Raw genomic sequence first — 113,198 nt, forward strand, 5'->3', positions numbered from 1 at the left:
GATGCCTGGCTCCATCACTACAATTATCACCGACCCCATACCGGGATCGAGGGACGCTCACCCATAGAACGCGTTCACAACGACCGTAAGAGTTACAGCTAGGCCGGGGTGTCAGCGGGCCGGGTCGGATTCCAGTAGGGCGACCGGGTGACCGTGGAGGCGTCCGGCTTGTAGAACGGACGTGCCCTGGACAGGTGCGGGCGTTCCCAGGCGATGTCGCGCCGGACGACGCGGGCCGGGGAGCCTACGGCCACGCAGTTGTTGGGTACCGGCCCGGTAACCAGCGAGGCAAAGCCAATGACGCTGCCGTCACCGACCTCGGCACCTCCGAGCAGCACCGCCCGCTTCGCCAGCCATACGTGGTTGCCCACCGAGATGTCCTTTGACCAGTTCACGCGTTTTCCCGATGCGATGTCGAAGATGGCATGCCCGTCATCAGCGCGCAGCTCGTTTTCGCTGGCCAGCATGACGTCGTCGCCGATGGTTACGGCGGTGCCCTCCACGGCGGAGATCACGCAGCTGTTGGTGGTCGTGACGTTTTCGCCAATGGACACCAGCGAGTCCTGACCGACCCGGATAAAGGCGGAAAAAGTTCCGAAACGGCTCCCACCGAGGCGCAGCGTCCCGTTGTCGCAGTCAAAGGTCACATTCAGTTTTCCGGGGCGGATGTTTCCGGCGGCCTCGATCGTGTTGCCGGATCCGCGGAAGTCTATATGCACTCCGGAAAGGTTCGGGCCGGAGTAGAGGATGCGGTTTCCGTTGTCATCCTTATACGTCGAGAGCGTATTCAGCTGCACCATGCGGGGATGATAGTCCCCGGTCGGGCGGTGGCCAACCGAAAAAGCTACGTGGAATATGCGGCGAATCCGCCCCTAAAGTTCAGCCAGGTCCATCCCCGAAACAACGTCCACCCCAGGAGCGCGGCATGGAGAACAGACACGTGTACGTGGCCATGATCGGAGTCCTTCCGGGCCGGCCCACAGGCCTGGCGATGTCCGTGCTGCGGCGGGCAGAGGCCTTTGCCGAAGCAGGGATCAGCACCGAGATCCTCGTCGACCACTTCTCCGCCGACTACGACGACCAGACGCGGGAGCTGTTGGATCACAGGAGGATCGGCGGCGCGATTACGGTGCGCTACATGTTCCATGACCTTGCCGGGCAGCGGCTTTACCCTGCGGACGAGCCGTACGAGACTCCCCTGGGCGGAGAAGGCTGGACCTACCAGGCGATGGGCGGGCGTACCGATGCCCTGGCCGGGCGGTTCGAGGGACAGTATCGGCACCGCGTCCTGCTGCGGGGGGACCGCGTGGTGTTCATCGACCATCTTGACGACGGAGCCCATACGCGACGCATTTGGCACGATTCGCGGGGCCGCCCCTGCCGAATCGACATCATGGGCAGTACCGGCAAGCCGCAGGTGGTCCGCTACGTTGACCGGCGGGGCAGATGTTTCCTCGAGGAATCCCGTGATGAAGCAAGCCAGCGCATCCTGGGGCTGGAGCTGTATCCACGCACGTCGGACAGCTTTGAGTGCCGGAGCATGGTCGACGTTTTCCACTACTGGATGCGGTACTTTGTGCTGCCGGGCACGTCCGCTCCGACCATCATCTCCGAATACGGCAGCCGACGCGCTGCGCTGACGGCGCTCGAGCGCGAGTTCGATGCCCGGGTGGTCTACACGGTCCACAACAACCACCTGTCGAAGCCGTACCGGTACGGCGCACCCGTACGCCCGGAGATGGCGGACCTGTTCAACCACCTGGCCGACTGCCGGCACGTAGTGGTGCTGACGGAGGAGCAGCGACGGGACCTGTGGAAATCGCATGGCAGGCTTCCATCGCTGCACACCATCCCGCACTACGTTCCGGCCGTCTCGCGCGATGCTCCCCGGGACGGCCGGAAAGTGGTCATGGTCGGAAGGTTCGAGGACATCAAGGGGCAGCTGGCCGCGGTCCGGGCGTTCCGACGGGTGGTCGACGCCGTGCCCGAGGCCAAGCTGGTCTTTTACGGGAGGGGCAGCTCCGAGGAGGCGATGGCCAAGGCAATCAGCGACCTGGGGCTCGCGGAATCCGTGGGCATCGCCGGTTTCGCCGCGGATGCGGAAACCGTTTTCCTTGGCGCGGCCATGTCCATAGTGGCCTCGGATTACGAGGGATTCTGCCTTTCCCTGGCGGAAAGCATGGCGGCAGGATGTGTTCCGGTCGCCTACGACATTAAATACGGCCCGAGGGAAATGGTGCAGAACGGCGTCAACGGTTTTCTCGTGGAACATGGAAACGAAACCGAACTGGCGGATGCGCTGATCCTGGGATTGTCGGACCCAGGGCTGACCCAGGAAATGTCGCTGGCCGCGCGGTCCATTCAGGACCAGTACTCAAAGGAGCGGTTCATCGCTGACTGGAAAGCAGTCCTTTCCGGCTAGGCCCGCTGCGTCCTTCGGTCCTCAAGGCCGAGGAGCCGTTCGATGGCGGCAACGCTGGCCCGGGCCGCCGCCCCGACGCCGTAGGGATTGACCGCCGCCGCCATACGGCGGTAGCTGCCGCTGTCGCGGAGCAGCGCCTGGACTTCGGCGACGATCCGGGCTTCATCCGTTCCCACCAGCCTGGCGGTTCCGGCCTCCACGGCTTCGGGACGTTCGGTGTTGTCCCTCATGACCAGGACGGGAACCCCCAGGCTGGGCGCTTCCTCCTGGATGCCGCCGGAATCCGTGAGGGCCAGGTAGGAGATGGACAGCAGACGGCAGAACTCTCCGTACGGCAGGGGATCCGTGACCAGGACATTGGGGCTCTCCTGCACCGCCGGCAGCAGTGCCCCGCGGACGGCGGGATTGGCGTGGGCAGGGAGCACCACGGCGAGGTCAGGCTCCTCGGCCGCGAGCCGGGCAAGTGCCCGGCCCACTCCGCGCATGGCCTCTCCCTGGTTTTCCCTGCGGTGGGTGGTGACCAGCAGGATCTGCCGCCCCGAGGCCGCGAGGCGCTCCAGTGCGGGGTCGCGGAAGGGAACATCCCGGGCAACGGTGCGGAACAGGGCGTCGATGACGGTGTTGCCCGTGACCACGATGTCTTCGGGACGGACGTTCTCGCGGAGCAGGTTCCGTCGGCTGCCCTCGGTGGGCGCCAGGTGCAGGGACGCGATCGTGCTGATCAGTTTGCGGTTTCCCTCTTCAGGAAAGGGCGACCAGGGGTTGCCGCTGCGCAGGCCCGCCTCCACGTGGACGATCGGGATGCCCTGATGGAAAGCCGCCAACGCGGCGCCCAGGGACGTGGTCGTATCGCCCTGCACCAGCACCACGTCCGGCCGGTTCACGCTGAACAGCTTGTCCAGCCCGTCCAGGGTGCGGGTGAGGATCCCGTTGAGGCTCTGCCCGGGCTGGAAGATATTGAGGTCGTGATCCGGGACTATGCCGAACAGGTCGTTGACCTGGTCGAGCATGGCCCGGTGCTGGCCGGTGACGGTGACGAACGCTTCGACGGTCGTCCTGGACCGCAGTTCCTTGATGATCGGGGCCATTTTGATGGCCTCCGGCCTCGTCCCGTACACGGGCATCACAAGCGGTGGTGATTCCCCCATTGCGACTCCTCGGACTTGGCGCGCGCAGCTCACGGCGGCGCGGAATGCGGCTGAGTGTATGTCTGGTTGGCGGACATGACCACGAGTGATATTTGCGTGGTGGAGGCGTGGTTGCGAGTAAACCGGCTTCCCGCCCGTCGTTCCGCCCGCCCGTCGTTCCGCCGGCCTGTCGGCCCGCGGGGACCTCGAACGGTGTCGGTGCCCTGCGGTAGGCTCAACACTGACAAAAGGGGCTGCGGGCAACGGCGCCCGCCAGCCGGAAGGCAGGCCAGCATGGAACGGAACCGTTTTGCAGAATAAGATCACCGCCAATGCGCAAGCGCTGAAGCGATGGTTGAGCAACGCCGAAGTGTCCTTGGGCAACCACAGCGACCGCCTTAACGCCATCAACATCTTTCCGGTAGCAGACGGCGACACCGGCACCAACCTGTACCGCACCCTCTGCGCGGCCACTGAAGCGGTCGAATCGCTGGAGACTACGGACATCGGTGAACTGCTCGGCACCGCCGGCCGGGCCGCCATGGAGCAGGCGCGGGGCAACTCCGGCACCCTGCTGTCGGTCTTCCTCACCTCCATGTCGGAACCCCTGCACGGGCACACCCGGCTGTCCGCCCCGTTGCTGGCGGCGGCCCTGCAGCGCGCGCAGCTGCGCTCCTGGTCCGTGCTCAGCGATCCGGTGCCCGGCACCATGCTCTCCGTGCTCGAGGAAGCCGCCCGCATAGTGTCCGAACAGGAGGGCGCGAAGACCGGCGATGACAGCAACGTCGCGCTCGCCGTCAGTCTGCGGGCGATGGTGACCGGGGCGCTGGCCGCCGTCGTGCACACCGAGCAGCAGCTCGATGAACTTGCCGCTGCCCGGGTGGTGGACGCCGGCGGGGTGGGCTTCCTGCTGATCCTCGACGCGCTGCGTGCCGCGGCCCTCGGTGAGGAGCTGCAGGAGGAGCTGCTCGACGGCCTGCACGGCTACGACGTGCAGGCACCGCACATCCACTCCGAGCAGCCGCAGATGGAGGGCGTGGAGGTCATGTGCACGATCACCCTCAGCCCGCTCGACGCAGCCACCCTGCGCCTGCAGCTGGACGAACTCGGCGAGTCGGTGATCATGAGCGCCGTGGAGCCGGTGGGGGAGGGCTACCGCTGGCGGGTGCACGTGCACACCCCCGATGCCGGCTCCGCGCTGGACGCCCTGCGCAGCGTGGGGGAACCCACCAACGTCACCATCACCGAGCTCTCCGCCGACGGACACGAAACGCGGGAGATCCCCGAGACCCATGACGTCTGACCTGCCCGCTGAACTCGATTTTCCGCTGGACCGCCGGCTGGGCAAGGCCTCGGCCGCGAAGCTGGAGAAGCAGCTGGGCCTGAAAACGGTGGGCGACCTGCTGCACCACTTCCCACGCCGCTATCTTGAACGCGGCGAGCTGACGCCGATCGCCGAGCTGCCCTACGACGAGGACGTCTCCCTGATCGCCCGCGTACAGAGCGCCAACTCCCGCCGGATGCGCACCCGCAAGGGCATGCTCCTGGAGGTGGTGGTCACCGACGACACCGACGGCACGCTCGGCCGGCTGCACCTGAGCTTCTTCAACGGGTACAAGGCGGAGAAGGAACTCCGGGTCGGCGTCCGGGCGCTCTTCTCCGGCAAGGTGGGCGCCTACCGTGACCACCTCACCCTGACCAACCCCACGTACGTGGTGCTTGACGAAGACGCCGACCTCGACGAGGACATCGCGCGCCGGCCCATCCCGGTCTATCCCGCCACCGCCGCGCTGGCCAGCCCGAAGATCGCCGACGCCGTCGCCGTCCTGCTCGACGGCCTGCAGGGCGCATCCCTGACGGACCCGGTGCCGGAGCGGATCCGCCGCCGCGACGGGCTGCCCCGCATGGTCGAGGCCTTCGAGATGATCCACCGGCCCGCCGAGCTCTCCGACGCCTACCGCGCCCGTCACCGCTTCCGCTACCAGGAGGCCCTGGTGCTGCAGGCCGAGCTGGCCCGACGTCGTGCGCTCACCGAGCTGGAGGACGCCACCGCCCGCCCGTCCCGGGAGGGCGGGCTGCTGGACCGGTTCGACGCCGACCTGCCGTTCACGCTCACCGCCGGACAGACCGACGTCGGGCAGCAGATCAGCGCGGACCTCGCCCGTCCGCATCCAATGAACCGGCTGCTGCAGGGCGAGGTCGGCTCCGGAAAGACCCTGGTGGCGCTGCGGGCCATGCTCCAGGTGATCGACGCCGGCGGGCAGGCGGCCCTGCTCGCCCCCACCGAAGTCCTCGCCGCACAGCACTATGCCTCCATCACCCGCACGCTCGGCCCGCTGGCGGAGGGCGGCCTGCTCGGCGGCGACGACGAAGGCACCCGCGTGCGGTTGCTCACCGGCTCCATGCCCACCGCCCAGCGGCGTGCGGCGATGCTGGACATCGCCAGCGGCGAGGCTGGGATCGTGGTGGGCACCCACGCCCTGTTGTCCGAGAACGTCCAGTTCGCCGACCTGGGCCTGGTGGTCGTGGATGAACAGCACCGGTTCGGCGTCGAGCAGCGTGACGTCCTGCGCAGCCGAGGCCGCAGCACCCCGCACCTGCTGGTCATGACCGCCACGCCCATTCCGCGCACCGTCGCCATGACCGTGTTCGGCGACCTGGAGGTCAGCACCCTTGCCGAGCTGCCCGCCGGCCGCGCGCCGATCAGTACGCACCTGGCCCCGCTGGCGGACCATCCGGGCTGGGAGGCACGCATCTGGCAGCGGGCGCGCGAGGAGATCGACGCCGGGCGGCAGGTCTACGTGGTGTGCCCCAAGATCGGCGACCGGGAGGAGGAACCCGGCTCCGATCCGGGACTGCTGCCGGGAACGGCGGATCCGGCCGGAACGGCAGCCCAGCGTGAGCTGGCCTCCGTTGCAGCCGTCTACGAGCGGCTCGCGTCGCTGCCGGCGCTGGCCGGAACCCGGATCGGCATGCTGCACGGCAGGATGGAACCGCAGGAAAAGGCCGCCGTCATGGGGGGCTTCAACCGCGGGACGGTGGACCTGCTGGTGGCCACCACGGTGATCGAAGTGGGAGTGGACGTTCCCAACGCCACGCTCATGGTGATCCTCGACGCCGACCGGTTCGGTATATCCCAGCTGCACCAGCTGCGCGGCCGGGTCGGCCGGGGCGGGCTGCCCGGCACCTGCCTGCTGGTCACCGGGCTCGAGAACGGGCACCCCAGCCGGGAACGGCTCGACGCCGTCGCCTCCACCACCGACGGCTTCGAACTCTCGCGCCGGGACCTTGAGCTGCGCCGCGAGGGCGACATCCTCGGTGCCGCGCAGTCCGGCGGCCGCTCCACCCTGCGCCTGCTCCGCGCCGTGCAGGACGAGGCCCTGATCGCGCAGGCGCGTGACGACGCCCAGCTGCTGATCCGCCAGGACCCGGAACTGGCGGAGTTTCCCGCGCTCGCGGGCGCCATTTCGCGCTACCTGGACCCCGAGGCGCAGGCCTTCCTCGACCGCGGTTGACCGCACACCGCCGCTGCCGACGGAAACATGCTTCCACCGCCGGCGGATAAGGTTGAATCATGAGCCGCATCATCGCCGGAACCGCCGGCGGCACCACCCTGGCAGCCGTTCCCGGGGACAACACCCGCCCGACCACCGACCGGGTCAAGGAAGCGCTGTTCTCCCGGCTTGAGTCCTACGGCGTGCTCGACGGCGCGCGGGTGCTTGACCTGTATTCCGGCTCGGGTGCCCTCGGCCTGGAAAGCGCCAGCCGCGGCGCCGCCGCAGTGGATCTGGTGGAGGCGGCCGAGAAGGCCGCCGCCGTCTGCCGGCGCAACGCGGGCCTCATCAACGACAGGCTCGGCGCCCCGCGGGTCTCCGTCCACCGGGCCAAGGTCGAGACCTACCTGGCCCGCGTCCCGGCGGGGCTCACCTGGGACCTGGTGTTCCTTGACCCGCCCTACGGTGACGCCGAGCCCGACCTCGGCACCGTCCTGGCGCAGTTGGCCGGGCACCTGGCCGACGGCGCCGTCGTCGTGGTCGAGCGTTCCGCCCGCTCACCCGAACCCCAGTGGCCCGCGGGCCTGGAACGTTTCGCGGACCGGAAGTACGGCGAGACCGTGCTCTGGTTTGCTGAACCCGCTGAGCCCGGAGAAGCCGCCGACGAACAGGCCTGATCCCGGCGGCCGTTCAGCCCGCGAAGCGGTCCAGTTCCTCGCCGGTAAGCACCGCTGCCGGATGCGGCCCGGCGGCCAGCAGCGCACCGGTCCACTCTTCGGGCCAGCCCGCCGCCGCGACGGCCAGCACGATGTTGCCCGGATAACGGCCGGAGAACATGCTGCGTTCGGCCAGCGCCGCGACGCCGGCGTCGGGCCGCGCCGATTCCACGGCTTCCTGCAGGGCCCGCACCTGGGCACGCGCGAACGCCAGCGGCGGATCGTCGCCGACGTTCACCAGCAGCACGCCGGACTCCGTCAGCAGCGAGAGCAGCTGCGCGTAGTACGCGGGCTCGGTCAGGTGGCCCGGCGCATCCGCGCCCGCGAAGACATCGAGCACGACGGCGTCGAACGAGCCGGGAGCGTACCGCTCCAGTTCCTCCCGCGCGTCGCCGATCACCGGCTCCAGCCGGGTGCCCTCCGGCAGCGGCAGATGCGCCAGGACGAAGTCCAGCAGCTCGCGCTCCAGCTCAACCGCGTGCTGCTCAGAGCCCGGGCGGGTAGCCTGCAGGTAGCGGGCCAAGGTCAGGGCGCCGGCGCCCAGGTGCAGCGCCCGCAGCGGCCGGCCCGGGGGAGCGGCCAGGTCCAGTACGTTGCCGATCCGCCGCAGGTACTCGTAGAAGATCTCCTGTGGCCGGGCCAGATCCACGTGCGACTGCTCCGCGCCGCCGATGCTCAGGACCCACGCGCCGTCGCTGTACCCGTCCGGATGGATCACCGCGTGGGCGCCGATGCCGCGCAGCAGCCTCGAGGGATGCCGTGCGCTGCCGCCGCTCCCGGTCACAGGGCGGCGCCCAGCTTGGCCAGCCGGTCGGCGGCCTCGGTGAGCACATCGGTCTTCTTGCAGAAGGCGAACCGGAGCAGCGTCCGGGTCCGTTCGGCGCCCTCGTCATGGCAGAACGGTGCGACCGGGATCGCCGCGACGCCGATCAGTTCCGGCAGCCGGCGGGCCAGCTCGGTGGCGTCCTCGAAGCCCAGCGGAGCGACGTCGGCCATCACGAAGTAGGTCCCCTGCGGCCGATACACGCCCAGCCCGGCCGCCCGCAGGCCCTCGCTGAGCAGGTCCCGCTTTGCGCCCAGGACGGCGGCGGTGCCGGTGAAGAACGACGTCGGCAGCGCCAGGGCCTGCGCGACGGCGATCTGGAAGGGGGTGCCGGAGGTGTAGCTGAGGTAGGACTTGACCGTGCGCACCGCCGCCACCAGCTCCGCGGGACCGCTCAGCCAGCCGACCTTCCACCCGGTCACCGAGAACGTCTTGCCGGCCGAGGAAATGGTCAGGGTCCGCTCCGCGGCTCCGTCCAGGGTCGCCACCGGAACGTGGGGTGCCCCGAAGGTGAGGTGTTCGTACACCTCGTCGGTGACGATCACAGCTGAGTGGCGGGCCGCCAGGTCGACGACGCGCTGCAGCAGGTCCGCGGGAAAGACGGTGCCGGTGGGGTTGTGCGGGTTGTTGATGAGCACCACCCGGGTCCGGTCGCTGAAGGCGGCGGCCAGCTGACCGTCGTCGGGCAGGAAATCCGGGGCGTGCAGCGGCACCGTGACGTGGTCCGCGCCGGTGAGGCCGATGACGGCGCCGTAGGAGTCGTAGAAGGGCTCGAAGGTGAGCACCTCGTCGCCGGGCCCGCACAGGGCCAGCAGGGCGGAAGCGATGGCCTCGGTGGCCCCGGTGGAAACCGTGATCTCCGTGGCCGGGTCCAGGCGCAGCCCGTAGAACCGCTCCTGGTGCGCGGCGATGGCCTCGCGGAGCACCGGCAGGCCCTGCCCCGGCGCGTACTGGTTGTGTCCGGAGGCGATGGCGTCGCGGGCCGCCTCCAGTACCGGCGCCGGCCCGTCCTCATCAGGGAAGCCCTGGCCCAGGTTGATGGCACCGTGGCGGGAAGCGAGTCCGGTGATCTCCTCGAAAATGACGGTCCCCAGGGTCCCGCCCGGCCCCAGCAGGTTGGCGCCGGCGGCGGTGCGCTGCCAGGGTGCCGGAGCGGAACCGGAAAGGGCCAGGGGAGTGTCTGCGTTCGAGTCGGTCATGTCCTCCAGTATTGCGTGCCGACGCGCGGACGGCGCGGTTTGTCATTACGGGCGGCTGGCGGTGACGGGCCGGCTTGGTAGATTCGTGGGATGCAACGTGCAGTGTGCCCCGGCTCATATGACCCCATCCACAACGGACACCTGGAGATCATCGCGCGTGCCGCGAACCTCTTCGACGAGGTGATCGTGGCCGTGTCGACGAACTACGCCAAGAAGTACCGGTTCACCGACGAGCAGCGCCTGGAGATGGTGAGCGAATCGGTGCGCGCGCTCGCCGGCGTGCGCGTGGTGCCCATGGGCGAGGGCCTGCTGGCGGAGTTCTGCCGCGAACACGGCGCCAACGCCATCGTCAAGGGAATCCGTTCCACGCAGGACTACCAGTACGAGCTGCCGATGGCCATGATGAACCGCCACCTCACCGGCGTCGAAACCGTCTTCCTGCCGGCGGAGAGCGGCTACACGCACCTGTCCTCCACCCTGATCAAGGAAGTGGCCGGCCTGGGCGGCGATATTACGGAATATGTGCCTCACGGCGTGCACAAGCGGCTGACGGGCGACTGACCGGGGAGAGGCGCCGGGGCGGCGGTCCGCTCAGATCGCGTTCGCGCACGCAGGGCGCAGCAGCGCCGCCGCCGTGCCCGCCGACTCCTCGACGAAGCGGGACAGCCACTGGCCGGGGCCCAGATCGGGCTCCGAGGCCGCCATGGTGATGTCCGCCCCGCTGCACTGCTCGAGGTTTGCCTGCGCCCGCACCAGGTGGTAGCGCGAGGTCACCACGATCAGCTCGTCCCATCCGTTCTCCGCGGCCAGCCGGGCGACGGCGCGCGCCTCGCCGCGGGTGGTCATCGGGTCGGGGCTGAAGCAGACGACCCGGGGGTTGGTGCCGTGATCGCACAGCACATCGGTCCGCTGGTTTCCGGGGGTATCGGTGGTCGAGAGCACCAGGACCGGTGCCCGGCCCTCCCACCACAGCTGCCGGCCGACGTCCAGCCGCTCCTCCGCCGCGCCCGCCAGCACGACGACGGCGTCCGCCGACTCCGGAGGCTGGTCCGGGTGCGGAAAACGGAACAGGTTGATCGAGGTGAACAGCCACAGAAACGCCACGCACATCAGGGCCGCGGCCGCGGAGAGCAGGCGGCGGCGCAGGCGGGGACCGACAAAGGTGGAGCTGGGCACACCGCAACCTTAGGGCAGGAAGCCGCCGCTGCCTGAACCGGGGGAGCGCACCGGCGGCCGTCCGCCGGTGTCCGCGCGCCGTCGTCGTCCGCCTGGGAGGCGCCCGGCTGCCTTCGCGGCAGGGCCCGCGCTAGGATGGAGATGGTATCCGGCCCGCAGGGCAGGGCCCGGACAGTCGGCGCAGGCGCCGGTTTGGGTCTGGGGGCCGACTCAGGCTAAGATGATATGTCGGTCTATGTTCTACAGGAGTTCTCATTAGCGTTCATTCGCGGACAAATCCGGGTTCGCCCCTGACGGTCAACGTCAAGGACCTCGGGCGCAGCCCGGGGACCATGCGAACCATGCAGGAACATGTGCCGGCACCGAAGGATTTCGGTGTGGCGCTGATCGGCGTCGACGAGGGTTCGGAACTTGATCTGGACCTGAGGCTCGAGGCCGTGCACGAAGGGATTTTGGTATCGGGAACCGTGGTCGCTCCCATCCGGGGCGAATGCGGACGGTGCCTGAAGCCCCTCGCGTATGACCAGGAAGTCGACGTGCAGGAACTCTTCTACTACGAGGACGCTGAGTCCTTCGAAGAGGAAGAGGAGCAGCGCCGGATCGAGCAGGATAGCATCGACCTTGAACCGGCACTGAGGGACGCAGTGGTAACCACCCTGCCGTTCCAGCCGGTGTGCCGGGAGGACTGCAGAGGCCTCTGCTCCGAATGCGGAGCCAGCCTTGAAGAGGATCCGGAGCACCACCATGAGGTCGTGGATCCTCGCTGGGCAGCCCTCGCCGGGCTGGCTGGCATGACCGCGGAAGCGGCAACAAGTACAGAGTCAGACGAGAGAGAAGAGAGTTAGTCGTGGCTGTTCCCAAGCGGAAGATGTCCCGCGCGAATACACGTGCCCGTCGGTCCCAGTGGAAGGCCACTGCGCCCAACCTGGTCAAGACCGTCGAGAACGGCCGCGTGACCTACAGCCTGCCGCACCAGGCCAAGGTTGTCACCGACTCGGCCGGTACCGCGCTGTTCCTTGAATACAAGGGACGCAAGGTCGCAGACGTCTAAGACCGGTGTCCGCCGGGCCTTCCCGGAGAAGGGCCGGCACTGCACCGCTTTTCAGGTCGAATCTCAAAAGTGAAGAACACTGAAGAGCTTACGAAGCGTCTCGGCGTCGACATCGACGCCGAGACGCTTCGTCTTGCGCTCACACATCGCTCCTACGCCTACGAACACGGCGGCATTCCCACGAACGAACGCCTCGAATTCCTGGGCGATTCCATTCTCGGCTTCTCCGTGACGGACGCGCTTTTCCGGGACCACCCGGACCTTTCCGAGGGCGAGCTCGCCAAGCGCCGCTCCGCCGTCGTCAGCACGCGTGCCCTCGCCGGGATCGCCCGCGACCTCGGGCTGGGCCAGTACATCCTCCTCGGCCAGGGGGAGAAGCTGACCAACGGCCGCGACAAGGCCTCGATCCTTGCCGACACCACGGAAGCCATCATCGGCGCCGTCTACCTGACCAACGGCATTGAAGCCGCCCGGGCCATGGTGATGCGCCTGATTGGCCCGCTGCTGGCCGACACCGAGGCCCTCGGCGCCGGCACCGACTGGAAGACCAGCATCCAGGAGATCGCCGCCGCCCGAAAGCTCGGCGACATCGAATACCAGGTGAACGGTTCGGGCCCGGACCATGCCCGCAGCTTCGAAGCCGTCCTGGTGATCGGAGGCCGGCCCTACGGCAGCGGCACCGGCCACTCGAAGAAGGAAGCCGAGCAGGAAGCCGCGGCCGCGTCCTGGAAGCTGCTGCGCAGCGCTGAGGAACAGGCAGCTGCCCGGACCGATTCCGGCCTGGCCGACACCGTGCGCACTTCCGCAGCCGCACCGGCCTCGCACGCCGCCGAACGCTGAGCCCGCATGCCCGAACTGCCTGAAGTCGAGGTGGTGCGCCGCGGACTCGCCCGCTGGGTCCGCGGCCGCACCGTCGAAACGGCGGAGGTGCTGGACGCCCGGTCCGTCCGCCGGCACGCCGCCGGCGCCGAGGACCTGCGCGCAAACCTGGAGGGCGCCGTCGTCCTCGATGCCGTGCGCCGCGGCAAGTTCCTGTGGATGCCGCTGCGCGGCGAGGGCGAGCAGCCGACGACGCCGCCCACCCAGGCGCTCATGGCGCACCTGGGCATGAGCGGCCAGCTGCTGGTGGAGGACCCGCATCAGCCCGATGAGAAGCACCTGAAGGTTCGACTGGTGCTCGGCGAGGCACACGACGCCGACGGGACGCCGCTGCCTACGGAGCTGCGGTTCGTGGACCAGCGCATCTTCGGCGGCGTGTTCCTCTCCCGGCTGGTGCCGACCCCCGATGGACAGCCGGGTGGCCTCGCCGAAACCCCGCTGGCGCTGGTGCCGGAGGAAGCGGCGCACATTGCCCGGGATCCGCTGGACCCGGCCTTTTCCCGGGACGCCTTCCACGCCGCGCTGCGGCGCCGAAAGACGGGGCTGAAAAGGGCGCTGCTCGACCAGGGGCTGGTCAGCGGGATCGGAAACATCTATGCGGACGAAGCGCTCTGGGCCGCCCGCCTGCACTATGCCCGCGCCACCGATACCATCCGCCGGCCGGAAACCGAACGCCTGCTGGACGCGGTGCAGGACGTCATGACGCGTGCTCTCGATGCCGGCGGAACCAGCTTCGATTCGCTCTATGTCAACGTCAACGGCGCGTCCGGCTACTTTGCCCGATCCCTGAACGCCTACGGGCGGGCGGCGCTGCCGTGCCCGCGCTGCGAGGAACGGGGGCTGTCGACGCTGATCCGGCGCGAGTCCTTCATGAACCGCTCCTCGTATAGCTGCCCGGTGTGCCAGCCCAGGCCGCGGAACGGGCGCTGGTAGGGCGGCTGCGGAACGCCGTGCCGGTAGAGCGGGAGAGGCGCTCGTAAAGCGGCGTGGAACGGGCGCTTTTCAGCGCGTTGTGGAGGGGCACGGTTTTCGGGGCGTTGTGGAGGACGGGTACGCCGCAGCGGGGCGGGTAGGCGTACGCCGTGGAGTGAGGTAATGCCCCCGCATCTCTGAACCTGTTCCGGGAGCAGGTGCCGCAATAGACTCGAACACATGTTCGAATGGGATGGATCTCGCGGGCACGGCGGGCAGCCGCCGTCAGACGTCGTTTCCGTGCCACCGCCCGCCGCTGGACCGGTGGCCGAGCCTGCGGAGTTGGCCCAAAAGGTAGTAGGCCGAAGCCCCAGGGCAGTTACCGGTCGGGCAGGTAGCGCTCCTGCCGACCCAAGGCCTCTGCGAGCGGAACGTATTCGGGAATGGAAACAGATCCTGGAACGAGGCGGCGACGCTTCGGTGTCGGCAGCGGCCGCACCGTCAGCAGCGGTAATCGCAGCGGGAGGACCGGGACCAGCGGCAGAGCCTGGCCCCGACACCGATGCAGAGCTGATTGAACGGATTCGGGCTTTGGAGGAGCTCAAAGCAGCGGCGTCTGCCGAGCAGGCCCGAGCTGCGGCCGCATTCGATAAATCTCAGCGTCGACAACAGGCCTTGGCCGGCCTGTCCCGCGAACAGCAGGGGAGAGGCGTGGCCGCACAGATTGCTTTGGCCCGCAGGGAGTCGCCCACTCGGGGCGGCCGCCTGCTTGGCTTCGCCAAGGCACTCACCGCCGAGATGCCCTGCACGCTCAGGGCGCTGTCTGCAGGGCGGATCAGTGAATGGAGGGCGACGCTGCTGGTGCGGGAGACGGCGTGCCTTAGCGTGGAGGACCGGCAGCAGGTGGACCAGGAGGTTGCCGGGGACCCGGAGGTGCTGGAGCGGCTCGGTGATCGGCAGATCATCGGTCGGGCGAAGGCGGCCGCGTACCGGCTCGATCCCCAATCTGCCGTAAACCGTGCTGCGAAAGCGGCTGCCGACCGGTTCGTCTCCTGCCGTCCGGCACCGGACACGATGACCTACCTGACCGGGCTGCTGCCCGTCGCCCAGGGGGTCGGTGTGTACGCGGCCCTGAGCAGGGAAGCGGACCGGCTCCGCGCTGCTGGTGACATTCGGGGGCGTGGGCAGATCATGGCGGACACCCTCGTGGAACGCATTACCGGACAGACCGACGCCGGGCAGACACGGGTGGAGGTGCAGCTGGTCATGACCGACAGGACCCTGTTCGCCGGCGATGCCGAACCCGCCCTGGTCCCCGGGTACGGCCCCGTCCCTGCCCAATGGGCCCGAAACCTGGTGCGCGCACGGCGGGACAGCACCGCTGGTCCCGGCACCGGGACAGGCGGCTCCGTCGGCACCAGCGGGAACGAACCGGATCGGAAGGCGGGCAGCCGTGGCCGCCAGGACGCTGTTGGGACAGTCAGGGTGCCGTGGAGTGGCGGCGGCACTCCGGACGGCGCCCGGACCGGAGCAGGTAGGAAGCGCGGCGACCACGACGAAGGGGCCCCGAACGGAGGTCCCAGCCGAGATGATGTTCGGGGTATCGGCCGACGGGAGGAGCGATGGATACGCAGGTTGTTCGCATCCCCGCGCACCGGCGAGCTGGTGGCCATGGACTCTCGGGCACGGCTCTTTCCGTCCTCGCTGGCCCGTTTCATCGCTGTACGCGACCAGGTCTGCCGGATGCCGTGGTGCGGGGCACCGATTCGGCACATCGATCACGTTCGGCCGCACAGCCGCGGTGGACCGACGACCGCCGCCAACGGGCAGGGGCTGTGCGAAGCCTGCAACCAGGCGAAGGAAGCTCCCGGTTGGAGCAGCGAGGTGACAGGGCCCGGTTCGTCCGATGTGGAGACCGTGACTCCCACCGGACATCGGTACCGATCCATGGCGCCGCTGCTGCCCGAAACACGGCAACGCCCCGAGATACCGGGACCAGGCCCGCAGATGGCATGACAACGTTCAGGGACGTTCAGGGACGTTCGGAGGCGCCCGAGACGCCGAAGCGCCGACAGAAGGGCGCAGCCAACGGGCGCCGGCGAAGCCCGCGCAGCCGGTACTGTCAGCCGATGCCCAGCTCGGCGAGCACGCCGTCGGTGTACGCAGGCCACGCTTCTGCAGCCCAGGGGCCGAAGTCCCGGTCGGTCAGTCCAATGAGTGCGGCCTGCGCCTGCGGATCCACCCACAGGAAAGTGCCGGACTGGCCGAAGTGGCCGAACGTGGCCGGAGAACTCTTCGTGCCCGTCCAGTGCGGTTCCTTATGGGCACGGATCTCGAAGCCCAGCCCCCAGTCGTTCTCCTTCTGCCGGCCGAAGCCGGGAAGGACACCCGACAGCCCGGGAAAGACCACCCGGGTGGCCTCTGCCAGTCGGCCCGGATCGGTCAACGCAGGCGACTGCAGCTCGGCTGCGAACCGGCTCAGGTCACCGGCGGTGGACACCGCACCGGCAGCCGGAGAACCCTCGAGGGAGGTCCCCGCCATGCCAAGCGGCTGCAGGACGCCCTGGGACAGGTACTCGGCGAACGGTATGCCGGTGGCCTCCTCAAGGGTCTCACCGAGCACCTCGAACCCCGCATTCGAGTACAGCCGGCGGGATCCGGGCTCGTACCGCACGGTGCGCTCGCCGAAGTCATATCCACCCGAGTGCGCCAGCAGGTGGCGCACGGTGGAGCCCTCCGGCCCGGCAGGCTGGTCGAGTTCCAGCGCCCCCTCATCGAGGGCAATCAGCACCGCGTAGGCACTGAGCAGCTTGGTCACCGAGGCCAGCGGAAAGCGGCGGTCCTGGTCGCCGGCAGTGCCGAGGACCTTGCCGTCGGCGGACACCAGGGCGGCCGCCGCGTTCTCCACCGGCCAGGACTCAATCTTCTTCAGGCTGTTCACGGGTTCGCTTCCTTACAGCTTGGCTGATCTGTCGGTACGGGGTCTCAGGCTCGGTCGGCGGGCGGGTCATTCCAGGCAGCCACCCCGCCGCTCCCGGAACCGCCGGCGGCCGTCCCGCCGTAGTGCCGGGCCAGCCGGCGCATGCCTTCCTCGATGGACACCTCCGGCACCCACTCCAGCACCTCCCGGGTCTCCCGCTGGTCGAACCAGTGGGAGGTGGACAGCTGTTCGGCGAGGAACCGGGTCATCGGCGGCTCGTCGTGGACCAGCCCGCGTTTACCGGCAGCCAGCCACGCCTTCTCGATGAGGCTTCCCGCCGCGCGCGCCAGGCTGCCCGGAACGCTGAGACCCGGAGGCTGTATGCCGGCCGCAGTGCAGATGCCCGCGATCAGCTCACCCACAGGCCGGGGCTGGCCGTTGGTGACCACCAGGGCGCGGCCGTGCGCGGCGTCCATCCGTTCCAGGCCGCGCACGATGGCTGCCGCGGCATTGTCGATGTAGGTCGTGTCGATCAGCGCCGCGCCGGCGTCGAGCAGCGGCAGCCGGCCCGAGCGGGCGCGGTCGATGACCCGTTCCACCAGCTGGGTGTCCCCGGGACCCCACACGATATGGGGCCGGATGGCCGTCACCCGGAATGCCTCGGAGTCCTGGTCGAGGGCGATCAGCTCGGCCTCGGCCTTGGACGCGGCGTAGAAGCCCCGCGCCCGGGCCGGGTCGGCCGTCCCCGCGCCCGCTCCGGCGATCGGCTCGCCGAAGTGCGCCACGGACGGCGAGGAGACGAACACGACGTCGCGCACCCCCTCGGCGCGGGCAGCGTCCAGCAGCACGCGCGTGCCGCGGATGTTGGTGTCCTCGAACTCGCGCCATTCCCCGGTGAAGGAGACCTTCGCGGCCAGATGGATGACGGCATCCATGCCGGCCACGGCCCGGGCCGCTGCCTCGGCGTCGGACACCGATCCGGCCACCGCGTCACGTCCCGGCCGGCCGGGACTGCGCTGGAAGGTGCGAACCTTGTGGCCCTTGGCCTCCAGCAGGTCGGCGACGGCACCGCCGAGCAACCCGCTGGCTCCGGTCACCAGGACGTTGCGCGGCATCTGGACGTCGGCGGCGGTCATCGGCGGGCCCCCTGCCCGGCCGGCTCGGCCGCAGGCACCGCGGGTCCGGCCTTATCCGGCCGCGGCACCGGGCCGCCGGCCAGCACCTTCGAGGCCCAGCCGGCCAGCGCGGTCCGGTCGATCTTGGAATTGTGGCGGATGTCCGTCGGCATCTGCGGCAGCACCAGCACGGCGGCCAGATCCAGGAGGCACTGCTCCCGCACCCGTGCCCGGACGGCGGCGGAGAGCTCGGCGGAGGCCGGTCCGGCCCGGCGGGCCGGCGGCTGGGTTTCGATGACGGCCACCGGAACCTGCGCTCCGGCGGGACCGACGCCGACGACGGCGGCCCGCCCGACGCCGTCGACCGTCTCGGCTGCCTGCTCACCGGCCACCGGGGTGCGGACCCCCTCGGCGGTGGTCAGGATGTGTCCCAGCCTTCCCTGCACCCAGAGCCGGCCCTGGTCGTCGAGGTGCCCGACGTCGCCGGTTCGGTGCCAGCCCGGAATGGAGGAGCTGCGGGACTCGGTGATCCACAGCCGGTCGTAGCGGTCCTTCACGTGCGGGGCGCTCACGAGGATTTCACCCGTGACGTTCGCCGTGGTCAGCACCTCGCTGCCCACGGAACCGTCAGGGAAGACCTCGGCGATCGCCACCCGGGCCCCCGAGACGGGGGTGCCGACACAGACGCCGTTCCCGGTCCCGGCGGCGCGGATGCCGGGCAGGTCGATGTCCGTCACCGGCAGCGCCTCGGTCATCCCGTAGGGGGTGTGCAGCGCGGCCTGCGGCACCAGCTCCTGCACCCGGGCCAGCAGCGGCTCCGGAATCGGAGCCCCGGCGGAGAGCAGCAGCTCGACCTTCGCCAGTGCCTCACGCTGCCGGCCGCTGAGCTGACCGGCGGTGGCCAGCACGTTGGCCAGCGCGGCGGGGGAGGCGAACACCGTCGTGGCGTCCACGGCCACGGCGGCCTCCGCGAGGGCGGCGGCGCTGAGGGTGCGCGGTGAGGTGACGTCCATGTCCGGGGTCACCGACGTCGCTCCCAGTGCCGGGCCGAGCAGTGCGAACGGCGCGAAGCCGGCCACCAGCGACGTGCCGGCGCGCAGGTTGTAGGTGTTCCGGATGGCGTCGCGCATGGCGGTCAGCTGCCGGTGCGTGTACACGACGCCCTTCGCGGGGCCGGTGGAGCCGGAGGTGAACAGCACGGCGGCGTCGGCGTCAGGCTCGACGGCGGGCCAGGACCGGTCCGCTCCGGCATGGGTACCTGCGGCGATGAGGTCAGCCACGGAGTGCCGGATGCCGAGCAGCCGGCGGCGGGCGGGGGAGAGCTCGGCGACGCTGATCCGGGTGCCCGGCCAGCCGAACGCCCGGGCGCCGATCAGCGCCCGCTCGATGCCGATGAGGAACGCGGGGCCGGCGCCCTTGATGGCCCGGCTGAGCCCCTTGGTGCCCAGCCCGGCGTCGGCGACCACAATCACCGCGTTCAGCCGCAGGCACGCGTAGATCAGCGAGGTCAGCTCGATGCCCGGCGGCACCAGCAGGTTCACCCGGGTGCCGGGCCGGACGCCGGCGGCGGCCAGCCCGGCGGCGAGGGCATCGACCCGCTCGGCCAGCTCGGCCCAGCACAGGGTCAGCGGTCCGGCGCCGTCCTGCCCGCCCAGCGGCGCCATGTCGACCACGGCGGGGGAGGAATCGGTGCGCCGCTCGTCCAGTTCGGCCAGCATCGGCCGGAAGCCGGCGGCGGTCTCGGGGGAGGACGGCGCGGCGGCGGGCGCCGCGTCCCGGCCGGCGCCTTCGCTGCCGCCGGCATCAGGCGCGCCTAGGTTCGCGTGCAGCCACTGGAAAAGCGGCGCGGCGATGTCCCGGTCCTCGGCAACCAGGTGTCCGGCGCCCTCGAAGCGGTGCACGTCCGCCTGCGGCAGCCGGCCCAGCAGGTCCCGCAGGTAGCGGTCGCTGAACACCGGATCTCGCGGGCCCCACATCATCAGGGCGGGCACGTCCAGGGAGCTGATGCCCTCGGCCACGGTTTCCAGGGCCGGCCAGCTGGGGTGGGACCGGTCGGCGGGAATGTCCGCCACGAAGTTGGCGACGCCGTCGCGCCGTTCGGCTCCCCGGTACGGGGCGTTGTAGGCGCGGCGCACGTCGGCGGGCAGCGCCGGGTGGGCCAGGGACAGCGTCGTGCGGATGAACGCGTCGGTGCTGCGCGTCCCGGCCCGATGCACGGCCGGATGCAGCGCCAGGCGCAGCGGGGCGGGCAGCTCGAAGCCGGCCGGATGCACCGCGGTGTTCAGCAGCGCGACGGCGGCCACCTGGCTGCGGTGCCGCAGCGCCCACCCGAGCGAGATGATGCCGCCCCAGTCATGGCCCAGCGTCACCACGGGAGTGTCCAGGCCGAGCGCGTCGGTGAGGTCGGACAGGTCGGTGATCCGGTCGGCCAGGCGGCGGAAGGCGCCGGTGCGCTCTGAGAAGCCCATGTCCAGCTGATCGACCGCCACCACACGCCAGGGCCCGCCCGGAGCGTCCGCGGCGGCAGCCGCCACGCTGCGCCACAGGTAGGACCAGGTGGGGTTGCCGTGTACGCACAGGATGGTGCCCCGCGGGGTCAGCCCGCGTTCGGCCAGGTCGGCCGCGGTGTCGAGCACGTGCCAGGTGCGGACGGTGCCGGGGCGGTCGACGGCGGCGCTGGAGGGCACCTGGACACGGGTGGACCAGGAAGCGGCCACGCCGGGCCAGTCTGCAGCTACCACGCAATCTCCATCATCGTGGTGTTCAGGCCGGAGCCGACGCCCATGCACAGCACCCGGTCGCCGGGGTTCAGCGATTCGGCCTCCTGGGCGAGGGTCATCGGCAGCGACGCCGGGCCCACATTGCCCCACTTGGGGAACGTGATCGGCACCCGCTCACGGTCCAGTTCCACGGCCTTGATGATCGCGTTCGTGTAGGAGGTGGAGACCTGGTGGGTGACGTAGCGGTCCATGGCGGTCCAGTTCCAGCCCTGCTCCTGCGCTTCCCGCCACGCGGTCACCACCAGCTCCAGGCCGCCGTCGAGCAGGCCCTTGGTGTCGGTGTACATGCCGTCATGCCCGCCCACGCACAGCTCATGGTGCTCGGTGCCGGCACGGGACACGCCGCCGAGGATGCGGTGCGAGCCGGGATGGGCGTCGGCCCGGCCGATGACGGCGGCGGCCGCGCCGGAGCCCAGCGTCAGGCTGGCGAACTCGCGCAGGTAGTCCTCGCGGGTGGAGTCCTCCCGGTTCAGGCGGGAGAACGTCGCCTCGGCGACCTTCTGCGAATCCTCGCCGGCGACGATCAGTGCGTAGTCGATCTGTCCGGACTCGATCATGTTCGCTGCAAGCGTGATTCCGTTGACGAATCCGAGGCATGCGTTGGCCAGATCGAAGTTCAAAGCGGAGGACGGCAGCCCCAGTCCGTGATGGATTTTCACGGCCACGGAGGGCTCGAGGTTCCGTCGCGTGACCGAGGTGTTGATCAGCAGGCCCACCTGGTGGGGTTCGATGCCGGCCTCGGCCATGGCCTTCGCGCCGGCCTCGATCGCGCCGTCGTCAAAGTCCGCGCCGGGCGCCCACCAGCGGCGCTCCTCGACGCCGGCGACCCGCTCCAAAAGCCTGCGGGACAGCCGGAGCCGCTTGAGGGACGGGGCAAGCCGCTTGTCGAATTCGTCCGACGAGACCACCACCGGCGCTTCAACGCTGGTCACGCTCAAGAGGGCCGTGTTGCTGTGCTGGAAGGTGAAGTTCCCGGTCAAAATGCCTGCCTTGTCTGCTGCCTGTTACTCATGCGCTGGCGGCCGCCGCACAGCCCAACCTCGCGTCGGGATCGTCTGATCCCTCCAAAAGCCTACTTTCCTCCGGCGGGTTGTCGTGCGCGCTCCCCGGGACCATGCCGTGCGGGTACCCGGTTTATTGTGGTGTACCGCGTAGATTTATGGAATGACTCCAGCAGCAGGAAGCGTGCATCAGCTGTGCATTTGAAGACCCTCACGATGCGCGGCTTCAAGTCCTTCGCATCGGCGACCACGTTTGAGTTCGAGCCCGGCGTCACGGCCGTGGTGGGCCCCAACGGCTCGGGCAAATCGAACGTGGTCGATGCCCTCGCCTGGGTGATGGGCGAACAGGGCGCCAAGACCCTGCGCGGCGGCAAGATGGAGGATGTGATCTTCGCCGGGACCTCCTCCCGGCCGGCGCTCGGCCGCGCCCAGGTGGCGCTGACCATCGACAACGCCGACGGCGCCCTGCCGATCGAATACTCCGAGGTCACCATTTCCCGCACCCTGTTCCGGGCCGGCGGTTCCGAATACGCCATCAACGGTGCCCCGTGCCGGCTGCTGGACATCCAGGAACTGCTCTCCGACTCGGGCCTGGGCCGGGAGATGCACGTGATCGTGGGGCAGGGGCAGCTGGACCGGGTGCTGCACGCCGGCCCCGAGGAGCGCCGCGGCTTCATCGAAGAGGCCGCCGGCATCCTCAAGCACCGGCGCCGCAAGGAGAAAACCGTACGCAAGCTCGAGGCCATGCAGGCGAACCTCGCCCGGCTCACGGACCTCACGGCGGAGCTCCGCCGCCAGCTGGGGCCGCTCGGCAAGCAGGCCGCCGTCGCCCGCCGCGCCCGGCAGGTGCAGCAGGATGTCCGCGACGCCAGGGCCCGGCTGCTGGCCGATGACATTGCCGGCCTCGAGGCGGCGCTGGCCAAGGACGCCGCCGACGAACAGGCACTGAAGGAACGCCGCGCCGCCGTCGAGCAGGAGCTCGCCGCCGGGCAGGAACGCCAGCAGCAGCTCGAGCGGGCCGCCGCCGACGCCGCCCCGCGCCTGGCAGCGGCCCGCGAGGCCTGGTACCAGCTGTCCGCGGTCCGCGAGCGGCTGCGCTCCCTGGGGGAGCTGGCCCGGGAGCGGGGCCGGCTGCTGGGGGCGGCCGACGGCGGACCGGCTCCGGGGCGGGACCCCGAGCAGCTGCGTGCCCAGGCCGAGCGGATGCGCGCAGAAGCCGGCGCCCTGCAGGAGGAGGTCGAGCTCCGCCGGGAGGCCCTGGAGGATGCGGTGGAAGTCCGCATCGAGGCGGAGGAGGACGCCGCCGCCGAGGAACAGCGGCTGGCCGCCGTGCTGCGCGCCGCCGCGGACCGCCGTGAGGGCCTGGCCCGTCTCGCCGGCACGGTCGGGGCAGCCCGCTCCCGGGTGGAGTCCGCGCAGGCCGAGCTGGGGCGGCTGCGCAGCCTGGTCGACGAAGGCCAGGAACGCCGTGCCCGGGCCGCCGAGGAGTTCGCGGCGCTGGAAGCCGAGGCCGCCGGAGCCGAACAGGGCGAGGAAGGCCTCGACGAGGAATACGAGCAGGCACTGGCCCGCCGGGAGGAGGCCGACGCCGAGGTCCGGCGGCTGCGGGACGAGGAACGGCAGGCCGAGCGGGACCGCGAAACCCTGGCCGCCCGCCGGGACGCCCTCGCCGTGGGGCTCCAGCGGCGCGACGGCAGCGCCGCGCTGCTGGACGCCGGGCTCGACGGCGTGCTCGGGCCGCTGGCCGAGCTGGTCAGCGTGGCCGCCGGACGCGAACGTGTTGTCGCCGCCGCCCTGGGCGGCGCCGCGGAGGCGCTCGCGGTCACCGGCGTCGAGGCGGCCGTGGCCGCCCTGGAACAGCTGAAGGCCGCCGATGCCGGACAGGCCGAGTTCCTGCTCGCTCCCCGGGCCCCGGAGCCGGCCGCCGGAGCCCCTTCGCCCGTTCCCGACGGCGCCGAGCCGGTCGCCGGCCTGCTGGAAGGCCCGGACCACGTGCTGGAGCCGCTGCGGCGGCTGCTGGCGGGCACCGTGGCGGTGGCCACGCTGGCCGACGCCGTCCGCGTGCTGGCTGAGGCGCCCGGGCTGCGGGTCGTCACGGCGGACGGAGACCTGGTGTCCTCTTTCCACGCCCGCGGCGGATCAGAGTCGGCACCGGGCCTGATCGAGGTGCAGGCCGCCGTCGACGAGACGCAGGCCCGGCTGCGGGACGCCGAAGCCCGCCGGGACACGGCCCACGAGGCCCTGCAGGCCGCCGTCGCCGCCCGGGACGAGGCCGCCGCCCGCGCCGACGCGGCGCTCGCCGCCCTGCACGACTCCGACGCCCGGCTGGCCGGCGTGGCCGAGCGCCTCGGCTCCCTGGGATCGGTGCTGCGCTCAGCCGAAGGCGAAGCCGCGCGGCTGCAGCGCTCCATCGAGGCGGCCGAGCAGAACCTGGCCGCCGAACGCAAAGCCCTGGAAGAGGCCGAGACTCGCCTGGCGACGGCCGAGCAGCAGCCCGCCGACGAGCAGGAACCGTCCCGGGACCGGCTCGAGGCGCTCAACGCCGCGGCGGTCCAGGCACGGCAGGCGGAGATGGAAGCCCGGCTGTCCCTGCGCTCCTGTGAGGAGCAGCTCTCCGCGGCGGCCGGCCGCGCCGCCGCCCTGGAGCGGACCGCGGAAGCCGAACGCCGCGCCCGCGCCGCCGCGGCCGAGCGGGCGGAGCGCCGCCGTCGGCAGGCCGCCCGGGCACACGCCGTCGCGCAGGCCGCCGACGCCGCACTTGCCTTCGCCGACGTCTCACTCGCCCGGGCCGCTGCCGAGCGGGACGAGGCCGAAGCCGTGCGCAATGCGCGCCGTGCCGAGCTGGAGACGGTGCGCTCGGCGAACGCCGAGGCTGCGGCCCTGCTGGCCCGGCTTACCGACTCGGTGCACCGCGACGAACTGCAGCGCGCCGAGCAGCGGCTGCGGCTCGAAACGCTGCAGGCCCGATCAGTCGAGGAACTGGGCATGACGGCGGACCACCTGCTCGCCCACTACGGCCCGGACCAACCGGTTCCCGTCCCGGAGGACGGGGGCGGCGACAAGTGGGCGGCCCTGCGCCAGGAAGTCGACGACGACGGCAACCCGATCCCGTCCGGGGTGCCCTATGTGCGCGCCGAGCAGGAGAAGCGGCTGCGGAAGGCCGAGCGGGACCTTGCCGCCCTGGGCAAGGTCAATCCGCTGGCGCTGGAGGAATTCGCGGCTCTGGAGGAGCGGCACCGGTTCCTCAGCACCCAGCTCGAGGACCTCAAGGCGACCCGCAAGGACCTGCTGGACATCATCAAGGAGGTGGACCAGCGGGTGGAGCAGGTCTTCACCGAGGCCTTCCGCGACACCGCCGCCCAGTTCGAGCGGGTCTTCGGCCGGCTGTTCCCGGGCGGGGAAGGCCGCCTGGTGCTCACCGACCCCCTGGACATGCTCACCACCGGCATCGAGGTGGAGGCCCGGCCGGCCGGCAAGAAGATCAAGCGCCTCTCGCTGCTCTCCGGCGGCGAACGCTCCCTGACCGCGGTGGCGCTGCTCGTGGCCATCTTCAAAGCCCGCCCCTCGCCGTTCTACGTGATGGACGAGGTGGAGGCCGCCCTTGACGACACGAACCTGGGCCGGCTGATCACCATCTTCGAGGAACTGCGCGAGTCCAGCCAGCTGATCGTCATCACGCACCAGAAGCGGACCATGGAGGTCGCCGACGCACTGTACGGCGTGACCATGCGCGGCGACGGCGTCTCCACCGTGATCAGCCAGCGCATGGACCGCCCTGACCGGCGAGGGGACGGAGCTCCGCCCCGATAATCCCGGCGCCCCGGGGGAGCCGGGCGCTAGCGGGCGTAGCGGCGGACGAAGTTGCGCAGGATCCGCGGCGGGGCCTGCACGTTGGCGCCGCGGACCGAGTCCATCACCGACTCGGCTTCCTCCTCGGGGAAGTAGCCGGCGTGCCGGTAGACCGAGATGCGGGTGAGTAGGCCCGGGACGTCCAGCTCCGGATGGAACTGGGTGGCGTACAGGTTGCTGCGCACCCGGAACATCTGCACCGGGCAGGTGGCGGAGCCGGCCAGGTTCACCACATGCGCGGGCAGCTTGGCCACCGCCTCCTTATGTCCGACAAAGGCGTGGAAGCGCTCCGGCAACCCCTCCAGCAGCGGGTCGTCGCGGCCGGCGTCGGTCAGCGACACCTCGACGGCGCCAATCGGCTCGCCGAAGCGGCGGTCGACGACGGCGCCCTGGTGCCGGCCCAGCGTCCCGACGCCGTAGCAGGCGCCCAGGAACGGGAAGTCACGTGCCGTCACCTCGTTCAGCAGGCGGGCCAGATCGGCCTCGACGCGACGCTGCACCGGGCTCTTGGCGTCCTCCGGGTCACTGGAGTTGAAGACGGAGCCGCCGGTCATCAGCCCGCTGTAGCGGTCCAGATCCAGGTCCGGCAGCGGGCCCTGCTCCAGCCGCAGACGGTGCAGGCCGGAGGAATCCAGGCCGGCGAAGCGGGCAAAGGCTTCGTGCTCCTCATCGGCGGCGTCGTCCTCTGACCGGGTGGCCAAAAGCAGGAAGGGCTTCATTCCTCGATCGTAGACCCGGTGCGGGCGGCGGGGCGGCCGGCCAGGGTTTCCCGCGCGCCCAGCCACACGAGGAAGGCGAGCAGGGCGACGGCTCCGGTCAGGGCGAACGCCCATTCGTAGCCCAGGGTGTCCGCGAGTACCCCGGCCAGGATCGGGCCGATGATCGCCCCCGAGTCCGCGGACATCTGGAACGCGGCCAGCACTTTGCCGCCGTTGCGGTCGTTGCCGACGACGTCGGCCACCGCCGCCTGCTGGGCCGGGTTCAGCATGCCGGTGCCGAGCCCGGCCAGCGCCGACACGGCCAGGAACAGGGGCACGTTGTCGGTAAAGCCGATCACGGCGGTCGCCGCAGCGTTCAGCGCCAGGCCGGAGAGCACCATCGGCCGGCGCCCCCAGCTGTCCGTCAGGCGGCCGGAGAACAGCAGGGCCAGGGCGGTGCCGCCGGCGAAGAAGGTCAGGGCGATGCCGGCGGTCTCGCTGCCGCCGGCCAGCACCGCGGCCGCGAACAGCGGCAGCAGCGAGTTCCGGACCCCGAAGGAGGACCAGCCGTTGGCGAAGGAGGACGCCAGGGCGGCCCGGTAGGCCGAGTCCTGCAGGGCTTCGCGCACGGTCAGGCGGGGTCTCGTGTCGCGCCCCGCCCGGCCTGCCGGCCGGCCGTCCGCGCTGGAGCTGCCGGGACCCGGCCGCCCTGCGGTCCCGGCCTCGGCGGCCACCTCCGTCACCGGCTCGCCCTGGACCGGTCCGGCGGCCGCCACGGCCTCGTCGGCGGCGTCCTGCCCGGAGGCAGGGGAGGCACCCGCCGCCGCGGCGCCGGAACCTCCGGCCGGCTCGACGGCGTCCTTCAGCTGCCAGGCCACGCCGCCGGCGGCAATGAGCAGCGCCACGGCGTAGACGAGGAACGGCACCTGCATGCCGAAGCCGGCCAGCAGCCCGCCGACCAGCGGGCCGACGATGTTGCCGATGAGGAAGGAGGACGCGTAGAGGCCGGACACCCGGCCGCGCACTCCGGGCGGCGCCAGGCGGATGATCAGGCCCATGGCGGAGATGGTGAACATGGTGGAGCCGATGCCGCCCAGCCCGCGGAACAGCAGCAGCTGCCAGTAGGTGCCGGCGAAGGCGCAGGCGGCGGTGGACAGGGCCACGATCAGCAGGCCCCAGATATAGACCGGCCGCTCGCCGAACTTTTCCAGCAGCTGCCCGCCGGCCGGGGCGAACACCAGGCGGGTGAACGCGAAGGCGCTGACGATCACCGATGAGGCGGTGACGCCGACGTCGAAGCTCTGCGCAAACTGGGGCAGCACCGGGGCCACCAGCCCGTAGCCGAGGGCGATGACGAAGGCCGCTGCGATGAGGACCTTGATTTGGCGGGGGATGAGAAGTCGGGGAGCGCGCACCATGATGCCTTGATTCTCGCACTGCCCGGGACCGTGTGCCGGCCGACGCCGATATGCAATGCTGGGAGGCGTGAATGAGACTCTTTCGATAGTGATCTATGTGGTCATCGCGATCGCCGTGGTCGGCTCCGTGGCAGCGCTGCTCGTGCGCGGCCGCCGGCAGCGCCCGGAGATCTACCCGACGAAGCGCGACGCCGACGACCTGCCGCAGGCCTCGGGCAGCACCGCCGTCGCGGAGGCTCCGACGGCCGAACCCGCGCCCGACGTCGTCGTTCCCGACGACCTGCGGGACCTGGAGGAAGCGGCCCCGGCGCCCGCCCCGACGATCGAGACCCCAGAGCCCGTCCAGGGCCGGCTGGCCCGGCTGCGCGCCCGGCTGGCGAAGTCCAACAACGCCCTCGGCAAGGCCCTGCTTGCGCTGCTGGCCAGCGACAAAATCGATGAGGACGTCTGGGACGAGATCGAGGAGACGCTGCTGCTGGCCGACCTCGGCACCGAGCCGACCATGGAGCTCGTCGACAACCTGCGCGAACGCGTGAAGATCTCCGGCAGCCGGGACCCCGAGGAAGTGCGCGGCATGCTGCGCGAGGAACTGATCAAGCTGGTCGATCCGTCCATGGACCGTTCGCTGGCTGTGGACCGCCACGCCGACAAGCCCGCCGTCGTCATGGTGGTGGGCGTCAACGGCGTCGGCAAGACCACCACCGTGGGCAAGCTGGCCCGCGTGCTGGTCGCCGAGGACAAGGACGTCATCCTGGGTGCGGCGGACACCTTCCGCGCCGCCGCCGCCGAGCAGCTGGCCACCTGGGGACAGCGGGTGGGTGTGCCCACCGTGAGGTCCGACGTCGACGGCGCGGACCCGGCGTCCGTCGCCTTCGAAGCGGTGAAGGCCGGCATCGACGGCGAGGTGGACACCGTCCTGGTCGACACCGCGGGCCGGCTGCAGAACAAGGTCGGGCTGATGGACGAGCTGGGCAAGGTCAAGCGCGTGATCGAGAAGCAGGCCGAGGTGGACGAGGTCCTGCTGGTCCTGGACGCCACCACCGGGCAGAACGGCCTGGCCCAGGCCAAGGTGTTCTCCGAGGTCGTGAACATCACCGGCATCGTGCTGACCAAGCTGGACGGCACCGCCAAGGGCGGCATCGTCGTCGCCATCCAGCGCACCCTCGGCGTGCCGGTCAAGCTGGTCGGCCTGGGCGAAGGCCCCGACGACCTCGCCCCGTTCGAGGCCGAAGGCTTCGTGGACGCCCTGCTGAACTGACGCTCCGGCGGCCTCCGCCGCCGCGACGCAAAGAGCCCCGCAGCCCGATCCGGGCTGCGGGGCTCTTGCGTACCCGGCCGGGTACGCCGGCCTTACTGCAGGGTGAAGTGCAGGACCGTCACTGTGCCGGCGGTCAGCGGGAAGGTCTGCGTGGTTTCCCCGTAGGCGAAGCCGGGGACGGTCAGCCGCTCGGCCGCGGGAACGCTTTCGGTCCGCCCGCCGTCGATCGTGGTGGTGTCCTCGGAGGCGAACGCGGCGCCGGTCATCTGCGTCATCGTGCCGGTCAGCGCCCGGCCCGGCAGCTTCAGGGTGACCTCCGTCTGGGCGGCGGTCTCGGGGTTGTTCTGGTTGATCAGCGCCACCGAGATGCTCCCGTCGTCGTGCCGGACGGAATAGGCGTAGGCGAGGCCGCCGCCGGTGGCGTCCGTGGCGAGGAACTCACCGGAGGGGATCTCCGCGACCATGGACAGGCCGTAGTAGTTGGCCCGCTGGTCCACCTGGCCGTTGGGCTGCAGGTAGGCCCCGCCCGTGCAGATCGCGGACATGGGCGGGCCGCCCTGGCAGGTGATCAGCGAGCTGTGGAAGCTCATCGCCTCCACGCCCAGCTCAGCCCCGCTCAGCGCGTAGTCCGCCGCCCACAGCGCCGAGGCGTGGGTCTTGGTGGTCTCGTTCGACCCCGGGCACGCGGACTGCCCGGTTTCGGTGATCCAGGTGTCCAGGCCGTTCTCCCGCCCGGGCGCCAGTGCCTGCGCCCGGTAGTCCTGCGCCCGGTCATGGATCAGGGGATCGATCAGGTTGGCCATGATCGGCTCGCCCTGCGGGTCGCCGCTGCCGTCGCAGGCCGAGAGCGGGTAGTGGTGCAGCGAGAGGATCTTCTCCTGGGGCAGGTCCACGGTGGCAAAGGGCCCCCACCAGGATTCCGCGTAGGTGCCGGGGCCGATGATCGGCACCTCGGGGGCCACCTCGTAGATGGCCTGCGCGTAGGTCTTCAGCTCTTCGAGGTACTGATCCACCCCGTAATCTCCGCCGCGCAGCCCGGTCTTGGCGTAGCCGTTGGGCTCGTTGCCGACGGTGATGCCCACCAGGCGCTCACCGAACGCGTCCCTGGCGTGGCGGACCATGTCGGCGGCCCGGGCGGGGTCGTAGTTGCCGAGGTCGACGGTCAGGGCGATCCGCCCGTCCACCGCCTCCAGGAGGGTGGCCACCCGCGCCAGGTCCTGCGGGGTCACGGCACGGACCGGATGCGCCTTGTCTCCCTTGAGGTTCCCCGGGATCGGCTCGCCGCTGGAGGTCCAGAAGAAGCGCCGGTCCACGGCGTTGCCGCCGAAGCGCAGCAGCGGCTTGCCCAGTCCCTGCAGCGCGTGCACCATTTCCGGGTTGTCCCCGGCCAGGGACGGATCGGCGAGGTCGGTGGCTTCCAAGGACAGGCCGATCAGGTTCTCCGGCAGCTCGGTGCCGGTGGTCTGGCCGGCCACGGTCACCGACATCGGCTCGACCGGCTCCAGCGGCGAACCGGCCGGCGGGCCGATCTGCTCGTAGTAGGTGAACTCCGGGGCCGGCGGCAGCGCCGCTTCCGTCTCATAGGCCACCGGGGTGCCGGTCGGGGCTGCAACTGACGGCTCGTCGTCGTCGGTCACCAGCGGGAAGATCACCGCACCGGCGGCGAGGGCGACGGCGGCCGTGCCGGCGCCGCCGATCAGCCACTTCCGGCGGGACGGCCCGCGGGAGCTACCCCGGGTACGCAGGGAACCGTCGTCGGACTTCCGGGCGGAAGCGTCCTCGGGCAGGGGTGGTTCAACGGGCATGGGGGCATAACCTCCGGGGATCGTGGTCTTAGGTGGCCATCCTAGCCGCAGCGCTGTGACGGCCGTCGCGGCGGCGTTCCGCGCCTGCGGCCGGAAGGGGCCGGAAACAGCGCATGCAAGCCCGGACGCGGCGGCGGGGCCGTGGAAACGAAGTCGAAACACGGCCGTTACGGCGGTTTTACGCGGGCCGCCGGTTTGTAATCCGCAGGCAATGAAACAGGGCCTTTTCCGAAATGCGGCCCCGGCAGAGTTTCGGAGTGCGGGAAGTCCCCGCGGATTTCGAAAGGACGTGGAGATGGATCTGTCTGCAGGTCACGTCTGGGTGATGGTCTCAGCGGCGCTCGTGCTGCTCATGACGCCGGGACTGGCATTCTTCTACGGCGGCATGACCCGGGCCAAGGCGGCCCTGAACATGATGATGATGAGCTTCGTATCGATCGGCCTGGTCGGCGTGGTCTGGGTGCTCTGGGGCTACTCGATGACCGGCGGCGACGGCTTCGCGGGGCTCTTCGGCAACCCCTTCACGTCCTTCGGCCTCGAGGGCCTGCTCGGCAGCGAGGACCTGATCAGCGCCGGGTTCGGCGCCACGTTCGCCATCATCACCGTCGCCCTGATCAGCGGCGCCATCGCCGACCGCGCCCGGTTCAGCGCCTGGGCCGTCTTCGTGCCGATCTGGGTCACCCTGGTCTACTGCCCGCTGGCGTTCATGGTGTGGGGCGGGGGACTGCTCAGCGCCGAGGGCGCCGTGGGCTCGGTGGTTGGTGAGGCCATCGACTTCGCCGGCGGCACCGTGGTGCACATCAACGCCGGCGTCGCGGCCCTCGTCCTGGCCCTGATCATCGGCAAGCGCAAGGGCTTCGGCAAGGACCCCAGCCAGCGTCCGCACAACATCCCGTTCGTCATGCTCGGCGCAACCCTGCTGTGGTTCGGCTGGTTCGGGTTCAACGGCGGCGCCGCCGGTTCGGCCGAGGAAGGCGGGCTGATCTGGGTCAACACCCTCGCCGCCCCCGCCGCCGCCATGGTCGGCTGGCTGGTCACGGAACGCATCCGCGACGGCCGCCCCACCTCCCTGGGCGCTGCCTCCGGCATCGTCGCGGGCCTGGTGGCCATCACCCCGGCCTGCGCCAACGTCAGCCCGCTCGGCGCCGTCGGCCTGGGCATCGTCGCCGGCGTCCTCTCGGCGCTCGCCGTCGGGCTCAAGTACCGACTGGGCTACGACGACTCCCTCGACGTGGTCGGCGTGCACCTGGTCGCGGGCATCGTGGGCACCCTGGCCCTGGGCTTCATCGCTCTCCCGGCCGACGGCGAGGCCGGCGGCCTGTTCTACGGCGGCGGCTTCGCCCTGCTGGGCGCGCAGCTGGTGGCCGCGGTGATCGCGATCCTGTTCTCCGCCGTGATGACCCTGATCATCGGGCTGGCCGTACACAAGACCATCGGCTTCCGGGTCTCCGAAGATGAGGAGATCTCCGGCGTGGACCTCAGCGAGCACGCCGAAACCGCCTACGAATTCGGCGGCCTGGGCACCGGCGGGTCCTTCCGCCCGGTCGCCGCCGCCACCACGAAGGAGACCGTGAACTCATGAAGCTGGTAACCGCCATCGTCCGGCCGGAAAAGATCGACGCCGTCCGCGGCGCCCTGGAAAGCTACGGCGTGCAGGGACTGACCGTCAGCCAGGCCAGCGGCTACGGCCGCCAGCGCGGGCACACCGAGGTCTACCGCGGCGCCGAGTACACCGTCGACCTGCTGCCCAAGGTGCGCATCGAGGTGCTGGTCTCCGACGAGTGGCTGAACGACATCGTCGATGTGCTGGTGGCCACGGCGAACACCGGCCGGGCCGGGGACGGCAAGGTGTGGGTGGTCAACGTGGAGGAGGCGCTGCGCGTGCGCACCGGCGAGCGGGGGGTCTCCGCCCTCTGACCCGCGGCGGGCCCGGCACGTGGCCCGGATCCGACCTGTTGCCCAACGGTCCGCCCGGCTGGAATTCCAGCCGGGCGGACCGCGTGTTCCGGGGCCGCGGGCGTCCGGCGGCCGCAGGCGTGCGGGGACGGTATCCCCGGTCACGGGCCCGACGTCCCACCCGCTACCGTCGCTTGGTACCCTTAACAGCTGGGCCTGGCAATTTCAGCCGAAGTACACGCCAAAGTATCCGACGAAAGAAGTGCGCGGCACGTGTTCAATTCACTGTCTGACCGGTTGACCTCAACCTTCAAGAACCTGCGCGGCAAGGGCCGGCTCACCGAAGCCGACGTCGACGCCACCGTCCGGGAGATCCGGCGCGCACTGCTCGACGCCGACGTGGCCGTTCCCGTGGTCCGTGCCTTCACCGCCGCGGTCAAGGAGCGTGCCCTCGGCTCGGAGGTCTCGCAGGCCCTGAACCCGGGCCAGCAGGTCGTCAAGATCGTCAACGAAGAGCTCGTGGGCATCCTCGGCGGCGAAACCCGGCGGCTGCGCCTGGCGAAGAACCCGCCCACCGTGATCATGCTGGCCGGCCTGCAGGGCGCCGGCAAGACCACCCTGGCCGGCAAGCTGTCCAAGTGGCTCAAGGGCCAGGGCCACAGCCCGCTGCTGGTCGCCGCCGACCTCCAGCGCCCCAACGCTGTCAAGCAGCTGCAGGTCAACGGCGAACGCGCCGGGGTGCCGGTCTACGCCCCGCACCCCGGCGTCAGCTCCGAGTTCGAGGCTGCCACCGGCGATCCGGTGGCCGTGGCCCGCCAGGGCGTCGAGGAAGCCCGCGCCAAGCTGCACGACGTGGTCATCGTCGACACCGCCGGCCGCCTGGGCGTGGACGCCGAGCTGATGCAGCAGGCCGCCGACATCCGCACCGCCATCAGCCCCGACGAGGTGCTGTTCGTCATCGACGCGATGATCGGCCAGGACGCGGTCAACACCGCCCAGGCGTTCAACGAGGGCGTGAACTTCACCGGCGTCGTGCTGACCAAGCTCGACGGCGACGCCCGCGGCGGCGCGGCCCTGTCCGTTGCCTCCGTCACCGGCAAGCCGATCATGTTCGCCTCCACCGGCGAGGCGCTGACCGACTTCGAGGTCTTCCACCCCGACCGGATGGCCAACCGCATCCTCGACATGGGTGACATCCTCACCCTGATCGAGCAGGCCGAGAAGAACTGGGACAAGGACGAAGCGTCCCGGATGGCGAAGAAGTTCGCCGACCAGGAGGACTTCACCCTCGACGACTTCCTGGCCCAGATGCAGCAGCTGCGCAAGATGGGCTCCATGAAGAAGATGCTCATGATGATGCCCGGCGCCGCCGGCATGCGTGAGCAGCTGGAGAACTTCGACGAGCGCGAGATCGACCGGGTCGAAGCCATCGTCCGTTCCATGACGCCACACGAGCGGGTCGCCCCGAAGATCATCAACGGGTCCCGCCGGGCCCGCATCGCCCGCGGCTCGGGCGTGCACGTCTCCGAGGTCAACGGCCTGCTGGAACGCTTCGGCCAGGCGCAGAAGATGATGAAGAAGATGGCTGCCGGCGGCGGCATCCCGGGCATGCCCGGCATGGCCGGCCCGGGCGGCTTCGGCGGTGCCCGCAAGAAGCAGCAGGCGGCCAAGGGCAAGAAGAAGGCCCGCTCCGGCAACCCCGCCAAGGCCGCGCAGGAGCGTGCCGAGGCCGAGGCTCGGCGCAGCGCCTCCCGCAGCGCGCTGCCCACCGGTGCCGCGTTCGGTGCCCAGGACGCGGACTTCGATCCCAGCTCGCTGAACCTGCCCAAGGGCTTCGAGAAGTTCCTCGGCAAGTAGGCTCCAGTCGGCGGAGGCCGTCCCACGCAGGTGGGGCGGCCTCCGCCGTTTAACCGGTGGGACATCGTTTCGTCGTCCGCAGCCCACGTTGAAAATACATGAAGCTTCAACTAAGGTGATTACATGAACGTTCAAGTAAAGCCTGTCGACCTGCTGCCCTCCGATCTCGCGATGGGAACGGTGATGCTGAAGGTGGGCAACCTCGCGGCGGTTGCCGGCTACTACCGCCAGGCGCTCGGCCTCGCCGTCGTAGCCGAGGCGGACGGCGGGCTGTACCTGGGCCGCGCCGGCACCCCGCTGGTGCACCTTGCCCCGGCCTCCGGGCTGCAGGTGGCCGGGCGGGGAGAGGCCGGCCTGTTCCACACCGCCATCCTGTTTGCGAGCCAGGCCGACCTGGCCGCCGCCGTCGCCCAGGCCTACCGGCACGACCCTTCGGCCTTCGTCGGCAGCGCGGACCACCTCGTTTCCGAGGCTTTCTACTTCCAGGATCCCGAGGGCAACGGCATCGAGCTCTACTGGGACCGCCCGCGCACCGAGTGGGCCTGGGACTCCACCGGCGACGGGTCCCGGGTCCGCATGGACTCCCTGCCCCTGCCGCCGGCGCAGTACCTGCAGCGCCACCTGACCGAGGCCTCGCTCACGGGCATGGAGGAAACCGCCGCCGACGTCGGGCACGTCCACCTGCAGGTGGGATCCGTCGAGACGGCCGAGCGGTTCTATGTGGACGTGCTGGGCTTCGAAAAAACCGCGGACTTCCACGGGCAGGCACTGTTCGTCTCCGCCGGCGGCTACCACCATCACATGGCCATGAACGTCTGGAACTCCCGGGGTGCCGGTCCGCGCCGGGACACCCTGGGGCTGGGCGAGGTGCTGCTGTCCGTGCCGGCGGCCGACGACGTCGCGGCGCTGGCCGACCGGCTGGCCGTCGCCGGCATCGGCAGCCACCACACCGGCGCCGAGCTGCGCTTCGAGGATCCCTGGCGCAACCGGCTGCGCGTCGCCGTCGGCGCCGCCGGCTGACCGGTAGGCCGGGCCGGCCTCCCGCCTGACCGGCCGGCCCGTTCGGAAGCCTGCGCGGCGAAGTCGCAAAACTTGCCGCTCTCTGGCATCATAGACAGGTACTCGATCTGCGTGGCCCCTCTCTCCGCGCATGCATCTTGTCCTTTGAACCCCTCAGTATGGCCCGCCCCACGGGAGCAGAAGTCGGCGGTTCGCCCCCTTTTTCAGATCAGGAGTGACCACAAAAGTGGCCGTAAAGATTCGCCTCAAGCGCCTCGGCAAGAAGTTCTCCGCACACTACCGCGTTGTTGTCATGGATTCCCGTGCCAAGCGCGATGGCCGTGCCATCGAGGAGATCGGGCTGTACCGCCCGACCGAGGAGCCGTCGTACATCGACATCAAGTCCGACCGCGCCCAGTACTGGCTCGGCGTCGGCGCCCAGCCCACCGAGCAGGTCGCAGCGCTGCTGAAGATCACCGGTGACTGGCAGAAGTTCAAGGGCCTGCCGGGCCAGGAGGGCACCCTCCGCACCAAGGCCCCGAAGGAAGCCTTCGTGGCTCCCGAGAAGGACTCCGTGATCGTCCCCGAGGCCATCACCCCGAAGGCCAAGAAGGAAGAGGCTGCTTCCACCGAGGCCGAGGCTGAGTAACTTGCTCGCCGAAGCGCTGGAACACCTGGTCCGCGGCATCGTTGACAGCCCCGAGCGTGTCAAGGTTGCCGCCCGCAGCAACCGCCGCGGTGAAACGCTCGAGGTGCGCGTCCATCCGGACGACCTCGGGCGGGTCATCGGCCGGCAGGGCCGCACGGCCCGCGCACTGCGCACCGTGATCGCAGCCCTGCCCGGAGGCGACCAGGTTCGTGTGGACGTCGTGGATACCGACCGCCGGCGCTGAGCCGACGACCCGGGCACACCGTCACAGCGGTTTCTTCAGCATCCGGCCCCGCACCAGATAATGGTGGAGGGGCCGGATGTTTTTTTACGCCCGCCCGCCCCGGCCGGGCGGGACAGCAGCACTAAGGAGAGTTCATGCAGTTACAGGTGGCACGCATCGGCAAGCCGCACGGCATCCGCGGCGAGGTGACCGTCCAAGTCCTCACCGATGCGCCCGAGGACCGGTTCGTTCCCGGCGCCCGGTTCATCGTCGAGCCGGCGGCCAAGGGCCCGCTCACCATTGCCGGAGCCCGCTGGAACAAGGCCATCCTGCTGCTGGCCTTCGAGGAGGTCGCCGACCGGAACGGTGCCGAGGAACTGCGCGGAGCCAAGCTGTTCATCGACACCGATACCGAAGCCGACGACGACGCCGATGAAGGCTGGTACGAACACGAGCTGGTGGGCCTCTCCGTCCGGGTGGGCGACGACGTCGTCGGCACCGTCAGCGGACTGCGCACCACCGCCGCCCAGGACCTGCTGGTGCTCACCGACACCCGGGGACGGGAGGTCTTCGTGCCCTTCGTCGACGAGATCGTCCCCGAAGTCGACCCGGAGGCCGGCTATGTCCTGCTCACGCCCCCGCCGGGCCTGCTGGAGCTGAACGCCCCCGACGATGAGAAGGCCGGCAGCTGAAGTGCGCATTGACGTCATCAGCATCTTCCCCGAATACCTCGCCGCGCTGGACCTGTCCCTGATCGGCAAGGCGCGGCGGGACGGGCTGCTGCAGCTGCAGGTCCACGACCTGCGCGACTGGACCACCGACCGGCACCGCACCGTCGATGACACCCCCACCGGCGGCGGCGCCGGCATGGTCATGAAGCCCGAACCCTGGGCCCAGGCCCTCACGGACGTGGCCGGCGGTGCTGGCGAAGCCGCGGACGGAGCCGCAGCCGACGGCGCGCGCCGTCCCGTGCTGATCGTGCCCTCCCCGGCAGGTGAGGTGTTCACCCAGGCCACCGCCTACGAGCTGGCCGCCGAGGAGCATCTGGTCTTTGCCTGCGGCCGCTACGAGGGGATTGACGAACGCGTCCTCGACTGGGCCGCGGAGCAGTACACCGTCCGGCCGATGAGCCTGGGGGACTACGTCCTCAACGGGGGAGAGGTCGCCGTGCTGGCCATGGTCGAGGCCGTCGGCAGGCTGGTGCCCGGCGTCGTGGGCAACCCCGAGTCCCTGGTCGAGGAATCCCATTCCGACGGCCTGCTGGAATACCCGGTCTACACCAAGCCGGCCATCTGGCGGGACCGAGGCGTCCCCGAGGTGCTGCTCAGCGGCAACCACGCCGCCATCGCCCGCTGGCGGCGCGACGAGCAGCTGCGCCGGACCGCCCGACGTCGTCCGGACCTGCTGGAGCGGCTCGACCCCGCCGTCCTTGACAAGGGGGACCGTGCGGTGCTGGCCGCGCTCGGCTGGAGCGTCGGAGTGGACGGCCTGCTGCCGCCCTCCGGTGCCGGGCTTGGAGCCGGTGCCGGGCCTGTGGCAGAATAGGAAACTGTGCCATCTGGGTCCGCACCTGCCGCAGGGGGAGCGAGGCCAACAGCCACGGCACACCGGGCGGCCTGTTCCATGGCCTGCCGGTAAACCAGCTTCGACGGCATCTGTGCGGATTTCCCGCATCCTTGCCGCCGTGACCAAAGTGGATGACCTGCGGCGTTCACCAGGAGTGACAACTATGCACATCCTCGACTCCGTCGATGCAGCCTCGCTGCGCAATGACGTTCCCGACTTCCGCCCGGGCGACACCATCAAGGTGCACGTCAACATCATCGAAGGCAAGAACTCCCGTGTTCAGGTCTTCCAGGGCTTCGTTGTCGGCCGCCAGGGCGACGGCATCCGCGAGACCTTCACGGTCCGCAAGGTGAGCTTCGGCGTCGGCGTGGAGCGTACCTTCCCGGTGCACTCCCCGATCATCGAAAAGATCGAGGTCGTCTCCAAGGGCGACGTCCGCCGCGCCAAGCTGTACTACATGCGCAACCTGCGCGGCAAGGCTGCCAAGATCAAGGAGAAGCGCGACTTCAAGTAAGTCCGCCCACCGCTTCTTGGACGCAGTACCCTCCGTGCACGGGGACAACCCCGCGGCACACACGAAACGCCGGCTCCGCTTTGCGGGCTGGCGTTTCGTGCTGTGTGCCCTCACCGCCGCCGTGATCCTGACCGCCCTGGTCCGCGCGTTCATCGTGGACCTCTACTACATCCCCTCCGAGTCGATGCAGCCGCTGCTCGAACCGGGGGACCGGGTCCTCGTGAACCGGCTCGACGGCGAGGTGCGCCGCGGCGACGTCATCGTCTTCGACGGCCGCGGCTCGCTGGCCCCGCTGGACAGCGGCCGCCCGCCCCTGGCCGAGGCCGCCCACACCGCCGGGCGCTGGCTGGGCCTGGCCGGCAGCGACACCGCCTACGTCAAGCGCGTCATCGGCGTGCCCGGGGACCGGGTGAGCTGCTGCGGCCCCGACGGCCGGATCACCGTCAACGGCGAACCGATCGAGGAGCCCTACCTCTACCCGGGCGACGCGCCCAGCGAGACCGCGTTCGACGTCGTCGTGCCCGAGGGCCGGCTCTGGCTGCTGGGCGACCACCGCGCCGAGTCGGCGGACTCCCGGTCCCTGCTCGGCGCTCCCGGCGGCGGACTGGTCTCCGAGGAGCGGGTCATCGGCCGCGCACAGCGGATCGTGTGGCCGTTTGACCGCAGTACCCAGATTGGGCGGATAGAGTTGGAAACCGAGCGGAACACCGCGGAATAAGAGGACGGCACATGGCTCACAGCACCCCGGAGGAACCGCGGGACGCGCAGCACGCGGCGTCCGGACGAGGGATCGGCAGCTGGCTCAAGGAAGTCGGCATCATCATCGTGGTGGCGCTGCTGCTGTCGTTCCTGATCAAGACTTTCCTGTTCCGGGCCTTCTACATCCCCTCGGGCTCCATGGAGGAGACCCTGGAGATCAACGACCGCATCTTCGTCAACCTCCTGGTGCCGGACGTCATGGACCTGCAGCGCGGCGACGTGGTGGTGTTCGAGGACACGAAGGGCTGGCTGCCGGCCCAGGCCGCGGACGACGGCGGGGAGAACCTGCTGCGTGAAGCGCTGGTCTTCGTCGGCCTGCTGCCGGACGAATCCGAACAGCACCTGGTCAAGCGCGTCATCGGCCTGCCCGGCGACCGGGTCACCTGCTGCGACGCCGAGGGCCGGATCACGGTCAACGGCGAGCCCCTCGATGAGCCGTACATCTATCCGGGCGCCACCCCCTCCGACATCCCCTTCGATGTCACCGTCCCCGAGGGCAAGGTCTGGGTCATGGGCGACCACCGCAACGCCTCCGCCGACTCCCGCGAGCATCAGGACTCCGACGGCGGCTTCATCGACATTGACGACATTGAAGGCCGCGCCGGAATCATTGCCTGGCCGCTGAATCGCATCAGCGGGGTGGACAGCTACGAGGAAGTCTTCGCAGACGTTCCCGAACCGGCCGGCAGCGGGCAGTGACGACCGTGCCTGCAGCACCGCGCCGCACCGCCGGCACCACCCGCCGCCGTCCGGCCGGGCCCACCCTCCGCCACGAACGGACCTACGCCGAGGCCGGCCACCGCATCCTGGCCGGCTGCGACGAGGTCGGCCGCGGCGCCCTGGCCGGCCCGGTCACCGTCGGCATGGTCGCCGTCGACATCGCCACCGTGAAGCCGCTGAAGGGCGTGAAGGACTCCAAGCTGCTCGCCCCGGCGGACCGCGTGGCCCTGGTGCCGAAGATCCAGGCCTGGGCTGCGGCGTCCGGCGTCGGGCACGCCTCCGCCGCGGAAATCGACCGGCTGGGGCTCACCGGCGCGCTTCGGCTGGCCGGGACCCGCGCCTGGGCCCAGGTCTGCGCTGAACTGACGCCCGACGTCGTGCTCCTGGACGGCAACTACAACTGGCTCTCCCCGGCACAGGCCAGCCTGTTCGACGACCTCGACGCCGCCGCAGCCGTCGACGGCGCCGGCCCGGCGGCGGCCGGCGTCGGACGCGGGACCATCACCCACCCGGTGCCCGTCGAACCCACACTGCCCTGCGAGGCGCCGGTGCATACCCGGATCAAGGCGGACCTGTCCTGCCTCAGCGTGGCGGCCGCCAGCGTCCTGGCCAAGGTGGCCCGGGACTCGCTGATGCTCGAGTATGCGCGGGAATACCCGCAGTTCGGATGGGACGAAAACAAGGGGTACGCCACCGACGCGCACCGCGCGGCGCTTCAGGCGGACGGGCCCTCGCCGCTGCACCGGCTATCGTGGAGGCTTGGCGGGACGCCGCGGCCCGCCGCCGCAGCGGAGCCCGACGACGAATACGGGGTGGACGAGCTTCAGCCCGGGGGGATGATAGAGCTATGAGTGCCGAAGACCTTGAGAACTACGAGACGGACATGGAGCTGCAGCTCTACCGGGAGTACCGCGACGTAGTGAACCTCTTCAGCTACGTGGTCGAAACCGAGCGCCGCTTCTACCTGGCGAACAACGTCGACCTGCAGGCCCGCTCGGCGGACGGCGAGATCTATTTCGACCTGACCCTGCAGGACGCCTGGGTGTGGGACGTGTACCGTTCCGCACGCTTCGTGAAGAGCGTCCGGGTGATCACCTTCAAGGACGTCAATGTCGAGGAACTGACCCGCAACGACGACCTCACCCTGCCCAAGGCGGACGAGCTGGGCTAGGTTCCAGCGCGTTGTCCAGCAGCAGCTCCTGCGCCTGCTCCCACGGCAGCCGGGGCGACCGCGGCGCGCCGGCGGTGATCGAGGAGGTCCATCCGTCGATGCGGCTGCCGCGGTGGCTGATCAGCCCGGGCACCAGCACCGGCAGCGGGAAACCGTTCCGCCACACCGTCTTGTAAGAGCCCACGTTGCCCGGATTCGCGCTCCAGCCGACCTCCTGCCAGCCGAGCGGGCCGAAGGCGTAATCCAGCGCGAGCCCGACGGCCCGGCTCATCAGCCCCTGGCCGCGGAAGGCGGGGGAGGTGGCAAACCCGAGGCTGCCCACGCCCGCCCCGTGCCAGCGCAGGTCAAGGGTGCCGGCGCAGCCGCCGTCTACGTCGAGGGCCCAGACAATCATGTCCTGGCGCGGCCGGGCGACGGTGGCGATGAAATCGAGGGCCATCTGATGCGTGTACTCCAGCGGCACCGTGGTCCACTCGATGGTCAGGGGGTCGATGGAGCGGGCGTAGACGGCGTCGGCGTCCGCCGCGGTGTGGGCGCGCAGCAGCAGGCCGCCGTCGCGCAGTTCGGGGATCTCGAAGGGCATGCAGCTACGGTAGTGCACAGGCGGGCGCACCGGCGTGTGCGCCTCCGTCCGTGACGGCGGAACAGTGCGGAGGATGCGCGGATGGCGACAACAGGCGACGGCGGGACCGCCTCGGAGGACGAAGTGTGCGGCCTGTGGAGTGCAGACCCCCGCATTTATGCGCAGATGCGCCCCGACGCAGCCTCGCTGGCGCACCTGCGCAGCCTGCAGGAGGCGCTGCCGCGCAGGCCGGGCCTTCGGCTGGTCAGCGCGGCGCGCCTGCACCTGACCCTGATCCACTTCGGCAGGGTGCGGGACGTGCACGCGGTGCTGCGGGCCGCCTTGCCTGGACTGGACGAGGAGGTGTTTACGGCCGCACTGGGGGAGTACCTGCAGGCCACCCGGGCCGTGCTGCCGGAACGGAGCTTTACGCTCGACCCGGTGGGCACTGCAGGCTTTGGACCGGGCGGGCGGGTGCTGGTGGTCGAGTACCGGCCCGTGCCGGAGCTGCTGGCCGTGCACGCCGCGCTCTACGCCGTCCTGGAGCGGTTCCTGCACCGCTGCGGCGTGCAGGACATCGATGCCTTCACCACCGGTGATCCGAACTTCCGGCACGCCGCCCGGCTGCGCCCGCACATCACCCTGGCCCGCGGCTGGAACGGTGCAGCGCCGGCGCTGCCGCCGCTGGAACCGGTGACCCTGGAACCGATGCCGGTGCTCTACCGCTGACGATGAGTGGCCAGCAGGGACAGCACGGCTGCCCCCAGCAGCCCGGTCAGAAGTCCGAAGACTCCCACGAAGAACCAGACCACGATCGGCCGGCCGGCCAGGAGCAGCTCGATCAGCGCCGCCGGAACGGCCGTCAACGCGCCGACGCCGGTCGTCACGGCGAGACGGAATACGGTCGGCAGGGATTCGGCGGCGAGGCGGCGCCAGGCAGGAAGCCAGGCGACCCGCGTCCAGATCAGGGCGCCCGCTGCGGCCCAAGCCATGACCATCAGTCCGGTCCGGACACCGGTGGCCCCGCCGGTCAGCAGCAGCCCGACGGCGAGGCCAAGGACCGACGCGGTGGCCCCAAGGACGCAGAAGACACGACGTGCGTCTGTGGCGGCAGCCGCTGTGCGTTCAGGCACCGGACCTCCTTCCCTGCTTTGGCGCAGTTCTTCCGATGGAGGAAGGATACGTCGGCGCCCGCGGCTGTGGTCCCTTTCGAGCCGTGGGTGCTCCTCCACAGGTGCGGAGCGGCCGGAGCAGTCCACACAGTTCCACCGCCGCGGCGCGGAGTATGGGGCAGGCCCGCAGGATGGGCCCATGAAAGCCAAAGACCTGTTGGGCAGCCGCGGCGAGGACCTGGCGGCCGAGTACCTCGTAGGCGCCGGGCTGCGGATCGTTGAGCGCAACTGGCGGTGCCCGAGCGGAGAGATCGACGTCGTGGCCCTGGACGGGCCGACGCTGGTGATCGCCGAGGTGAAGACCCGTTCCTCGCTGGCCTTCGGGCACCCCTTTGAAGCGATCGGCGAGGCCAAGCTGCGCCGCCTTCAGCTGCTGGGGGCGGAGTATGCGCGTGAACACGGTTGCCGGGACCTGGCGCGGCGGGTCGACGCGGTCTCCGTCCTCGACGATGGAACCGGGGCACCGGTCATTGAGCACCTGAAAGGGGTCGGGGAGTGAGCCTCGGCCGGGCCTACGCGGTGGGACTGGTGGGCCTGGAAGGACGGATTGTGGAGGTCGAGGCGGACATCGGCCAGTCTCTCCCGGCGTTCGTGCTGCTGGGCCTGCCCGACGCCGCGCTGAATGAAGCAAGGGACCGGGTGCGTTCAGCAGCGCGGAACTCGGGCCTGCCGTTGAGCCGTCGGAAGCTCACGGTCAACCTGATGCCCGCCGACCTGCACAAGCGCGGTTCGGGGTTCGACCTCGCCATAGTGATGGCAGCCCTCGCGGCGGCCGGGGACCTCCCGGACCCCGGCCGTACCGTGTTCATCGCGGAACTCGGCCTGGACGGCCGGCTGCAGCCCGTGCGCGGGGTACTGCCGTCAGTTATGGCTGCCGCCGCCGAGGGGTTTACCCGGGTGGTGGTCAGCAGCAGGAACCGGGAAGAAGCGACGCTGGTGCCCGGCTGCCAGATCCGCGGCTACGACTGCCTGGCAGAGGTGGCCCGGGCCTTCGGGGCCGACCCCGGCGGGCTGCTTTATCCCAAGCCGCTGCCGGCCACGGCGACACCGTCAGAACAGACGCCATCGCCGGCACCACAGGCACAGGGGCCAGCGGGGGAGAAGGACCTGGCGGACATCGCCGGACAGCATGAAGCCCGGTTCGCGGTCGAGGTGGCCGCCGCCGGCGGACACCATCTGCTCCTGACCGGTCCGCCCGGGTCAGGAAAGACGATGCTGGCGGAACGGCTGCCCGGAATCCTGCCCGACCTGGACGACGCCCAGGCCATGGAGGTCACCGCCATCCATTCCCTGGATGGCAGGGCTGCCTGCAACTCCCTGCTGCGCCGCCCGCCCTTCGAAGCTCCGCACCACGGGGCAAGCATGGCCTCGGTGATCGGCGGCGGCAGCGGAATGCCCCGCCCGGGCGCCGCGTCACGGGCCCACCGGGGCGTGCTCTTCCTGGACGAGGCCCCCGAGTATGAGCGGCGGGTGCTCGACGCTTTACGCCAGCCGCTGGAAAGCGGGCACCTGGTGCTGCACCGGTCGGCGGGCACAGCGGTCTACCCCGCACGCTTCCAGCTCGTCCTGGCGGCCAACCCCTGCCCCTGCGGCAAGGGCGGCGGCCGGGGACGGGACTGCACCTGCACCTCCCTCCAGCGCCGCCGCTACTTCTCCCGGCTGTCCGGGCCGCTGCTGGACCGGGTGGACATCCAGCTGGGTGTCGACCGCGTCGGGCTGCGGGAGCTGGCGGACCCGGGAGCGGCCGAAACCAGCTGCGACGTCGCGGCCCGGGTTGCCGCCGCCCGGGCGCGGCAGCAGGACCGCCTCGCCCGCTGGGGCAGTGCCAGCAACGCGGAGGCCCCGGGGGCCGTCCTGCGGGGAAAGCTCCGTCCTCCGGGAGCGGTGCTGTCCGTGGTGGACCGCGCGCTGGACAACGGAGCGCTCACCGCCCGCGGATATGACCGCGTGCTCCGCCTGGCCTGGACGGTCGCGGATCTGGCGGGGCACGACGTGCCCGATGCCGACGATGTCGGGCAGGCCCTGTCGCTCAGGCAGCAGGTGAAGACGCCGTGAACGCATACTCCCCAGCTATCGATCCGGCTACTGCCCGGGCGGGACTGTCCAGGCTCTTCGAGCCCTGCGACAACGTAGGTGCCGCCCTGGTGGCGGCGGCGGGTCCGGAGGCGGCGCTCGGCATCGCCAGCGGACGGATCCGGGCTTCTGCATCGGTGCGGGACCTGCTCCATGACGTCCTTGCAGCCCATGGCATCAGCAGCCGCACCGGCTTCCTGGAGTCGGCCCTCGAACGGTGGCGCCCGAGGGTGCCGGATCTGGCGCCTGCGCGCGACCTGGCGCTTGCACGCCGCGCCGGGGGCCGGCTCCTGATCCCGGAGGATGAGGACTGGCCCGCCGCCCTGGACGACCTGGAACTGGCCGCCCCGCTGTGCCTGTGGGTGCGGGGTGCCCAGGACGTTTCCCTCCCGGGTCCGGAAAGGATGGCCGCCATCGTGGGTTCACGGGACTGCACCGGATACGGAGCCACGGTGGCCGGGGACCTCGCCGCCGGCGTGGTGGCCAACGGGTGGACCGTGGTGTCCGGCGGTGCGTACGGCATCGACGCGCACGCCCACCGCGCCGCGCTCGCCGCCGGTGGCGGACGGCGCCCCGCCACCCTCGCCGTCATGGCCTGCGGCACGGACCGGTTCTATCCCGCCGGAAACGAAGATCTGCTGCGTGCGGTCGCGGACCAGGGGCTGCTGATCTCCGAGGTTCCGCCCGGCTCGGCTCCCACCCGCTGGCGCTTCCTGCAGCGCAACAGGATCATCGCCGCTCTCTGCTCCGTCACCGTCGTCGCGGAGGCCCGCTGGCGGTCCGGGGCCTTGAACACGGCCCATCACGCGGCCGGGCTCGGCCGGGCCGTTGCCGCGGTGCCCGGGTCGGTGTACTCGGCCAACTCTGCAGGCTGCCACCGGCTGCTGCGTGACGGCAGCGCCGTGTGCATCACCGACAGCAGTGAACTCAGGGAACTGGCCGGCCCGATGGGCGGCGGGGCGGGACCGGAACCTCAGGTCCAGGCCGCTGCCCATGACGGTCTGGCAGTCGAGGACATCCTGCTGCTCGATGCCCTTCCGGTCCGTTCCGGCTCCACTGTCGAGAAACTCGCTGCCGTCGCCGGACTGCCTCCGGCCGCGGTGCGGGCCGGACTGGGCCGGCTGGAGGTATCCGGCCTGGCCGAACGCGCTGCCCCCGACGCCTGGCGGCGCCGGAAATGAACCCGTACACCAACCGGAAGGAAAACCATCATGCGATGCCACCGACTCATGCTCAGTCCCTTGGGCATCCTGACCCTCGTGGCCGACGAGGGGCGGCTGACCGCCGTCCTGCCGGGCCCGCCGGAGAACTCCGGGCTGGGCACCACGGTCGGCCTCAACGCCGTTGAAGGGTACGACGCGGAGGTCCTCGAGGACGCCGAGGTGCAGCTGCTGCAGTATTTCGAAGGCAGCCGCTGCGGGTTCAAGCTGCCGCTGGCGGTTCACGGCACGGAGTTCCAGCGGGATGTCTGGGACGCGGTGCAGCGGATCTCCTACGGCTGGCGGATCTCCTACAAGGACCTGGCGGTGCAGCTGGGAGACGCCGCCAAGGCGCGCAGCGTCGGCGTGGCCCTGGCCCGGAACCCGCTGAACATCATCATTCCCACCCACCGCGTGGTGGGATCGCGCGGCAATCTCACCGGATACACCGGCGGACTCAATTCCAAGCTCTTCCTCCTCGAACACGAGGCGGCGCACCTCGCCGCGCATGAGCACGACAAGCCGGCAGGCCCCGCCGGGGACGGACGCCCGGCCTGCCGGTCCGTGGGCAGCACCGGGGCCGTGCCTGCGCCCACACCGACGCCGGCTGGGACGACGCCGCCGGCTGGGGAAACACCGGCTGGGGCAACGCCAACGCCTTCGCCTGCACCCGACGCGATGTCCGAGTCGATGTCCGAGGCGGCGGTTAGAGTGAGGGGGTGAGCGCAGAACCGGAGAAAACGGGCGAAGCGGCCGAATGGCCGGAGGAGTTCAGCTCCGCCGTGCGGGGATTCCGCAGCTACCAGGCAGCCGAGCGCGGACACTCCGACCACACGGTGCGGGCATACGAGTCCGACCTGGTGCAGCTGCTCGACCACGCCCGAAGCGCAGGGGTGCGGCGGCTGAAGGACCTGGACCTCGGCGTGCTGCGCAGCTGGCTGGGGGAGCTCAGCGCCGCCGGCCAGTCGCGGGCCACGCTCGCCCGCCGCGCGGCCACCGCGCGGGCCTTCACCGCCTGGGCTGTCCGCGAGGAACTGCTCGAGACCGACCCCGGGCTGCGGCTGAAGGCCCCCAAACGTGAAAAGACGCTCCCGTCCGTACTGCGGCCCGTCCAGCTTGACGACCTGTTCGACCGGCTCGCCGCGGCCGCCAAAGACGGCGATGCGGTTGCTGTCCGGGACCGGGCCATGGTGGAGCTGCTCTATGCCACGGGCATCCGGGTCGGCGAGCTCGCCGGCCTCGACGTCGACGACTTCAACCCCGACCGCCGGACCCTCCGCGTCATCGGCAAAGGCAACAAGGAACGCACCGTACCGTACGGGCTGCCGGCAGCCATGGCCGTGGACGACTGGCTGCGCCGCGGCCGCCCGCAGCTGGCCACCGGCGACAGCGGCCCCGCCCTCTTCCTGGGACGGCGCGGCCGGCGCGTCGACCAGCGCCAGGTACGAAGCGTCGTCGCCGGCCTGTTCGAAGCGCTCGGAGACACCGCCGCCACCGGCCCGCACGCCCTGCGCCACTCGGCGGCCACCCATCTGCTCGACGGCGGCGCCGACCTGCGGGCCGTGCAGGAGATCCTCGGCCACACCTCCCTGGCCACCACCCAGCTCTACACCCACGTCTCAGTGGACCGGCTCCGGGACAGCTACCGGCAGGCACATCCCCGCGCCTGACACACCATTGGCATCGCCCGTCCCACCGGTCTCAGTAGCCCCGTACGCCACCCTGCTCCGGCAGCGTTCATTGGCACAATCAGGTAACTTGCGGCACAATGATGCTTAGTTCGGGCTGACCTGTCAGCCGCATCGGATCAACCGCAGTACCGCAGGAACAAAGGCACGAAAAGCACACGGAATCCGCCCTCCGCGGAGTCTGCAGGTCGTTGGGGAAGACGCACCTACAGCTATGGAGGATGGAATGTCTGTTGTGATGGCGCATGGGATGCTGTTCATCCACTCGGCGCCTTCTGCTCTGTGCCCGCATATTGAATGGGCGATCGGGTCCGTCGTCGAAAAGAGGACGGACCTAAAGTGGTCCCCGCAGCCCGCCGCGCCCGGGATGGTCCGGGCCGAGGTGGCCTGGCAGGGGCCGCAGGGCACCGGGTCGCTGCTCGCCTCCGCGCTGCGCGGCTGGGCACACCTGCGCTACGAGGTCACCGAGGAGGCCAGCCCCGGCGCCGACGGCAGCCGCTGGTCCCACACCCCCGAGCTGGGCATCTTCCATGCCACCACCGACGTGCACGGCAACATCATGGTCTCCGAGGACCGGATCCGATACGCCTATGAGGCCGGGGCCGGCGATCCCGCCGCCGTGTATCACGAGCTGTCGCTGGCGCTGGGCGAGGCCTGGGACGACGAACTGGAGCCCTTCCGGCACGCAGCCGACGGCGCCCCGGTGCGCTGGCTGCACCAGGTCGGCTGACTGCCCCGGGCCTGGTGCGATGCGTCGGGCCCGCTGACCGGGGCCGATGGCGTCCTGGCCGGGGCCGCCCCGAGGGCGCCCTGACCGGGCGACGTGCGGAACGGCAGCAGCTGAATCCTGAATCCATAGCAAAGGGCCGGGCCCCGTCCATTCCTGGACGGGGCCCGGCCCTTTGCCGTCGTGCCTGCGGGTGCCTGCGTCAGTGGCTGCGCATCACGGCGACGGCGTTGTGCCCGCCGAAGCCGAAGGAGTTGCTGAGCGCCACGATGTCGCCGGCGGGCAGGCCGCGGGCGGAGGTCACGACGTCGAGCGGGATTTCCGGATCCTGGTTCTCCAGGTTGATCGTGGCCGGTGCCTGGCGCTCGTAGACGGCCAGCGCGGTCAGCACCGCCTCGACGGCGCCGGAGGCGCCCAGCAGGTGGCCGGTCTGGGACTTGGTGGCGGAGACCGCCACATTGTCGACGTGCGCGCCCAAGGCGGCTTTCAGTGCCGTGTATTCCGGCTTGTCGCCGACCGGGGTGGAGGTGGCATGCGCGTTGACGTGGACCACGTCCTCCGCCTGGGCACGTGCATCGAACAGGGCGGCCTTCAGGGCGCGGGTCGCGCCCAGGCCCTCGGGGTCCGGGGCGGTGATGTGGTACGCATCGGCGGTCACGGATGCGCCGGCCAGCTCGGCGTACACGCGGGCGCCGCGGGCCTTGGCGTGCTCCTCGGACTCCAGCACCAGGGCGCCGGCGCCCTCGCCCATGACGAAGCCGTCACGGTCGGTGTCGTAGGGGCGCGAGGCGCGCTCGGGATCGTCGTTGCGGCGGGACAGCGCCTGCATGGAGGAGAACGCGGCCAGCGGCATGGGGTGGATGGCGGCTTCCGCGCCGCCGGCGACGACGACGTCGGCCTTCCCGGAGCGGATCAGCTCCAGCGCCTGGGCCAGCGCCTCGGTGCCGGAGGCGCATGCGGAGACCGGGGTCTGCGCTGCGGCGCGGGCGCCCAGGTCCAGGGACACGGCCGCCGCGGGCCCGTTGGGCATCAGCATGGGCACGGTCATCGGCAGCACCCGGCGCGGGCCCTTTTCGCGGAGCGTATCCCAGGCATCCAGCAGGGTCCACACTCCGCCGATGCCGGTGGCGAAGGTGACCCCGAGGCGTTCGGGATCGACCTCGCCGATGCCGGCGTCGGCCCAGGCCTCACGCGCGGCGACCACGGCGAACTGCGTCGACGGGTCCATGCGCTTGGCCTCCACCTTGGACAGCACCTCGGAGGCGGGGGTGGAGACGCGGGCGGCGAAGGTCACGGGCAGGCTGTACTGCTCAACCCAGTCATCCTCGAGGGTCCTGGCACCGGGCACGCCCTTGAGCGCGTTCTTCCACAGGGTCGGGACATCGCCGCCGATCGGCGTGGTGGCGCCGAGACCGGTGATGAGAACTTTGCGGGCCATGTTTTCCTCTTTCGGGACGGGTTGCTGCTGTGAAGACCCGGAATCCGGGCCGGGGAACGGCCGCTGCCGCGGCAGCGGCCGCCCTCGGTCAGGACTGGGCGTTGTTGATGAACTCCACGGCGTCGCCAACGGTCTTGAGGTTCTTGACCTCTTCGTCGGGAATGCGCACGCCGAACTTCTCCTCGGCGTTGACCACGATGGTCATCATGGAGATGGAGTCGATGTCCAGGTCATCGGTGAAGGACTTGTCCAGCTCGACGGACGCGGGGTCCAGGCCGGTCTCTTCGTTGACGATCTCGGCCAGGCCGGCCAGGATTTCTTCGTTGCTAGCCATGGGGGCTCCTTTTCCTTTCGGTGGTGCCGGTGGGTACCGGCCGGGTCCAACCGCCGCAGGCGGTGGGGGTCTGTGGGTGCTGCGTCAGGGCAGGACGACGACCTGCGCGCCGAACACCAGGCCGGCGCCGAAGCCGATCTGCAGGGACAGCTTGCCGCTGAGCTCCGGGTTTTCCTTCAGCAGGCGGTGCGTGGCCAGCGGAATCGACGCCGCGGAGGTGTTGCCGGCGTCGGCGATGTCACGGGCGATCACCACGGTGTCCGGCAGCTTCAGCTGCTTGGCGAGCTCATCGATGATGCGCATGTTCGCCTGATGCGGTACGAACGCGGCCAGGTCGGAGGCCTCGATGCCGGCGGCGTCCAGGGCCTGCTGGGCGGCCTTCGCCATTTCCCAGACGGCCCAGCGGAAAACGGTCTGGCCGTCCTGGCGGAGGGTGGGCCAGAGCTTGGCCGGCCCCTCGGAGAGCGCATCGGGGGTGAGGCCGCCCTCGGCCTCGGCGGCGAGCGAAAGCGCGCGGATGTCCAGCATGGAATGCGTCATGCCGATCGCGCCGGACTTCCCTCCGTCGGAGCCCCACACCGACGGGCCGATGCCCGGCGTGTCGGAGGGGCCGACGACGACGGCGCCCGCGCCGTCGCCCAGCAGGAAGGAAATGGTGCGCTCGGTGTTGTCGATGAAGTCCGAGAGCTTCTCGACGCCGACCACCAGGACATACTCGGCCGTGCCGGAGCGGACCAGGGCGTCGGCCTGGGCGATGCCGTAGCAGTAGCCGGCGCAGGCGGCGGAGACGTCATAGGCCGGGGCCGGGGTGGCGCCGAGCCGGTCGGTCAGCTCCGCGGCCGCGGAGGGGGTGGCGTAGGGGTGGGTGACCGTGGACACCAGCACGGCGCCCAGCTGTGAGGCCTCGATGCCGGCGTGGGCCAGCGCCTCACGGGCGGCCGCCTCGGCCATGTCGATGACGGAGGTGCCCTTGTCCGCGCGGTGGCGGGTGACGATTCCGGTGCGCTGGCGGATCCACTCGTCGGAGGACTCGATCCACTGGCAGACGTCCTCGTTGCTGACGATGACGTCGGGCCGGTAGGCGCCGAGGCCCAGGATGCGGCTGTGCTCGCGGGTGGGGGACTGCTTCAGGACGGGCGTGCTCACGCGATACCTTCTCCGGTTGTTGCTGCCGCCCCGGCGTGCTCGGCCACGAAGGCGCGGGCGGCGTCGAGGTCTTCTGGGGTCTTCAGCGCCAGCGTCGGCACGCCCTTGAGCCCGCGGCGGGCGAGCCCGGTGAGGGTGCCCGCCGGCGGAAGCTCGATCAGGCCGGTGATGCCGGTGGCGGCCATGGTATCCATGCACAGGTCCCAGCGCACGGGGCGGGAGACCTGGGCAATCAGGCTGTCGAGGTTGGCTGCACCGGAGGTGGCCGGCGCGCCGTCGTAGTTCGAGAGCAGGGTGGGCAGCGGGTCGGACGGCGCCAGGCTCGGGCGCAGGGCGTCGAGGGCCGCCAGGGCGGGTGCCATGTGGTCGGTGTGGAAGGCACCGGCGACCTTCAGCGGGATCACCCGGGCCTTGGCCGGCGGGTTCTCCGCCAGGGCGGCCAGCTGGTCCAGGGTGCCGGCGGCCACGGTCTGCCCGCCGCCGTTGGCGTTGGCGGCGGTGAGGCCCAGGCCCTCCAGGACGGCGGCGACCTCAGCGGGATCTCCGCCCAGGACGGCGCTCATGCCGGTGGGGACGGCGGCTGCGGCGCGGGCCATCGCTCCGGCGCGTTCGCGGACAAAGGCCATGGCGTCGTCTTCGCTGAGGGCACCGGCGACGGCGGAGGCGGTGATCTCGCCCACCGAGTGGCCGGCGACGATGGTGGCGGCGGTCAGCGCGGCGGGCTCCAGGAGCAGGCGGGCCGCCACGAGGCCGGCCGCGACGATCAGCGGCTGGGCAACGGCGGTGTCCTTGATCGTCTCCTCGTCGGAGACGGTGCCGTGGGCCACCAGGTTCAGCCCGGCAAGGTCGCTGAGCCGTTCGAGGTGCTCCCGCACGCCGGGCAGTTCAAGCCAGGGCGCGAGGAAGCCGGGAGTCTGGGCGCCCTGTCCGGGGCAGGTGATAGCGAGCACGTATCCAAGCTTTCCAAAGCGGGGGGCGGAACCGGTGTGTTTCGTCAGACCAAGCTGCCGGGGGTGCGTTGTAGGAAGTCTACAAGCGTCACAGCAGCATCGCACAGGGTCACGAGCGCGGGGCGGAGCGTTCCGGCGGGCCCTGGGGGCCGGGGTCGAGCCGCCCGACGACCAGGGCGGTCTGCAGCACGAACGCCTCGCGCGGCAGCATCGGATCCCATCCGGTGATGTCGCAGACCCGGCGCAGCCGGTAGCGGACCGTGTTGGCGTGGACGAAGAGCTCCCGGGCGGTCGCCTCCAGGGAATGGCCCAGCGACAGGTAGGCCGAGAGGGTCTCGGCCAGGCCGTTCGTGGCGTTCAGCAGGGGCCGGTAGATGCTCTGCACCAAGGCGGCGCGGGCCGCCGGGTCCCCGGCCATCACCCGTTCGGGCCACAGGTCGTCCGCGGCCACGGGGCGCGGCGCCGCCGGCCAGGCCCGGGCTGCGGTGAGGCCGGCAAAGGCCGCCTGGGCGGAGGGCCCGGCGCTGACGAGGGCCTCGGCGGGCGGGCCGTAGACGACCGGCCCGGGGCCGAACAGCTCGGCCAGCCGGGCCATCGCTCCGGACTTGTCGGTCAGGCCGCCGAGGACCAGGATCAGCCGCTCGCCCTGGATGCCGACCAGGGTGTCCTCGGCCAGCCGCGAGGTGATGCGGCGGACATCGGTGACGAAGGTGGCGTTGGCTTCAGCGGGTGAGGAGCCCACGAGGACGGTCACCGGGGCGGTGGAGGTCCAGCCTACGGCGGCGATGCGCGAGCGCAGGGCATCGGAGCTTTCCCCGCGCAGGATGGCGTCGACGACGAGCGCCTCGAGCCGGGTGTCCCAGGCGCCGCGGGTCTCCGCTGCGCGGGCGTAGACATCGGCCGCCGCGAAGGCCACCTCCCGCGAATACCGCAGCACGGCCTCACGCAGCGCCGGCTGCACCCGGGCGTCGGCCAGCACCGGCACCTGGTCCTCCACCACCTGCACGACCACCCGGATCAGCTGCAGCGCCTTCTGCAGGCTGATGGTACCGGTGAGCTCGGTCGGCGCGGTACCGAACACATCGCTCAGCACCCAGGCTGTGGATCCCTGGCGCTGGTACCAGTTGACGAAGGAGGCGATGCCCTTCTGCGCCACCATGCCCAGCGCCGCCCGTTCGTCGGGCCGCAGCGCCCGGTACCACGGCAGCGAGGCCTCGAGCTGCTTCAGCGTGGCGGTGGAAAGCCGGCCGATGCTGGTCTTCAACCGCTCCAGGGTGGGCGGATCAAGCTGCTCCGCGTTCGGAGCGGATTCGGCGGATGTCGTGCGGGTCACGGGCATACCCCAGAGCTTACGGCCTGCCGCCGTCGGGCTCCATTTTGTGTAGAGGCTACAAGAGCGCTATGCCGGCGGCATCCGCGGAACCCAGCCGGTGGTACTTGGTCAGCCGCCTGGCCAGCATGGCCTGGCGCGGCTGGGAACGCAGCGAGGCCAGCTCCCAGGCAATGGCTGCGGCCAGCCGGCGGCTGAAGTCCGCCGGCTCCAGCGCGGCGTCGGGCCGTTCATCGACCAGGTGGTCCACGACCCCGTGCCGGTGCAGGGCGGAGGCGCTGATGCCCTGGTGCTCGGCCATCTCGGCACCGTGGCCGGTGTCCCGGTGCACGATGGCGCTGGCACCCTCCGGTGGCAGCGGCGAAAGCCAGGAGTGCCAGGCGGCGATGGTCCGGTCCGCCGGCAGCAGCGCCAGCGCGCCGCCCCCGGCGCCCTGGCCCAGCAGCACCGACACGGTCGGGCACTGCAGGCCGACCAGGTCGTTGAGGCAGCGCGCGATTTCCCCGGCCAGGCCGCCTTCCTCCGCCTCCCGGGACAGCGCCGCACCGGCGGTGTCGATGAGGGTCAGCAGCGGCAGGTCCAGTTCCTCGGCCAGCCGCATGCCCCGCCGTGCCTCCCGCAGCGCCGCCGGACCCAGGGCCGTGTCGCTGCCCGGGCGCGGACGCTCCTGGCCCAGCACCACGCAGGGAACCTGCCCGAAGCTGGCCAGCGCCAGCAGCAGCCCGTGGTCCTTTTCGCCCTGGCCCGTGCCGTTCAGCGGCAACACGTCCGCGGCGCCGTACCGGAGCAGCGTACGTACGCCGGGGCGCCGCGGATTGCGGGAGCGCTCCACCGATTCCCAGGCGGGAGCGGACGACGGCGCCACCGAGAGGGTGTCGGGGGCCGGAACGTTGGTTGCCGGTTCCGGCTGCAGCAGGCTGAGGACCCGGTGCACGGTTTCAGCCAGTTCATCAGCCGGGAGGACGGCGTCGATGATCCCTTTCTCGTGCAGGTTCTCGGCGAGCTGTACGCCGGAGGGAAAGGGGCGCCCGTACAGGGCCTCGAAGACCCGCGGACCGAGGAAGCCCACCAGCGCTCCCGGCTCCGCCACGGTGATGTGGCCCAGCGACCCCCAGGACGCCATCACGCCGCCGGTGGTGGGATGGCGCAGGTAGACCAGATAGGGCAGGCCCGCTTCCTTGTGCCGACGGACGGCCGCGGTGATTTTCACCATGGACAGGAACGCAAGGGTGCCTTCCTGCATCCGGGTGCCGCCGGAGGAGGGGCCGGCGAGCAGCGGCAGTCCCTCGCGGGTCGCGCGCTCGATCGCCTGCACCAGCCGGTCGGCGGCCGCGACGCCGATGGATCCGGCCAGGAACCGGAACTCGCAGACGACCAGGGCCACCCGCCGGCCCCGGACCCGCCCTTCGCCGGTGATGACCGATTCGTCCTCGCCGGACCGGTCCCGGGCCGCCTGCAAATCCGCCTCATAGGCGGCGTCATGCGGGGTGTAGCTGACCGGTGCGTCCCAGCCGACAAAGGTTCCGGGATCGACGACGAGGTCGATCACCTGCCGGGCGGTGAGCCGGGAGGGGGTGCCGTTGCCGCTCATGCCTGGTCCGCCTGCTCGGCTGGCGCTGAGGCAGCTGCCAGCCAGCTGCGGATGCCGGCGCCGTGCTCGTCAAGCAGCGGCGGGGCGGCGTGGTGCCTTCGGGTGGTTTCATCCCCCTCCGTGGAGAAGAAGCGCAGCGGCGGGCCGGGCAGCCGGACGTCACCCAGCAGCGGGTGCTCCACGTCCACCAGCAGGTGCTGGGAGCGGACCTGTTCCCACTCGTAGACCTCGTCGAGGGTGCGGACCTTGCCGGCCGGGATGCCGGCGCCGTCCAGCTTGGCCAGCAGGTCGGCGGCGTCGTAGCCCGCGAAGGCCTCTTCGATCAGGGCCACGACCTCGCTGCGGCGCCGCACACGTTCGGCGTTCGTATCCAGGGACGCGGCGCGTGCCCCGAGGTCGAACTCCTCCACGAAACGCGCCCACAGCTTCTCGCTGCCGACGCTGATCTGTACGTGCCCGTCCCGGCAGGCGAAGAGCCCGTAGGGCGCAATGGACGGATGATGGTTTCCCTGCGCGCGGGGCACCTCTCCGGCGACCGTTGTCCGGGTGCCCTGGAAGGCGTGGACCCCGACGACGGCGGCCAGCAGCGAGGTGCGGACCACCTGGCCGCGGCCGGTTGCCTCCCGCTCCAGCAGGGCCGCCAGCACACCGTAGGCCCCGTACATGCCCGACAGCAGGTCGGCGATGGGCACGCCCACCCGCTGCGGGTCCTCGGGCCCGGAGCCGGTCAGGGACATCAGCCCGGCCTCACCCTGGAGGATCTGGTCGTATCCGCTGCGGTGCGCTTCGGGGCCGTCGTGCCCGAACCCGGAGATGGAGAGGATCACGAGGCCGGGGTTGAGCCGGTGCAGCCGGTCCGCCGGGAAACCGAGGCGGTCGAGCACGCCCGGCCGGAAGTTCTCGATCAGGACGTCCGCCTCGCGGATCAGGGCGGTGAGCACCGCCGCGCCGTCCTCGGACTTCAGGTCCAGGGCGATCGATTCCTTGTTCCGGTTGCAGGACAGGAAGTAGGTGGCCTGCGGATCGTCCTCCGGGCCGACGAACGGCGGACCCCAGCCGCGGGTGTCGTCGCCGGTGCCGGTGTTCTCGACCTTGATCACCCGGGCGCCGAGGTCGCCGAGCATCATGCCGGCGTGCGGTCCGGCCAGGGCGCGGCTGAGGTCGATGACCAGCCGGCCGGCCAAGGGACCCGCGCCGGCCGCGGTCCCGGTGTCGGCGTCGGTCTCGGTGTGAGGGGAGTGGAGGTGGTTATCCATGACGGTCCTGTTCTCTCTGGGCCGGAGGCAGTCGGGGCGGGCGGGCGCGGTCGGCTGAGCGGGTCAGAGCCAGCCGGGCACGACCATGATCAGCCAGGCGACCGCCGGGCCGACGACGACCACGACGGCGCTGTAGGTGAGGATCTGCTTGTAGAAGCGGTCCTTGTCGACGTTCTCCGGGGCGTTGGCGAGCACCAGCGCGCCGTTGGTGGAGAACGGCGAGACGTCCACGATGGTGGAGGACACGGCCAGTGCGCAGATCAGGCCGACGGCGCCGATCTCGCCGCTGGCCAGGAAGGGTACGGCCAGCGGGATGAGGGCGGCCAGGATGGCGGTGGAGGAGGCGAACGCGGAGACCACGGCGCCGATGTAGCAGATCAGCAGTGCGGCGAGCAGCGGCATGCCGAGGCTGGCGACGCCTTCGGAGACGTACTCGACGGTGCCGGCGGCTTGGAGGACGCCGACGAACGTCAGCATGCCGCAGATCAGCAGCACGGTGGACCAGCTGATCTTGTTGACCGCGCCCTTCTGGGCCTCCGGCGAGGCCAGCGCCAGCAGCACCGCGATGGTGATGGAGACGAAGCCGACGTCGATCTTGAAGCCCAGGGCGATGACGGCCAGGGCCAGCAGGCCGAGAATGGTGAGCACCTGCGGCGCCTTCACCCGCCCCGGCCGGGTGGCCTCGACGCCGTCGCCGGCGGGATCGCGGGGGCCGTACATGTCGGAGCCGAAGCCCTTGAACGGCACGTCGGGATGGGAGGCGGTCGCGTTGACCCGGGCGGCGGCGACCTGCTCCGCGAAGCGGCCCGCCAGGCTGCCGCGGCGGCCCCTGCCGCCGAGGAGCACGGTGAGGATGACGGCGATGAAGGTGTTGAACAGCAGGCTCGCCAGGAAGACCGCCAGCGGGCTGGACTCCAGGTCCGTGCCGGCGATGATGCCGTTGACGGTGACGCCGTAGACGGCGATGGGCGAGAAGCCGCCGGCCTGGGCGCCGTGGATCACCATCATGCCCATGAGCAGCGGGTTGATGTTGTTGCGGGCGGCAAAGCCGAGGGCAATCGGGGCCACGATGGCGACGGCGGCGGGGGAGAGGGCGCCCACGGCGGTGATCGCCGCGGTGATGGCGAACATGATCCAGGGAATGAGCGCCACGCGGCTGCCGACCAGGCGCACCGCGCCGCGGACCAGGAGGTCGATGGTGCCGTTGTTCTGCGCGATGGCGAACAGGTAGGTGACGCCGACGATCGTCAGGAACAGCTCGCCGGGAAAGTTGGCGAGGATTTCGTCGGTGTCCATGCCCAGGAAGACGAAACCGAGCAGGAAGGCGCCGACGAAGGCGAGGGCGCCCATGTTGAGCGGGAGCACCGTGGCGAGTATGAACATGGCCGCGAGGACCAGGATGGACAGGAGTGGAGCGGACATCGTTGTTCTCCCCGGGGAAGGATTAGGCTGTGAGGTGCACCACAGCACCTGCTACTGGCCTAGCCTCTTAGACAGTGAGACTCTTTGTCAACCCGGATATACTTTCGGCGACGAGACCGGATCGCCACGGAAGGTGGAACCACATGGAGCCCACGGGCCCCGCAGCAATGGCCCGCGTCTCCCGGCCGCGCCTCTACGAACGCCTCGTCGAGCAGATCCTGGACTACATCGCCCGGTCCTCGCTCCAGCCCGGGGACACGCTTCCAGGTGAGCGCGACCTCGCCGAACAGCTGGGCGTCAGCCGCGCCACCCTCGCCCAGGCCCTCGTGGCGCTGGAGGTGCTGGGCGTCATCGACGTCCAGCACGGCACCGGGGCGGTTCTGGTGTACCGGCCCAGCGTGGCGGCGGTGCTGCGGGAACTGCGCGAGCAGCGGGACCGGCTGCCGGAAATCGCCGAGGCCCGGGCCGTCCTCGAAGCCGGCCTCGCCTCACTGGCTGCCCGCCGCCGTACCGACCGGGACCTGGCCGCCATCGATGCGGCCCTTGAAGTGATGGCGGAGGAGGTGGCCGCGGGCAGCCGCGGAACCCGGGGCGACGAACTGTTCCACACGGCGGTCGCGGCGGCGGCGCACTCCACCGTCCTCGCGTCGATCATGACCTTCATCGGCGAGCTCGTGGTGCAGACCCGGCTCGCCTCCCTGGCGCAGCCGGGACGCCCGGAACGTTCCCTTGCCTCGCACCGCGCCATTGCCGACGCCATCCGCAGCGGCGACCCCGACGCCGCCGCGCGGGCCATGCAGGAACACATCGAGCTGGTCTCCAACGGCGCCCTGCGCAAAGGCGACGCCTGATCGCCGTCGGAACTGCCGGCCGAGGAGGCTGCCGCCTCGACTCGGGGGCCGCGCCGGGTTAACGGCGGCAGGGCCGCCCGCCGAAGCGGACGGCCCTGCCGCCGTTGAAGATCACTGCACGGGCAAGGCCCGTATCAGGCGTCTCCGCCGGCGTTGCCGCTGGTGCCGGCATTGACGTCCAGCAGCCGGTACTTCTCGATGGCCTCCTTGGGGGCGCTGGCCGGAACCTCGCCGCGGCGGGCGAGCATCTCCAGTGCGCGGACCACCATGGAGTGGCTGTCGATCTTGAAGTAGCGCCGGGCCGCGGCGCGGGTGTCGGCGAAACCGAAGTCGTCAGCACCAAGGCTGGCGAACTCGTTGGGCAGGAACTGGCGGATCTGGTCCGGCACTGCCTTCATGTAGTCGCTCGAGGCCACGATCGGGCCGGTGGCACCCTCCAGCTGGCGGGTGACGAACGGAACCCGCGGCTCGGCGTCGGGGTTCAGGAACGCCTCCTCCTCGGCGGCGAGGCCGTCGCGGCGCAGTTCGTTCCAGGAGGTCACCGACCAGACGTCGGCGGAGACACCCCAGTCCTCGGCCAGGATCTTCTGGGCTTCCAGGGCCCACGGGACCGCGACGCCGGAGGCGAGCAGCTGGGTCCGGGGACCGTCGACCTTGGCCGGGGCCAGCAGGTAGATGCCCTTGATGATGCCTTCGACGTCCAGGTCCTCCGGCGCCTTCGGCTGCACGATCGGCTCGTTGTAGACCATCAGGTTGTAGATGACGTTCGGATCCTTCGAATCCGGGCCGTACATCTCCTCCAGGCCGTGGCGGACAATGTGCCCGATCTCATACCCGTAGGCCGGGTCGTACGTCTTCACCGCGGGGTTGGTCGAGGCGAGGATCGGGGAGTGGCCGTCAGCGTGCTGCAGGCCCTCACCGGTCAGGGTGGTGCGGCCGGCGGTCGCGGAGATCAGGAAGCCGCGGGCCAGCTGGTCGGTTGCCGCCCAGATGTAGTCGCCGGTGCGCTGGAAACCGAACATCGAGTAGAACACGTAGACGGGAACCAGCGGCTCGCCGTGCGTGGCGTAGGAGGTGCCCGCCGCGGTGAACGCCGCGATGGAGCCGGCCTCGTTGATGCCGACGTGCACGATCTGGCCCTGCGGGGACTCCTTGTAGGCCAGGACCAGGTCCCGGTCCACCGAGAGGTAGTTCTGCCCCTTCGGGTTGTAGATCTTCGCCGTGGGGAAGAAGGAGTCCATGCCGAAGGTACGGGCCTCATCCGGAATGATGGGCACGACCCGGGCGCCGAATTCCTTGTCCCGCATCAGGTCCTTGAGCAGCCGCACGAAGGCCATGGTGGTGGCCGCCTGCTGCTTGCCCGAACCGCGCATCGCGACTTCGTACGCCTTCTCGTCAGGCAGGTGCAGCGGCTTGTACTCCACGCGCCGCTCCGGTACGAAGCCGCCAAGCTCCCTGCGCCGCTCCAGCATGTACTTGATCTCCGGAGCATCGGGGCCCGGGTTGTAGTACGGCGGCTGGTACGGATCCCGCTCCAGCTCCTCGTCGCTGATCGGAATGCGCAGGTGGTCCCGGAAAGCCTTCAGGTCCTCCAGGGTCAGCTTCTTCATCTGGTGGGTCGCGTTGCGGCCCTCGAAGTGCGTGCCCAGGCCATAGCCCTTGACGGTGTGCGCCAGGATGACGGTCGGAGCACCCTTGAACTCGGTGGCGGCCTTGTACGCGGCGTAGACCTTGCGGTAGTCGTGCCCGCCGCGCTTGAGGTTCCAGATCTGCTCGTCGGTCAGGTCGGCGACGAGCTCCTTGGTCTGCTCGGACTTGCCGAAGAAGTGCTCACGGACGAATCCGCCGGACTCCGCCTTGTAGGTCTGGTAGTCGCCGTCGGGCGTCTGGTTCATGACCTCGACCAGGGCGCCGTCCTTGTCCTTGGACAGCAGGGCGTCCCACTCACGGCCCCAGACCACCTTGATGACGTTCCAGCCGGCGCCGCGGAAGAAGGCCTCAAGCTCCTGCATGATCTTGCCGTTGCCGCGGACCGGGCCGTCGAGGCGCTGCAGGTTGCAGTTGACCACGAAGGTCAGGTTGTCCAGCTTGTCGTTGGCGGCCAGCTGGAGCAGGCCGCGCGATTCCGGCTCGTCCATTTCGCCGTCGCCCAGGAACGCCCAGACGTGCTGTTCGGAGGTGTCCTGGATACCGCGGTTGTGCAGGTAGCGGTTCATCTGGGCCTGGTAGATCGCGTTCATCGGGCCGATGCCCATGGACACGGTCGGGAACTCCCAGAACTCCGGCATGTTGCGCGGGTGCGGGTAGGAGGAGAGGGCGTTGCCCTGCCGGGACTTCTCCTGGCGGAAGCCGTCGAGGTCCTTCTCGGTCAGGCGTCCCTCCAGGAACGCGCGGGCGTACATGCCGGGGGAGGCGTGGCCCTGGAAGTAGATCTGGTCTCCGCCGCCGGGGTGGTCCTTGCCGCGGAAGAAGTGGTTCATGCCCACTTCGTAGAGCGTCGCGGCCCCGGCGTAGGTGGAGATGTGCCCGCCCACGCCGATGCCCGGGCGCTGGGCGCGGTGCACCATGACGGCGGCGTTCCAGCGCAGCCAGGCGCGGTAGCGGCGTTCGATCTCCTCATCGCCGGGGAATTCGGGTTCCTGGTCGACGGGGATGGTGTTGATGTAGTCGGTGGTTGTCACCATCGGGACGCCCACGGACTGGGCGCCGGCACGCTGGAGCAGGGCGCGCATGATGTACTGCGCACGCTCGGTGCCCTGCGTCTGGATCAGCTCATCGAGCGACTCCATCCACTCCGCGGTCTCCTCGGGATCCCGATCGGGCAGCTGGTTCGTCAACCCGCTGAGGATGTCGGTTGTGTCTTCTGCGGCCACGGCCAACCTCTCTTACGTACAGATTGTGTCTGCAGGTATTAACGCTTGGGTCCGGCCTGTCGTTGCCGGAGCATCACTTCTTTTTGCCTCGTGCGGTCTGCATGGTCCTGAGGGCGCACGTGGCCAGCCCTTCCGAGGCTCCTTAAGCCACTGTATCCGTGCGCCCGGTCTGTTGCGTAGCCTGTTCGCTATCGGCGCGCCCGTATGACGGCGGTACCCGGGCCGGGAGCAGCCCCGGGAACGCGGCGGACGGACGGGCCCTTGAACACCGGGCCGGTTGGGTGTTCCCTTGGTTCAGGAACACCACAGTTCCGCCCGATATGTGATTCCCTTATAGGTATGCAGTCATCCAGGAGGAGTGAAGTGAGCGAGGCCGAGGCCGTCACGGAAGAGAACGTGGCGGGACGATTGGGTTTCAAGGACGGTGACCTCGTTCAGGAATTCGGCTACGACGACGACGTCGACTTCGATTTCCGGGAAGACCTGGAAGACGTCATCGGATCCGAACTGCTGACTGAGGATGACCACGACGTGGTCGACGGCGTCATCCTCTGGTGGCGCGCCGACGACGGGGACCTGGTGGATGCCCTGGTCGACTCCCTGACCACCCTTGACGAGGGCGGCGTCGTGTGGGTGCTGACCCCGAAGTCCGGACGGGCCGGGTACGTCTCGCCCTCCGAGATCGAGGAAGCCGCGCCGACCGCAGGACTGCACGTCACCACGTCTCCCGGTGTTTCCGCGGACTGGGCCGCGACCCGCCTGGTCAGCCGGCGGAAGAAGTAGACGGACCCTTTGGCCCTGGATCAGCGGTCTTTTCTGGACCGTTCCCCGGCTCCGGACTTCGAACTCGCCAACCAGCACGGTGCGCCGGTCCGGCTGCGGGATTTCGCCGGGCATGCGGTGTTCCTGGTGTTCTTCCCGTTTGCCTTCTCCCGCGTGTGCACCGGTGAGCTTCGGCAGCTGCGCGGGCAGGCGGCGATGTTCGAGCAGGCGGGCGCCCGCGTGGTCGGGGTGTCCTGCGATTCCCGGTACACGCTGAGGGCCTATGCCGAGGCGGAGGACCTGCCGTTCGACCTGCTCTCCGACTTCTGGCCGCACGGCGAGGTCTCGCGCCTCTTCGGCGCCTTTGACGAACAGCTGGGCCGGCCGATCCGGCTGACCGCGGTGATCCGCCCGGACGGTTCGCTCGCCGAGGCCTTCTCCACCGACCCCGGCGAAGCACGCCCGCCGGCCGCCTACCGGGAAGCCCTGGACCGCCTCGCCCCGCAGGCTGCACCCGGGGCAGCGACGTGAGCACGGAGCGCAACGGGCAGCCGACGCCGCCCGCCGCCGCCGGAGCGCCGTCCCCGTCGTCCAGGCCGGGGGAGGCTCCGACGCAGGCACGCGAGCCGACCGCCGAGGAGCGCGCGCAGCTGCAGCAGGCGCTCCGGCTGCTCTCGGGCCGCCGCCTGGCCCTGCTGACCGGCGCCGGGCTCAGCACCGATTCCGGCATTCCCGACTACCGCGGGCCGGGCGCCCCGCCCCGGAACCCCATGACCTACCAGCAGTTCATCGGCGACCAGGCCCTGCGCCGGCGCTACTGGGCCCGCAACCACGTCGGCTGGCACCACATGCGCAGGGCCGTGCCCAACGCCGGGCACCGGGCGGTGGCGGAGCTGGAACGGCGCGGACTGATCACCGGACTGATCACCCAGAACGTGGACCGCCTACACACCGACGCCGGCAGCCGCCAGGTCATCGACCTGCACGGCCGCTTCGACCAGGTCATCTGCCTGGACTGCGGCAGCCGGTTCAGCCGGGCCGACATCGCCGATCTGCTGCTGCGCCTGAACCCTGGCTACCTCGAGGAGATCGGCGACCGCGGGGACATCAACCCCGACGCCGACGCCGAGATCACCGACACGGACTCCTTCGTGGTGGCGGACTGTCCGGTCTGCGGGGGCATCCTCAAGCCGGACTTCGTGTACTTCGGGGAGAACGTGCCCAAGGACCGCGTGGCTGCGGCCTTCGACATCCTGGCCGCCGCCGATGCCCTTGTGGTGGCCGGATCCTCCCTCACGGTCATGAGCGGGCTGCGGTTCGTGCGTCGCGCCCACAAGGACGGCAAGCCCGTGGTCATCATCAACCGCGGGCCCACCCGCGGCGACGAGCTGGCCGACCTCAAACTGGACATGGGCACCGCGCCGGCCCTGGCCTACCTGGCCCGGCACCTGCCCGACCTGGCCGCTCCCGCGGCCGGCGCCGGGGACGGCGGCGGCGCGGGCCGGAATTAGGCAACCCGGCCCGTGATCCGGTAGGGTTGTTCCTCGTGACACGGCGCTGGAGAGCCCGGTTCGGAGGAGAAATCCCCGGACGGTTCCTGGCATAACGGTCACAATCGGGTCTTTAGCTCAGCTGGTAGAGCGCCACGTTTACACCGTGGATGTCATCGGTTCGATCCCGGTAGGACCCACACCGAACCCGCAGGCGGCGCCTGCGGGTTTTCGTGTCTTCCCGGGCACCGCGGCGCCTGCCGCCGGGGCGGCCGTGTGGCGGCGGACGCGCCCGGAAGAATAGGGTGGAGTGGACGAACGGCGCGCGCGCCGACCCCGTGCCCTGCAACAGGGCACCCGAAGAATCCTGGAGTTGTTTTGAGCGCACAAATTGGTGTGACCGGCCTGGCAGTCATGGGCGCGAACCTCGCCCGCAACCTGGCCCGCAACGGGTACACGGTGGCCCTGCACAACCGCTCGGTCGCCAAGACCGACGCCCTGCTGGCAGCCCACGGCGATGAGGGGAACTTCATCCGCACCGAGTCGCTGCAGGAGCTGGTGGACTCGCTGGAGAAGCCCCGCCGGGTGCTCATCATGGTCAAGGCCGGCGCTCCGGTGGATTCGGTGATCGACCAGCTGACCCCGCTGCTGGAGGAAGGCGACATCGTCATCGACGCCGGCAACTCCCACTACGAGGACACCCGGCGCCGCGAGGCGGCCCTGGCCGGGAAGGGCCTGCACTTCGTGGGCGTCGGCGTCTCCGGCGGCGAGGAGGGCGCGCTGCTCGGCCCCTCGATCATGCCCGGCGGCTCCCGTGAGTCCTACGATTCCCTGGGCCCGATGCTGGAGAAGATCTCCGCCAAGTACAACGGCGAGCCCTGCTGCGCGTGGGTCGGCACCGACGGCGCCGGCCACTTCGTCAAGATGGTGCACAACGGCATCGAGTACGCCGACATGCAGGTCATCGGCGAGGCCTACGACCTGCTGCGCTCCGCCGCGGGCATCGAGCCGGCCGAGCAGGCCGAAATCTTCCGCGAATGGAACGCCGGCCAGCTCAGCTCGTTCCTGATCGAAATCACCGCCGAGGTGCTCGCCCACAAGGACGAAAAGACGGGCAAGCCGTTCGTCGACGTCGTCGTCGACTCCGCCGGGCAGAAGGGCACCGGCCGCTGGACCGTCGTTTCCGGCCTGGACCTCGGCTCGCCGGTGTCCGGCATCGCCGAGTCGGTTTTCGCCCGCGCCCTGTCCTCGCAGCGCGGCCAGCGGGCTGAGGCGCAGGAGGTGCTTACCGGCGCCGAGACCGAGGTGCAGCTGCCCGAGACCTTCGTGGAGGACGTGCGCCAGGCGCTCTACGCGTCCAAGCTGGTCAGCTACGCGCAGGGCATGGACATGCTCGCTGCCGCCGCCAAGGAGTACGGCTGGGACCTCAGGCTCGACGAGATCGCCTCGCTCTGGCGCGCCGGCTGCATCATCCGCGCCGAGCTGCTCGACGACATCATGAAGGCCTACGAGGACGGCAAGGTCCCAGCGAACCTGCTGCTGGATCCGGCGTTCGCCGAGTCCATCGCCGCGGCCGTGCCGGCCTGGCGCCGCGTCGTGGCCACCGCCGTGCAGCTGGGCATTCCCGTGCCCGTGTTCTCCTCCTCGCTGGCCTACTACGACGGCCTGCGCCGGCGTCGGCTGCCTGCCGCCCTGACGCAGGGCCTGCGCGACCTGTTCGGTGCACACACCTACAACCGTGTCGACGCCGAAGGGACCTTCCACACGCTGTGGAGCGGTGACCGTTCCGAGGTCTCCGCCGTCGACACGCACTGAGAGGTGCCGGCGGGCATCACCCAGGCATAAGGAAAGGCCGGCAGCCCTCGGGCTGCCGGCCTTTCCCTGTCGGAGGGCTCCGCGCCTAGATGTAGATCGCCGGATCCACGTACTCGGCCGGATCCACCGCCGCCAGCGTTTCCTTCCGGTCCCTGTGCCGCCAGGTCGCCGGGATGCCGGTGACGATCGAGTCGGCCGGGGCGTCCTTGACGACGACGGCGTTCGCGCCGACCGCCGAGTTGTCGCCGATGGTGACCGGGCCCAGCACCTTGGCACCGGCCCCGATGGTGACGTTGTTGCCGATGGTGGGGTGGCGCTTGACCTTGGCCAGTGAGCGTCCACCCAGGGTGACCCCGTGGTAGAGCATCACGTCGTCGCCGATTTCGGCGGTTTCCCCGATGACCACGCCCATGCCGTGGTCAATGAAGAAACGCCGGCCGATCGTGGCGCCGGGATGGATCTCAATGCCCGTCGCGAACCGCGTCAGCTGGGACAGCACCCGGGCGGGAAACCGCAGCGCGGGATTGGCCCACATCCGGTGGGTCAGCCGGTGCATCCAGATGGCATGCAGCCCGGAGTACACGACGAGGTTCTCAAGGGACCCGCGTGCCGCCGGATCGTGGGAGGCGGCGGCACGGAGGTCTTCACGCAGGCGGGCGAGGATTCTCACTCAGGTTCTTTCTGGTTCGGGGCCCTGCCCGGCACGGGCGGGCAGGGTAACCGGGGACCTATCCCCGGATGTCGTCGTACAGGACGGTGGAGATGTAGCGCTCTCCGAAGTCGCATACGGTGGCGACGATCAGCTTACCGGCGTTCTCGGGCCGCTTTGCCAGCTCCAGGGCCGCCCAGACGATCGCGCCGGAGCTGATGCCGCCCAGGATGCCTTCCTGGGTTCCCAGCGCACGTGCGGTGGCCACGGAGTCCTCAATGGACGCGTCGAAGACCTCGTCGTAGATCTCGGTGTCGAGGATCTCCGGCACGAAGTTCGCGCCGATGCCCTGAATCTTGTGCGGTCCCGGGGCGCCGCCGTTCAGGATGGGGGAGTCCTTGGGCTCGACGGCCACGATCTGCACGTCCGGCTTGCGCTGCTTCAGGACCTGCCCGACGCCGGTGATGGTGCCGCCGGTGCCGATGCCGGCCACGAAGATGTCTACCTGGCCGTCGGTGTCCTTCCAGATCTCCTCCGCGGTGGTCTCACGGTGGACCGCGGGATTGGCGGAGTTGGCGAACTGCTGCGCCCAGATGGCGTTGTCGGTGGAGGCGACGATCTCCTTGGCCTTCTCCACCGCGCCGCGCATGCCCTCGGACCCGGGCGTCAGCACGATCTCGGCGCCAAAGGCGCGCAGCATGACCCGCCGCTCGGTGGACATGGTCTCCGGCATCGTGAGGATGACCTTGTAACCGCGGGCGGCGCCGACCATAGCCAGGGCGATGCCCGTGTTGCCGGAGGTGCCTTCGACGATGGTGCCGCCGGGGCGCAGCGCGCCGGCCTTCTCGGCGGCGTCGACGATGGCCACGCCGATGCGGTCCTTGACGCTGTTGGCCGGGTTGTAGAACTCAAGCTTGACGGCCACCTCGGCCGGAAGGCCCTCGGTGAGCCGGTTCAGGCGGACCAGCGGAGTGTGACCCACCACCTGGGTGACGTCGTCGTAGATGCGTGCCATGTTGATTCCTCTGTTCTCAGTCTGCGGGACGGACACAGAACTGCCCGTTCCAGCCTATCGCCGGGCCTGCCGGACCCTACGCGGCAAGCCATTCGGAGTAATATTTGCGGGCCTTGGCCAGCTTCGGGTTGATAATCACCTGGCAGTAGCCGGCCCAGGGCTGCTTGGCGTAGAAGTCCTGGTGATAGTCCTCCGCCGGATGGAACGTCGGCAGCGGCACGATTTCGGTGACGATCGGATCCTTCCAGTCGGCCTGCGCCCGCTCCAGGGCCTGCAGGTACTCCTGCCGCTGCTCCTCGGTGCGGTAGAACATGGCCGACCGGTACTGCGTTCCGACGTCATAGCCCTGCCGGTTCAGCGTGGTCGGATCGTGGGAGGCGAAGAACAGGCCGAGGATCACCTCGGGCGGCACCACGGCCTCATCGAATGTCACGGAGACCACCTCGGCGTGCCCGGTGCTCCCGGAGCACACGCTGTCGTAGTTCGGGTGCGGGTCATGGCCGCCGGTGTAGCCCGACACCACCTCGCTGACTCCGCGGGTCTGCCGGTAGACGGCGTCCAGGCACCAGAAGCACCCGCCGCCAAGCACATAGGTCTTCATGCTTTGTGCCAACCGCCGCACGGGCGGATCCATTCCCGCCCGTGCGGCGGAATTGAGCGCCGCCGGTGCGGCAGAGTACAACTTAAAGCTATGAACGCAGAGCATTCCGCCGCAGGCGGCAGCGGTCCCGGCGCCGTGCACCCCGATGAGGCGGGCGCCGACGAGATCGGCGTCGGCTCCGGCGCCCCGGCGGCGGCCGACGCCGCTCCGACGCTGGGCGATGTGCTCCTGGCCGCGGAGGAGCTGTGGCCCGAATCCCTGGCCGAGGACTGGGACGCCGTCGGGCTCGTCGCGGGACGTCCCGAGCGGCCCGTCCGGCGGATCATGTTCGCCGTCGATCCGGTGTCCGCCGTGGTCGACGATGCGCTGGCCTGGGGTGCGGACCTGCTCATCACCCACCACCCGCTGATGCTCAAGCCGGTGAACTCCGTGGCGGCCACCGGTTTCAAGGGTGAAGTGGTCCACCGGCTGATTGAAGCGGGATGCGCCCTGCTGGCCGTACATACCAACGGTGACAGCGCCGTCGGCGGAGTCTCGGACGTGCTCGCCGATGCACTCGGCCTGCAGGACGTGCAGCCGCTCGCCCCGGCCGCGGAGGGCCTGCCCGAGGAGGGGATCGGACGGGTCGGGGAACTGGACCAGGTGCGCAGCCTGTCCGACTTCGCCGAGCGGGTCTTCAGCGTGCTTCCGGCGGTGGCCGGCGGCGTGCGGGTGGCCGGCGACCCGGACGGGCTGGTTCGCCGGGTGGCGGTCTGCGGGGGAGCCGGCGACAGCCTGTTCGCCGCCGTCCGCCGGGCCCAGGCCGATGTCTACGTCACCGCGGACCTGCGCCACCATCCGGCCTCCGAGGCGCGGGAGGCCGCCCTCAACGGCCGGCCCTACCTGATCGACGTCTCCCACTTCGGCAGCGAGTGGCTCTGGCTCACCCCCGCTGCGGCGGCCCTGGAGAACGTGCTGGCCGACCAGGGGTTCGAGGTCGAGGTCCGCGTGAGCACCGTGAACAGCGACCCGTGGGATTTCGTGCTCACCCCCGGGGTGGACTGACCTGCCGCCTGCCATAGGCTAGGGAGGGTCCGGGGTCCGCCCGGACAGCAACGGAGGTACACGTGGCAAAAGCATCACCGGCCGAGCAGCTGCGGCTGCTGGACCTGCAGGCCCTGGACAGCCGGATCCGCAAGCTGCGCAGCGAAGCGCGGGCGGCCGCCGGCAACCCGGAAATCGCCGCGGCGCAGGAGCGCCGGGACGAGGCCCGGAGCGCGGCAGCCGAAGCTGACGGCGCCGTTACCGCCGCCGAGCGGGAGATCACCAAGGCGGAGGACGACGTCGCCGCCGTCACGGCCCGGCTCGAGCGCAACCAGGCCCGGCTCGATTCCGGAACGGGCACCTCCAAGGACCTCACCGCGCTGCAGCACGAGATCGAGTCCCTCACCCGAAGGCGTTCGGACCTGGAGGATGTGGAGCTTGAGGCGATGGAGCGGCTGGAGGAGCTGCGCGGTACCGCAGGCGCGGCGCACCAGGTGCTCGACCGTGCCGCCGGGGAGCTGGCCGCACTTGAACAGGCCCGCGACGCCGAACTCGAGCGCATCCGCGTCGAGGAAAACGCTGCGCTGGAGCAGCGCAGCGGACTCGCCGGAACCTTCGAGCCGGGCCTGCTGGCCCTGTACGAAAAGACCCTGGACCGGCACGGCGTCGGCGCCGCGCGGCTGTTCCACGGCTCATCGGAAGGCTCGGGCATGCAGCTGAGCCCCGGCGACCTCGCCGACATCCGCCGTGCCGCTGAGGACGACGTCGTCTTCTGCCCCGACTCCGGGTGCATCCTGGTCCGTTCCGCGGAATGGGGCAGCTGAGCAGTGACGCTGTTTGAACACGAGCCCGCCGCCGCCCCGGCGCCGGGCGGCAGGATCCTGGTGGTGGAAGCCGACGGCGGGTCCCGCGGCAACCCCGGCCACGCCGGCTACGGCGCACTGGTCCGGGACCCGGACACCGGCCGCATCATCGCCGAAGAGGCGCAGTATGTGGGCATCGCCTCCAACAACGTCGCCGAATACTCCGGCCTGGTCGCCGGACTGCGGATGGCCCACGCCATCGACCCCGGCTGCTGGATCCTGGTGAAGATGGACTCCAAGCTCGTCGTGGAACAGATGAGCGGACGGTGGAAGATCAAGCACGAGGACATGCGCCGGCTCGCGCAGCAGGCCAGGTCCATGGTCGATCCGCAGCGTGTTAAATACGAGTGGATTCCCCGCGAGAAGAACAAGGACGCCGACCGGCTGTCCAACGAAGCGATGGACGCCGGAATCGCCGGCGTGCCCTGGCAGCCGAGGAAAGGCTCGCCCGGGCCGGTCGGCTCCAGCCCCGCCGGCGGCACCGCTCCGGATGGGGGCGACACCGCCTCTCCGGACGCTTCCGCCGTTCCGGCGCGGCCGGAGGACGTCCCGGCTCCGCCCGCCCCGACCGGGCGGCTACATCACGTCGAAGTCTGGGTCCGCGACCTCGCCGCGGCGGAGAAGTCGCTGGGCTGGCTGCTGGAGCGCCTGGGCTTCACTCCCGGGGATACATGGGCCACCGGACGACGCTGGAACGGCGCCGACGGATACATCGTGCTGGAAGCTGGCCCCGACGTCGTCGACACCGCCCATGAACGGCGCCGGCCGGGCGTGAACCACCTGGCCTTCACGGCCGGAACCAGGCATGAGGTGGACCTGCTGGCCCGCCGCGCCGCCAGCCACGGCTGGACGCAGCTCTTCGCGGACCGGTACCCGCACGCGGGCGGGCCGGAGCACTACGCCGCCTACCTGGAGAACGCCGACGGCTTCGAAGTGGAGCTGGTGGCCGCCGGCTGAGGGCGCGCCTCCGGTGCCGGGCGGCTCCGGCGGCACTGCCCGTCCTGCCCGGTGCCCGGCTCGGGAGGTCAGCGGGTGAAGACCGCGTCCTCGGGCAGGATCAGGTTCAGCTGATGTGGTTTGCGGCCGGCCGGCGGCAGCAGCTCGGCCTGCCACTTCTCCGCGGCGGCCGCCAGCAGCTCCCCGGGCGTGCGCGGTTCGGGACCGCTGCGGGCCAGCAGGTGGCGGGCCAGCTCGCCGCGCGTGTGCTTGGCGAAGTGGGAGACCACCTTCCGCTCGCCGTTGCGGATCTGGAACACGTTGACCGCCGTGCCGGAGGCCGGATCCGGCGCCCACGCCGCGGCGTAGGTGCTGGAGCGGCAGTCCACGACCAGCCGGCCGTCGGCGTGCTTGTCCAGGACGCCGGAGAGCTGCCGCTTCCAGAACGCCGCCAGCGCACCCGTTTCGGGCAGCCGCGCGGACATGGAGAGCCGGTACGCGGGAATCGGATCCGCGAATCCGAGCGCTCCCCACAGGGCCGAGACCACCAGCACCTGCCGGTCCGCGCGCTCCCGTGCCTCCGGCGGCAGGGTGCCGTAGCCCAGCGCGTCGTACAGCACCCCCGAATACACCGCGTGGGCCGGCGCCGTCGGCTCCTCGGCGAGCCGGGTGTTCCGGGCCACCTCCCCCGCAAGCGAGGCGCCGACCTTGAGCACCTGCAGCGCGTCGGGGGAGGCGCTGACGCGTGCCAGCTCGTTGAGCACCAGCTCGCGGGCGGGGCTCAGCTCAGGGAAACGCAGGGCGGAGTAGTCGAAGCGGGGGCCGGCCGCGGGAGCGGTCTTGCCTTCGGACGGGGGCAGCAGAATCAGCACCAGTCGATTTTATCGGTAGCATTGACGGCAGGGACGGGTTGGCCAGGCAATCGCGTCGGGGCCCGCAGGGGCACCCGCCGAGGAAAGTCCGGGCTCCGCAGGGCAGGGTGGTGGGTAACGCCCACTCGGGGAAACCCGCAGGACAGTGCCACAGAAAACAGACCGCCGTCGGCAATGCCGCACGGTAAGGGTGAAAAGGCGGTGTAAGAGACCACCAGCGCCCCGGGTGACCGGGGCGGCTAGGTAAACCCCACCCGGAGCAAGGCCAGACAGGACGCGTTCGAGGGCTGCCCGCCCGAGCGTCCGGGTAGGCCGCTGGAGGACGCCGGCAACGGCGCCCCGAGATGGATGATTGCCGCGGCGGATCCGGTAACGGAACCGCCGTACAAAACCCGGCTTATCGGCCAGCCCGTCCCTGCCCCCGCCTCCGCGGGCGGCCCTTCCGAGGCAGCTGCGGGCAGATCGGCGGGATTATGCGGCCCCACCGGGCCCGCTGCAACACTTCAGGCAAAGATGCGGGCCGTTTTCGGGTACATGCATCTGCATGCGGCGCTGCGTCCGAGTGCCTGACGGGCCCCTCGGCTATCCTGTGGCAATGTCCCGCACGAGCGACAAGCACCTCCTGGCCCGGAACGCCAACTTCCGGGCGCTGTGGATCTCCTCCACGGCAGGCCTCCTGGGTACGTCGGTGGCCGCCGTCGCGCTGCCGCTGATCGCTGCGGTCGAGCTGGACGCCGGCAACTTCGCAGTGGCCGCGCTGGCGGGCATCGGTTATCTTCCCTGGCTCCTTTTCGGTCTCCCCATCGGGGCGCTGGTGGACCGCTACCGCCGCCGGCCGCTGATCATCGGCTCCCTGGCGGCGCGGATCCTGCTGCTCGCGTCGCTGCCCGCGGCGTACTGGCTCGACGCGCTGAGCCTCGCCCACCTGTTTGCCGTGTCCTTCCTGGCCGGCCTGGCCGCAGTCTTCTTCACTCTGGCCGAGGCGGCCCTGGTGCCCCGGGCCGTGGACCGCGAGGACCTGGTGGAGGGCAACGGCCTGATGACCGGGTCCGGCGCTTCCGCCGACGCCGCCGGGCGGGCGCTGGGCGGGTGGCTGACCCAGGCGTGGGGGGCTTCCAATGCCCTGCTGGTCCAGGTGGCAGCCTCCGTCGCCGCGCTGCTGGCTGTGGCGTCGCTCAAAGTTCAGGAAGCTGCCCGGCCCCCCGCCGGGCGCCGCCTGGGCCGGGAAATGGGCGACGGGCTGCGCTACGCCCTCAGCACCGCACCGCTCCGCGTGCTCCTCTGCGTCGGTGCGCTGTGGAACCTGGGCGGGAACATCATGGCTTCCGTGCTGGTGCTGCTGGTCGTCCGCACCATCGGGGAATCGCCGCTCATGCTGGGCGTGGTGACCGCGGCCCTGGCCGTGGGCGGAACCCTGGGCGGACTCACCGTCAAGCGGGCCACCGCGCGGCTGGGCTCCGGCCGGGTGTGGCGCTACTCGCTGTTTCCCGCGGCGGCCGGCTATGCCAGCCTCCTGTTCATGACCCCCGGATGGGGCATGCTGCCAGGCATCGCCGGGCTGTTCGTCACCGGCTTCTTCATCTCCCAGAACATCGTCGTCTCCACCAGCTTCCGCCAGCGCGTCTGCCCGCCGTGGATGATGGGCCGGCTCAGCTCCGCGAACCGGATGGTCAGCTGGGGCATGCTCGCGGTGGCCGCCTTCGCCGGCGGCACGCTGGCCACCCTGCTCGGCGTCCGGGAGGCCGTGTTCGTCGGGCTCTGCGTGGCGCTCACCGCTCCCTTGCTGGCCGTGTTCGGCCCGCTTCGCGGCATCCGCCACCTGGAGGAGCTCGAGCCCGCCGCTGACGCACAGCAGGCCACCGGAAGCCCGCTGTGATAAATGTCTCGCAACACGAAGCGGTCACGAATGTGGGCCGCAATACACTGGTAGTGGTCCTGCCTTCCCTGCGAAGGACGAAACGGGAGAACACTGCTGTGACGGGCTTGGCCCGGCTGCGGGCGGTGACGCCCGCGGTGCAAACCAACCGGCACGGAGCTGTGCCGGCTGAGATAAGGATGTGAAGATCTGTGAGCCAGAAGTCCGAGACCTGCCTGGAAACCTGGATGGACCGGGTGGCCCTCGCGGAGGCCATGATTCCGCTCATCGGGCGGCTGTACCGTGAGAACAGTGTTGTCACCTCGGTGCACGGCCGGAGCCTGGTGAACCGCTCCGTGATCGAAATCCAGAAGGCGCACCGCTGGGCGCGCCAGATCGACGACACCGAGCTGCCGCTGGCGGAGACCTACCCTGTCCTGGAGGCCCTGGCCGGCCTGGACCTCGGCGCCTCGTCCATTGACCTGGCCCGCCTGGCGACCAAGTACAAGGAGCTCGGCGAGGGCGCCGACCTTGAGGCCTTCCTCCGCGCGGAGCTGGCCGACGTCGTCGGCCGCGGCGGCGCGGACGAGCGCACCAGCACCGACGTCGTGCTGTACGGCTTCGGCCGGATCGGCCGGCTGCTGGCCCGGATCCTGATCGAGCACGCAGGCGGCGGGCACGGCCTGCGGCTGCGCGCGATCGTGGTGCGCAAGGGCTCGGAGAACGACATCGTCAAGCGCGCCAGCCTGCTGCGCCGCGACTCGGTGCACGGCGCCTTCGACGGGACCATCACCGTCGATGAGGAGAACAACACCATCCTCGCCAACGGCACCCTGATCCAGGTCATCTACTCGAACGACCCGGCCTCCGTCGACTACACCGCGTACGGCATCAATGACGCGATCGTGGTGGACAACACCGGCCGCTGGCGCGACGAGGAGGGCCTGTCCCAGCACCTGCAGTCCAAGGGCGTGGCGCGGGTGCTGCTCACGGCCCCGGGCAAGGGCGACCTGAAGAACATCGTCCACGGCATCAACCACCAGGTGATCACCGACGAGGACCGGATCCTTTCCGCCGCGTCCTGCACCACCAACGCGATCACTCCCGTGCTGAAGGTGCTGAACGACCGCTTCGGCATCGTCCACGGGCACGTGGAAACGGTGCACTCGTTCACCAACGACCAGAACCTGATCGACAACTTCCACAAGGGTGACCGCCGCGGCCGCTCCGCGGCGCTGAATATGGTCATCACCGAGACCGGCGCGGCCAAGGCCGTGGCCAAGGCGCTGCCCGAACTGGGCGGCAAGCTCACGGGCAACGCCATCCGCGTGCCCACCCCCGACGTCTCGATGGCGATCCTGAACCTGAACCTGGAGCAGCCCACGGACAAGGATGAACTGAACACGTTCCTGCGGGAGGTGTCGCTGAACTCCGACCTGCACAAGCAGATCGACTACATCGCTTCGCCGGAGGTCGTCTCCACCGACTTCGTCGGCTCCCGCCGCGCCGGCATCGTTGACGGCCTGGCGACCATCTGCAGCGGCACCAACGCCGTCGTCTACGTCTGGTACGACAACGAGTTCGGGTACTCCTGCCAGGTGGTCCGGGTCCTCGAGGAGATGGCGCACGTCAACCCGCCCGCCTTCCCGAAGGCCGAGGAACTGGCCGCCGTCGTCAGCTGACGCCGAGGCAGGACCGAGAACATAAAAGCCCCGCTCCCGGAAGGGAGCGGGGCTTTTCGCGTACCGCCTGGGCCGGGCGTCAGTGGCCGAAGGGGTCCGGGTCCACGCCCGGCATCCAAGCCAGGCCCGGAACGTTCCAGCCGTTGCCGCGGACGGCCTTCTTCGCCGCGCGGGCCCAGCGGTCGGTCAGCCGGTCCACGTACACCTTGCCGTCCAGGTGGTCGTATTCGTGCTGCATCACCCGGGCGAACCAGCCCGTCGCCTCGAAGTCGACCGGGCGGCCGGCCTCGTCGAAACCGGTCACGCGGGCCCAGGCGGCGCGCTGCAGGGGGAAGGCCTCACCGGGAACCGAGAGGCACCCTTCCGTGTGCTCGTCGGGGTCCGGGGCGGAGCCGGGGACCTTTGAGGTCACCAGCACCGGGTTGACGAGCACGCCGCGGTCCGGCGCGTCGTCGTCGTTGGGGTAGTCAAAGGTGAAGATCCGCAGGCCGACGCCGATCTGCGGTGCAGCGAGGCCGACGCCGTGGGCTGCGTCCATCGTCTCGTACATATCGGCGACGAGGGAGCGCAGATCCTCGTCAAAGGCGGCGACCTCGACGGCGCGGCGGTGCAGGACCGGCTCGCCGTGGATCACGATGGGGCGGATGGCCATGTGGGGGAGTCCTTTGTGCAGTGAGGCGGGGTCAGCGGGCGATGTCGCGCCCGATGACCTCCTTCATGATTTCGCTGGTGCCGCCGAAGATGGTCAGCAGCCGGGCGGCCAGGAAGGCCTGGGCCACGGGATATTCCATGATGTACCCGTACCCGCCGTGCAGCTGCAGGCACCGGTCGGTGATCGTCTTGGCCCGCTCGGCTGCCCAGAGCTTGGCCTTGGCGGCGGAGACGGGATCGAGTGCGCCGTCGTTGAAGGCGCGGACGGCCGCATCGACGTAGGCTTCGGTGACCTCCACCTCGGTGAGGAGCTCGGCCAGCGTGAACCGGGAGGCTTGGAAGTCCATGATTCGGGCGTCGAAGGCGGTGCGTTCGCCCGTGTAGCGCACGGTGGCGTCGTAGACCGCGCGGGAGACCGCTGAGGCCGCCACGGCGATGGCCAGCCTGCCCTGGGGCAGCTGGCCGGCGGCGTACTCCAGTCCGCGGCCTTCCTCGCCCACCAGGTCTCCGGCCGGCACGCGGACGTTGTCGAAGAAGAGCTCAGCGGTGTCCGAGGCCTTCAGGCCCATCTTGTCCAGCTGCCGGCCGGTGGAGTACCCCTCGGTCTTGCCGACCATGAACATGCTGAAGGAACCGCTTCCGCCGCGCCCGCTGCCGCCGTCGGTGCGGGCCAGGACCAGCGCGGCGTCGCCGCTGATGCCGTTGCCGATGAACGTCTTCTGCCCGGTGAGCAGCCAGTCCCCGTCCTCGGTGCGGACGGCGCGGGTGCGGATGCCGCGCAGGTCGCTGCCGGCTCCGGGCTCGGTCCAGGCGACGGAGGTGACGATGTCACCGGAGACCATGCCGGGCAGCCAGCGCTGCTTGAGGTCCTCGGACCCGTAGGCCAGCAGGTGGGGCAGGACCAGATCATCGTGGAGGTGGAAGGCGAGGCCGACGGCGAGGTGGCCGGCGCGGGCGAACTCCTCGTCCAGGACAACCCGGTACCGGTAGTCCGGCATGCCGGCGCCGCCGTATTCCTCGGGCACCGCCAGGCCGAGCAGGCCCTGCTCGCCGGCCGCCTTCCAGAGCCGGCGGGGCATCATGTGCTCACGGTCCCAGTCGGCGTAGTGGGGAGCGACCTCCCGGTCGTTGAATTCCCGTGCCAGCTCGCGGAACAGTTCATGGTCCTCATCGAACAGACTGCGTAACACGTGCCCGTGCCTCCTCGTTGATCAGCAGTTCCAGTGAACCACATGGAAAAGGCCGCCCCGGATATATCCGAGGCGGCCTGAGGGGCCGGTGTACCGGCGTCCCATTTCGGGGTGAGTAACGGGGTTTGAACCCGCGACCTCCTGGACCACAACCAGGCGCTCTGCCAACTGAGCTATACCCACCATGTGCTCCGCATCGGTTTCCCTCACTGGAGCAGCGCAATCCAGCTTACACGGTTTTTTGACCGCTTCTGCGCATCCGGAGCCCCGGCGCGGCAAATGTGACGGAGCTAACCCTGCGGCTCGGCAGCCAGTGCAGCCGCAATCTTCTTCGCGGTCGCGGAATCCGGCCCGGGCGCGGGCACGAAGACCGCCTCCCGGTAGTAACGAAGCTCATTGATGGAATCGCGGATGTCGCCGAGCGCCCGGTGGCCGCCGTGCTTCGCCGGGGCCTGGAAGTAGGCCCGGGGGTACCAGCGGCGGGCCAGCTCCTTGATCGTGGAGACATCGATGACCCGGTAGTGGAGGTGGGCGATGACCTCGGGCATGTCCCGGGCGAGGAACTGGCGGTCGGTCCCCACCGAGTTGCCGGCGAGCTGGGCCTTCTTCGGCTCCGGAACCCAGGCGGTGATGTATTCGATGACCTCGGCCTCGGCCTCGGCCATGCTCATCCCGCCCGGCAGCTCCTTGAGCAGCCCGGAGGTCGTGTGCATCTCGCGGACGAAATCGCCCATGCCGGCGAGAACCTCGTCATCGGGGCGGATCACGACATCCACTCCCGTGCCCAGCACGTTGAGCTCGGCATCCGTCACGAGGACAGCCACCTCGATCAGGGCGTCACGGGAGATGTCGAGCCCCGTCATTTCGCAATCGATCCAGACAATGCGTTCACTTGAAATCGGCACCCCACCAATGTACCGCCTCGGCCCGCCGCACCCGCTGCGGGGCCCGGTCAGCTGCTGGAGTGGCTGCGCTGGCGCCCGTCGAGGGCCTCGGGGTCGGCGATGATGATCGGCAGCGGCCCGGTGGGCACGTACTGCTGCAGCGGAAGTGATCCGGTCTCGGGCGGCCCGAAGGCCCGGGTCCAGCGGCTGGGCCCGTCGCCCGCGGCGGCCTGGTGCCCCGCGTCGGCGCGGCGCCGGCCCCGACGGGTCGCGGCGGCGTCCCACGGCAACGGTTCGACCGGCGCGCCCTGGTGCTGCGGGACGGGCGGATGACCGGCGGTGTCCTGTCGCCTCGGATCGGGCGCGGTTCCGGGGCCTGCGGCGGGGGCGGCGGATCCGACGCCGGCCGGTTCGGCGGTTGACGATCCGGCGCTGGACGCGCTGGTCGGCTCGGCAGCCACCGGGACTGCGCCGTCGGCCCCGGCGGCGGAGGAGTCCTCCCGGGAGGCGGCCGCCGCCGGTGATTCGGAATCCGCCGGCCGGTCCCGGCCGCCGAACCACCAGATGGCGGCGAAGACCGCGGTCACCAGGAATGCGGTGCCTGCCCCAGCCGCCGGATCGATGTCGGTGCGGGTGGAGGCGGCGTAGGTCACGACGCCGAGGAAGATGCCCCAGAGCGCCAGATCAGGGTCCCGTCGGGGTCGCTGCGGCCGCTGTCCGGCGCGGGCCGCTGCCCGCCGCGTCCCGGCGGCCGCCGACGGCGGTGCCGGCTTGGTGGACCGCCGCCGGCGGCCGCTGCCTCCCGCGGCGCGTCGCCGGTCTTCGTTGCCTGCCTGCCCGGCCTCTGCACGATGGCGCCCCACAGCCATTACCGCCCTTGCACTTGTCGGTCCAAAACCGAGCCCAGTCTATAAGGCGGCCCCCGCCACTCAGGCGCCGCCGCGCCCGGCCCGCCGGGGATCGTTGCCGGGAACAGGCTGGTATCTTGGCTAGGACGGTGCTCATCGTGCCTGGCCCGACCTGCCTTACCAGTGCGCCGGCTTCGGCTGTGATGCCGGTGAGCCGTTCGGAAGACCAGCCAGCCGACGATTGGAACCATGCAGATGACCGCCCCTGTGCCGGCGACTGAGCCGTCGATTCCGGCCAAGGATGCCCCCGACCGACCCAATGTGGCCATCCTCCAGGGTTTCGTGGGCTCGATGATGATGCTCGTCGGTTCCCTCGGCGTCGGCTGGCTGTCGCTGGCCTCCACCGAGCTGCGGCGGATGCCCCTGATCATCTGGATGCGGTTCGAGCCGGCCGGGGCCGTGTTCTCCGTCGTCATGCTCGCCGTGGGCGGCATGCTGCTGGTCCGGTCCTGGCTTCGGCTGGGGCAGCGGATGGGATCCTGGGGCCCGGACTCCCGGCCCGTCGTGCTCCGCGCCGTCGTCGCCTGGGGTGCGCCGATGTGCGTCTGCCTGCCCCTGTTCAGCCGGGACGTGTTTGCCTACATCGCCCAGGGGCTGGTGATGGTGAGCGGCCTGAACCCGTACAAGGACGGGTACGCGCAGATCAACAACTACCTGCAGATCGGCGCCGACGACCTGTGGGCGCTGAGCCCCACCCCCTACGGCCCGGTGTTCCTCTGGCTGGAGGAGCTCGTGGTGATGATCACCGGCGGGCAGACCGAGTTCTCCATCCTGCTCTTCCGGCTGATCGCGCTCATCGGCGTGGGGATGTGCATCTGGGTGGTGCCGCGGCTGGCCGAACTGCACGGCATCAATCCCAACCGGGCGCTGTGGCTGACCGCCGCGAACCCGCTGTTCCTGGCCAACTTCATCGCTGCGATCCACAACGACGCGCTCATGATCGGCCTGGCGCTCGTGGGCCTGTACTTCGCGGCGACCCGCCGCGGCCTGCTGGGCGTGCTGCTGGTGACGCTGTCCGTGGGGATCAAGCCGATCACCCTGGTGTTCCTGCCCTTCATCGGCCTGCTGTGGGCGGGCAAGGGGGCCAGCTGGAAGCGGCGTTTCGGCTACTGGTTCCTGACCGCCGGACTGTCGCTGGCCATCCTGGCCGTGATGGGCCTGATCAACGGCTTCGGCTTCGGCTGGGTCGGAGCCCTGAGCACGCCCGGCAGCGTCTGGATCTGGTACGCGCCGGTCGGTTTCCTCGGACTGGTGGTCGCCACCCTGGGCAACTCGGTGGGCCTGCCGGGCTGGGGGATGGCCGACGTCGTGCACACTGTCGGGCGGATCGCCTCCGTGGCGATCGTGGTCTGGCTGATGTTCGTGGGCGACCACGGCCGGCTGGTGCGCCGGCTCACGCTCGGCTTCGCGGCCATCGTGTTCCTGGCCCCCATGATCCAGTCCTGGTACGTGGTGTGGCTGATCCCGCTGTTCGCCGTGACCGGCATCCGCAGCGACTGGCAGGCCAAGACGCTCTACCTGATCGTGTCCTTCTTTATGGTGTACGCGATCAGCGACCAGCTGGACATTTGGCCCTACTTCGAGTTCAGCCTTTCCGCCGCCCGGCAGATCGCGGTGGTGACGGCCCTTGCCTTCGCCCTCTACCTGATCTTCCTGGATCCGAAGACCAAGACCCTGTTCCGGAAGAAGCTCACCGATCCTGCGCCGGGAGAGCTGCGGGTCCGCTGACCCGCGCTGCCCGGGCCAGGGAGACGATCCGGGCCAGCGCCCAGCCGAAGAGCACCAGCAGGGCGCCGTTGCGCACCGTCAGCAGGACGGCGACGGCGGTGTTCAGGTCCTCGTACAGGGCCTGGTAGAAGAGCGGGTAGACCAGGGTGGTCAGGGCGGCCACGCCGAGCATCAGCCAGGCGGGGAACCGCCAGGCGCGGCCCTCCCAGGCCAGCCCGACGGCGGTGACGGCCACCAGCCACAGCATGAACTGCGGCGAGCCCACCTTGTTGAAGACAATGAAGGCGCTGACCAGGGCCAGGGCACCGGCTGCGATCAGCTCACGTTCCGGTACGCCGCGCCGCAGCGCCCAGATGAGCAGCAGGGCGACGGCGACGGCGGCGGCGGCGAGCAGCGGCGTCATCAGCGCCGCGACCGGTTCGCCCAGCGCGCCGCGGACTTCACGGGTATTGATCACCACGTCCTCGAAGATGTGGGCGTCGGAGCGACCCAGGATGGCCTGCCACAGGCCGGGCGTGGTGAAGGGAGCTTCCAGCTGCATTCCGCGGTCCCCCTGCGCGCCGATGAAGCTCAGCAGGTGGCGCAGGCCGCCGGCCGCGGCGACTGCCGCAGCGATGAGGACGGATACCGCGGCGCCGGCGGCCAGCAGGGTCAGCCGCCGGCGCCAGGCCACCAGCAGTGCCAGGATGACGGCGGCCGGCCAGACCTTGATCCATGTCGCCGCCGCCAGCAGCGCCGACGCCACGACCGGCCGCCGCTCCAACAGCAGCAGGGCGATGATCACCAGCGGAACCGTCAGCCCGTCGATGCGGCCCACGGCCACCGGGCCCAGCAGCGCCGTCGCCGCCAGCCACCAGTACGCCGCCGCCGTCCTGCGCGGCGTCGGCCGGGCGGTCAGCAGCGCGAACGCCGCGGCGTTCAGGCAGGCGAAGAGCAGGAACCAGGCAAACATGTACCCGCCCCAGCCGCCCAGCCCGGCCAGCAGCATGGGTGCCAGGGCCCCGATCGGGTAGACCCAGTCCGAAACAATGCCCCGGGGTTCGCCCTGCAGCGCATCGAAGGCCCATTCGCGGTAGAAGCGCACATCGCTGAGCACATCCCCGGAGAGCATCATCGGCGCAAGCACCGCCAGAATGCCGCCGTGCACCAGGAAAAAGGCCGGCCACAGCACGGACCGGCGGCGAAGGAAGGAAACCGGAGTCGGTTCAGCGGACATGCGGGGACGGCTCTCCTTAGACGCGGAAATACCTGCAGATTCGGCTGCAGGTACAGCGTCAAGGCTACCGGCGGGCGGCGCGCGGAATGCAATCACGGGCGGGACACGGAATACTGGAGGGATGACCGAGGGAACTGAAGTGCAGATTGTCGCCGATTTTGAAGTCTCGGAGTGGGAACCGACCGCCTACCAGGTGGAGGGAACCAACAGCGAGCTGTCCACCGTCCGCGCCCGGAAGATCTTCGAGGGCGACATCGTGGGAACCTCGGTCGCGGACCTGATCATGGCCGGCAACGCCGTCGGCGCGGGTTACGTGGCGTCGGAGGTCTTCGCCGGGCGGATCGCCGGCCGTGAGGGCACCGTGGTGATCCAGCACTGGGGCCTCGCCGAAGGGGAGGCGACCGCCAGCTCCGGGCACATCATTCCCGGCTCCGGCACCGGTCAGCTCGCCGGAATGGCCGGGCAGGCGGTGTTTTCGCAGCTGCCCGACGGCCAGCACCGGCTTGAACTCAGGGTGACCTTCCCGGCCTGACGGCCGGGCCGGACCCGGGGCGAACGCCGGCGGGAAGGGCGGCTACGCCCGGACGCTGCCGAGGTAGGCCAGCGCCGCTGCAGCCCATCCCGCAGCGATCACCACCGCGAAGAGGGCCAGCCAGCCAAAGGCCGGGAACCGTGTGCGCCGGGCCAGGATCCAGGCGTCCGAGGCGTTCGGCGTCCCCGGGCGCAGATGGAGCCGCAGCACCTTGAACCAGTCCCGCACCGCGCCCACCAGCAGGGCCAGGCCCAGGACGAGGCACACGAGGGCGGTGGCCGGGGGCGTGCTGAACCACACCAGCAGCACGGCGGAGGCCGCGCAGCCCACCGCGATCACTGCACCGTGTACATTGCGGATGAACAGCAGGGCCGCCAGGAGTATCAGCGCCGAGGCGGACAGCGCCGCCGGCGCCCAGCCGGTCAGGGCGGCCGCGGTGAAGGCCGCGCCCGCAACGGCAGGGGCGGGATAGCCCCAGAAGCCGGCCCAGGCCGCGGACGCCCGGCCGCGGCCCAGGCTGCGGACCTGCCCCGAGTGGTCGAAGCGCAGTTCGATCCCGCGCAGCCGCTGGCCCGTGCTGAGCGCGGCGAAGGCATGGCCGAGTTCGTGGACGAACGTCACCAGCAGGCCGAACCACCGCCAGCTGACGCGCGGCACGGACAGCAGGACGGCGGCGGCCACAACCGCCGCCGGCAGCCACAGGGGAACCTCCGGCGGTTCGACGCGGGCGAATCCCGCGGCCAGTCGGTCCCACCAGGCCGGCAGCAGCTCCGCCGCCCGTTCCCGGACGGCCGCGACGTGCACGGGCTAGAGCTCCAGCTCGCCGCGCAGGATCGAGTCGCCGGAATGGGCGGGGTTGCCGTCGAAGGGCTCATCGGAGATGTCGACGACCGGGTAGCTGTCCAGGTCGAGGTCCTCCGGCAGCGGGAAGCGCGCCTCGGTACCTTCCATGGTGCCGAGGCTGACCATGGACTGCGCGTCCGGAGCCAGGAGCCACACCTCACGGTATCCGGCGGCATCGGTTCCGCTGGCCCGGACCACCAGCTCCCGGCGCCCGTCAGGCAGCCGGTCCACTTCGGCGCGGCCGGTCTCCTGATAGGCCGGCAGCGGCTGCAGATCGGCTGCGGCGAGCGTTTCCGGTTCCCGGTTCAGGGCCTGCACAGTGCCCCAGACAGCTGCGCCGGCCAGGACGGCGGCGGCAGCGGCGGCCGCCGGCAGCCAGCGGCGTGCGCTCCGCGCTGGGCGTCCGGCCCCCGGCCGGGTCGATGCCCCGGCAGGTTCAGGGCCGCCCGCCCGGAGCGGTGCTGCCCCGCGCCGGCGGGCCTGGAGGTCGATGACGTCGGCGCCGTCGGCACCGTTGTCGTCGGCACCGTCGGCGGCACTGCCGGCGGGTCCGCCGCGGTGCGCCGGGTCCTCCCGCACGGCGTCGGACAGGTTCAGGGTCCGGTGGATCCCCTCCCAGACGGAGGAGGGCGGGTATTCATCGGCGGGCAGGCCGCTGCCGCCGGGGGCGGTGCTCCGGCCGACGGCGACGACGCGGTCGAAAGCGGCCAGCTCGCCGGTGCATTGCGGGCAGGAGTCGAGATGGGCCTGTTCCTCGGCGGAGGCCGGTTCGCCCAGGGCCAGGAGGGACAGCGTTTCCTCATGCAGGTGCCGCATCGCTGGCCTCCAATCGCTGTCTCAGTTGAATCAGTCCCCGTCGGATGTGGCTCTTCACGGTGCCCAGGGGCAGCCGGAGCCGGTGGGCAATCTGCTGGTGGGTCAGGTCCTCGTGGAAGGCCAGCCGCAGGATGGCCGCCTGGGGATCGCCCAGCCGGTGCAGCTCGGCTTCGAGCACCAGCCGGTCCGCCACCCGGTCCGGATCAGACTCCGCGTCGGCCGCACGAGGCGGTTCGCCGGCCACGCTGTCGATGGTGTCCGCCTCTTTCATCCGTGCGGATGTCAGGTCGGCGGCGACGTTGCGGGTGATGCCCACGAGCCAGCCCGCCAGCGGTGCTGCGTCAGGGCGGTAGCCGCCGCGGTAGCGCCAGGCGCGGATGAAGACCTCCTGCACGGCGTCGTCCGCCGCGGCCCCGGTGTCGCCCAGCCGCCGGACGGCGAGAGCCCGGATGAGGGGCGCATGACGCCGGTACGCCTCGGCCAGGGCCGCCTCGTCCCCGTCACGGAAGGCGCTGCCCAGCGCGTCATCCGTCACGGAGGGGCCGAGGGCCATGGGTTGCGTTCTCCTGCGGTGGAAGGGCACCGGCGGCAGCTGCGCAGCGGTGTCACTCATGGTCACGGTGCACGTCCTCCTCAGGGGAGCGGCGCCGCCGTGAGGACAATGTTATCCGCATAATCGTCGTCCGCCTCCACATACTCGCCGCCGCATGTCACCAGTTTCAGCAGCGGTTCTCCGCTTCGGTCGAAGAGCTCCCCGGAGTTCAGGTCCCGCTTGGCGATCTGCTCCACGGATCCTGCCGCGTACCGGACCGTGCTTCCGTCCGACCGTGTCACCGTCACGACGGTGCCGGGCCGCACCTCGTCGAGCCGGGCGATGGGCAGGGCCTCGGTGCCGGTGTCCAGGTGGGCCGCCAGGACGGAGGAGCCGGCGGGGGAACCCGGAGGCGGTCCGTACCGGTACCAGCCCGCCTGGCGGTGGTTGTCGGGCAGGACCATCTCGCCGTCATCGCGGACCCCGGTGGGCACCACTTCCAGGTCGAGCCCGATTTCCTCGATCTGTACCCGGACCGGGGCCGGGCGGGAGATCTCCGGCGTCGGAGCCGCGTCGCGGACCGGAACACTGTCCGGTGCCGGCGCCGTGGCCGGCTCCGGGACCGCAGGTCCCGCGGTGACGGAGGACGACGTCGGGCCGCTGGACTGGACCGGCGCGGCCGGGGGCTGGGCGGACGTCGAGCAGGAAACAGCGCCCAGGGCGACCGCTGCCGAGGCCAGGATGAGGCCGGTTGCTTGGGAAAGGCGGGGCCGGGAAGAGTTCATGGGGTGCTGCTCCTGCGTCGGTGGTCGGGCCCGTGGGCGGGGACGAGGTGCCGGGCCGGCGTCCGGCCTGCAGGAAGCAGGGCGGACGCCGGCCCGATGCCGGCAGGGCCTTAGCGGCCGGCGGTCTCGGCGGCCCGGCTGCGGCGGAACAGCGCCAGGGCGCCGCCGACGGCGAGCAGGCCGGCCGCGGCGGTGGCGGCGACGGCGCTGCCGGCACTGTTGTCCCCGGCTTCCAGGGCACCCGGCACGGCGCTCGGCGAGGAGTGCATTCCGGTCACGGACTGGGTGGCCAGGGCCAGGTTGCCGTCCTCGAGGGAACCCCAGGCGTACACGATGGTGTTGGTGCCTTCGGGCAGGTTCAGGTCGGCCGGGCCGATCACGGGCTCGGTGGTGCCGGCTGCCGCCACCGAAGCGGAGATGGTTCCGGGATCAACGGTCAGGACCTCTTCCATCGGGTTCTCCAGACCGCTGATCACGGGGCTGCCGTTGGCGAGGACGTCGACTGCCGGGGCGGCTGCCACGTGGCGCACCGTCAGCCGGGACTTGCCGGCCTCGATCATCGAGGTGTCATTGGTGAACACGTTCGCTGTGGGCTGGCCGGAGGCGTCCAGGTTGGCCGTCGCGGTGTAATCCATCCCGGCGGCGAGGTCAACGGAGACCGGGCCGATGATCGGAGCGGAGGCATCAGCGGCGTCGGGGGCGGTGATGGCCAGTTCATAGGTGCCGGCCGGCAGGGGCAGGGGGCCGGCCAGCGTGCCGGGGGCAAAGTCGTCCAGGGTGAGGGCGCCGTTGACGTAGACGTCGACGACCGTGTCCGGCACCCCGTGGAGCACGGACAGCTGGGCGTCGCCCTCCGCAGCGGAGGCAGGGGTCATGAATCCAACGGCAGCGACGGTGCCGGCGGCGGCGAGGAACGAGATGGACTTGCGCATCGGGGTCTCCTTTGGCGGACCGCCCCTGGGAGCGGTTTCTGTTTTTGCTGACACCCCTGTTACCGGCGTCACAGCAAAAACGGATGCAGATGCATGGATTTTTTCTGGGAGAGTTTTTACGGCCGGGGGCCCCGCCGGGTTTTCAGGTCCCGTTCCGGCCGCGCTCCGCCTGCCCCGCCCGTTCCCGTGGCCGGAACGGCCGGCTGCGGCAGCCGAACGTGCCCGTAGTATCATCGACGAGTCGCCTCCGTAGCTCAGGGGATAGAGCAGCTGCCTTCTAATCAGCTGGTCGCAGGTTCGAATCCTGCCGGGGGCACCCATTCCTCGTCGCGGTGCGTTGTCGACCGCGCACGATCAGGCCGGGGTTGGTTGGAACCGGTAGCCCATCCCCGCCTCGGTCAGCAGGTAGCGCGGACGCTGCGGATCGGGTTCGAGCTTCTTCCGCAGCTGGGCAATATACAGGCGCAGGTAGCCGGTGTCCGTAATGTGTTCCGATCCCCAGATCCGGCGCAGCAGGTCCTGGCGGGTCACCAGCCGGCCGGCGTTGTGCACCAGCATGGCCAGCACCTCCCACTCAGTGGGCGTGAGCCGGATGTATTCCGTTGCGCCTTCGTGCTGCCGCGTGATGCTCCGCGCCGCCAGGTCGATCGTCAGGTCCGCCACCCGCACCACCGGGGCCGGGTCCGCCTGCGGCACCCTGCGGCTGAGCGCCCGGATCCGGGCCAGCAGCTCATCAACGGAAAACGGCTTGGTGACGTAGTCGTCCGCGCCCGCATCAAGTGCGTCGACCTTGTCCGCCGCCCCGGCCCGGCCCGAGACGACCAGGATGGGCGCCTGGCTCCAGCCCCGCAGCGCGTGGATGACATCCAGTCCGTCCAGCCCGGGCAGTCCCAGATCGATCATGAACAGGTCGGGGTGCTGCTCGACGGCGGCGTTGACCGCCCCGGCGCCGTCAACCGCGGTGACGACGGCATAGCCGCGGGCTGTGAGGGTGATCCGCAGCGCCCGCAGGATCTGCGGGTCGTCGTCGGCAATCAGGATCTTCATTCGCCGTCCTGGCAGGTAGGGAGGGAGATGACCATGGTAAGGCCGCCGCCCGGGGTGTCTTCGGCGTCGAGCTTGCCGCCCATGCCTTCGGTAAAGCCCTTGGACAGGGCGAGTCCGAGGCCGAGACCGGTCAGGTTGTCCGTGTCGCCCAGGCGCTGGAACGGCACGAAGATGTCCTGCCGCCGTTCCGGCTCAATCCCGGGACCGTGGTCGATGATCCGGATCTCCGCGGTGCCGCCGAAGGCGCTGGTGTTGATGCGGACCTTCGTGCCGTCGGGGGCGAAGCGGACGGCGTTGGCGAGCAGGTTCACGACCACCCGCTGCAGCAGGACCCGGTCGGCCAGCAGCGGCGCGAGCTCCTGGGCCAGGTCGAGTTCGACCTTCCCCGGGCCCAACTGCAGTTCGTCCAGCGCCGGCAGGATGACGTCGTCGGCCTCCACCGGTGCCAGTGCGATGCCGAGGACGCCGGCCTGCACCCGGGTGACGTCCAGCAGGTTGGTCACCAGGTCGGCCAGCGCCGTCAGGCTCTCCTCGGCGGTCGCCAGCAGCTCGTCACGGTCCGCGGCGGAGTAGGACACATCGGGGGAGCGCAGGGCGCCGACCGCCGCGGCCGCGGAGGCCAGGGGCCGGCGCAGGTCATGGCTGACCGCGGAGAGCAGCGCGCTGCGCACCCGGTCAGCCTCGGCCAGCGGGCCGATGCCGCGGGCAGCGGCCTCAAGGTCGGCGTGTTCCAGGGCGGCGTCCACCTGCGCGGCGATGACGCCGAGGAGCCGGCGCTCCGAAGCCTCGGGTTCGCCGCCATGCAGTTCCAGGACGGCGTGCGGGCCCGCCGGAATCACTGTGGCGGCGTCGTGCGGTCCCGGCTCCCCGTCGCCAGCGACCACGCGCCCGTCGACGAGCACCCGGGCGCCGGTGAAGCCGAACGCCTCCCGGGTGCGGCTGAGCAGGGCGGGCAGTGCCTCCTGCCCGCGCAGGACGTTCCCCGCGATCGTGGCGAGCAGCGCCGACTCGGCCGCCGCGCGGCGCGCGGTGCGGGTGCGCCGTGCGGCCTGGTCCACGACGTAGCTGACCAGCACGGCGTTGAGCACGTACAGGCCCAGCGCCAGCATGTGGATGGGTTCATCGACCGTGATCGTGTGCAGTGGTTCGACGAACAGGAAATCCAGGGTGATGCCGGAGAGCAGGGCGGCGAAGAGCGCCGGGAAGATGCCGCCGACCAGGGCGACGACGACAACCAGCAGCTGGTAGGCGAGGACGTCGCTCGTGATGGATTCCGCGCTGCGGAACGAGACCAGCAGCCAGGACAGCAGCGGCCCGGCCGCCAGGGCCAGCGCGAAGCCGAGCAGCCGCCGGCGAACGGTAAGCGCGCCGCCGAGCCGGGGCAGCCAGATGCCGCCGCCCGCAGCGGAGTGGTTGACGATGTGGACGTCGATGTCCCCGGACTCCCGGATGACGGTGGCCCCAATGCCGGGCCCGCTGAGCGCTGCGGACAGCCTCCCGCGGCGGCTGACCCCGATCACCAGCTGGGTGGCGTTGGCGCCGGAGGCGAACTCGACCAGGGCATGCGGCACGTCGGCCCCCACCACCTGGTGGTAGGTGCCGCCGAGTTTCTCCACCAGGGACCGCTGGCGGGCCAGGGCATCAGGGTGGGCCTCGCGCAGGCCGTCCTGCCCGGTGACGTGGACGGCGAGCAGCTCCCCGCCAGCCGTGCGGGCGGCGATCCGGGCACCGCGCCGGATCAGCGTTTCGCCTTCCGGGCCGCCGGTCAGGGCAACCACCACGCGCTCGCGGGTCTCCCACCGGCCGCGGATGCCGTGTTCCTCCCGGTAGTGCTGCAGCGCGCTGTCCACTTCGTCGGCCAGCCAGAGCAGCGCCAGCTCGCGCAGGGCGGTGAGGTTGCCCAGCCGGAAGTAGTTGGACAGGGCCGCATCGATCCGCTCGGCCGGATAGACGCGTCCGGCGGCCAACCGGTCACGCAGCGCCTGCGGCGCCAGGTCCACCACCTCGATCTGGTCCGCCCCGCGCAGCACCTGGTCGGGAACCGTCTCCCGCTGGGGAATCCCCGTGATTTCCTCCACGACGTCGTTGAGGGACTCGATGTGCTGGATGTTGACCGTCGAGATCACGTCGATCCCCGCCTCCAGCAGCTCCAGCACGTCCTGCCAGCGCTTGGCGTGCCGGCCGCCGGGCGCATTGGTGTGCGCCAGCTCATCGACCAGGGCGAGCTGCGGACGGCGGGCCAGGACGGCGTCGAGGTCCAGGTCCGCCAGCTCGACGCCGCGGTGCACCGCGGTCCGACGGGGGATCACCTCTTGGCCCTGCGCCATGGCGGCCGTGGCGGCGCGGCCGTGGGTCTCCACGACCGCGACCACCACGTCGGTTCCCTCGTCGGCCAGCCGCCTGCCCTCCTCGAGCATGGTGTAGGTCTTGCCGACGCCGGGGGCGGCGCCGAGGAGCACCCGCAGCCGCCCTCGTTTCATTCCTTAGTCCTCCAGCCCGTCGAGGGCGATGTTCAGTTCCAGCACGTTCACGGTCGGTTCCCCAAGGTAGCCCAGGTCCCGTGCTTTGGAGTGCTCCTCGACCAGGCCGCGGACCCGCGCCTCGTCCAGTCCGCGCGCCGAGGCCACCCGCGCCGCCTGCAGCAGAGCGTATTCGGGGCTGATATGCGGGTCGAGCCCGGAAGCGGAGGCAGTGAGGGCATCGACCGGGACCTGATCGGGATCGACGCCGTTGAACTGCGCGACCTGGGCGCGGCGTTCGGAAATCGCCGCCGCCAGCTCAGGGTTCTCCGGGCCGAGGTTGCTGCCGCCGGACGCGCCGGCGTCGTACCCGTCACCGGCGGCGCTCGGCCGGGGCTGGAACCATTCGGGCAGCGGCTCGCCGGCGTCGTCGGTGAAGGGCTGGCCGATCAGGGTCGACCCGACCGGGACGCCCCGGACCTCGGCGACGGAACCGTTGGCGCGGGCCGCGAACGCCAGCTGGCCGACGCCGGTGACGGCCAGCGGATAGGCAAGGCCCAGGGCCAGGGTGAGGACGGCCATGGCGCGCAGGGCGGTCCACACCGGGCGCAGGCCTGAACGGGAGAGATTCATGGGAAGGGGTGCTTTCTCTGGGAGGGCTAGAAGCCGGGAAGGAGGCTGATGGCCAGGTCGATGAGCTTGATGCCGAGGAACGGGGCGACGACGCCGCCGACGCCGTAGAGCAGCAGGTTCCGGCCCAGCACCTTCGAGGCACTCAGGGGCCGGTAGGCCACACCCCTGAGGGCGAGCGGAATCAGGACCACGATGATCAGGGCGTTGAAGATAATCGCGGAGAGGACCGCGGAGGCCGGGGAGCTCAGTGCCATGATGTTCAGCGCCGCCAGCTGAGGGAACGCGCCGACGAACATCGCCGGGATGATGGCGAAGTACTTGGCCAGGTCGTTCGCGATCGAGAAGGTGGTGAGCGCTCCGCGGGTGATCAGCAGCTGCTTGCCGATCGCCACGATGTCGATGAGCTTGGTCGGATCGGAGTCGAGGTCCACCATGTTGCCGGCTTCCTTGGCGGCGGAGGTGCCGGTGTTCATCGCTACCCCGACATCGGCCTGGGCCAGGGCGGGGGCGTCGTTGGTGCCGTCACCGGTCATCGCCACCAGGTTCCCGCCGGCCTGTTCGCGGCGGATCAGGGCGATCTTGTCCTCGGGCGTGGCCTCGGCCAGGAAGTCGTCCACCCCGGCCTCGGCGGCGATGGCCTTGGCGGTCAGCGGGTTGTCGCCGGTGACCATGACGGTGCGGATGCCCATCGCGCGCAGCTGCACGAACCGTTCCAACAGGCCGTCCTTGACCACGTCCTTGAGGTGCACGACGCCGAGGACCCGCACCTCGCCGTCGGGGGTCCGCACCGCCACCAGCAGCGGGGTGCCGCCGCCGGCGGAGATGCCCTGGACGGTGTCCTCGACGGCCCGCCGGACGTCGATGGCGATACCGCCCGAGGCGGCGGTCCAGTCCAGCACGGCCGACGCGGCACCCTTGCGGATGCAGGTCCCGTCCGGCAGGTCCATCCCGCTCATGCGGGTCTGTGCGGTGAACGGTACGCCGAGTGCTCCCGACGGCGGCTCGGGGGAATGGCCGTTCGCCGCGGCCAGGTCCATGATGGAGCGGCCCTCGGGGGTCGGATCTTCGGCGGAGGACAGCGCGGCGGCTGTGATCAGCTCCGCTGCGGACGCGCCGTTGATCGGCAGGAAGCCGGCGGCGCGCCGGTTTCCGTAGGTGATGGTGCCGGTCTTGTCGAGCAGCAGGGTGGTGACGTCGCCGGCTGCTTCGACGGCGCGCCCGGACATGGCCAGCACGTTGCGCTGTACCAGGCGGTCCATGCCGGCGATGCCGATGGCGGACAGGAGCGCGCCGATGGTGGTCGGAATCAGGCACACCAGCAGGGCGATGAGCACCGGCAGGGTGACGCCGACGCCCACCGCGGACGCGATCGGGTTCAGGGTGAGCGTGACCATGAGGAAGACAATCGACAGGCTCGCCAGCAGCACGTTCAGGGCCACCTCGTTGGGCGTCTTCTGGCGCGCGGCTCCCTCGACGAGGGCGATCATCCGGTCCACGAACGTCTCGCCGGGCTTGGAGGTGATGCGGACGACGATCCGGTCCGACAGGACCCGCGTGCCGCCGGTGACGGCGCTGCGGTCGCCGCCCGATTCGCGGACCACCGGGGCGGATTCGCCGGTGATCGCGGATTCGTCGATGGACGCGATGCCGTGCACGATGTCGCCGTCGCCGGGGATGGTGCCGCCGGCTTCGATCACGACGACGTCGCCGCGGTCCAGGTCCGCGGAGGAGGCCTCCTCCAGCCGGGCCTTCTCGGCGCCGGGATCGCGGGCGCCGTCGTACGCCGCCACCCGGCGGGCCGTGGTGCCCGTACGGGTGCGGCGCAGGCTTTCCGCCTGGGCCTTGCCCCGGCCTTCCGCAACGGACTCGGCGAGGTTCGCAAACAGCACGGTCGCCCACAGCCAGGCGGCGATGGCGGCGGTGAAGGCTGCGGGGACCGGGCTACCGCCGGAGCTGCCCGGGCCGCCCAGGAACGGCTCGGCCACGGCCAGGGCGGTGGTCAGCACCGCTCCGACCTCAACGATGAACATGACGGGGTTCCGCCACATCACCCGGGGATCGAGTTTGCGGAACGCTCCGGGCAGCGCCGCGGCGACGGTGCCCGCGGTCACGGCCCGACGTGCCGGCAGCGGGTCGGGCCCGGAACCGCCGCGGACGGCGGGAGGAGTCTCAATGGTGGTGGACATGGTCAGAGCAGCCCTTCTGCGATGGGACCGAGGGTGAGGACCGGGAAGAACGTGAGTGCGGTGATCAGCACGGTCACGCCGGTGAGGAGGCCGATAAGCAGCGGCCGGTGGGTGGGCAGGGTTCCGGCGGTAGCCGGCACGCGGTCCTGCGCCGCCAGGGAACCCGCCAACGCCAGGACGAGGGCGATGGGCAGGAAGCGGCCAAGGAGCATCGCCGTCCCCAGGGCCGTGTTGAGCCAGGGCGTGTTGGCCGTGAGCCCGGCGAAGGCCGAGCCGTTGTTGTTGGCGGCCGAGGTGAAGGCGTAGAGGACCTCGGAGAGCCCGTGGTGCCCGGGGTTCCAGATGGACACCGCCTCGACGTCGGCCCGGATGCCCGGGATTGCGAAGCTCAGGGCGGTCCCGGCCAGGACCAGGGTGGGGGTGACGAGGATGTAGAGGCTGGCCAGCTTGATTTCCCGGGGGCCGATCTTCTTGCCCAGGTATTCGGGGGTGCGGCCGACCAGCAGGCCGCCGATAAAGACGGTGATGACGGCCAGCATCAGCATGCCGTACAGCCCGGAGCCGACGCCGCCGGGGGCCACCTCGCCGAGCATCATGTTCAGCATGGGGATCATCCCGCCGAGTGCGGTGTACGAGTCGTGCATCGAGTTGACGGCACCGGTGGAGGTCAGTGTGCTGGTGGAGCCGAAGAGCGTCGAGGCAAAGATGCCGAAACGCTGTTCCTTGCCCTCCATGGCGCCGCCGGCCAGCTCGGGGGCGGTGCCCGCGCCGGAGTGCTCCAGCGCGGTCAGAAGGGTGAGGGAGGCCAGGTACAGGGTGGCCATTGCCGCGAGGATCGCGTAGCCCTGGCGGTTGTCCCCGATCATCCGGCCGAAGGTGCGGGGCAGGCTGAACGGAATCATCAGCATCAGCACGTTCTGAGCCAGGCTGGTCCAGGCCGCCGGGTTTTCGAAGGGGTGCGCGGCGTTGGCGTTGAAGAACCCGCCCCCGTTGGTGCCCAGGTTCTTGATCACTTCCTGGGAGGCCACCGGTCCGCCCGGCAGGATCTGGGTGCCGCCGCTGAGCGTGGTCACCTCGGTGAAGCCGTTGAAGTTCTGGATCACCCCGCCGGCGATCAGGGCGACGGCGCCGAGAAGCGAGATCGGCAGGAGCAGGCGCACCACGCCGCGGGTGAGGTCCACCCAGAAGTTGCCGAGGGTGCCGGTCCGGACGCGGGCGAAGCCACGGACGAGGGCGACCGCGACGGCGATGCCGACGGCCGCTGACACGAAGTTCTGCACCGCCAGGCCGGCCAGCTGCACGCTGTAACCCATGGTCAGTTCGGGAGAGTAGGACTGCCAGTTGGTGTTGGCCACGAAGGATGCGGCGGTGTTGAAGGCCAGGCCCTCGGGCACGGGCGGCAGCCCGAGCGAATAGGGCAGGAAGGCCTGCCCGCGCTGGAGCAGGTACAGGAGCACGAACCCGACAAGTGAGAACGCCAGCACCGCCCGCAGGTACGCCTGCCAGCTCTGTTCCGCGTCCGGGGCCACGCCCACCAGCCGGTAGAAGCCGCGCTCGGCCCGCAGATGCCGCCCGGAGGTGTAGATGCGTGCCATGTAATCGCCCAGCGGGCGGTAGAGGACGGCCAGGATCAGCGCGAGGGTGGCTGCCTGGAGCACCGCGAACAGGACGCCCATCAGAACCGCTCCGGTTTCACGAGTGCGTACACGAGATACACGACGGCGGCGACGGCCAGGACGGCGGCGACGAGGGAGAAAGCGGTCACAGCTTCCGCACCCCCTTCGCGGTGAGGCTGACCAGCCCGAACACGGCAAGCGCGCCGAGCAGGTAGACGATGTCAAGCACAGTGGCTCCTTGAGGAATGAATCGGTGCGCCCGGTCGGGTGCACGGGGGCCGCTGTCCGCGGCCCGGACACCGATTCAACCGCCGCCGGAAGGGGTCCCGGGCACGTCCTAACGGAATCCAAACGGGGCGGGGCGGAAACCTAACGTCGCCCAAACGCCGGCGCCGAAAACATCTTCCCCGGCCCACGGCAGGCGCGGCGCACCGCCGTCGGCGTTGCTGCGGCGGTCGGGGCTCCGGCTGTTTGGATTCCGTGTGGCCCCGCTTCCGGGGGCTTCGGCAGAGGTAGGACTGGGCAGTGACAGCAGCACAGCCGTCACGAGGGGCGCCCGGCCACGGGAGCCGGGCGGCGGGAACGAAGGGAAACCGATATGAACAGCATTCTGGCCGCCCGGCGGATGGCCCTTGTGTCAGCACAGCAGTGCTGGCCGGACGGCACCGTCCTGACCCGCGGAGACGTGATAGTCAACGGGTCGTCGCTGGCCCGGGCCGGCCGCCGGGAGGCCACGCCCTCCGTGCGGATCGGTCTCGCCGGCGTCAGTCCGGGACCGGCCGGGCGCAGGGAGCGGTTCAGCACGGTGCTCCTGACCAGGGTCACCGCGGTCTTCGAGCCCGGCCGGCACGGCCGCTCCGAGGTGTGGGTCGATGCCGACCTGGGGCGGTGCCGTGCAGTGCTTGCCGCGGCACGGCTTGTGGGGCGGCGGGCCCGGACGCGGCGCCGCAGCGTGCGCCTGCTCTCCGAGGCCTCGGACCTGAACGGCGGCCCCGTGCTCCTGCCGGCGGACATCGCGGTCGGGGACCTGCTGGCGATTCCCTGCCAGGGCGCGGTGTCCCTGGCGCAGGTACGGCTTCGCTTCCCGGGGGCCGGTCGGGAGGACGGCGGGGAGCTTCCCCCGGCGCCTGCCTGCCGCAGGTAGCCGGCACGGCTGCCGGCACGGCCTGTCCCTGTCCTCCACAAGTGCCGAGCGGCGCGGTAAGGCAGCGATCCCTCCCCAGGCCGCGGTGGCCCGCCCCCACGCCGGTGTCCTCCGGTGATGCTGGTGCGGACGCCGCCACGGGGCGGCTGCCCCGGGCGACAGCCCGGAGGGGACGACAGGGCAGGGGCAACGATGAACGACACCATCACCATTCGCGGCTATGTGGCCACCGAGGTGCGCAGCACGACGACCGAAAGCGGCCTCCCGGTGGCCGGTTTCCGGATCTGCACCACTGAACGGCGCTTCGACCGGATGTTGGGCACGTGGCGCGACGGGCAGACCAACTGGTACACCGTGAACCTGTTTCGCCAGCTGGCGGTCAACGTCGGCGTGAGCGTTCAGAAGGGCGACCGGGTCCTGGTGACCGGCCGGCTGAAGGTCCGGCCCTGGACACGCGATGACGGCCGAAGCGGAACCGCCGTCGAGGTCGATGCGGATTCGGTGGGGCACGACCTGCAGTGGGGGACGGCGCGGTACCGGCGCAACCCGGCCGGCCGGTCCGCGGAGGACGTGGGGTCGGAGTCCGGCGGCCTGTCGGGCGGGCCGGGCCTAAGCGGAGTGGGCTGTGGCGGCGTGAGCAGCGGAGTTGCCGATGGCGAAGGGGCGGACGGCCCCGGCGGGTTGGGAGCGTTCACTGACGGCCCGGGACCTGCCGACGACGGGAACTCGACCGGCCTCCACGGCCACGGCTGGAGTGCGGAGTCCGGGGAGGACGTGCCCGGGGAGGACACCGGATCGGCGGAGGACATGCCTGCCGATCCCGAGCCGGCGGACGCCCACGCGGCTCCCTACTGAGAGCCCCCCGGGCCCGGGGGAGGAACCGGGCCCGGGGGCACGTGGCAGAATGATGCGCATGGCCCACCGCTCCGCCTCCCGTCGACGACCCTGGCTGCTGGTCACCGTCCTGGCCGTCCTGATGCTCGCTGCGGCGGGGGTGGCCGCGCTGGTCCTTTCCGGCGGCGACTTTCGGAGCAGCGCCTCTCCCCGGCTGACGGCTCCTGCATCCGCCCCCGGCACCGGTGCCGCGGCCGCGGCGCCCTCCGACTCCGCACGGACCGCCGCAGAGCAGGTTGCCGAACGGGTCCGCACCGAGCTGTCGGCGCTCGCCGCCGACGGCGGCACGCCCGACCGGGAACAAGTCGCCGCGGCGATGACCGCAGCCGGGCTTGCCGCGGAAACCCTCCGGGTCTCCCAGGACATCACCCCCACCGGCCTGGAGGTCGACTCGGTAGTGGCCGCGGGGAACGTCGAAGGCAGCTGTGTATTCGGCGAGGTTCGGAACGGAGCCGTGAACGTGACCGTGCTGCCGGCGCTGTCCGACGGCAGCTGCTTCGTCGGAGGCGAGGGCTGAATGGCACTTGCCCTGTGCACCCACTAGCCTTGAAGGCATGGCGGAATTTATCTACACGATGACCAAGGCCCGCAAGGCCGTTGGCGACAAAGTCATCCTTGACGACGTAAGCATGTCCTTCTTCCCCGGCGCCAAGATCGGCGTGGTGGGCCCCAACGGTGCAGGTAAGTCCACCATCCTGAAGATCATGGCCGGGCTCGACACCCCGTCCAACGGTGAGGCCCGCCTGAGCGCCGGCTACACCGTCGGCATCCTGTTGCAGGAGCCGCCGCTGAACGAGGAAAAGACCGTCCTGGGCAACGTCCAGGAAGGTGTGGGCGAGATCTACGAAAAGATCCAGCGCTTCAACCAGATCTCCGAGGAGATGGCCGACCCCGACGCAGACTATGACAGCCTGCTCGAGGAGATGGGCAAGCTGCAGGAAGCGATCGACGCCGCGGACGCCTGGGACATCGACTCCCAGCTGGAGCAGGCCATGGACGCCCTGCGCTGCCCGCCGCCGGACGCCGACGTCACCGTGCTCTCCGGCGGTGAGCGCCGCCGGGTCGCCCTCTGCAAGCTGCTGCTGCAGAAGCCGGACCTGCTGCTTCTCGATGAGCCCACCAACCACCTCGACGCCGAAAGCGTGCTCTGGCTCGAGCAGCACCTTTCCAGCTACCCGGGCGCCGTCCTGGCCGTGACCCACGACCGGTACTTCCTGGACCACGTTGCCGAATGGATCGCCGAGGTCGACCGCGGCCACCTCTACCCGTACGAAGGCAACTACTCCACCTACCTGGAGAAGAAGCGGGCCCGCCTGGAAGTCCAGGGCAAGAAGGACCAGAAGCTGGCCAAGCGCCTCTCCGACGAGCTGGAATGGGTCCGCTCCAACGCGAAGGGCCGCCAGACCAAGTCGAAGGCGCGACTGGCCCGCTACGAGGAAATGGCCGCCGAAGCCGAGCGCACCCGCAAGCTCGACTTCGAGGAGATCCAGATTCCCCCGGGACCGCGGCTGGGCTCCCTGGTTCTCGAAGCCAGCAACCTGCAGAAGGGCTTCGGCGACCGCAAGCTGATCGATGGCCTGTCCTTCTCGCTGCCCCGCAACGGCATCGTGGGCGTGATCGGCCCCAACGGCGTCGGCAAGACCACGTTGTTCAAGACCATCGTCGGCCTGGAGCCGCTGGACGGCGGCGACCTGAAGATCGGCGACTCCGTCAAGATTTCCTACGTCGACCAGAGCCGTGGCGGCATCGACCCCAACAAGACGCTGTGGGAAGTGGTCTCCGACGGGCTGGACCACATCCAGGTCGGACAGGTGGAGATGCCCTCCCGCGCCTACGTCTCGGCGTTTGGCTTCAAGGGCCCGGACCAGCAGAAGAAGGCCGGCGTGCTCTCCGGCGGTGAGCGCAACCGGCTGAACCTGGCCATGACCCTTAAGCAGGGCGGCAACCTGCTGCTGCTCGATGAGCCCACCAACGACCTCGACGTCGAGACCCTCTCCAGCCTGGAAAACGCCCTGCTGGACTTCCCCGGCTGTGCCGTGGTGGTCTCCCACGACCGGTGGTTCCTGGACCGCGTGGCCACCCACATCCTGGCCTACGAAGGCACCGAGGAGAACCCGGCGAACTGGTACTGGTTCGAGGGCAACTTCGAGTCCTACGAGAAGAACAAGGTCGAGCGCCTGGGCCCCGACGCGGCGAAGCCGCACCGGGTCACCCACCGCAAGCTCACCCGCGACTGATCTTCGGGACAAGCAAAGGGGCCGGAACCGCTGATGCGGTTCCGGCCCCTTTCGTTCTTCCGCGCAGCGCCTGCCCGGAGGCGGCGCCTCCGGGAGGCCGCGCACGGGCGTGCAGTCAGTCGGCGGGGCGGGACTCCTCCGGCACCCGCACCATGCCCTCCTGGGCCACGGTGGCGACCAGCTGGCCTTCCCGGTTGAAGATCCGGCCGGTGCTCAGGCCGCGCGCCGAGGAGGCGCTGGGGGATTCCTGCACGTAGAGGAGCCACTCGTCCACACGCAGTGGGCGGTGCCACCACATGGCGTGGTCGAGGCTGGCCACGCTCATGCCCGGGGCCGTCCAGGCCAGGCCGTGGCGCCGCAGCACCGGCTCCAGCAGCGTGTAGTCGCTGGCGTAGGCCAGAGCGGCGCGGTGCAGGTTCTGGTCGTCCGGCATCGGGTCGAAGGTCTTCATCCAGACGGCGTTGCGGGCGCTGCGTTCCGCCCCCGCTTCGACGTAGAGCGGGGACGTCACATGGCGGATGTCCATGGGGCGGCGGTGCGCCCAGGCCTTCGCCACCGGATGGTCGTAGCCGCCGAGCAGTTCGGCGGTGGTGGGCAGGGACTCCGGGTCCGGGACCCCCTCCGGCATCTGTTCCTGATGGTCAAGCCCTTCGACGGGGGCCTGGAAGGAGGCAATCAGGGACAGGATCGGGGCTCCGTCCTGATAGGCGTGCGTCCGCCGGGCCGAGAACGAACGCCCGTCGCGCAGCCGCTGCACGCCAAAGGTGATGGGCTGCTCCGTGTCGCCGGGGCGCAGGAAGTAGCCGTGCATGGAATGCATCAGCCGTCCCGGCTCCACCGTGCGGGCGGCCGCGACCAGCGACTGGGCCAGCACCTGGCCGCCGAACACCCGGCGCCGCGGCTCCGGCAGGGACGTGCCCACGAAGACGTCCTCGTCCGTCCGCGCGCCGCCGCCGTTGCTGAGGTCCAGCAGGTCCAGCAGGGCCCGGGTCGGATTGAACGTTGGATCCATCGTCATGCGTGTTCTCCCATGGGTAGTGCCGCGCCGCCGGCGCCGTCCTTTGAGAATATGCACTCCCGCCGGGAACCCCCAAACGTGCCGGTTCGGCGGCGGTGGCGGCGTTTGAGAGGATGGAGGGCATGCCAGTTCATCGGTTTCCCATCCAGCTGCGCTTCGGCGACGAAGACGCCAACGGCCATGTCAACAACGTCCGGTACCTGCAGTTCCTCGAAGATGCCCGGGTGCGCCTGGGAATGCTGCCGATCCCGGGCGAAGCGGCCGGGGGTGACGAGGGCATCGTGACGTTCCGCCGGCTGGTCGGTCCGGCCTGCCGGACCTTCGTAGCCCGGCAGGAAATCGAATACCTCGCCCCGCTGACCTACCGGCCGGAACCCGTGCTGGTGGAGACCTGGACTACAAGCATCGGAACCTCGAGCTTCGGCTACGGCTTCCGGCTGACGGACGACGACGGCGTGCCCACCTATGCCCTGGCGGAGGCAACGATGGTCCTCGTCGATGCGGAGACCGGTGCTCCGCGTCGGCTCAGCGACGCCCAGCGGCGGGTCCTGACGTCCTGGCAGGCCGGCCCGGTGCCCTTCCGGCGGCGTCCGGTGGCTGCGGGGGAGCGGTGATGGCGGGGGAGGAACTGGTCCTGGCCGACGCCCAGGTGACGGCGGATCTGCGCACCTTCGTGGTCCGGGCCCGCAGCGCCGCCGACGGAGCCATCCGTCTGCAGGCCTTCGGCAGCGTGCTGGCCGCCTGGGTCTGCGCGCTGCGGCCCCGTGGGCTGGGAGAAGCGGGCCCGACGGTCCTCGGGCTGCGGACGATGCCTCTTGCCCAGCCGGCCGAGGTGGACAGCACCGTCGAACTCTCCGCGGTGGCGGACCGGCTGGCCCGCATGGCAGGCGGCGCCACGGCCCTGTCGCTGCCTCCGGTCCAGGTGCATGAGACCTGGGCCGGGATCAGCCCGCCCCGCTCGGGGTGGGAGCCGGCAGGCAGCGTATCGGCCGCGACATTGACCGATGCAGCGGCCGAGGGGATGCGGCTGGTTGCCGAGGCGGTGCCGCAGAATCCCGGCGCCGCCGTCGTGGAATCGGCCCGGAACGCGGTATGGGGTCGGCCGCTGGGCGCAGTGGACGGGCCCGACGGCGGGCTGCCGGCCGGTGCGGCCTTTGCCGCCGTGACGCTCGGGTTCCTGCCCCGTCCGGAGCAGGCTGGGCCCGCTCCGGTGCTGCGCAACGGCCGGTGGCTGCGGCTGAGCCTGCCGCACGGACATGTGCTGGTGCGCGAGGGCGCTGCCTTCGCCTTCTGAGTCCAGCTCAGGCGCTGTTGACCATGGAGTGCGCGGCGCGTTCCAGGTAATCCCACAGAGTTGCTTCGTGCAGGGGAGAAAGCTCCAGCGTGTCCACCGCGCGCCGCATGTGCAGCAGCCAGGCGTCGCGGGCGGCGGGCGAGACGGCGTAGGGCATGTGCCTCATGCGCAGCCGGGGGTGCCCGCGCTGTTCGGAGTACGTCCGTGGTCCGCCCCAGTACTGCTCGAGGAAGAGCAGCAGCCGCTCCTTGGCCGGCTCGAGGTCCTCCTCGGGATACATCGGCCGCATCAGGGGATCAGTGGCGACGCCGTCGTAGAACTCGTCCACGAGGCGGACAAAGGTGGCGTGGCCGCCCACGGCCTCATAGAAGTTTTCGGTGTAGCCCGGCTGGGTGAAGGGCCCTCCCGGGGCGGAGCCCAGGGGAAGTGCCGCACCCTGCTGCGGGCGCGGAAGCGGCTGGGGTGCCTCTGTCACGGCTGGTCCTTTCGGGTTTCTGCGGCGGAACTGCTGTCGCTGCTTCCGGGCGCGTCGACGGGCACCGGCTCGGGGTCCGCCGGCTGCACGTAGCGGCCCTGGGAGCGGTTGCCGACCTTGGCGATCTCGCCGTTGCGGACATACCAGACGACTCCGCGCGAATCGGTGAGGCGGGTGATGCGGATGCCCACGGACTGGACGGTGCCCACGATCTCGCCCACTTCAATGGTGTCACCGATCCCGTACTGGTCCTCGATGGTGATGAAGAAGCCGGAGATGGCGTCCTGGATCATTTCGCGCGCCCCGAAGCTCAGCGCCAGGCCCAGCACGCCCACGCTGGCCAGCAGGGGAGCGATGTTGATGCCGATGGCGTCCAGCGCCATGATTCCGGTGATGATGCCGACGGAGAGGGTGACCGCGCTGCGCAGCAGCGCCCCGATGGTGTCTGCGCGCTGGGTGCGCCGCTGGCTCTCGGCCTTCGCCCGGGCCGGGCGGGCCCACTTCAGCTGCCGGCCGCCGAAGAAGGTGTAGCCCTTCTGCGCCCGGGCCACGAGGCGGTTGATGAGGAACCGGGCCGCGGCCAGCACCACCAGGCCGATGACGATGATGACGCCGGCTTCGATCAGTCCCGAGACGTCGAAGTCCCGGACCTCAATGGTGGCCGTATCGGCTTCCGCGGCGTGCAGCACGTGTTGTCTTCCTTCCCTCTGCAGGTGGCGGAACCGTTGTTCCGCCACCTAAGCAGGTTACCGGTGGAAGCAGGGTCCTCCGGACGCGGGCCTGGGCGTCGGCGTCAGGACGGTCCGGCCGCCGGGAGCACGGCGGCGGGCTCGTGCCGCACCGGGAACGCGACGCTGCGGGCTATGAAGCAGAGCCGGTTCGCCTCGGCGTGCAGCTGCCCGTGCTCCTGCTCCGTGGGCGCGGACCCGGGATCGAAGCTCACGCGCGGTCGGAGCAGGACGTCGGTGAACTCTCCGCTGCCGTCCCGGTTCAGGCGCAGCGTTCCCGCAGCGTCGTCGGTGTAGCCGGTGACGACGTGGCCCTGGCGCACCGCCACATGCAGGAACGACAGCATGTGGCATTGGGACAGGGCTGCGAGGAGCAGCTGTTCCGGATTCCACCGGTCCCGGTCGCCGTGGAAGGTGGGATCGGCGGTGCCGGCGATGTCCGGCAGCCCGTCGGCGCTGAGGACGTGGTCCCGCCCGTAGGCGCGGTACCCGGAGGTGCCGCTGCCGCGGTTGCCCGTCCATTCCAGGCGCACCCCGTAACGGTGCTCGGAGTTGATCATCAGCCTGTCCTTTCAGGGGAACCGCGGCAGCGGGCCGCGGCGCCGGTGTATGCCGGGCCTACTTGTCGGCGGCCTGGGCCTTCAGCGCCCGGACCAGGCCGTCGCGGCTTTCCAGGATCAGCCGGCGCAGGGCCGGAGCCTCGTCGCCGAGCGATTCGAGGAATGCGTCGGTCCGGTCGATCGTCTCCTGCCGGGTGAGGCGGGATGGGTAGAGCCCGACGACGATCTGCTGGGCGATCTCGTGGGTGCGGGTGTTCCAGACCTCGCGCACGGCCTCGAAGTACCGGTCGACGTACGGCTCCAGCACGGAGGCGTCGTGGACCCGGCTGAAGCCGACGATCGCCGAGCGCTGGGCCGCGTTCGGCAGCTCGGACCGTTCGACAATGGACTCCCAGGCCGCGGCCTTGGCCTCGGCGCCAGGGAGGGCGGCCGTGGCCTGGGCGGCGGCCAGCTGGCCTGTTGCGGTCGGGTCGCGCTGCAGTTCGGCGTTGATTTCGTCCTGGCCGGCGCGGCCGCCCACCACCAGGCCGGTCAGCAGCTCCCAGCGCAGGTCGGCGTCGATCTCCAGGCCCTCAAGGGAGGCCTCCCCGGAGAACAGCGCGGCGAGGGCGTCGAGCTGGGCGTCGGAGACGGCGTGCGCGGCGAAGGCCTTGACGAACTGCAGCTGGGAATCGGAGCCGGGCGCGGCGGCACGGCTGAGGTCCCACAGGCTGTCGGCCGCGGCGGCCGTCATCGCGTCACGGTCCGCCGGGTCCACGTAGAACGCCAGCGTGGTCGCCAGCTGGCGCAGCAGGACCTGCACCACTGTGGAGTCGGTTTCGTCGGCGATGTTCTGCAGGACGAGCTCGACGTAGTTGCGGGCGGGAATCTCACCGTCGCGGGTTCCGTCCCAGGCCGCGGCCCAGACCAGGGTGCGGGGCAGCGAATCGGAGATGTCCCGCAGCCGGCGCACGGCGGTGCGCTGGGACTTCGGGTCCAGGCGGATCTTGGCGTAGGCCAGGTCGTCGTCGTTGAGCAGCAGCAGGTCCGGCTGCGCCAGGCCGGCGGCCTCGGCCACCTCGGTGAGTTCGCCGTCGACGTCGAGCTCGATGCGGTGCGTGCGGTGCAGCCGCCCGTCTTCACCCTCGTTGTAGAAGCCGACCGCCAGGCGGTGCGGGCGCAGCGTCGGGTACTCCTCCACGGCGGTCTGGCGGATGGCCAGCCGGGTGAGCACGCCCTCGTCATCGGCTTCGATCAGCGGGTGCAGGGTGTTGACGCCGGCGGTCTCCAGCCACTTTGCGGACCAGTCGGCCAGGTTCCTGCCGCTGGCCGCCTCCAGCTCGCTGAGCAGGTCGGTGAGGACCGTGTTGCCCCAGGCGTGCTTGCCGAAGTACTCGCGCACCCCGGCCATGAACCTGTCCTGGCCCACCCAGGCCACCAGCTGCTTGAGCACGGAGGCGCCCTTGGCGTACGTGATGCCGTCGAAGTTGACCTGCACGTCCTCAAGGTCGCGGATTTCGGCGACGATCGGGTGCGTGGTGGGCAGCTGGTCCTGGCGGTACGCCCAGCCCTTTTCGAGGGAGGCGAAGGTGGTCCACGCCTGCTTGAACTCGGTGGCCTCGGCAGCGGCGAGGGTGGACATGAACTCCGCGAAGGACTCGTTCAGCCACAGGTCGTTCCACCAGCGCATGGTCACCAGGTCGCCGAACCACATGTGCGCCAGCTCGTGCAGGATCGTGACGGCGCGCCGCTCGATGGTCGCCTCCGGCACGCGGGAGCGGAAGACGTAGCTCTCCAGGAAGGTGACGGCGCCGGCGTTCTCCATGGCGCCGGCGTTGAACTCCGGCACGAACAGCTGGTCGTACTTCTCGAACGGGTACGGGGTGCCGAACTGCTCCTCGTAGAAGGCGAACCCCTGCCGGGTCAGCTCAAAGACGTTTTCGGCGTCGAGGTACTGCATCAGCGAGCGGCGGGCGAAGACGCCCAGCGGGATGACGCGCCCGTCGGAGCTGGTCAGTTCGCTCCGCACCGACTGGTAGGGGCCGGCGATGAGGGCGGTGATGTAGGAGGAGATGCGCGGCGTCGGCTCGAAGGACCAGGTGGACTTCGGCGCCGCGGCGTCCACGGCCTCGGCCGCGACGGGCTCGGGCGTGGGGGAGTTGGAGATGACGTCCCAGTGTGAGGGCGCGGTGACGGTGAAACGGAAGCTGGCCTTCAGGTCGGGCTGCTCGAAGACGGCGAACATCCGCCGCGAGTCCGGAACCTCGAACTGGGAGTAGAGGTAGACCTCGTTGTCCACCGGGTCCACGAACCGGTGCAGCCCTTCGCCGGTGTTCATGTACAGGGCGTCGGCCTCGACCACGAGCTCGTTGGATTCGGCGAGGTTCGGCAGCTGGATGCGGACGCCGTCGGAAACCTCCGCCGGATCCAGGGCGACGCCGTTGAGGGTGACCCGGTGAACGGCGGCCGTGACGGCGTCGATGAATGTCGAGGCGCCGGCGCGTGCGGAGAACTTCACCACGGTGGTGCTGCCGAAGACCTCATCGCCGCGGGTCAGGTCGAGGTTGACGTCGTAGCTTTCGACGTCGATCAGTTCGGCGCGTTCACGGGCTTCTGCACGCGTGAGATTCATACCGGGCAAGGGTAGGCCTTTCGGTGGGAGACATCGGCCGCCGTCCCGGGTCGGGGCACGGAGGTCGACATGGACAACTGCAACATTCTCTCACCGCGGTCCCTTAAGCCAAGCAACCCGCGCGGTTTCGCGAAAACATCCGTTTCCGTGAAACCGCGCGGGTTGCCGCCCGGGGCTGCCCTAGCGGGCGACGCCTACCTCAGTGGCGGCGCCGCGGCGCCAGCTTCCGGTTATTGGCTGGTCCTCCGGGTTGCCGAACGGGAAAGAGCGGCTGGTACGGGGAACGATGTTGCTGTTGGTCTGGTGCCAGGTCAGGCCGCGCTTCACACCGACGGTCGAGAATCCGTCATTGTTCCAGTCGCCGGCGACCGGGACGTCTCCTGCGTTTCCAAAGCCGAAGGTCCCATGCGTTTCGGGCCGGATGTTGCTGTTGGTGAGGTAGAATCGTTTGTCGGCTCCGACGTCGCGCCCCACGCCCAGGGTGTCATAGCCATCGCCGTCCCAGTCACCGACGATTGCGGTGTCGCCACGCCCTCCGAAGATGAACGAACCGTCCACTGCGCCGCTGGTGTTGCTGTTGCGCAGGAAGACCCTGCCGTTGCGGTAGACGCCCATGCTGTCCACGCCGTCACCATCCCAATCACCGCAGATGGGCTGGTCTCCCGCATCGCCGAAGTAGGCGCGGGCGGCGGTGACGTTGCCCGTCAGCGAGTTGCGGAAGTGCCACTCGCCGTTGCGGAAGGCCGCAGCGGTGTCCACACCATCACCGTTCCAGTCGCACGTGAGGAACTGGTCCGTGGTGTTGCCGTACTTGGTGCTCTGTACGGGGGAGGACCGGTAGAACAGCGACGCCGTCACGTTCTTCGGGGTGATCGTCACCGACGCTCCGGATGCCGTATTCGAATTAATCTTTACGGTGGTGCCGGTGTGGGTGGTGAACACCTGGCCTCTCTGCCAAGCCTGGCTGTTGCCGTAGAGGCCGGCATAGGGGCGGGTGGAGGGCTGGATGCCCAGAGAGAACATCGACCAGGAGTTCGCCACGTCCGCCTTGGTGATCTTCACCCCCCGGTTGCCCGCTGCTCCAGAGGCCAGGTAGGCGTCATAGCCGGCTGGCTGGCGCAGCTCCAGGTAATACTCCTCGCCGCTGATGGGGTCGGTGAACTTCGCCGCGCGATTCGCGGCCGTGCCTCCCCACGGAGCCAGCTGCACCGTTCGCGCCTCGGTGACGGTGCCCACGTTGCGGACCTCGTCGCCGCGGCCGAACCGTCCGGCCTCCCAGAAGTAGGAGTTGATGGTGGGCAGGTTGTACTGCGCGTACCCCATCAGGTCCAGCGTGTCGGCGTATTCCCGGCTGCTGCAGGCGCCGTCGCTCCACCGCGCGCCATTGAAGCCGACGTCGGAGCGGCCGTTGGTGCACTGCAGGCTGTTCGCGTGCAGGAGTCCCAGGATGTGCCCGAACTCGTGGGTGACCACGTTGTTGCTGAACTCCGACGGCGTGGGCATCAGGATGCGGCCGCCGGTACCGTCGCTGGTCCACCCCGCTCCCAGGTATCCGCTGTAGCCGCCGAACCGCAGGTCACCGGCCGGCGTGTAAACGACCATGGCCTGATAGGGGGAATCGGTCCAGCCCACCTGACGGCTGATGGAGTTCATGATGTCGGGATAGTCGTCCGTAGCCCGTGCGCTGGCATCCACATAGCGGACCCGGACGGTGCTCAGCCCGAGCCGGCCCTGGGACATGCTTTTCCAATACGCGTCGGCGGTTTCGAGTGACTGATGCGCTGCCCTTTCGGCCCGCTGCCTTGCGGCGGTGCTGCCCCAGCCGGTGCCCTTGAGCGAGGCCATCACGAGAGTGACCCGGATGGTGCCGGAGCGGACGGCGGATGCGCTGAAGCTGCCAACTGTCCCGGAGCCCAGCCCCTGGGCAGCGGCTCCGGGGCCGATGCCGGGCTCCTCCTCGTGCCCGCCGTCGGGGGTGTGGACCGATCCATCGGGTTCGGTGATCAGCGGGGCGTTGGGCCCGGGCACGATATGGCCGGCGCCCACCGGGTCGAAGTCGAGGCCCCCGGTGCCTTCCCCGGCATCGGTGTCATCGTCCTCCGCCGGCTGTTCCTCCGGCGCCTCCTCCGCTGGCGATGGCTGCGCTGGTGACGGCCGCGTGGCGGTGGGGCCGGGCGCCTCGGGGTCTGGAACCGGCGTGCCCTCGGGAGCGGGGATGTAGGCGGGGCCGGGGGCGGGCGCCGACTGCTCCGCGCCCGGAGCGGGTGCGGCAGTGGCGGAGGGCTCCGCCACTGCATTGTCCGGCGCCGTCACGGCGGCCTGGGCAAAGCCCGGGGCGGTCCCGGCGCCAAGCACCAGGGCGCCCGCGAGCAAAACGGTGAGAGCGAGTTTTCCGTGGTTCATGCCGATGTTCCTTGCAGGTGGACCAGTGCCCGCGAGAGCCGGGCGGCCACGCGGTGTGCCTCAGCACTATCGGCAGCAACATTAGAAACGTCAGCGTCCGTCTCCAAAACGTTGCGGCCGGCCCGGACGGGCGCCCGGCAGCCGCCCTGCCCGGTACCCGGTTGGAGCCGGCCCGGGGCGGAAAGCTAATCTGGACTCAACCCCGCCCCACCACCTGAACGGAATCCCCATGCGCGTCCACATTGCAACCGACCACGCCGGCCTCGAGCTCAGCGCCCACCTGGTCGGGCACCTCACCGGGCTCGGCTATGAGGTGGTGGACCACGGCCCTCAGGAATACGACGCCGAGGACGACTACCCGGCCTTCTGCATCGACGCCGCGGAGGCCGTCGCCGCCGACCAGGGCGCCGGCGTGGACGCCCTGGGCATCGTGCTGGGCGGCTCCGGCAACGGCGAACAGATCGCGGCAAACAAGGTGCGCGGCATCCGCGCCGCCCTGGCCTGGAACCTGGACACGGCCCGGCTGGCCCGGCAGCACAACGATGCCAACGTGGTGGCCGTGGGAGGCCGCCAGCACAGCGTGGACGAAGCCACGCAGATCATTGAGGCCTTCCTCGCCGAGCCGTTCAGCGGCGCCGAGCGCCACGTCCGCCGCATCGGGCAGATCGCCGCGTACGAGGCGTCCGGACGCATCGGGCGCTGATGCCCGAGGGACATTCCATCCACCGCCTGGCCCGCCAGTTCAACAGCGTCTTCGCCGGCGCGGACCTGGCGGTCAGCAGCCCGCAGGGCCGCTTCGCCGCCGGCGCGGCGCGTTTGGACGGGCACCGGCTGCTGCGCGCCGAGGCGCACGGCAAGCAGCTCTTCCTGCACTTTGACAACGATCTGGTCCTGCGGATCCATCTGGGCCTATACGGCGCCTTCGACTTCGGCGGAGACGAGACCTTCCGGGGCGCCTCAAGCATCGGCGCGCCCCGGCGGGTGGGGGAGCGGGAGACCCCCGACGACGACGCCGGGTCCGGCCGCTATCAGGGCCCGCCGGAGCCGAAGGGCGCAGTCCGGGTGCGGCTGGTGTCCGCCCACGGGTGGGCCGATCTGCGCGGTCCCACCGCGTGCGAGGTGGTCACGGAGGCCGAACGCAACACCGTCCTGCGGCGGCTGGGGCCGGATCCGCTGCGCCCGGACTCCTCCGGGGAGGAGTTCGTCCGGCGCCTGCTCTCCAAAGGCTCGCCGGTGGCGCTGCTGCTGATGAACCAGGAGGTGCTGGCCGGCGTCGGCAATGTCTACCGCGCCGAGCTGCTGTTCCGTGCGCGGCTGTGGCCCTGGCGCACGGGCCGGCAGCTGGACAGGGACGAGGCCCTCGCGCTGTGGGAGGACGCCGCGGCGCTGCTGGCCGACGGCGTGGCCCGCGGCCGGATCGTCACCACCGCGCCCGCTGACCGCGCCGTTCCCGGCGAACCCGTCGCGGAGGAGGACGCGCATTACGTCTATAAGCGGACCGGCCTGCCATGCCGGATCTGCGGCACGGCCGTGGCGGGCACCGAGATCGGCGCCCGGAAACTGTACTGGTGTCCGGTGTGCCAGGCCGGGGAGGGCACGGACGGCTGAACGCCCGCCGGGGGAGGACACGCGCCGGCGGAAGCGGTTAAACAATGCAGGGACCTCCCGTGGGGAGGTCCCTGCATTTATGCTGTTACAGATCCCTGCGGATCCGGGTTCCTTTGGCTGGAATCCCTGTGAGAGGGGATGACGGGAATCGAACCCGCGTAATCAGTTTGGAAGACTGAGGCTCTACCATTGAGCTACATCCCCGGCGCCGAAGGCAGAAATTACCATAGCACGGCCCGGGGCGGCAGGCGAAACGGCCCGCCGGCCGCACGGCGGCGGACCACTATGTTGGCCCAGGCGGCAATTGTGCATACATCAGGCAATGCCGGTAGGCTGTCAGGTGCACTGACGGGGTGTAGCTCAGCTTGGAAGAGCGCCTGCTTTGGGAGCAGGAAGTCGCAGGTTCAAATCCTGTCACCCCGACTCTGTATACGTGCAGACCCCAATCCGAGAACCTCCAGGAGAACTACGCGGTGAAAAGCGCTGTCGAAAACCTCACCCCCACGCGGGTCAAGCTCAACGTTGAAGTTTCGCTTGATGAGCTGAAGCCCAGCATTGATGAGGCCTACAAGACCATCGCCGGCCAGGTGCAGGTTCCCGGGTTCCGCAAGGGCAAGGTTCCCAACCGCATCATCGACCAGCGGGTCGGCCGCGGGTACGTGCTGGAAACGGCCATCAACGAGGGCCTGAACGGCTTCTACCAGGACGCCGTCCGCGAGACCGGCATCCGCCCGCTGACCCGGCCCGAGGTGGAGATCACCGAGGTCCCGGACCCGGCCTCCAACGAGGGCCAGTTGGTCTTCACCGTCGAGCTCGACGTCCGCCCCGAAATTGAGCTGCCTTCCTACGAAGGCCTCGAGGTCACCGTCGACCCGATCGAAGCCGGCGACGCCGACATCGAGAAGGCCCTTGACGAGCTGCGCGGCCGCTTCGGCACCCTGAAGGCCGTGGACCGCCCCGCCAAGGAGCAGGACTTCCTCACCATGGACCTGGTCGCCAAGGTCGACGGCGAGGAGATCGACTCCGCTGCGGACCTGTCCTACCAGGTGGGCGCCGGCACCATGCTCGAGGGCATGGACGAAGCCGTGACGGGCCTGAGCGCCGATGAGTCGGCCACCTTCGCCACCAAGCTCGCCGGCGGCGAGCACGCTGGTGAGGACGCCGAGGTCACCGTCACCGTCAAGGCCGTCAAGGAGCGCGAGCTGCCCGAGGCGAACGACGACTTCGCCCAGCTGGCCAGCGAGTTCGACACGATCGCCGAGCTGCGCGAGGACCTGGCCCGCCAGGCCGCCGAGGGTAAGCGCATGGAGCAGGGCGTCCAGGCCCGCGACAAGGTGCTCGAGAAGCTCATGGAGCTCGTTGAGGTGCCGGTTCCCGAATCGGTCATCGAGGAGCAGCTGGAGCAGCACTTCAACTCCGAGTCCGGCCACGCCGCCGGCGAGGACCACGACACCGAGGAGCACCGCGCCGAGGTCCGCGAGAACACCGAGCAGGCGTTCCGCAACGAGATCGTGCTCGACGCGATTGCCGACAAGGAAGAGCTCGGCGTCGACCAGAACGAGCTGATCGAGTACATCGTCTCCACCGCCGGCCAGTACGGCATGGACCCGAACCAGTTCGCGCAGCTGATCGACCAGGCCGGCCAGGTGCCGATGATGGTCGGCGAGGTGCGCCGCCGCAAGGCTCTGTCCAAGGTCCTGGAGCTGGCGAAGGTCACCGACACCAACGGTGCCGAGGTCGACCTCAGCGAGTTCGTCCGCCCGCAGGGCGAAGAGGCTGCGGCTGCCGATGAGGCAGCCGAGGCTCCGGCCGCCGACGAGGCCGCCGAAGACAAGAAGTAGCACTCCGCGGCCCTGGGCCGCAGGGGCGGCACCGAAGGCATCAGCCGACGGTGCCGCCTTCGTTTAACCCCAACCGGGAACCGCCGGCGGCCACGCGCCGCGGCACCGTGCGCCATCAGCGAACAGCCGGTGTAACGGGAGTAAAAGGTCGGCGGGACAGGTTAGGGTCCAATGAGAGACAAACGGCGGAACGTTTCCGGCTACGGGTCGGCTCCAAACCGCCAGAGCGAGAGGTTACCTGAGTATGGCAACTGCACCCATCACTCCCACCATGGCCAGCGTTGATCCGGCCGGTCGGGACGACTACATCTACAACCGCCTCCTCAAGGACCGGATCATCTGGTTGGGCTCCGAGGTCCGCGACGAGAACGCCAATGCCATCTGCTCTCAGCTCCTGCTGCTCTCGGCGGAGGACCCCGAGAAGGACATCTACCTGTACATCAACTCGCCCGGCGGCTCGGTGACCGCGGGCATGGCGATCTACGACACCATGCAGTTCATCCCCAACGACGTGGTCACGGTGGCTACCGGCCTGGCTGCTTCCATGGGCCAGTTCCTGCTCTCGTCGGGCACCAAGGGCAAGCGCTACGCGACCCCGCACGCCCGTATCCTCATGCACCAGCCCTCCGGCGGGATCGGCGGCACGGCCTCCGACATCAAGATCCAGGCCGAGCTGATCCTGCACATGAAGCGGGTGATGGCGGAGCTCACCGCTGAGCAGACCGGCCAGACCGTAGAGACCATCCTGCGGGACAACGACCGCGACAAGTGGTTCACCGCCGAGGAAGGCCTGGAATACGGCTTCTTCGACAAGATCGCCGCGCACGCCGGCGGTGTCACCGGCGGCGGCGGCACGGACCGGGCCAGCAACGGCGAGCCCGCCGACAGCTGAGCCAAGCCCAGGGAACCTTAGACTTCAGGAGCAAGAACATGAACCACAATTTCGGAACCCCCGGCTTCGGCGCTGCACCGCAGATGCCCTCCAGCCGCTACGTGCTGCCCCAGTTCGAGGAGCGCACGCCCTACGGCTTCAAGCGGCAGGACCCGTACACCAAGCTGTTCGAGGACCGCATCATCTTCCTCGGCGTCCAGGTGGACGACGCATCGGCCGACGACATCATGGCCCAGCTGCTGGTCCTCGAGTCCACCGACCCGGACCGTGACATCACGCTGTACATCAACTCCCCGGGCGGTTCGTTTACGGCCATGACGGCCATTTACGACACCATGCAGTACATCCGCCCCGAGATCCAGACCGTCTGCCTCGGCCAGGCTGCCAGCGCCGCCGCCGTCCTGCTGGCCGCCGGTACCCCGGGCAAGCGCCTGGCCCTGCCGAACGCCCGCGTGCTGATCCACCAGCCCGCACTGGCCGGCGGACAGGGCGGGCAGGCCTCCGACCTGGAGATCCAGGCCGCCGAGGTCATGCGCATGCGCGCCTGGCTCGAGGACACGCTGGCGCTGCACTCCAACCGCAGCGCGGAGCAGGTCAACCAGGACATCGAGCGTGACAAGATCCTGACCGCCGAACAGGCACGCGAATATGGCCTGATCGACCAGGTGCTGGATTCGCGCAAGATCAAGACTCCGGCGATCAACAAGAGCTAAGCGGCCGAAGCCCGTGGCGCGCACCGCGCACCACGGGCTTTGCGGTTGCTGATTACCTCCTCCAAGTACCCTAGAGTGGAACAAGGTGGCTGGCTCGTTTCGTCTTCGGTGACGGCGCTCGTCGGAACCGCTTTTTGAAGGACCATCTGAGGGGACTGAACTATGGCTCGCATTGGTGAGAGCACTGACCTGCTCAAGTGCTCTTTCTGCGGAAAAAGCCAGAAACAGGTACGCAAGCTGATCGCCGGTCCCGGCGTATACATCTGCGATGAGTGTATTGATCTGTGCAACGAGATCATCGAGGAGGAGCTCTCCGAGGTCTCGGACCTGGGATCGTTCGAACTCCCCAAGCCCCGCGAGATCTTCGAGTCGCTGCAGGAGTACGTGATCGGCCAGGAGCCGGCCAAGCGGGCACTGGCCGTTGCGGTGTACAACCACTACAAGCGGATCCAGGCCGGCAACCACGCCGGCCGCGCCGCCGGGACCCTGGGCGACGGCGGCGGCGGTGAAGACGTGGAGATCGGCAAGTCGAACATCCTGCTGATCGGCCCCACCGGCTGCGGCAAGACCTACCTGGCCCAGACCCTGGCCCGCCGGCTGAATGTTCCGTTCGCCGTCGCCGACGCCACCGCGCTCACCGAGGCGGGCTA

Annotated in this window: 105 protein-coding genes, 5 tRNA genes and 1 other RNA gene (1 of these 111 running past the window's edge); 60 read left to right on the top strand and 51 right to left on the bottom strand. The window is 70.2% G+C overall.

Annotated elements, in window-relative coordinates:
* Nucleotides 1-98: 98 nt before the first annotated feature.
* A complete protein-coding gene (locus AC5RUW_RS04240; protein ID WP_494159564.1) occupies nt 99-800 on the bottom strand; it encodes an acyltransferase in 702 nt (233 codons plus the stop codon).
* Nucleotides 801-925: 125 nt separating this feature from the next.
* Here AC5RUW_RS04240 and AC5RUW_RS04245 point away from each other — a divergent pair, with 125 nt between their 5' ends.
* On the top strand, nt 926-2,422 hold the full coding sequence (locus AC5RUW_RS04245) for a glycosyltransferase (RefSeq protein WP_494159565.1): 1,497 nt from the start codon (nt 926-928) through the stop codon (nt 2,420-2,422).
* Here AC5RUW_RS04245 and wecB read toward each other — a convergent pair.
* A complete protein-coding gene (wecB, locus tag AC5RUW_RS04250; protein WP_494159566.1) occupies nt 2,419-3,570 on the bottom strand; it encodes a non-hydrolyzing UDP-N-acetylglucosamine 2-epimerase in 1,152 nt (383 codons plus the stop codon). The two genes, AC5RUW_RS04245 and wecB, sit on opposite strands and share 4 nt — an antisense overlap.
* Before the next feature lie 334 nt (nt 3,571-3,904).
* Between wecB and AC5RUW_RS04255 the strand changes: the two genes are divergently transcribed.
* Genes AC5RUW_RS04255 through rsmD form a run of 3 tightly spaced genes read left to right on the top strand, consistent with a single transcriptional unit; the run spans nt 3,905 to nt 7,720 of the window.
* On the top strand, nt 3,905-4,852 hold the full coding sequence (locus tag AC5RUW_RS04255; RefSeq protein WP_494159567.1) for a DAK2 domain-containing protein: 948 nt from the start codon (nt 3,905-3,907) through the stop codon (nt 4,850-4,852).
* Entirely contained in the window at nt 4,842-7,064 is a 2,223-nt protein-coding gene (locus AC5RUW_RS04260) for an ATP-dependent DNA helicase RecG (protein ID WP_494159568.1), read from the top strand. Before AC5RUW_RS04255 ends, AC5RUW_RS04260 begins: the two co-directional genes overlap by 11 nt.
* A 59-nt stretch (nt 7,065-7,123) precedes the next feature.
* Entirely contained in the window at nt 7,124-7,720 is a 597-nt protein-coding gene (gene rsmD / locus AC5RUW_RS04265; RefSeq protein ID WP_494159569.1) for a 16S rRNA (guanine(966)-N(2))-methyltransferase RsmD, read from the top strand.
* 13 nt (nt 7,721-7,733) lie between these two features.
* On the opposite strand, the gene AC5RUW_RS04270 is transcribed toward rsmD, so the two are convergent.
* Together AC5RUW_RS04270 and AC5RUW_RS04275 are read right to left on the bottom strand one after the other, a co-directional pair.
* On the bottom strand, nt 7,734-8,543 hold the full coding sequence (locus AC5RUW_RS04270; RefSeq protein WP_494159570.1) for a spermidine synthase: 810 nt from the start codon (nt 8,541-8,543) through the stop codon (nt 7,734-7,736).
* On the bottom strand, nt 8,540-9,781 hold the full coding sequence (locus tag AC5RUW_RS04275; RefSeq protein WP_494159571.1) for an aminotransferase class I/II-fold pyridoxal phosphate-dependent enzyme: 1,242 nt from the start codon (nt 9,779-9,781) through the stop codon (nt 8,540-8,542). The genes AC5RUW_RS04270 and AC5RUW_RS04275 overlap by 4 nt, the downstream gene beginning before the upstream one ends.
* Nucleotides 9,782-9,871: 90 nt before the next feature.
* On the opposite strand from AC5RUW_RS04275, the gene coaD reads away from it, so the two are divergent.
* Complete coding sequence (gene coaD / locus AC5RUW_RS04280) at nt 9,872-10,342, top strand: pantetheine-phosphate adenylyltransferase (RefSeq protein ID WP_494159572.1); 471 nt, start codon at nt 9,872-9,874, stop codon at nt 10,340-10,342.
* Between the two features lie 30 nt (nt 10,343-10,372).
* On the opposite strand, the gene AC5RUW_RS04285 is transcribed toward coaD, so the two are convergent.
* The gene (locus AC5RUW_RS04285) at nt 10,373-10,957 is read right to left on the bottom strand and encodes a YdcF family protein (protein ID WP_494159573.1); all 585 of its coding nucleotides are present in this window, start codon (nt 10,955-10,957) and stop codon (nt 10,373-10,375) included.
* A 290-nt stretch (nt 10,958-11,247) separates the two neighbouring features.
* Between AC5RUW_RS04285 and AC5RUW_RS04290 the strand changes: the two genes are divergently transcribed.
* From AC5RUW_RS04290 to AC5RUW_RS04310, 5 genes are all read left to right on the top strand, one after another.
* Nucleotides 11,248-11,802 (top strand): YceD family protein, encoded by a 555-nt coding sequence (locus tag AC5RUW_RS04290; RefSeq protein WP_494160187.1) that lies wholly within the window; start codon nt 11,248-11,250, stop codon nt 11,800-11,802.
* Nucleotides 11,803-11,804: 2 nt separating this feature from the next.
* Nucleotides 11,805-12,008 carry a 50S ribosomal protein L32 gene (rpmF, locus tag AC5RUW_RS04295; RefSeq protein WP_146364453.1) on the top strand — a complete coding sequence of 68 codons (204 nt, stop codon included), beginning with the start codon at nt 11,805-11,807 and terminating at the stop codon, nt 12,006-12,008.
* Nucleotides 12,009-12,077: 69 nt separating this feature from the next.
* Nucleotides 12,078-12,848, top strand: a complete 771-nt coding sequence (gene rnc / locus AC5RUW_RS04300; RefSeq protein ID WP_494159574.1) for a ribonuclease III — start codon at nt 12,078-12,080, stop codon at nt 12,846-12,848.
* A 6-nt stretch (nt 12,849-12,854) separates the two neighbouring features.
* The gene (gene mutM / locus AC5RUW_RS04305) at nt 12,855-13,820 is read left to right on the top strand and encodes a bifunctional DNA-formamidopyrimidine glycosylase/DNA-(apurinic or apyrimidinic site) lyase (RefSeq protein WP_494159575.1); all 966 of its coding nucleotides are present in this window, start codon (nt 12,855-12,857) and stop codon (nt 13,818-13,820) included.
* Nucleotides 13,821-14,390: 570 nt separating this feature from the next.
* Nucleotides 14,391-15,815: an HNH endonuclease gene (locus AC5RUW_RS04310; RefSeq protein ID WP_494159576.1), complete on the top strand. Its 1,425-nt coding sequence runs from the start codon at nt 14,391-14,393 to the stop codon at nt 15,813-15,815.
* Nucleotides 15,816-15,921: 106 nt separating this feature from the next.
* Here AC5RUW_RS04310 and AC5RUW_RS04315 read toward each other — a convergent pair whose 3' ends face one another.
* From AC5RUW_RS04315 to AC5RUW_RS04330, 4 genes are read right to left on the bottom strand one after another with little or no spacing between them, the layout of a single operon-like run.
* Nucleotides 15,922-16,740, bottom strand: a complete 819-nt coding sequence (locus AC5RUW_RS04315; protein WP_494159577.1) for a serine hydrolase domain-containing protein — start codon at nt 16,738-16,740, stop codon at nt 15,922-15,924.
* Between the two features lie 44 nt (nt 16,741-16,784).
* Nucleotides 16,785-17,855: an NAD-dependent epimerase/dehydratase family protein gene (locus AC5RUW_RS04320; protein WP_494159578.1), complete on the bottom strand. Its 1,071-nt coding sequence runs from the start codon at nt 17,853-17,855 to the stop codon at nt 16,785-16,787.
* Complete coding sequence (locus AC5RUW_RS04325; RefSeq protein ID WP_494159579.1) at nt 17,852-20,575, bottom strand: alpha/beta fold hydrolase; 2,724 nt, start codon at nt 20,573-20,575, stop codon at nt 17,852-17,854. Before AC5RUW_RS04325 ends, AC5RUW_RS04320 begins: the two co-directional genes overlap by 4 nt.
* The gene (locus tag AC5RUW_RS04330; protein ID WP_494159580.1) at nt 20,569-21,594 is read right to left on the bottom strand and encodes a 3-oxoacyl-ACP synthase III; all 1,026 of its coding nucleotides are present in this window, start codon (nt 21,592-21,594) and stop codon (nt 20,569-20,571) included. Before AC5RUW_RS04330 ends, AC5RUW_RS04325 begins: the two co-directional genes overlap by 7 nt.
* A 216-nt stretch (nt 21,595-21,810) precedes the next feature.
* Here AC5RUW_RS04330 and smc point away from each other — a divergent pair, with 216 nt between their 5' ends.
* Nucleotides 21,811-25,425: a chromosome segregation protein SMC gene (gene smc, locus AC5RUW_RS04335; protein WP_494159581.1), complete on the top strand. Its 3,615-nt coding sequence runs from the start codon at nt 21,811-21,813 to the stop codon at nt 25,423-25,425.
* Between the two features lie 26 nt (nt 25,426-25,451).
* On the opposite strand, the gene AC5RUW_RS04340 is transcribed toward smc, so the two are convergent.
* Entirely contained in the window at nt 25,452-26,183 is a 732-nt protein-coding gene (locus tag AC5RUW_RS04340; RefSeq protein ID WP_494159582.1) for a glutamine amidotransferase, read from the bottom strand.
* Nucleotides 26,180-27,580: an MFS transporter gene (locus tag AC5RUW_RS04345; protein WP_494159583.1), complete on the bottom strand. Its 1,401-nt coding sequence runs from the start codon at nt 27,578-27,580 to the stop codon at nt 26,180-26,182. The genes AC5RUW_RS04340 and AC5RUW_RS04345 overlap by 4 nt, the downstream gene beginning before the upstream one ends.
* 67 nt (nt 27,581-27,647) lie before the next feature.
* On the opposite strand from AC5RUW_RS04345, the gene ftsY reads away from it, so the two are divergent.
* Nucleotides 27,648-28,838, top strand: a complete 1,191-nt coding sequence (gene ftsY, locus AC5RUW_RS04350) for a signal recognition particle-docking protein FtsY (RefSeq protein ID WP_494159584.1) — start codon at nt 27,648-27,650, stop codon at nt 28,836-28,838.
* 92 nt (nt 28,839-28,930) lie between these two features.
* Here the strand turns inward: ftsY and AC5RUW_RS04355 are convergent, their stop codons facing one another.
* Nucleotides 28,931-30,643 carry a hypothetical protein gene (locus AC5RUW_RS04355; protein ID WP_494159585.1) on the bottom strand — a complete coding sequence of 571 codons (1,713 nt, stop codon included), beginning with the start codon at nt 30,641-30,643 and terminating at the stop codon, nt 28,931-28,933.
* Nucleotides 30,644-30,938: 295 nt separating this feature from the next.
* Here AC5RUW_RS04355 and AC5RUW_RS04360 point away from each other — a divergent pair, with 295 nt between their 5' ends.
* The 13 genes from AC5RUW_RS04360 to AC5RUW_RS04420 all read left to right on the top strand — a co-directional run bounded on the left by AC5RUW_RS04360 (nt 30,939) and on the right by AC5RUW_RS04420 (nt 40,997).
* Entirely contained in the window at nt 30,939-32,225 is a 1,287-nt protein-coding gene (locus AC5RUW_RS04360) for an ammonium transporter (protein WP_494159586.1), read from the top strand.
* On the top strand, nt 32,222-32,560 hold the full coding sequence (locus tag AC5RUW_RS04365; protein WP_494007312.1) for a P-II family nitrogen regulator: 339 nt from the start codon (nt 32,222-32,224) through the stop codon (nt 32,558-32,560). The genes AC5RUW_RS04360 and AC5RUW_RS04365 overlap by 4 nt, the downstream gene beginning before the upstream one ends.
* Before the next feature lie 252 nt (nt 32,561-32,812).
* Nucleotides 32,813-34,396 carry a signal recognition particle protein gene (ffh, locus tag AC5RUW_RS04370; protein WP_494159587.1) on the top strand — a complete coding sequence of 528 codons (1,584 nt, stop codon included), beginning with the start codon at nt 32,813-32,815 and terminating at the stop codon, nt 34,394-34,396.
* A 123-nt stretch (nt 34,397-34,519) separates the two neighbouring features.
* Entirely contained in the window at nt 34,520-35,416 is an 897-nt protein-coding gene (locus tag AC5RUW_RS04375; protein ID WP_494159588.1) for a VOC family protein, read from the top strand.
* A 226-nt stretch (nt 35,417-35,642) separates the two neighbouring features.
* Nucleotides 35,643-36,044 (top strand): 30S ribosomal protein S16, encoded by a 402-nt coding sequence (rpsP, locus tag AC5RUW_RS04380; protein ID WP_494007309.1) that lies wholly within the window; start codon nt 35,643-35,645, stop codon nt 36,042-36,044.
* A 1-nt stretch (nt 36,045) separates the two neighbouring features.
* Entirely contained in the window at nt 36,046-36,288 is a 243-nt protein-coding gene (locus AC5RUW_RS04385) for an RNA-binding protein (RefSeq protein WP_494007308.1), read from the top strand.
* Between the two features lie 134 nt (nt 36,289-36,422).
* Nucleotides 36,423-36,959 (top strand): ribosome maturation factor RimM, encoded by a 537-nt coding sequence (rimM, locus tag AC5RUW_RS04390; protein ID WP_494159589.1) that lies wholly within the window; start codon nt 36,423-36,425, stop codon nt 36,957-36,959.
* A gap of 1 nt (nt 36,960) precedes the next feature.
* The gene (gene trmD / locus AC5RUW_RS04395; RefSeq protein ID WP_494159590.1) at nt 36,961-37,812 is read left to right on the top strand and encodes a tRNA (guanosine(37)-N1)-methyltransferase TrmD; all 852 of its coding nucleotides are present in this window, start codon (nt 36,961-36,963) and stop codon (nt 37,810-37,812) included.
* 184 nt (nt 37,813-37,996) lie between these two features.
* Nucleotides 37,997-38,347, top strand: a complete 351-nt coding sequence (rplS, locus tag AC5RUW_RS04400) for a 50S ribosomal protein L19 (protein ID WP_494160188.1) — start codon at nt 37,997-37,999, stop codon at nt 38,345-38,347.
* A 16-nt stretch (nt 38,348-38,363) separates the two neighbouring features.
* Entirely contained in the window at nt 38,364-39,065 is a 702-nt protein-coding gene (lepB, locus tag AC5RUW_RS04405; RefSeq protein WP_494159591.1) for a signal peptidase I, read from the top strand.
* An 11-nt stretch (nt 39,066-39,076) separates the two neighbouring features.
* A complete protein-coding gene (gene lepB / locus AC5RUW_RS04410) occupies nt 39,077-39,805 on the top strand; it encodes a signal peptidase I (protein ID WP_494159592.1) in 729 nt (242 codons plus the stop codon).
* Nucleotides 39,806-39,810: 5 nt separating this feature from the next.
* Nucleotides 39,811-40,677: a ribonuclease HII gene (gene rnhB, locus AC5RUW_RS04415; RefSeq protein WP_494159593.1), complete on the top strand. Its 867-nt coding sequence runs from the start codon at nt 39,811-39,813 to the stop codon at nt 40,675-40,677.
* A complete protein-coding gene (locus AC5RUW_RS04420; protein ID WP_494007302.1) occupies nt 40,674-40,997 on the top strand; it encodes a DUF2469 domain-containing protein in 324 nt (107 codons plus the stop codon). The genes rnhB and AC5RUW_RS04420 overlap by 4 nt, the downstream gene beginning before the upstream one ends.
* Here the strand turns inward: AC5RUW_RS04420 and AC5RUW_RS04425 are convergent.
* The gene (locus AC5RUW_RS04425; RefSeq protein ID WP_494159594.1) at nt 40,966-41,580 is read right to left on the bottom strand and encodes a GNAT family N-acetyltransferase; all 615 of its coding nucleotides are present in this window, start codon (nt 41,578-41,580) and stop codon (nt 40,966-40,968) included. The two genes, AC5RUW_RS04420 and AC5RUW_RS04425, sit on opposite strands and share 32 nt — an antisense overlap.
* Before the next feature lie 81 nt (nt 41,581-41,661).
* On the opposite strand from AC5RUW_RS04425, the gene AC5RUW_RS04430 reads away from it, so the two are divergent.
* Nucleotides 41,662-42,288 (top strand): 2'-5' RNA ligase family protein, encoded by a 627-nt coding sequence (locus tag AC5RUW_RS04430; RefSeq protein ID WP_494159595.1) that lies wholly within the window; start codon nt 41,662-41,664, stop codon nt 42,286-42,288.
* Here the strand turns inward: AC5RUW_RS04430 and AC5RUW_RS04435 are convergent.
* Nucleotides 42,279-42,692, bottom strand: coding sequence for a hypothetical protein (locus AC5RUW_RS04435; RefSeq protein ID WP_494159596.1), 414 nt, complete (start codon nt 42,690-42,692; stop codon nt 42,279-42,281). The genes AC5RUW_RS04430 and AC5RUW_RS04435 overlap by 10 nt on opposite strands.
* A 178-nt stretch (nt 42,693-42,870) precedes the next feature.
* On the opposite strand from AC5RUW_RS04435, the gene AC5RUW_RS04440 reads away from it, so the two are divergent.
* The 6 genes from AC5RUW_RS04440 (at nt 42,871) to AC5RUW_RS04465 (ending at nt 48,421) form a co-directional block, all read left to right on the top strand.
* Entirely contained in the window at nt 42,871-43,230 is a 360-nt protein-coding gene (locus AC5RUW_RS04440; RefSeq protein ID WP_494159597.1) for a YraN family protein, read from the top strand.
* Nucleotides 43,227-44,786, top strand: coding sequence for a YifB family Mg chelatase-like AAA ATPase (locus tag AC5RUW_RS04445; protein ID WP_494159598.1), 1,560 nt, complete (start codon nt 43,227-43,229; stop codon nt 44,784-44,786). Before AC5RUW_RS04440 ends, AC5RUW_RS04445 begins: the two co-directional genes overlap by 4 nt.
* Nucleotides 44,783-45,985 carry a DNA-processing protein DprA gene (dprA, locus tag AC5RUW_RS04450; RefSeq protein WP_494159599.1) on the top strand — a complete coding sequence of 401 codons (1,203 nt, stop codon included), beginning with the start codon at nt 44,783-44,785 and terminating at the stop codon, nt 45,983-45,985. Before AC5RUW_RS04445 ends, dprA begins: the two co-directional genes overlap by 4 nt.
* A gap of 30 nt (nt 45,986-46,015) precedes the next feature.
* On the top strand, nt 46,016-46,726 hold the full coding sequence (locus AC5RUW_RS04455; RefSeq protein WP_494159600.1) for a methylated-DNA--[protein]-cysteine S-methyltransferase: 711 nt from the start codon (nt 46,016-46,018) through the stop codon (nt 46,724-46,726).
* Nucleotides 46,723-47,673: a tyrosine-type recombinase/integrase gene (locus tag AC5RUW_RS04460; protein ID WP_494159601.1), complete on the top strand. Its 951-nt coding sequence runs from the start codon at nt 46,723-46,725 to the stop codon at nt 47,671-47,673. The genes AC5RUW_RS04455 and AC5RUW_RS04460 overlap by 4 nt, the downstream gene beginning before the upstream one ends.
* Before the next feature lie 244 nt (nt 47,674-47,917).
* Nucleotides 47,918-48,421: a DUF3145 domain-containing protein gene (locus tag AC5RUW_RS04465; protein ID WP_494007293.1), complete on the top strand. Its 504-nt coding sequence runs from the start codon at nt 47,918-47,920 to the stop codon at nt 48,419-48,421.
* Between the two features lie 199 nt (nt 48,422-48,620).
* On the opposite strand, the gene fabF is transcribed toward AC5RUW_RS04465, so the two are convergent.
* From fabF to AC5RUW_RS04505, 8 genes are all read right to left on the bottom strand, one after another.
* On the bottom strand, nt 48,621-49,856 hold the full coding sequence (fabF, locus tag AC5RUW_RS04470) for a beta-ketoacyl-ACP synthase II (RefSeq protein WP_494159602.1): 1,236 nt from the start codon (nt 49,854-49,856) through the stop codon (nt 48,621-48,623).
* An 88-nt stretch (nt 49,857-49,944) separates the two neighbouring features.
* Nucleotides 49,945-50,190 carry an acyl carrier protein gene (locus AC5RUW_RS04475; RefSeq protein ID WP_494007291.1) on the bottom strand — a complete coding sequence of 82 codons (246 nt, stop codon included), beginning with the start codon at nt 50,188-50,190 and terminating at the stop codon, nt 49,945-49,947.
* An 84-nt stretch (nt 50,191-50,274) separates the two neighbouring features.
* The gene (locus AC5RUW_RS04480; RefSeq protein WP_494159603.1) at nt 50,275-51,336 is read right to left on the bottom strand and encodes a beta-ketoacyl-ACP synthase III; all 1,062 of its coding nucleotides are present in this window, start codon (nt 51,334-51,336) and stop codon (nt 50,275-50,277) included.
* Nucleotides 51,333-52,286, bottom strand: a complete 954-nt coding sequence (locus tag AC5RUW_RS04485; protein WP_494159604.1) for an ACP S-malonyltransferase — start codon at nt 52,284-52,286, stop codon at nt 51,333-51,335. The genes AC5RUW_RS04480 and AC5RUW_RS04485 overlap by 4 nt, the downstream gene beginning before the upstream one ends.
* Nucleotides 52,287-52,395: 109 nt before the next feature.
* The gene (locus AC5RUW_RS04490; RefSeq protein WP_494159605.1) at nt 52,396-53,625 is read right to left on the bottom strand and encodes a PucR family transcriptional regulator; all 1,230 of its coding nucleotides are present in this window, start codon (nt 53,623-53,625) and stop codon (nt 52,396-52,398) included.
* Between the two features lie 49 nt (nt 53,626-53,674).
* A complete protein-coding gene (locus tag AC5RUW_RS04495) occupies nt 53,675-55,207 on the bottom strand; it encodes a carboxyl transferase domain-containing protein (protein WP_494159606.1) in 1,533 nt (510 codons plus the stop codon).
* Nucleotides 55,204-56,463 (bottom strand): CaiB/BaiF CoA transferase family protein, encoded by a 1,260-nt coding sequence (locus AC5RUW_RS04500; RefSeq protein WP_494159607.1) that lies wholly within the window; start codon nt 56,461-56,463, stop codon nt 55,204-55,206. Before AC5RUW_RS04500 ends, AC5RUW_RS04495 begins: the two co-directional genes overlap by 4 nt.
* A gap of 63 nt (nt 56,464-56,526) precedes the next feature.
* The gene (locus tag AC5RUW_RS04505; RefSeq protein ID WP_494159608.1) at nt 56,527-57,885 is read right to left on the bottom strand and encodes an SLC13 family permease; all 1,359 of its coding nucleotides are present in this window, start codon (nt 57,883-57,885) and stop codon (nt 56,527-56,529) included.
* A 143-nt stretch (nt 57,886-58,028) separates the two neighbouring features.
* Here AC5RUW_RS04505 and AC5RUW_RS04510 point away from each other — a divergent pair, with 143 nt between their 5' ends.
* Entirely contained in the window at nt 58,029-58,736 is a 708-nt protein-coding gene (locus AC5RUW_RS04510) for a FadR/GntR family transcriptional regulator (protein ID WP_494159609.1), read from the top strand.
* Nucleotides 58,737-58,870: 134 nt separating this feature from the next.
* Here the strand turns inward: AC5RUW_RS04510 and aceE are convergent, their stop codons facing one another.
* Entirely contained in the window at nt 58,871-61,615 is a 2,745-nt protein-coding gene (aceE, locus tag AC5RUW_RS04515; RefSeq protein ID WP_494159610.1) for a pyruvate dehydrogenase (acetyl-transferring), homodimeric type, read from the bottom strand.
* Between the two features lie 357 nt (nt 61,616-61,972).
* On the opposite strand from aceE, the gene AC5RUW_RS04520 reads away from it, so the two are divergent.
* From AC5RUW_RS04520 to gnd, 5 genes are all read left to right on the top strand, one after another.
* On the top strand, nt 61,973-62,392 hold the full coding sequence (locus tag AC5RUW_RS04520; protein WP_494159611.1) for a DUF3052 domain-containing protein: 420 nt from the start codon (nt 61,973-61,975) through the stop codon (nt 62,390-62,392).
* A 9-nt stretch (nt 62,393-62,401) separates the two neighbouring features.
* Nucleotides 62,402-62,902, top strand: a complete 501-nt coding sequence (locus AC5RUW_RS04525) for a redoxin domain-containing protein (protein ID WP_494159612.1) — start codon at nt 62,402-62,404, stop codon at nt 62,900-62,902.
* Nucleotides 62,899-63,882: an NAD-dependent protein deacetylase gene (locus AC5RUW_RS04530; protein WP_494159613.1), complete on the top strand. Its 984-nt coding sequence runs from the start codon at nt 62,899-62,901 to the stop codon at nt 63,880-63,882. The genes AC5RUW_RS04525 and AC5RUW_RS04530 overlap by 4 nt, the downstream gene beginning before the upstream one ends.
* A 106-nt stretch (nt 63,883-63,988) precedes the next feature.
* Nucleotides 63,989-64,061: transfer RNA gene (locus AC5RUW_RS04535), tRNA-Val, on the top strand.
* 178 nt (nt 64,062-64,239) lie between these two features.
* On the top strand, nt 64,240-65,676 hold the full coding sequence (gene gnd / locus AC5RUW_RS04540; RefSeq protein WP_494159614.1) for an NADP-dependent phosphogluconate dehydrogenase: 1,437 nt from the start codon (nt 64,240-64,242) through the stop codon (nt 65,674-65,676).
* A gap of 85 nt (nt 65,677-65,761) precedes the next feature.
* On the opposite strand, the gene epsC is transcribed toward gnd, so the two are convergent.
* The 3 genes from epsC to msrA form a co-directional block, all read right to left on the bottom strand.
* Nucleotides 65,762-66,346, bottom strand: a complete 585-nt coding sequence (gene epsC, locus AC5RUW_RS04545; RefSeq protein ID WP_494159615.1) for a serine O-acetyltransferase EpsC — start codon at nt 66,344-66,346, stop codon at nt 65,762-65,764.
* 58 nt (nt 66,347-66,404) lie between these two features.
* Entirely contained in the window at nt 66,405-67,340 is a 936-nt protein-coding gene (gene cysK / locus AC5RUW_RS04550) for a cysteine synthase A (RefSeq protein ID WP_494007278.1), read from the bottom strand.
* A 76-nt stretch (nt 67,341-67,416) separates the two neighbouring features.
* Nucleotides 67,417-67,941, bottom strand: coding sequence for a peptide-methionine (S)-S-oxide reductase MsrA (msrA, locus tag AC5RUW_RS04555; protein ID WP_494159616.1), 525 nt, complete (start codon nt 67,939-67,941; stop codon nt 67,417-67,419).
* Between the two features lie 90 nt (nt 67,942-68,031).
* On the opposite strand from msrA, the gene AC5RUW_RS04560 reads away from it, so the two are divergent.
* The 3 genes from AC5RUW_RS04560 (at nt 68,032) to AC5RUW_RS04570 (ending at nt 70,784) form a co-directional block, all read left to right on the top strand.
* On the top strand, nt 68,032-68,985 hold the full coding sequence (locus tag AC5RUW_RS04560) for a Nif3-like dinuclear metal center hexameric protein (RefSeq protein ID WP_494159617.1): 954 nt from the start codon (nt 68,032-68,034) through the stop codon (nt 68,983-68,985).
* Nucleotides 68,986-69,047: 62 nt separating this feature from the next.
* A complete protein-coding gene (locus tag AC5RUW_RS04565) occupies nt 69,048-69,788 on the top strand; it encodes a zinc ribbon domain-containing protein (protein ID WP_494159618.1) in 741 nt (246 codons plus the stop codon).
* 3 nt (nt 69,789-69,791) lie between these two features.
* Nucleotides 69,792-70,784: a reverse transcriptase-like protein gene (locus tag AC5RUW_RS04570; RefSeq protein ID WP_494159619.1), complete on the top strand. Its 993-nt coding sequence runs from the start codon at nt 69,792-69,794 to the stop codon at nt 70,782-70,784.
* A 68-nt stretch (nt 70,785-70,852) separates the two neighbouring features.
* Here AC5RUW_RS04570 and AC5RUW_RS04575 read toward each other — a convergent pair whose 3' ends face one another.
* Nucleotides 70,853-71,635 (bottom strand): YaaA family protein, encoded by a 783-nt coding sequence (locus AC5RUW_RS04575; protein ID WP_494159620.1) that lies wholly within the window; start codon nt 71,633-71,635, stop codon nt 70,853-70,855.
* Between the two features lie 34 nt (nt 71,636-71,669).
* On the opposite strand from AC5RUW_RS04575, the gene rnpB reads away from it, so the two are divergent.
* The 3 genes from rnpB to AC5RUW_RS04590 all read left to right on the top strand — a co-directional run bounded on the left by rnpB (nt 71,670) and on the right by AC5RUW_RS04590 (nt 75,172).
* Nucleotides 71,670-72,051, top strand: an RNA gene (gene rnpB, locus AC5RUW_RS04580) — RNase P RNA component class A.
* 179 nt (nt 72,052-72,230) lie between these two features.
* Complete coding sequence (locus tag AC5RUW_RS04585) at nt 72,231-73,511, top strand: MFS transporter (RefSeq protein ID WP_494159621.1); 1,281 nt, start codon at nt 72,231-72,233, stop codon at nt 73,509-73,511.
* 191 nt (nt 73,512-73,702) lie between these two features.
* Entirely contained in the window at nt 73,703-75,172 is a 1,470-nt protein-coding gene (locus tag AC5RUW_RS04590) for a glyceraldehyde-3-phosphate dehydrogenase (protein WP_494159622.1), read from the top strand.
* Between the two features lie 79 nt (nt 75,173-75,251).
* On the opposite strand, the gene AC5RUW_RS04595 is transcribed toward AC5RUW_RS04590, so the two are convergent.
* The 5 genes from AC5RUW_RS04595 to AC5RUW_RS04615 form a co-directional block, all read right to left on the bottom strand.
* The gene (locus tag AC5RUW_RS04595) at nt 75,252-75,824 is read right to left on the bottom strand and encodes a peptide deformylase (RefSeq protein ID WP_494159623.1); all 573 of its coding nucleotides are present in this window, start codon (nt 75,822-75,824) and stop codon (nt 75,252-75,254) included.
* 31 nt (nt 75,825-75,855) lie between these two features.
* On the bottom strand, nt 75,856-77,013 hold the full coding sequence (locus AC5RUW_RS04600) for an acyl-CoA dehydrogenase family protein (protein ID WP_494159624.1): 1,158 nt from the start codon (nt 77,011-77,013) through the stop codon (nt 75,856-75,858).
* A 110-nt stretch (nt 77,014-77,123) separates the two neighbouring features.
* Nucleotides 77,124-77,196: transfer RNA gene (locus AC5RUW_RS04605), tRNA-His, on the bottom strand.
* A 107-nt stretch (nt 77,197-77,303) separates the two neighbouring features.
* Nucleotides 77,304-77,918, bottom strand: coding sequence for an oligoribonuclease (gene orn, locus AC5RUW_RS04610; RefSeq protein WP_494159625.1), 615 nt, complete (start codon nt 77,916-77,918; stop codon nt 77,304-77,306).
* Between the two features lie 47 nt (nt 77,919-77,965).
* Nucleotides 77,966-78,760 carry a hypothetical protein gene (locus AC5RUW_RS04615; protein ID WP_494159626.1) on the bottom strand — a complete coding sequence of 265 codons (795 nt, stop codon included), beginning with the start codon at nt 78,758-78,760 and terminating at the stop codon, nt 77,966-77,968.
* A 240-nt stretch (nt 78,761-79,000) separates the two neighbouring features.
* On the opposite strand from AC5RUW_RS04615, the gene mptB reads away from it, so the two are divergent.
* On the top strand, nt 79,001-80,533 hold the full coding sequence (gene mptB / locus AC5RUW_RS04620; RefSeq protein ID WP_494159627.1) for a polyprenol phosphomannose-dependent alpha 1,6 mannosyltransferase MptB: 1,533 nt from the start codon (nt 79,001-79,003) through the stop codon (nt 80,531-80,533).
* Here mptB and AC5RUW_RS04625 read toward each other — a convergent pair.
* Nucleotides 80,496-81,749, bottom strand: a complete 1,254-nt coding sequence (locus AC5RUW_RS04625) for a glycosyltransferase 87 family protein (RefSeq protein ID WP_494159628.1) — start codon at nt 81,747-81,749, stop codon at nt 80,496-80,498. The two genes, mptB and AC5RUW_RS04625, sit on opposite strands and share 38 nt — an antisense overlap.
* A 121-nt stretch (nt 81,750-81,870) precedes the next feature.
* On the opposite strand from AC5RUW_RS04625, the gene AC5RUW_RS04630 reads away from it, so the two are divergent.
* Complete coding sequence (locus tag AC5RUW_RS04630; protein WP_494159629.1) at nt 81,871-82,281, top strand: DUF3224 domain-containing protein; 411 nt, start codon at nt 81,871-81,873, stop codon at nt 82,279-82,281.
* A gap of 42 nt (nt 82,282-82,323) precedes the next feature.
* On the opposite strand, the gene AC5RUW_RS04635 is transcribed toward AC5RUW_RS04630, so the two are convergent.
* The 5 genes from AC5RUW_RS04635 to AC5RUW_RS04655 form a co-directional block, all read right to left on the bottom strand.
* Nucleotides 82,324-83,085, bottom strand: a complete 762-nt coding sequence (locus tag AC5RUW_RS04635; RefSeq protein WP_494159630.1) for a M50 family metallopeptidase — start codon at nt 83,083-83,085, stop codon at nt 82,324-82,326.
* 3 nt (nt 83,086-83,088) lie between these two features.
* Nucleotides 83,089-83,940: an anti-sigma factor gene (locus AC5RUW_RS04640; protein WP_494159631.1), complete on the bottom strand. Its 852-nt coding sequence runs from the start codon at nt 83,938-83,940 to the stop codon at nt 83,089-83,091.
* The gene (locus tag AC5RUW_RS04645; RefSeq protein ID WP_494160189.1) at nt 83,924-84,553 is read right to left on the bottom strand and encodes an RNA polymerase sigma factor; all 630 of its coding nucleotides are present in this window, start codon (nt 84,551-84,553) and stop codon (nt 83,924-83,926) included. Before AC5RUW_RS04645 ends, AC5RUW_RS04640 begins: the two co-directional genes overlap by 17 nt.
* 20 nt (nt 84,554-84,573) lie before the next feature.
* Complete coding sequence (locus tag AC5RUW_RS04650) at nt 84,574-85,257, bottom strand: class F sortase (RefSeq protein ID WP_494159632.1); 684 nt, start codon at nt 85,255-85,257, stop codon at nt 84,574-84,576.
* A 110-nt stretch (nt 85,258-85,367) separates the two neighbouring features.
* Nucleotides 85,368-86,189, bottom strand: coding sequence for a DUF4397 domain-containing protein (locus AC5RUW_RS04655; protein WP_494159633.1), 822 nt, complete (start codon nt 86,187-86,189; stop codon nt 85,368-85,370).
* A 243-nt stretch (nt 86,190-86,432) separates the two neighbouring features.
* Here AC5RUW_RS04655 and AC5RUW_RS04660 point away from each other — a divergent pair.
* A tRNA-Arg gene (locus AC5RUW_RS04660) sits at nt 86,433-86,505 on the top strand.
* A gap of 38 nt (nt 86,506-86,543) precedes the next feature.
* Here the strand turns inward: AC5RUW_RS04660 and AC5RUW_RS04665 are convergent.
* From AC5RUW_RS04665 to kdpF, 6 genes are read right to left on the bottom strand one after another with little or no spacing between them, the layout of a single operon-like run.
* A complete protein-coding gene (locus AC5RUW_RS04665; RefSeq protein WP_494159634.1) occupies nt 86,544-87,236 on the bottom strand; it encodes a response regulator in 693 nt (230 codons plus the stop codon).
* The gene (locus AC5RUW_RS04670) at nt 87,233-89,716 is read right to left on the bottom strand and encodes a sensor histidine kinase (protein WP_494159635.1); all 2,484 of its coding nucleotides are present in this window, start codon (nt 89,714-89,716) and stop codon (nt 87,233-87,235) included. Before AC5RUW_RS04670 ends, AC5RUW_RS04665 begins: the two co-directional genes overlap by 4 nt.
* A gap of 3 nt (nt 89,717-89,719) precedes the next feature.
* Nucleotides 89,720-90,328 carry a potassium-transporting ATPase subunit KdpC gene (kdpC, locus tag AC5RUW_RS04675; RefSeq protein WP_494159636.1) on the bottom strand — a complete coding sequence of 203 codons (609 nt, stop codon included), beginning with the start codon at nt 90,326-90,328 and terminating at the stop codon, nt 89,720-89,722.
* Between the two features lie 26 nt (nt 90,329-90,354).
* Nucleotides 90,355-92,514, bottom strand: coding sequence for a potassium-transporting ATPase subunit KdpB (gene kdpB / locus AC5RUW_RS04680; protein ID WP_494159637.1), 2,160 nt, complete (start codon nt 92,512-92,514; stop codon nt 90,355-90,357).
* A gap of 2 nt (nt 92,515-92,516) precedes the next feature.
* Complete coding sequence (gene kdpA / locus AC5RUW_RS04685; protein ID WP_494159638.1) at nt 92,517-94,190, bottom strand: potassium-transporting ATPase subunit KdpA; 1,674 nt, start codon at nt 94,188-94,190, stop codon at nt 92,517-92,519.
* On the bottom strand, nt 94,190-94,279 hold the full coding sequence (gene kdpF, locus AC5RUW_RS04690; RefSeq protein WP_494159639.1) for a K(+)-transporting ATPase subunit F: 90 nt from the start codon (nt 94,277-94,279) through the stop codon (nt 94,190-94,192). Before kdpF ends, kdpA begins: the two co-directional genes overlap by 1 nt.
* Nucleotides 94,280-94,728: 449 nt before the next feature.
* On the opposite strand from kdpF, the gene AC5RUW_RS04695 reads away from it, so the two are divergent.
* The 4 genes from AC5RUW_RS04695 to ettA all read left to right on the top strand — a co-directional run bounded on the left by AC5RUW_RS04695 (nt 94,729) and on the right by ettA (nt 98,405).
* On the top strand, nt 94,729-95,274 hold the full coding sequence (locus AC5RUW_RS04695) for a hypothetical protein (protein WP_494159640.1): 546 nt from the start codon (nt 94,729-94,731) through the stop codon (nt 95,272-95,274).
* A gap of 192 nt (nt 95,275-95,466) precedes the next feature.
* Nucleotides 95,467-96,129 carry a single-stranded DNA-binding protein gene (locus tag AC5RUW_RS04700; protein WP_494159641.1) on the top strand — a complete coding sequence of 221 codons (663 nt, stop codon included), beginning with the start codon at nt 95,467-95,469 and terminating at the stop codon, nt 96,127-96,129.
* Between the two features lie 58 nt (nt 96,130-96,187).
* On the top strand, nt 96,188-96,685 hold the full coding sequence (locus tag AC5RUW_RS04705) for a DUF6993 domain-containing protein (protein WP_494159642.1): 498 nt from the start codon (nt 96,188-96,190) through the stop codon (nt 96,683-96,685).
* Between the two features lie 37 nt (nt 96,686-96,722).
* Nucleotides 96,723-98,405 carry an energy-dependent translational throttle protein EttA gene (gene ettA, locus AC5RUW_RS04710; protein ID WP_494007249.1) on the top strand — a complete coding sequence of 561 codons (1,683 nt, stop codon included), beginning with the start codon at nt 96,723-96,725 and terminating at the stop codon, nt 98,403-98,405.
* 115 nt (nt 98,406-98,520) lie between these two features.
* On the opposite strand, the gene AC5RUW_RS04715 is transcribed toward ettA, so the two are convergent.
* On the bottom strand, nt 98,521-99,423 hold the full coding sequence (locus tag AC5RUW_RS04715) for an acyl-CoA thioesterase (RefSeq protein ID WP_494159643.1): 903 nt from the start codon (nt 99,421-99,423) through the stop codon (nt 98,521-98,523).
* Between the two features lie 122 nt (nt 99,424-99,545).
* Between AC5RUW_RS04715 and AC5RUW_RS04720 the strand changes: the two genes are divergently transcribed.
* Entirely contained in the window at nt 99,546-100,037 is a 492-nt protein-coding gene (locus AC5RUW_RS04720; RefSeq protein WP_494159644.1) for an acyl-CoA thioesterase, read from the top strand.
* A complete protein-coding gene (locus tag AC5RUW_RS04725) occupies nt 100,037-100,717 on the top strand; it encodes a DUF8185 domain-containing protein (protein ID WP_494159645.1) in 681 nt (226 codons plus the stop codon). Before AC5RUW_RS04720 ends, AC5RUW_RS04725 begins: the two co-directional genes overlap by 1 nt.
* Nucleotides 100,718-100,724: 7 nt before the next feature.
* Here the strand turns inward: AC5RUW_RS04725 and AC5RUW_RS04730 are convergent, their stop codons facing one another.
* The 5 genes from AC5RUW_RS04730 to AC5RUW_RS04750 all read right to left on the bottom strand — a co-directional run bounded on the left by AC5RUW_RS04730 (nt 100,725) and on the right by AC5RUW_RS04750 (nt 107,494).
* Nucleotides 100,725-101,138 carry a globin gene (locus tag AC5RUW_RS04730; protein ID WP_494160190.1) on the bottom strand — a complete coding sequence of 138 codons (414 nt, stop codon included), beginning with the start codon at nt 101,136-101,138 and terminating at the stop codon, nt 100,725-100,727.
* 50 nt (nt 101,139-101,188) lie between these two features.
* Nucleotides 101,189-101,881 carry a mechanosensitive ion channel family protein gene (locus tag AC5RUW_RS04735; protein ID WP_494159646.1) on the bottom strand — a complete coding sequence of 231 codons (693 nt, stop codon included), beginning with the start codon at nt 101,879-101,881 and terminating at the stop codon, nt 101,189-101,191.
* Nucleotides 101,882-101,985: 104 nt separating this feature from the next.
* Entirely contained in the window at nt 101,986-102,480 is a 495-nt protein-coding gene (locus AC5RUW_RS04740; RefSeq protein ID WP_494159647.1) for an OsmC family protein, read from the bottom strand.
* Nucleotides 102,481-102,538: 58 nt separating this feature from the next.
* Complete coding sequence (pepN, locus tag AC5RUW_RS04745) at nt 102,539-105,091, bottom strand: aminopeptidase N (RefSeq protein WP_494159648.1); 2,553 nt, start codon at nt 105,089-105,091, stop codon at nt 102,539-102,541.
* Nucleotides 105,092-105,271: 180 nt separating this feature from the next.
* The gene (locus tag AC5RUW_RS04750) at nt 105,272-107,494 is read right to left on the bottom strand and encodes a M43 family zinc metalloprotease (protein ID WP_494159649.1); all 2,223 of its coding nucleotides are present in this window, start codon (nt 107,492-107,494) and stop codon (nt 105,272-105,274) included.
* Between the two features lie 229 nt (nt 107,495-107,723).
* Between AC5RUW_RS04750 and AC5RUW_RS04755 the strand changes: the two genes are divergently transcribed.
* On the top strand, nt 107,724-108,197 hold the full coding sequence (locus AC5RUW_RS04755) for a ribose-5-phosphate isomerase (protein WP_494159650.1): 474 nt from the start codon (nt 107,724-107,726) through the stop codon (nt 108,195-108,197).
* Nucleotides 108,197-109,102 (top strand): Fpg/Nei family DNA glycosylase, encoded by a 906-nt coding sequence (locus AC5RUW_RS04760; protein WP_494159651.1) that lies wholly within the window; start codon nt 108,197-108,199, stop codon nt 109,100-109,102. The genes AC5RUW_RS04755 and AC5RUW_RS04760 overlap by 1 nt, the downstream gene beginning before the upstream one ends.
* 133 nt (nt 109,103-109,235) lie before the next feature.
* On the opposite strand, the gene AC5RUW_RS04765 is transcribed toward AC5RUW_RS04760, so the two are convergent.
* Nucleotides 109,236-109,306: transfer RNA gene (locus AC5RUW_RS04765), tRNA-Gly, on the bottom strand.
* Between the two features lie 145 nt (nt 109,307-109,451).
* Between AC5RUW_RS04765 and AC5RUW_RS04770 the strand changes: the two genes are divergently transcribed.
* The 5 genes from AC5RUW_RS04770 to clpX form a co-directional block, all read left to right on the top strand.
* A tRNA-Pro gene (locus AC5RUW_RS04770) sits at nt 109,452-109,525 on the top strand.
* A 50-nt stretch (nt 109,526-109,575) separates the two neighbouring features.
* Nucleotides 109,576-110,943: a trigger factor gene (gene tig / locus AC5RUW_RS04775; RefSeq protein ID WP_494159652.1), complete on the top strand. Its 1,368-nt coding sequence runs from the start codon at nt 109,576-109,578 to the stop codon at nt 110,941-110,943.
* Nucleotides 110,944-111,214: 271 nt separating this feature from the next.
* Complete coding sequence (locus tag AC5RUW_RS04780; protein WP_494160191.1) at nt 111,215-111,835, top strand: ATP-dependent Clp protease proteolytic subunit; 621 nt, start codon at nt 111,215-111,217, stop codon at nt 111,833-111,835.
* 38 nt (nt 111,836-111,873) lie between these two features.
* Nucleotides 111,874-112,548: an ATP-dependent Clp protease proteolytic subunit gene (locus AC5RUW_RS04785; protein WP_494159653.1), complete on the top strand. Its 675-nt coding sequence runs from the start codon at nt 111,874-111,876 to the stop codon at nt 112,546-112,548.
* A 162-nt stretch (nt 112,549-112,710) separates the two neighbouring features.
* A protein-coding gene (gene clpX / locus AC5RUW_RS04790) for an ATP-dependent Clp protease ATP-binding subunit ClpX (protein ID WP_494159654.1) crosses the window boundary here: on the top strand, nt 112,711-113,198 show its beginning. 808 nt of this gene lie beyond the right edge of the window; only the first 488 of its 1,296 coding nucleotides appear in the window; its start codon is at nt 112,711-112,713; its stop codon lies beyond the right edge, outside the window.

The sequence above is a fragment of the Arthrobacter sp. Y3222053 genome (genome assembly GCF_059092805.1).

Bases quoted from the DNA above. Each gene is read 5' to 3' on its own strand.
- AC5RUW_RS04725 (WP_494159645.1), top strand. From the start codon at position 100,037: ATGGCGGGGGAGGAACTGGTCCTGGCCGACGCCCAGGTGACGGCGGAT.
- AC5RUW_RS04780 (WP_494160191.1), top strand. From the start codon at position 111,215: ATGGCCAGCGTTGATCCGGCCGGTCGGGACGACTACATCTACAACCGC.
- AC5RUW_RS04455 (WP_494159600.1), top strand. From the start codon at position 46,016: ATGCGATGCCACCGACTCATGCTCAGTCCCTTGGGCATCCTGACCCTC.
- wecB (WP_494159566.1), bottom strand. From the start codon at position 3,570: ATGGGGGAATCACCACCGCTTGTGATGCCCGTGTACGGGACGAGGCCG.
- AC5RUW_RS04360 (WP_494159586.1), top strand. From the start codon at position 30,939: ATGGATCTGTCTGCAGGTCACGTCTGGGTGATGGTCTCAGCGGCGCTC.
- cysK (WP_494007278.1), bottom strand. From the start codon at position 67,340: ATGGCACGCATCTACGACGACGTCACCCAGGTGGTGGGTCACACTCCG.
- kdpC (WP_494159636.1), bottom strand. From the start codon at position 90,328: ATGAATCTCTCCCGTTCAGGCCTGCGCCCGGTGTGGACCGCCCTGCGC.
- mutM (WP_494159575.1), top strand. From the start codon at position 12,855: ATGCCCGAACTGCCTGAAGTCGAGGTGGTGCGCCGCGGACTCGCCCGC.
- pepN (WP_494159648.1), bottom strand. From the start codon at position 105,091: ATGAATCTCACGCGTGCAGAAGCCCGTGAACGCGCCGAACTGATCGAC.
- AC5RUW_RS04595 (WP_494159623.1), bottom strand. From the start codon at position 75,824: ATGGCCATCCGCCCCATCGTGATCCACGGCGAGCCGGTCCTGCACCGC.
- AC5RUW_RS04695 (WP_494159640.1), top strand. From the start codon at position 94,729: ATGAACAGCATTCTGGCCGCCCGGCGGATGGCCCTTGTGTCAGCACAG.
- AC5RUW_RS04355 (WP_494159585.1), bottom strand. From the start codon at position 30,643: ATGCCCGTTGAACCACCCCTGCCCGAGGACGCTTCCGCCCGGAAGTCC.
- AC5RUW_RS04345 (WP_494159583.1), bottom strand. From the start codon at position 27,580: ATGGTGCGCGCTCCCCGACTTCTCATCCCCCGCCAAATCAAGGTCCTC.
- AC5RUW_RS04500 (WP_494159607.1), bottom strand. From the start codon at position 56,463: ATGGATAACCACCTCCACTCCCCTCACACCGAGACCGACGCCGACACC.
- AC5RUW_RS04440 (WP_494159597.1), top strand. From the start codon at position 42,871: ATGAAAGCCAAAGACCTGTTGGGCAGCCGCGGCGAGGACCTGGCGGCC.
- AC5RUW_RS04670 (WP_494159635.1), bottom strand. From the start codon at position 89,716: ATGAAACGAGGGCGGCTGCGGGTGCTCCTCGGCGCCGCCCCCGGCGTC.
- rplS (WP_494160188.1), top strand. From the start codon at position 37,997: ATGCACATCCTCGACTCCGTCGATGCAGCCTCGCTGCGCAATGACGTT.
- AC5RUW_RS04665 (WP_494159634.1), bottom strand. From the start codon at position 87,236: ATGAAGATCCTGATTGCCGACGACGACCCGCAGATCCTGCGGGCGCTG.
- msrA (WP_494159616.1), bottom strand. From the start codon at position 67,941: ATGAAGACCTATGTGCTTGGCGGCGGGTGCTTCTGGTGCCTGGACGCC.
- AC5RUW_RS04755 (WP_494159650.1), top strand. From the start codon at position 107,724: ATGCGCGTCCACATTGCAACCGACCACGCCGGCCTCGAGCTCAGCGCC.
- AC5RUW_RS04465 (WP_494007293.1), top strand. From the start codon at position 47,918: ATGTCTGTTGTGATGGCGCATGGGATGCTGTTCATCCACTCGGCGCCT.
- AC5RUW_RS04365 (WP_494007312.1), top strand. From the start codon at position 32,222: ATGAAGCTGGTAACCGCCATCGTCCGGCCGGAAAAGATCGACGCCGTC.
- mptB (WP_494159627.1), top strand. From the start codon at position 79,001: ATGACCGCCCCTGTGCCGGCGACTGAGCCGTCGATTCCGGCCAAGGAT.
- AC5RUW_RS04490 (WP_494159605.1), bottom strand. From the start codon at position 53,625: ATGCCCGTGACCCGCACGACATCCGCCGAATCCGCTCCGAACGCGGAG.
- AC5RUW_RS04705 (WP_494159642.1), top strand. From the start codon at position 96,188: ATGGCCCACCGCTCCGCCTCCCGTCGACGACCCTGGCTGCTGGTCACC.
- AC5RUW_RS04505 (WP_494159608.1), bottom strand. From the start codon at position 57,885: ATGTCCGCTCCACTCCTGTCCATCCTGGTCCTCGCGGCCATGTTCATA.
- AC5RUW_RS04720 (WP_494159644.1), top strand. From the start codon at position 99,546: ATGCCAGTTCATCGGTTTCCCATCCAGCTGCGCTTCGGCGACGAAGAC.
- AC5RUW_RS04715 (WP_494159643.1), bottom strand. From the start codon at position 99,423: ATGACGATGGATCCAACGTTCAATCCGACCCGGGCCCTGCTGGACCTG.
- AC5RUW_RS04750 (WP_494159649.1), bottom strand. From the start codon at position 107,494: ATGAACCACGGAAAACTCGCTCTCACCGTTTTGCTCGCGGGCGCCCTG.
- AC5RUW_RS04320 (WP_494159578.1), bottom strand. From the start codon at position 17,855: ATGACCGCCGCCGACGTCCAGATGCCGCGCAACGTCCTGGTGACCGGA.
- AC5RUW_RS04585 (WP_494159621.1), top strand. From the start codon at position 72,231: ATGTCCCGCACGAGCGACAAGCACCTCCTGGCCCGGAACGCCAACTTC.
- AC5RUW_RS04740 (WP_494159647.1), bottom strand. From the start codon at position 102,480: ATGATCAACTCCGAGCACCGTTACGGGGTGCGCCTGGAATGGACGGGC.
- AC5RUW_RS04240 (WP_494159564.1), bottom strand. From the start codon at position 800: ATGGTGCAGCTGAATACGCTCTCGACGTATAAGGATGACAACGGAAAC.
- AC5RUW_RS04700 (WP_494159641.1), top strand. From the start codon at position 95,467: ATGAACGACACCATCACCATTCGCGGCTATGTGGCCACCGAGGTGCGC.
- ettA (WP_494007249.1), top strand. From the start codon at position 96,723: ATGGCGGAATTTATCTACACGATGACCAAGGCCCGCAAGGCCGTTGGC.
- AC5RUW_RS04645 (WP_494160189.1), bottom strand. From the start codon at position 84,553: ATGAGTGACACCGCTGCGCAGCTGCCGCCGGTGCCCTTCCACCGCAGG.
- AC5RUW_RS04260 (WP_494159568.1), top strand. From the start codon at position 4,842: ATGACGTCTGACCTGCCCGCTGAACTCGATTTTCCGCTGGACCGCCGG.
- AC5RUW_RS04760 (WP_494159651.1), top strand. From the start codon at position 108,197: ATGCCCGAGGGACATTCCATCCACCGCCTGGCCCGCCAGTTCAACAGC.
- lepB (WP_494159592.1), top strand. From the start codon at position 39,077: ATGGCTCACAGCACCCCGGAGGAACCGCGGGACGCGCAGCACGCGGCG.
- rimM (WP_494159589.1), top strand. From the start codon at position 36,423: ATGCAGTTACAGGTGGCACGCATCGGCAAGCCGCACGGCATCCGCGGC.
- AC5RUW_RS04625 (WP_494159628.1), bottom strand. From the start codon at position 81,749: ATGTCCGCTGAACCGACTCCGGTTTCCTTCCTTCGCCGCCGGTCCGTG.
- AC5RUW_RS04430 (WP_494159595.1), top strand. From the start codon at position 41,662: ATGGCGACAACAGGCGACGGCGGGACCGCCTCGGAGGACGAAGTGTGC.
- kdpB (WP_494159637.1), bottom strand. From the start codon at position 92,514: ATGTCCACCACCATTGAGACTCCTCCCGCCGTCCGCGGCGGTTCCGGG.
- kdpA (WP_494159638.1), bottom strand. From the start codon at position 94,190: ATGGGCGTCCTGTTCGCGGTGCTCCAGGCAGCCACCCTCGCGCTGATC.
- AC5RUW_RS04785 (WP_494159653.1), top strand. From the start codon at position 111,874: ATGAACCACAATTTCGGAACCCCCGGCTTCGGCGCTGCACCGCAGATG.
- AC5RUW_RS04275 (WP_494159571.1), bottom strand. From the start codon at position 9,781: ATGACCGACTCGAACGCAGACACTCCCCTGGCCCTTTCCGGTTCCGCT.
- rsmD (WP_494159569.1), top strand. From the start codon at position 7,124: ATGAGCCGCATCATCGCCGGAACCGCCGGCGGCACCACCCTGGCAGCC.
- AC5RUW_RS04650 (WP_494159632.1), bottom strand. From the start codon at position 85,257: ATGAACTCTTCCCGGCCCCGCCTTTCCCAAGCAACCGGCCTCATCCTG.
- AC5RUW_RS04630 (WP_494159629.1), top strand. From the start codon at position 81,871: ATGACCGAGGGAACTGAAGTGCAGATTGTCGCCGATTTTGAAGTCTCG.
- AC5RUW_RS04375 (WP_494159588.1), top strand. From the start codon at position 34,520: ATGAACGTTCAAGTAAAGCCTGTCGACCTGCTGCCCTCCGATCTCGCG.
- AC5RUW_RS04640 (WP_494159631.1), bottom strand. From the start codon at position 83,940: ATGCGGCACCTGCATGAGGAAACGCTGTCCCTCCTGGCCCTGGGCGAA.
- AC5RUW_RS04245 (WP_494159565.1), top strand. From the start codon at position 926: ATGGAGAACAGACACGTGTACGTGGCCATGATCGGAGTCCTTCCGGGC.
- AC5RUW_RS04655 (WP_494159633.1), bottom strand. From the start codon at position 86,189: ATGCGCAAGTCCATCTCGTTCCTCGCCGCCGCCGGCACCGTCGCTGCC.
- AC5RUW_RS04560 (WP_494159617.1), top strand. From the start codon at position 68,032: ATGAACGCAGAGCATTCCGCCGCAGGCGGCAGCGGTCCCGGCGCCGTG.
- AC5RUW_RS04340 (WP_494159582.1), bottom strand. From the start codon at position 26,183: ATGAAGCCCTTCCTGCTTTTGGCCACCCGGTCAGAGGACGACGCCGCC.
- AC5RUW_RS04495 (WP_494159606.1), bottom strand. From the start codon at position 55,207: ATGAGCGGCAACGGCACCCCCTCCCGGCTCACCGCCCGGCAGGTGATC.
- fabF (WP_494159602.1), bottom strand. From the start codon at position 49,856: ATGGCCCGCAAAGTTCTCATCACCGGTCTCGGCGCCACCACGCCGATC.
- AC5RUW_RS04475 (WP_494007291.1), bottom strand. From the start codon at position 50,190: ATGGCTAGCAACGAAGAAATCCTGGCCGGCCTGGCCGAGATCGTCAAC.
- AC5RUW_RS04420 (WP_494007302.1), top strand. From the start codon at position 40,674: ATGAGTGCCGAAGACCTTGAGAACTACGAGACGGACATGGAGCTGCAG.
- coaD (WP_494159572.1), top strand. From the start codon at position 9,872: ATGCAACGTGCAGTGTGCCCCGGCTCATATGACCCCATCCACAACGGA.
- AC5RUW_RS04425 (WP_494159594.1), bottom strand. From the start codon at position 41,580: ATGCCCTTCGAGATCCCCGAACTGCGCGACGGCGGCCTGCTGCTGCGC.
- AC5RUW_RS04510 (WP_494159609.1), top strand. From the start codon at position 58,029: ATGGAGCCCACGGGCCCCGCAGCAATGGCCCGCGTCTCCCGGCCGCGC.